Annotated in this window: 112 protein-coding genes and 1 tRNA gene (1 of these 113 only partly in view); 27 read left to right on the top strand and 86 right to left on the bottom strand. The window is 55.6% G+C overall.

Annotated features, from left to right (window positions below; all coding sequences use genetic code 11):
* Window positions 1-13 precede the first annotated feature (13 nt).
* From nuoN to lrhA, 14 genes are all read right to left on the bottom strand, one after another.
* Window positions 14-1,471: an NADH-quinone oxidoreductase subunit NuoN gene (nuoN, locus tag B9Y90_RS00845; RefSeq protein WP_039295523.1), complete on the bottom strand. Its 1,458-nt coding sequence runs from the start codon at window positions 1,469-1,471 to the stop codon at window positions 14-16.
* Between the two features lie 6 nt (window positions 1,472-1,477).
* A complete protein-coding gene (gene nuoM / locus B9Y90_RS00840) occupies window positions 1,478-3,007 on the bottom strand; it encodes an NADH-quinone oxidoreductase subunit M (RefSeq protein ID WP_039295525.1) in 1,530 nt (509 codons plus the stop codon).
* Window positions 3,008-3,128: 121 nt separating this feature from the next.
* Complete coding sequence (gene nuoL / locus B9Y90_RS00835) at window positions 3,129-4,970, bottom strand: NADH-quinone oxidoreductase subunit L (protein WP_085539915.1); 1,842 nt, start codon at window positions 4,968-4,970, stop codon at window positions 3,129-3,131.
* Entirely contained in the window at window positions 4,967-5,269 is a 303-nt protein-coding gene (nuoK, locus tag B9Y90_RS00830; protein WP_008459783.1) for an NADH-quinone oxidoreductase subunit NuoK, read from the bottom strand. The genes nuoL and nuoK overlap by 4 nt, the downstream gene beginning before the upstream one ends.
* Window positions 5,266-5,823 carry an NADH-quinone oxidoreductase subunit J gene (nuoJ, locus tag B9Y90_RS00825; RefSeq protein ID WP_008459782.1) on the bottom strand — a complete coding sequence of 186 codons (558 nt, stop codon included), beginning with the start codon at window positions 5,821-5,823 and terminating at the stop codon, window positions 5,266-5,268. The genes nuoK and nuoJ overlap by 4 nt, the downstream gene beginning before the upstream one ends.
* Before the next feature lie 10 nt (window positions 5,824-5,833).
* Window positions 5,834-6,376 carry an NADH-quinone oxidoreductase subunit NuoI gene (gene nuoI / locus B9Y90_RS00820; RefSeq protein ID WP_008459780.1) on the bottom strand — a complete coding sequence of 181 codons (543 nt, stop codon included), beginning with the start codon at window positions 6,374-6,376 and terminating at the stop codon, window positions 5,834-5,836.
* 14 nt (window positions 6,377-6,390) lie between these two features.
* Entirely contained in the window at window positions 6,391-7,368 is a 978-nt protein-coding gene (gene nuoH, locus B9Y90_RS00815; RefSeq protein ID WP_008459779.1) for an NADH-quinone oxidoreductase subunit NuoH, read from the bottom strand.
* Complete coding sequence (gene nuoG, locus B9Y90_RS00810; protein WP_085539989.1) at window positions 7,365-10,088, bottom strand: NADH-quinone oxidoreductase subunit NuoG; 2,724 nt, start codon at window positions 10,086-10,088, stop codon at window positions 7,365-7,367. The genes nuoH and nuoG overlap by 4 nt, the downstream gene beginning before the upstream one ends.
* Before the next feature lie 169 nt (window positions 10,089-10,257).
* On the bottom strand, window positions 10,258-11,604 hold the full coding sequence (gene nuoF, locus B9Y90_RS00805) for an NADH-quinone oxidoreductase subunit NuoF (protein WP_039295529.1): 1,347 nt from the start codon (window positions 11,602-11,604) through the stop codon (window positions 10,258-10,260).
* The gene (nuoE, locus tag B9Y90_RS00800; protein WP_008459776.1) at window positions 11,601-12,101 is read right to left on the bottom strand and encodes an NADH-quinone oxidoreductase subunit NuoE; all 501 of its coding nucleotides are present in this window, start codon (window positions 12,099-12,101) and stop codon (window positions 11,601-11,603) included. The genes nuoF and nuoE overlap by 4 nt, the downstream gene beginning before the upstream one ends.
* Before the next feature lie 2 nt (window positions 12,102-12,103).
* The gene (gene nuoC, locus B9Y90_RS00795) at window positions 12,104-13,915 is read right to left on the bottom strand and encodes an NADH-quinone oxidoreductase subunit C/D (protein WP_008459775.1); all 1,812 of its coding nucleotides are present in this window, start codon (window positions 13,913-13,915) and stop codon (window positions 12,104-12,106) included.
* Between the two features lie 86 nt (window positions 13,916-14,001).
* Window positions 14,002-14,676, bottom strand: coding sequence for an NADH-quinone oxidoreductase subunit NuoB (nuoB, locus tag B9Y90_RS00790; protein ID WP_008459774.1), 675 nt, complete (start codon window positions 14,674-14,676; stop codon window positions 14,002-14,004).
* A 15-nt stretch (window positions 14,677-14,691) separates the two neighbouring features.
* Complete coding sequence (nuoA, locus tag B9Y90_RS00785; RefSeq protein WP_039295532.1) at window positions 14,692-15,138, bottom strand: NADH-quinone oxidoreductase subunit NuoA; 447 nt, start codon at window positions 15,136-15,138, stop codon at window positions 14,692-14,694.
* Between the two features lie 631 nt (window positions 15,139-15,769).
* Entirely contained in the window at window positions 15,770-16,705 is a 936-nt protein-coding gene (lrhA, locus tag B9Y90_RS00775; protein WP_085539914.1) for a transcriptional regulator LrhA, read from the bottom strand.
* A gap of 1,001 nt (window positions 16,706-17,706) precedes the next feature.
* Here lrhA and alaA point away from each other — a divergent pair.
* Both alaA and yfbR read left to right on the top strand, forming a co-directional pair.
* Window positions 17,707-18,921 (top strand): alanine transaminase AlaA, encoded by a 1,215-nt coding sequence (alaA, locus tag B9Y90_RS00770; protein WP_008459770.1) that lies wholly within the window; start codon window positions 17,707-17,709, stop codon window positions 18,919-18,921.
* A 76-nt stretch (window positions 18,922-18,997) separates the two neighbouring features.
* Window positions 18,998-19,597, top strand: coding sequence for a 5'-deoxynucleotidase (gene yfbR, locus B9Y90_RS00765; protein ID WP_085539913.1), 600 nt, complete (start codon window positions 18,998-19,000; stop codon window positions 19,595-19,597).
* An 82-nt stretch (window positions 19,598-19,679) separates the two neighbouring features.
* Here yfbR and B9Y90_RS00760 read toward each other — a convergent pair whose 3' ends face one another.
* From B9Y90_RS00760 to B9Y90_RS26315, 5 genes are all read right to left on the bottom strand, one after another.
* The gene (locus B9Y90_RS00760; RefSeq protein WP_085539912.1) at window positions 19,680-21,512 is read right to left on the bottom strand and encodes an SLC13 family permease; all 1,833 of its coding nucleotides are present in this window, start codon (window positions 21,510-21,512) and stop codon (window positions 19,680-19,682) included.
* A 91-nt stretch (window positions 21,513-21,603) separates the two neighbouring features.
* Window positions 21,604-22,299: a sugar phosphatase gene (locus tag B9Y90_RS00755; RefSeq protein ID WP_303393650.1), complete on the bottom strand. Its 696-nt coding sequence runs from the start codon at window positions 22,297-22,299 to the stop codon at window positions 21,604-21,606.
* On the bottom strand, window positions 22,277-22,771 hold the full coding sequence (locus B9Y90_RS00750) for a YfbU family protein (protein ID WP_085539911.1): 495 nt from the start codon (window positions 22,769-22,771) through the stop codon (window positions 22,277-22,279). The genes B9Y90_RS00755 and B9Y90_RS00750 overlap by 23 nt, the downstream gene beginning before the upstream one ends.
* Before the next feature lie 95 nt (window positions 22,772-22,866).
* Window positions 22,867-23,322: a terminus macrodomain insulation protein YfbV gene (yfbV, locus tag B9Y90_RS00745; protein WP_008459760.1), complete on the bottom strand. Its 456-nt coding sequence runs from the start codon at window positions 23,320-23,322 to the stop codon at window positions 22,867-22,869.
* Window positions 23,323-23,378: 56 nt separating this feature from the next.
* Window positions 23,379-23,600: a hypothetical protein gene (locus B9Y90_RS26315; protein ID WP_139827320.1), complete on the bottom strand. Its 222-nt coding sequence runs from the start codon at window positions 23,598-23,600 to the stop codon at window positions 23,379-23,381.
* Between the two features lie 60 nt (window positions 23,601-23,660).
* Here B9Y90_RS26315 and ackA point away from each other — a divergent pair, with 60 nt between their 5' ends.
* Both ackA and pta read left to right on the top strand, forming a co-directional pair.
* Entirely contained in the window at window positions 23,661-24,863 is a 1,203-nt protein-coding gene (gene ackA, locus B9Y90_RS00740) for an acetate kinase (RefSeq protein ID WP_008459758.1), read from the top strand.
* Window positions 24,864-24,948: 85 nt separating this feature from the next.
* On the top strand, window positions 24,949-27,090 hold the full coding sequence (pta, locus tag B9Y90_RS00735) for a phosphate acetyltransferase (RefSeq protein WP_039295542.1): 2,142 nt from the start codon (window positions 24,949-24,951) through the stop codon (window positions 27,088-27,090).
* A 64-nt stretch (window positions 27,091-27,154) separates the two neighbouring features.
* Here the strand turns inward: pta and B9Y90_RS00730 are convergent, their stop codons facing one another.
* From B9Y90_RS00730 to B9Y90_RS00710, 5 genes are all read right to left on the bottom strand, one after another.
* Entirely contained in the window at window positions 27,155-28,108 is a 954-nt protein-coding gene (locus B9Y90_RS00730) for a transketolase family protein (protein ID WP_085539910.1), read from the bottom strand.
* Window positions 28,101-28,934, bottom strand: a complete 834-nt coding sequence (locus tag B9Y90_RS00725; protein WP_085539909.1) for a transketolase — start codon at window positions 28,932-28,934, stop codon at window positions 28,101-28,103. The genes B9Y90_RS00730 and B9Y90_RS00725 overlap by 8 nt, the downstream gene beginning before the upstream one ends.
* Window positions 28,934-30,325, bottom strand: coding sequence for a PTS ascorbate transporter subunit IIC (locus B9Y90_RS00720; protein ID WP_085539908.1), 1,392 nt, complete (start codon window positions 30,323-30,325; stop codon window positions 28,934-28,936). Before B9Y90_RS00720 ends, B9Y90_RS00725 begins: the two co-directional genes overlap by 1 nt.
* A 151-nt stretch (window positions 30,326-30,476) precedes the next feature.
* A complete protein-coding gene (locus tag B9Y90_RS00715) occupies window positions 30,477-30,749 on the bottom strand; it encodes a PTS sugar transporter subunit IIB (protein ID WP_008459751.1) in 273 nt (90 codons plus the stop codon).
* An 85-nt stretch (window positions 30,750-30,834) separates the two neighbouring features.
* Window positions 30,835-31,278: a PTS sugar transporter subunit IIA gene (locus B9Y90_RS00710; protein ID WP_085539907.1), complete on the bottom strand. Its 444-nt coding sequence runs from the start codon at window positions 31,276-31,278 to the stop codon at window positions 30,835-30,837.
* Between the two features lie 256 nt (window positions 31,279-31,534).
* On the opposite strand from B9Y90_RS00710, the gene B9Y90_RS00705 reads away from it, so the two are divergent.
* Window positions 31,535-32,554, top strand: a complete 1,020-nt coding sequence (locus B9Y90_RS00705; protein WP_039295550.1) for a LacI family DNA-binding transcriptional regulator — start codon at window positions 31,535-31,537, stop codon at window positions 32,552-32,554.
* A gap of 56 nt (window positions 32,555-32,610) precedes the next feature.
* Here the strand turns inward: B9Y90_RS00705 and yfcD are convergent, their stop codons facing one another.
* From yfcD to yfcF, 3 genes are read right to left on the bottom strand one after another with little or no spacing between them, the layout of a single operon-like run.
* On the bottom strand, window positions 32,611-33,159 hold the full coding sequence (yfcD, locus tag B9Y90_RS00700; protein WP_085539906.1) for an NUDIX hydrolase YfcD: 549 nt from the start codon (window positions 33,157-33,159) through the stop codon (window positions 32,611-32,613).
* A 58-nt stretch (window positions 33,160-33,217) separates the two neighbouring features.
* Window positions 33,218-33,769 carry a phosphodiesterase gene (gene yfcE, locus B9Y90_RS00695; protein ID WP_085539905.1) on the bottom strand — a complete coding sequence of 184 codons (552 nt, stop codon included), beginning with the start codon at window positions 33,767-33,769 and terminating at the stop codon, window positions 33,218-33,220.
* 57 nt (window positions 33,770-33,826) lie between these two features.
* Window positions 33,827-34,471 (bottom strand): glutathione transferase, encoded by a 645-nt coding sequence (yfcF, locus tag B9Y90_RS00690; RefSeq protein ID WP_085539904.1) that lies wholly within the window; start codon window positions 34,469-34,471, stop codon window positions 33,827-33,829.
* A gap of 151 nt (window positions 34,472-34,622) precedes the next feature.
* Here yfcF and yfcG point away from each other — a divergent pair, with 151 nt between their 5' ends.
* The 3 genes from yfcG to B9Y90_RS00675 all read left to right on the top strand — a co-directional run bounded on the left by yfcG (window position 34,623) and on the right by B9Y90_RS00675 (window position 36,605).
* Entirely contained in the window at window positions 34,623-35,252 is a 630-nt protein-coding gene (gene yfcG, locus B9Y90_RS00685) for a GSH-dependent disulfide bond oxidoreductase (RefSeq protein WP_085539903.1), read from the top strand.
* Between the two features lie 77 nt (window positions 35,253-35,329).
* A complete protein-coding gene (folX, locus tag B9Y90_RS00680; protein ID WP_176227830.1) occupies window positions 35,330-35,689 on the top strand; it encodes a dihydroneopterin triphosphate 2'-epimerase in 360 nt (119 codons plus the stop codon).
* 22 nt (window positions 35,690-35,711) lie between these two features.
* Window positions 35,712-36,605 carry a TIGR01777 family oxidoreductase gene (locus B9Y90_RS00675; protein WP_085539901.1) on the top strand — a complete coding sequence of 298 codons (894 nt, stop codon included), beginning with the start codon at window positions 35,712-35,714 and terminating at the stop codon, window positions 36,603-36,605.
* A 36-nt stretch (window positions 36,606-36,641) separates the two neighbouring features.
* On the opposite strand, the gene B9Y90_RS00670 is transcribed toward B9Y90_RS00675, so the two are convergent.
* The 3 genes from B9Y90_RS00670 to dalD all read right to left on the bottom strand — a co-directional run bounded on the left by B9Y90_RS00670 (window position 36,642) and on the right by dalD (window position 40,852).
* The gene (locus B9Y90_RS00670) at window positions 36,642-37,919 is read right to left on the bottom strand and encodes an MFS transporter (protein WP_039295557.1); all 1,278 of its coding nucleotides are present in this window, start codon (window positions 37,917-37,919) and stop codon (window positions 36,642-36,644) included.
* A gap of 62 nt (window positions 37,920-37,981) precedes the next feature.
* Window positions 37,982-39,448 (bottom strand): xylulokinase, encoded by a 1,467-nt coding sequence (xylB, locus tag B9Y90_RS00665; protein WP_085539900.1) that lies wholly within the window; start codon window positions 39,446-39,448, stop codon window positions 37,982-37,984.
* Between the two features lie 9 nt (window positions 39,449-39,457).
* Window positions 39,458-40,852, bottom strand: coding sequence for a D-arabinitol 4-dehydrogenase (gene dalD / locus B9Y90_RS00660; RefSeq protein ID WP_085539899.1), 1,395 nt, complete (start codon window positions 40,850-40,852; stop codon window positions 39,458-39,460).
* A 194-nt stretch (window positions 40,853-41,046) separates the two neighbouring features.
* Between dalD and B9Y90_RS00655 the strand changes: the two genes are divergently transcribed.
* Window positions 41,047-41,997 carry a sugar-binding transcriptional regulator gene (locus B9Y90_RS00655; RefSeq protein ID WP_085539898.1) on the top strand — a complete coding sequence of 317 codons (951 nt, stop codon included), beginning with the start codon at window positions 41,047-41,049 and terminating at the stop codon, window positions 41,995-41,997.
* 108 nt (window positions 41,998-42,105) lie between these two features.
* Here the strand turns inward: B9Y90_RS00655 and hisP are convergent, their stop codons facing one another.
* The 15 genes from hisP to pdxB all read right to left on the bottom strand — a co-directional run bounded on the left by hisP (window position 42,106) and on the right by pdxB (window position 56,320).
* Entirely contained in the window at window positions 42,106-42,879 is a 774-nt protein-coding gene (gene hisP, locus B9Y90_RS00650; protein ID WP_085539897.1) for a histidine ABC transporter ATP-binding protein HisP, read from the bottom strand.
* Between the two features lie 10 nt (window positions 42,880-42,889).
* The gene (locus tag B9Y90_RS00645; protein ID WP_039295564.1) at window positions 42,890-43,603 is read right to left on the bottom strand and encodes an ABC transporter permease; all 714 of its coding nucleotides are present in this window, start codon (window positions 43,601-43,603) and stop codon (window positions 42,890-42,892) included.
* Window positions 43,600-44,286 (bottom strand): histidine ABC transporter permease HisQ, encoded by a 687-nt coding sequence (locus B9Y90_RS00640; protein ID WP_008459735.1) that lies wholly within the window; start codon window positions 44,284-44,286, stop codon window positions 43,600-43,602. Before B9Y90_RS00640 ends, B9Y90_RS00645 begins: the two co-directional genes overlap by 4 nt.
* Before the next feature lie 77 nt (window positions 44,287-44,363).
* Window positions 44,364-45,146, bottom strand: coding sequence for a histidine ABC transporter substrate-binding protein HisJ (gene hisJ / locus B9Y90_RS00635; protein ID WP_085539896.1), 783 nt, complete (start codon window positions 45,144-45,146; stop codon window positions 44,364-44,366).
* Between the two features lie 191 nt (window positions 45,147-45,337).
* Window positions 45,338-46,120 (bottom strand): lysine/arginine/ornithine ABC transporter substrate-binding protein ArgT, encoded by a 783-nt coding sequence (gene argT / locus B9Y90_RS00630; RefSeq protein ID WP_045783322.1) that lies wholly within the window; start codon window positions 46,118-46,120, stop codon window positions 45,338-45,340.
* A 287-nt stretch (window positions 46,121-46,407) separates the two neighbouring features.
* Window positions 46,408-46,980: a UbiX family flavin prenyltransferase gene (locus tag B9Y90_RS00625; protein ID WP_039295572.1), complete on the bottom strand. Its 573-nt coding sequence runs from the start codon at window positions 46,978-46,980 to the stop codon at window positions 46,408-46,410.
* Window positions 46,981-47,106: 126 nt separating this feature from the next.
* On the bottom strand, window positions 47,107-48,624 hold the full coding sequence (gene purF / locus B9Y90_RS00620) for an amidophosphoribosyltransferase (RefSeq protein WP_008459723.1): 1,518 nt from the start codon (window positions 48,622-48,624) through the stop codon (window positions 47,107-47,109).
* Window positions 48,625-48,662: 38 nt separating this feature from the next.
* Window positions 48,663-49,148: a colicin V production protein gene (gene cvpA, locus B9Y90_RS00615; protein ID WP_039295575.1), complete on the bottom strand. Its 486-nt coding sequence runs from the start codon at window positions 49,146-49,148 to the stop codon at window positions 48,663-48,665.
* Window positions 49,149-49,503: 355 nt separating this feature from the next.
* Entirely contained in the window at window positions 49,504-50,220 is a 717-nt protein-coding gene (gene dedD, locus B9Y90_RS00610; protein WP_039295579.1) for a cell division protein DedD, read from the bottom strand.
* On the bottom strand, window positions 50,210-51,478 hold the full coding sequence (gene folC / locus B9Y90_RS00605) for a bifunctional tetrahydrofolate synthase/dihydrofolate synthase (protein ID WP_085539988.1): 1,269 nt from the start codon (window positions 51,476-51,478) through the stop codon (window positions 50,210-50,212). The genes dedD and folC overlap by 11 nt, the downstream gene beginning before the upstream one ends.
* 64 nt (window positions 51,479-51,542) lie before the next feature.
* A complete protein-coding gene (accD, locus tag B9Y90_RS00600; protein WP_008459714.1) occupies window positions 51,543-52,463 on the bottom strand; it encodes an acetyl-CoA carboxylase, carboxyltransferase subunit beta in 921 nt (306 codons plus the stop codon).
* A gap of 138 nt (window positions 52,464-52,601) precedes the next feature.
* On the bottom strand, window positions 52,602-53,261 hold the full coding sequence (locus B9Y90_RS00595; protein ID WP_085539895.1) for a DedA family protein: 660 nt from the start codon (window positions 53,259-53,261) through the stop codon (window positions 52,602-52,604).
* 25 nt (window positions 53,262-53,286) lie between these two features.
* Window positions 53,287-54,102, bottom strand: a complete 816-nt coding sequence (gene truA / locus B9Y90_RS00590; RefSeq protein WP_085539894.1) for a tRNA pseudouridine(38-40) synthase TruA — start codon at window positions 54,100-54,102, stop codon at window positions 53,287-53,289.
* Window positions 54,102-55,115: an aspartate-semialdehyde dehydrogenase gene (locus B9Y90_RS00585; RefSeq protein ID WP_085539893.1), complete on the bottom strand. Its 1,014-nt coding sequence runs from the start codon at window positions 55,113-55,115 to the stop codon at window positions 54,102-54,104. Before B9Y90_RS00585 ends, truA begins: the two co-directional genes overlap by 1 nt.
* 68 nt (window positions 55,116-55,183) lie before the next feature.
* A complete protein-coding gene (gene pdxB, locus B9Y90_RS00580) occupies window positions 55,184-56,320 on the bottom strand; it encodes a 4-phosphoerythronate dehydrogenase PdxB (protein WP_085539892.1) in 1,137 nt (378 codons plus the stop codon).
* Window positions 56,321-56,434: 114 nt separating this feature from the next.
* Here pdxB and flk point away from each other — a divergent pair, with 114 nt between their 5' ends.
* Window positions 56,435-57,439 carry a flagella biosynthesis regulator Flk gene (gene flk / locus B9Y90_RS00575; protein ID WP_085539891.1) on the top strand — a complete coding sequence of 335 codons (1,005 nt, stop codon included), beginning with the start codon at window positions 56,435-56,437 and terminating at the stop codon, window positions 57,437-57,439.
* A gap of 74 nt (window positions 57,440-57,513) precedes the next feature.
* Here flk and B9Y90_RS00570 read toward each other — a convergent pair whose 3' ends face one another.
* The gene (locus tag B9Y90_RS00570) at window positions 57,514-58,695 is read right to left on the bottom strand and encodes an MFS transporter (protein WP_085539890.1); all 1,182 of its coding nucleotides are present in this window, start codon (window positions 58,693-58,695) and stop codon (window positions 57,514-57,516) included.
* A 225-nt stretch (window positions 58,696-58,920) separates the two neighbouring features.
* Window positions 58,921-60,138 carry a beta-ketoacyl-ACP synthase I gene (gene fabB, locus B9Y90_RS00565; protein ID WP_039295603.1) on the bottom strand — a complete coding sequence of 406 codons (1,218 nt, stop codon included), beginning with the start codon at window positions 60,136-60,138 and terminating at the stop codon, window positions 58,921-58,923.
* A 158-nt stretch (window positions 60,139-60,296) separates the two neighbouring features.
* Between fabB and mnmC the strand changes: the two genes are divergently transcribed.
* Window positions 60,297-62,297 carry a bifunctional tRNA (5-methylaminomethyl-2-thiouridine)(34)-methyltransferase MnmC2/FAD-dependent 5-carboxymethylaminomethyl-2-thiouridine(34) oxidoreductase MnmC1 gene (gene mnmC, locus B9Y90_RS00560; protein WP_085539987.1) on the top strand — a complete coding sequence of 667 codons (2,001 nt, stop codon included), beginning with the start codon at window positions 60,297-60,299 and terminating at the stop codon, window positions 62,295-62,297.
* A 77-nt stretch (window positions 62,298-62,374) separates the two neighbouring features.
* Here the strand turns inward: mnmC and B9Y90_RS00555 are convergent, their stop codons facing one another.
* The 6 genes from B9Y90_RS00555 to prmB form a co-directional block, all read right to left on the bottom strand.
* The gene (locus B9Y90_RS00555; RefSeq protein ID WP_085539889.1) at window positions 62,375-62,650 is read right to left on the bottom strand and encodes a YfcL family protein; all 276 of its coding nucleotides are present in this window, start codon (window positions 62,648-62,650) and stop codon (window positions 62,375-62,377) included.
* Between the two features lie 27 nt (window positions 62,651-62,677).
* Complete coding sequence (locus tag B9Y90_RS00550; RefSeq protein WP_085539986.1) at window positions 62,678-63,226, bottom strand: elongation factor P hydroxylase; 549 nt, start codon at window positions 63,224-63,226, stop codon at window positions 62,678-62,680.
* 16 nt (window positions 63,227-63,242) lie between these two features.
* Window positions 63,243-64,040: a sulfite exporter TauE/SafE family protein gene (locus B9Y90_RS00545; protein WP_039295611.1), complete on the bottom strand. Its 798-nt coding sequence runs from the start codon at window positions 64,038-64,040 to the stop codon at window positions 63,243-63,245.
* Window positions 64,041-64,865 (bottom strand): penicillin-insensitive murein endopeptidase, encoded by an 825-nt coding sequence (gene mepA / locus B9Y90_RS00540; protein ID WP_085539888.1) that lies wholly within the window; start codon window positions 64,863-64,865, stop codon window positions 64,041-64,043.
* A gap of 4 nt (window positions 64,866-64,869) precedes the next feature.
* Complete coding sequence (gene aroC / locus B9Y90_RS00535; RefSeq protein ID WP_045781864.1) at window positions 64,870-65,955, bottom strand: chorismate synthase; 1,086 nt, start codon at window positions 65,953-65,955, stop codon at window positions 64,870-64,872.
* 82 nt (window positions 65,956-66,037) lie between these two features.
* The gene (gene prmB / locus B9Y90_RS00530) at window positions 66,038-66,970 is read right to left on the bottom strand and encodes a 50S ribosomal protein L3 N(5)-glutamine methyltransferase (protein ID WP_008459683.1); all 933 of its coding nucleotides are present in this window, start codon (window positions 66,968-66,970) and stop codon (window positions 66,038-66,040) included.
* A 173-nt stretch (window positions 66,971-67,143) separates the two neighbouring features.
* On the opposite strand from prmB, the gene smrB reads away from it, so the two are divergent.
* Complete coding sequence (gene smrB / locus B9Y90_RS00525; RefSeq protein ID WP_085539985.1) at window positions 67,144-67,695, top strand: endonuclease SmrB; 552 nt, start codon at window positions 67,144-67,146, stop codon at window positions 67,693-67,695.
* A 212-nt stretch (window positions 67,696-67,907) separates the two neighbouring features.
* On the opposite strand, the gene sixA is transcribed toward smrB, so the two are convergent.
* The 4 genes from sixA to B9Y90_RS00505 form a co-directional block, all read right to left on the bottom strand.
* Window positions 67,908-68,396 carry a phosphohistidine phosphatase SixA gene (gene sixA, locus B9Y90_RS00520; protein ID WP_039295618.1) on the bottom strand — a complete coding sequence of 163 codons (489 nt, stop codon included), beginning with the start codon at window positions 68,394-68,396 and terminating at the stop codon, window positions 67,908-67,910.
* 179 nt (window positions 68,397-68,575) lie between these two features.
* Complete coding sequence (gene fadJ / locus B9Y90_RS00515; protein ID WP_085539887.1) at window positions 68,576-70,741, bottom strand: fatty acid oxidation complex subunit alpha FadJ; 2,166 nt, start codon at window positions 70,739-70,741, stop codon at window positions 68,576-68,578.
* Window positions 70,741-72,051 carry an acetyl-CoA C-acyltransferase FadI gene (gene fadI / locus B9Y90_RS00510; RefSeq protein ID WP_008459679.1) on the bottom strand — a complete coding sequence of 437 codons (1,311 nt, stop codon included), beginning with the start codon at window positions 72,049-72,051 and terminating at the stop codon, window positions 70,741-70,743. The genes fadJ and fadI overlap by 1 nt, the downstream gene beginning before the upstream one ends.
* Before the next feature lie 178 nt (window positions 72,052-72,229).
* Window positions 72,230-72,514, bottom strand: a complete 285-nt coding sequence (locus B9Y90_RS00505) for a YfcZ/YiiS family protein (protein WP_039295622.1) — start codon at window positions 72,512-72,514, stop codon at window positions 72,230-72,232.
* 377 nt (window positions 72,515-72,891) lie between these two features.
* On the opposite strand from B9Y90_RS00505, the gene fadL reads away from it, so the two are divergent.
* Window positions 72,892-74,220 (top strand): long-chain fatty acid transporter FadL, encoded by a 1,329-nt coding sequence (gene fadL / locus B9Y90_RS00495; protein ID WP_085539886.1) that lies wholly within the window; start codon window positions 72,892-72,894, stop codon window positions 74,218-74,220.
* 46 nt (window positions 74,221-74,266) lie between these two features.
* Here the strand turns inward: fadL and B9Y90_RS00490 are convergent, their stop codons facing one another.
* From B9Y90_RS00490 to ccmA, 13 genes are all read right to left on the bottom strand, one after another.
* On the bottom strand, window positions 74,267-76,168 hold the full coding sequence (locus tag B9Y90_RS00490; protein WP_085539885.1) for a heavy metal translocating P-type ATPase: 1,902 nt from the start codon (window positions 76,166-76,168) through the stop codon (window positions 74,267-74,269).
* Window positions 76,165-77,217, bottom strand: coding sequence for a protease modulator HflK (hflK, locus tag B9Y90_RS00485; RefSeq protein ID WP_085539884.1), 1,053 nt, complete (start codon window positions 77,215-77,217; stop codon window positions 76,165-76,167). The genes B9Y90_RS00490 and hflK (B9Y90_RS00485) overlap by 4 nt, the downstream gene beginning before the upstream one ends.
* Window positions 77,214-78,227: a protease modulator HflC gene (hflC, locus tag B9Y90_RS00480; protein ID WP_085539883.1), complete on the bottom strand. Its 1,014-nt coding sequence runs from the start codon at window positions 78,225-78,227 to the stop codon at window positions 77,214-77,216. The genes hflK (B9Y90_RS00485) and hflC overlap by 4 nt, the downstream gene beginning before the upstream one ends.
* Window positions 78,224-80,188 carry a protease modulator HflK gene (hflK, locus tag B9Y90_RS00475; RefSeq protein WP_085539882.1) on the bottom strand — a complete coding sequence of 655 codons (1,965 nt, stop codon included), beginning with the start codon at window positions 80,186-80,188 and terminating at the stop codon, window positions 78,224-78,226. Before hflK (B9Y90_RS00475) ends, hflC begins: the two co-directional genes overlap by 4 nt.
* 166 nt (window positions 80,189-80,354) lie before the next feature.
* Window positions 80,355-81,113 carry a phospholipid-binding lipoprotein MlaA gene (gene mlaA / locus B9Y90_RS00470; protein WP_039295635.1) on the bottom strand — a complete coding sequence of 253 codons (759 nt, stop codon included), beginning with the start codon at window positions 81,111-81,113 and terminating at the stop codon, window positions 80,355-80,357.
* Between the two features lie 13 nt (window positions 81,114-81,126).
* A complete protein-coding gene (locus B9Y90_RS00465; protein WP_085539881.1) occupies window positions 81,127-82,203 on the bottom strand; it encodes a cytochrome c-type biogenesis protein CcmH in 1,077 nt (358 codons plus the stop codon).
* Entirely contained in the window at window positions 82,200-82,757 is a 558-nt protein-coding gene (locus tag B9Y90_RS00460) for a DsbE family thiol:disulfide interchange protein (RefSeq protein ID WP_085539880.1), read from the bottom strand. The genes B9Y90_RS00465 and B9Y90_RS00460 overlap by 4 nt, the downstream gene beginning before the upstream one ends.
* Complete coding sequence (locus tag B9Y90_RS00455; RefSeq protein WP_085539879.1) at window positions 82,754-84,709, bottom strand: heme lyase CcmF/NrfE family subunit; 1,956 nt, start codon at window positions 84,707-84,709, stop codon at window positions 82,754-82,756. Before B9Y90_RS00455 ends, B9Y90_RS00460 begins: the two co-directional genes overlap by 4 nt.
* The gene (gene ccmE / locus B9Y90_RS00450; protein ID WP_085539878.1) at window positions 84,706-85,185 is read right to left on the bottom strand and encodes a cytochrome c maturation protein CcmE; all 480 of its coding nucleotides are present in this window, start codon (window positions 85,183-85,185) and stop codon (window positions 84,706-84,708) included. Before ccmE ends, B9Y90_RS00455 begins: the two co-directional genes overlap by 4 nt.
* Entirely contained in the window at window positions 85,186-85,398 is a 213-nt protein-coding gene (gene ccmD / locus B9Y90_RS00445) for a heme exporter protein CcmD (protein WP_085539877.1), read from the bottom strand.
* Window positions 85,395-86,135: a heme ABC transporter permease gene (locus tag B9Y90_RS00440; RefSeq protein ID WP_085539876.1), complete on the bottom strand. Its 741-nt coding sequence runs from the start codon at window positions 86,133-86,135 to the stop codon at window positions 85,395-85,397. Before B9Y90_RS00440 ends, ccmD begins: the two co-directional genes overlap by 4 nt.
* A gap of 30 nt (window positions 86,136-86,165) precedes the next feature.
* The gene (gene ccmB, locus B9Y90_RS00435) at window positions 86,166-86,825 is read right to left on the bottom strand and encodes a heme exporter protein CcmB (protein ID WP_038480670.1); all 660 of its coding nucleotides are present in this window, start codon (window positions 86,823-86,825) and stop codon (window positions 86,166-86,168) included.
* A complete protein-coding gene (ccmA, locus tag B9Y90_RS00430) occupies window positions 86,818-87,426 on the bottom strand; it encodes a cytochrome c biogenesis heme-transporting ATPase CcmA (protein WP_039295652.1) in 609 nt (202 codons plus the stop codon). Before ccmA ends, ccmB begins: the two co-directional genes overlap by 8 nt.
* A 203-nt stretch (window positions 87,427-87,629) precedes the next feature.
* On the opposite strand from ccmA, the gene B9Y90_RS00425 reads away from it, so the two are divergent.
* From B9Y90_RS00425 to B9Y90_RS00415, 3 genes are all read left to right on the top strand, one after another.
* Window positions 87,630-88,571 (top strand): formate/nitrite transporter family protein, encoded by a 942-nt coding sequence (locus B9Y90_RS00425; RefSeq protein WP_085539875.1) that lies wholly within the window; start codon window positions 87,630-87,632, stop codon window positions 88,569-88,571.
* Between the two features lie 75 nt (window positions 88,572-88,646).
* Window positions 88,647-88,721 (top strand) — tRNA-Arg (locus B9Y90_RS00420).
* 156 nt (window positions 88,722-88,877) lie between these two features.
* Window positions 88,878-89,417, top strand: a complete 540-nt coding sequence (locus B9Y90_RS00415) for a DUF2058 domain-containing protein (RefSeq protein WP_039295658.1) — start codon at window positions 88,878-88,880, stop codon at window positions 89,415-89,417.
* Window positions 89,418-89,461: 44 nt separating this feature from the next.
* Here B9Y90_RS00415 and B9Y90_RS00410 read toward each other — a convergent pair whose 3' ends face one another.
* Window positions 89,462-89,905, bottom strand: coding sequence for an NUDIX hydrolase (locus B9Y90_RS00410; protein ID WP_039295661.1), 444 nt, complete (start codon window positions 89,903-89,905; stop codon window positions 89,462-89,464).
* Window positions 89,906-90,534: 629 nt separating this feature from the next.
* Between B9Y90_RS00410 and B9Y90_RS00400 the strand changes: the two genes are divergently transcribed.
* Window positions 90,535-91,158 carry an NUDIX hydrolase gene (locus B9Y90_RS00400; protein ID WP_085539873.1) on the top strand — a complete coding sequence of 208 codons (624 nt, stop codon included), beginning with the start codon at window positions 90,535-90,537 and terminating at the stop codon, window positions 91,156-91,158.
* 77 nt (window positions 91,159-91,235) lie between these two features.
* On the opposite strand, the gene B9Y90_RS00395 is transcribed toward B9Y90_RS00400, so the two are convergent.
* Together B9Y90_RS00395 and B9Y90_RS00390 are read right to left on the bottom strand one after the other, a co-directional pair.
* Window positions 91,236-91,463, bottom strand: a complete 228-nt coding sequence (locus B9Y90_RS00395; protein ID WP_085539872.1) for a hypothetical protein — start codon at window positions 91,461-91,463, stop codon at window positions 91,236-91,238.
* A 237-nt stretch (window positions 91,464-91,700) separates the two neighbouring features.
* Window positions 91,701-92,177, bottom strand: a complete 477-nt coding sequence (locus B9Y90_RS00390) for a GNAT family N-acetyltransferase (protein ID WP_039295672.1) — start codon at window positions 92,175-92,177, stop codon at window positions 91,701-91,703.
* Window positions 92,178-92,269: 92 nt separating this feature from the next.
* On the opposite strand from B9Y90_RS00390, the gene B9Y90_RS00385 reads away from it, so the two are divergent.
* Window positions 92,270-93,202 (top strand): LysR family transcriptional regulator, encoded by a 933-nt coding sequence (locus tag B9Y90_RS00385; protein WP_085539871.1) that lies wholly within the window; start codon window positions 92,270-92,272, stop codon window positions 93,200-93,202.
* Between the two features lie 19 nt (window positions 93,203-93,221).
* On the opposite strand, the gene B9Y90_RS00380 is transcribed toward B9Y90_RS00385, so the two are convergent.
* Window positions 93,222-94,097: a LysR family transcriptional regulator gene (locus B9Y90_RS00380; RefSeq protein WP_085539870.1), complete on the bottom strand. Its 876-nt coding sequence runs from the start codon at window positions 94,095-94,097 to the stop codon at window positions 93,222-93,224.
* Between the two features lie 130 nt (window positions 94,098-94,227).
* On the opposite strand from B9Y90_RS00380, the gene gstA reads away from it, so the two are divergent.
* Entirely contained in the window at window positions 94,228-94,833 is a 606-nt protein-coding gene (gstA, locus tag B9Y90_RS00375) for a glutathione transferase GstA (RefSeq protein ID WP_085539869.1), read from the top strand.
* 33 nt (window positions 94,834-94,866) lie between these two features.
* Here gstA and B9Y90_RS00370 read toward each other — a convergent pair whose 3' ends face one another.
* Window positions 94,867-95,661, bottom strand: a complete 795-nt coding sequence (locus tag B9Y90_RS00370; RefSeq protein WP_085539868.1) for an AraC family transcriptional regulator — start codon at window positions 95,659-95,661, stop codon at window positions 94,867-94,869.
* Window positions 95,662-95,739: 78 nt separating this feature from the next.
* Between B9Y90_RS00370 and B9Y90_RS00365 the strand changes: the two genes are divergently transcribed.
* From B9Y90_RS00365 to B9Y90_RS00350, 4 genes are all read left to right on the top strand, one after another.
* On the top strand, window positions 95,740-97,755 hold the full coding sequence (locus B9Y90_RS00365) for an FUSC family protein (protein WP_085539984.1): 2,016 nt from the start codon (window positions 95,740-95,742) through the stop codon (window positions 97,753-97,755).
* Window positions 97,745-97,960 carry a DUF1656 domain-containing protein gene (locus B9Y90_RS00360; protein ID WP_085539867.1) on the top strand — a complete coding sequence of 72 codons (216 nt, stop codon included), beginning with the start codon at window positions 97,745-97,747 and terminating at the stop codon, window positions 97,958-97,960. The genes B9Y90_RS00365 and B9Y90_RS00360 overlap by 11 nt, the downstream gene beginning before the upstream one ends.
* On the top strand, window positions 97,957-98,820 hold the full coding sequence (locus B9Y90_RS00355; protein WP_085539866.1) for an efflux RND transporter periplasmic adaptor subunit: 864 nt from the start codon (window positions 97,957-97,959) through the stop codon (window positions 98,818-98,820). The genes B9Y90_RS00360 and B9Y90_RS00355 overlap by 4 nt, the downstream gene beginning before the upstream one ends.
* Before the next feature lie 62 nt (window positions 98,821-98,882).
* Window positions 98,883-99,128: a DUF2543 family protein gene (locus B9Y90_RS00350; protein ID WP_008459646.1), complete on the top strand. Its 246-nt coding sequence runs from the start codon at window positions 98,883-98,885 to the stop codon at window positions 99,126-99,128.
* Window positions 99,129-99,151: 23 nt separating this feature from the next.
* Here B9Y90_RS00350 and B9Y90_RS00345 read toward each other — a convergent pair whose 3' ends face one another.
* A complete protein-coding gene (locus B9Y90_RS00345; protein WP_085539865.1) occupies window positions 99,152-99,850 on the bottom strand; it encodes an RluA family pseudouridine synthase in 699 nt (232 codons plus the stop codon).
* Between the two features lie 163 nt (window positions 99,851-100,013).
* Here B9Y90_RS00345 and B9Y90_RS00340 point away from each other — a divergent pair, with 163 nt between their 5' ends.
* Together B9Y90_RS00340 and B9Y90_RS00335 are read left to right on the top strand one after the other, a co-directional pair.
* Window positions 100,014-100,256, top strand: a complete 243-nt coding sequence (locus B9Y90_RS00340) for a DUF4160 domain-containing protein (RefSeq protein ID WP_085539864.1) — start codon at window positions 100,014-100,016, stop codon at window positions 100,254-100,256.
* Window positions 100,240-100,488, top strand: a complete 249-nt coding sequence (locus B9Y90_RS00335; RefSeq protein ID WP_039295698.1) for a DUF2442 domain-containing protein — start codon at window positions 100,240-100,242, stop codon at window positions 100,486-100,488. Before B9Y90_RS00340 ends, B9Y90_RS00335 begins: the two co-directional genes overlap by 17 nt.
* Window positions 100,489-100,561: 73 nt before the next feature.
* Here the strand turns inward: B9Y90_RS00335 and B9Y90_RS00330 are convergent, their stop codons facing one another.
* From B9Y90_RS00330 to B9Y90_RS00315, 4 genes are all read right to left on the bottom strand, one after another.
* Entirely contained in the window at window positions 100,562-101,764 is a 1,203-nt protein-coding gene (locus B9Y90_RS00330; RefSeq protein WP_085539863.1) for a cytochrome c, read from the bottom strand.
* A 7-nt stretch (window positions 101,765-101,771) separates the two neighbouring features.
* Window positions 101,772-103,676 (bottom strand): NAD(P)-binding protein, encoded by a 1,905-nt coding sequence (locus B9Y90_RS00325; RefSeq protein WP_085539862.1) that lies wholly within the window; start codon window positions 103,674-103,676, stop codon window positions 101,772-101,774.
* A 164-nt stretch (window positions 103,677-103,840) separates the two neighbouring features.
* Window positions 103,841-104,314, bottom strand: coding sequence for an ester cyclase (locus B9Y90_RS00320; RefSeq protein ID WP_085539861.1), 474 nt, complete (start codon window positions 104,312-104,314; stop codon window positions 103,841-103,843).
* An 11-nt stretch (window positions 104,315-104,325) separates the two neighbouring features.
* The gene (locus tag B9Y90_RS00315) at window positions 104,326-105,753 is read right to left on the bottom strand and encodes a gamma-aminobutyraldehyde dehydrogenase (protein WP_085539860.1); all 1,428 of its coding nucleotides are present in this window, start codon (window positions 105,751-105,753) and stop codon (window positions 104,326-104,328) included.
* A 236-nt stretch (window positions 105,754-105,989) separates the two neighbouring features.
* Between B9Y90_RS00315 and B9Y90_RS00310 the strand changes: the two genes are divergently transcribed.
* Window positions 105,990-106,709 (top strand): FadR/GntR family transcriptional regulator, encoded by a 720-nt coding sequence (locus B9Y90_RS00310; RefSeq protein WP_039295709.1) that lies wholly within the window; start codon window positions 105,990-105,992, stop codon window positions 106,707-106,709.
* Window positions 106,710-106,736: 27 nt separating this feature from the next.
* Complete coding sequence (locus B9Y90_RS00305; RefSeq protein WP_039295711.1) at window positions 106,737-107,444, top strand: cache domain-containing protein; 708 nt, start codon at window positions 106,737-106,739, stop codon at window positions 107,442-107,444.
* A gap of 59 nt (window positions 107,445-107,503) precedes the next feature.
* Here the strand turns inward: B9Y90_RS00305 and B9Y90_RS00300 are convergent, their stop codons facing one another.
* From B9Y90_RS00300 to B9Y90_RS00275, 6 genes are all read right to left on the bottom strand, one after another.
* Window positions 107,504-108,985, bottom strand: coding sequence for an APC family permease (locus tag B9Y90_RS00300; protein WP_085539859.1), 1,482 nt, complete (start codon window positions 108,983-108,985; stop codon window positions 107,504-107,506).
* A 258-nt stretch (window positions 108,986-109,243) separates the two neighbouring features.
* A complete protein-coding gene (locus B9Y90_RS00295; protein ID WP_085539858.1) occupies window positions 109,244-110,974 on the bottom strand; it encodes an acetyl/propionyl/methylcrotonyl-CoA carboxylase subunit alpha in 1,731 nt (576 codons plus the stop codon).
* Window positions 110,955-112,562, bottom strand: a complete 1,608-nt coding sequence (locus B9Y90_RS00290; protein WP_085539857.1) for a 5-oxoprolinase subunit B/C family protein — start codon at window positions 112,560-112,562, stop codon at window positions 110,955-110,957. Before B9Y90_RS00290 ends, B9Y90_RS00295 begins: the two co-directional genes overlap by 20 nt.
* A 1-nt stretch (window position 112,563) precedes the next feature.
* Entirely contained in the window at window positions 112,564-113,373 is an 810-nt protein-coding gene (locus tag B9Y90_RS00285; RefSeq protein ID WP_085539856.1) for a putative hydro-lyase, read from the bottom strand.
* Window positions 113,374-113,382: 9 nt separating this feature from the next.
* A complete protein-coding gene (locus B9Y90_RS00280; RefSeq protein ID WP_085539855.1) occupies window positions 113,383-114,153 on the bottom strand; it encodes a LamB/YcsF family protein in 771 nt (256 codons plus the stop codon).
* Window positions 114,154-114,163: 10 nt separating this feature from the next.
* Window positions 114,164-114,190, bottom strand: partial view of an NRAMP family divalent metal transporter gene (locus B9Y90_RS00275; protein ID WP_085539854.1) — the end only. The gene runs 1,215 nt beyond the window's last position; only the last 27 of its 1,242 coding nucleotides appear in the window; its start codon lies beyond the right edge, outside the window; the stop codon is at window positions 114,164-114,166.

The following is a 114,190-nucleotide window of genomic DNA, read 5'->3' as shown; positions in this document are numbered from 1 at the left end:
TTTGTTAACCCGATTACATCAGCGGCTGCGCTAACTGCACCAGGCTGATAAGCGGCTGCGGATAAACACCCAGCAGCAGCACCAACAGGGCGGAGATCAGCACCACCACGCCGCCCGCAGTCAGCGCCCAGTTAGATGGGGTGTCGCGGTTAAGCTGCTGAGGCGCGCTCAGATACAGGCTCACGGTCACACGCAGGTAGTAGTACAGGCCGATGGCGCTGCCCAGAACCACTGCGCCGGTCAGCCACCACAGATGAGCCTGAACGCCCACGGCAATGATGTAGAACTTACCGATGAAGCCCAGGGTCATTGGGATACCCGCCAGGGAAAGCATCATCACGGTCATCACTGCCGAAAGCACCGGCTTGTGCCAGAACAGGCCACGGTAGGAGAACAGTGAGTCGGCATCCGGGCCACGGTACGGGCTGGACATCAGGCTAACTACGCCGAACGCGCCCAGGCTGCTGAACAGGTAAGCGGCCAGATAAACGCCTACCGCTTCCATCGACATATTGCCGGTTTGCAGCGCAATCAGCGCCACCAGCAGGTAGCCAAGGTGAGCGATTGACGAATAACCCAGCAGACGCTTGATGTTGGACTGGTTCAGCGCCATCAGGTTACCGAACAGGATTGACGCGAAGGCGATAATTCCCAGCACGACGCGTACTGCTTCGCTATTACCCACTGGTGCGTAGAGGAACAGACGCATCACCACGCCAAAGATAGCGATTTTGCTGGCGGTTGCCAGGAAGGTGGAAACCGGCGCAGGTGCGCCCTGGTATACGTCTGGCGTCCACAGGTGGAACGGCACCAGAGAGAGCTTGAAGCCAAGACCAACAATCATCAGGCCCAGACCCGCCAGCAGCAGAGGTTCGTGCAGCATGTTATCCGCCAGGCTCTTACCGAGGCTAACAAACGACAGGCTACCGGAATCAGCGTATACCAGCGCCATACCGAACAGCAGGAAGGACGAAGCCGCCGCTGACAGAATGGTGTACTTGATGCTCGCTTCCAGAGAACGCTTCTGGCGGAATGCGTAGCCGACCAGGCCGAACAGCGGCAGAGAGATCAGCTCAATGCCGAGGAACAGCGCCGCGAGGTGGTTCGCATTAGCCAGCAGAATACCGCCCAGGGCAGCAATCAGAACCAGCAGATAGAACTCTTCGCGGTTGTCGGTATAGCCCTGCAGCCACGGATAAGCAAAGGTACAGGTTGCCAGGCTCGCCAGCAGCACCAGGCCGGTGTAAAGCATGGCGTAGCCGTCAACGCGCATCAGTGGGGTGACATCCATCGCCCCTGCCTGACCGACAAACCACAGTGAAATCAGCGCGGCGTTAAGGCCGATAACCGACAGCGTAGCATTCAGAAAATGGTCGCGTCGCCACGCAATGGAGAGCATCACAACCACCACCGTCAATCCGACGATCAACAGCGGTAGCAGCGCGATCAAATGTTGAGGAGTTATTGTCATGGCGAATTACGGCCTTGTAGTAGAAAGTGAACTGGTAAACCACTGCTGAATATTGCTCATCGCAGAATGCGAGGTATCCAGAATCGGCTGCGGGAAGAAGCCCAGCAGAACTAACAGCACCACCAGCAACAGAATGATAAAGAACTCGCGCATGGACATGCCAGGCAGTTGTTTATCGCTGATTTCGCTCTTAGCTTTCCCGAAGTAAGCACGGTGCAGCATCGCCAGGGAGTAAACCGAGGCAAAGACCAGACCGAAGGTTGAAATCACCGTAATGACCGGCACAACGTGGAAGCTGCCGAACAGGATCATGAATTCACCGACGAAGTTACCGGTCCCTGGCATACCCAGCGTGGCAACAGCGAAGAACATCGACAGACCCGGCAGCCATTTAATTTTGTTCCACAGGCCGCCCATCATGCGCATGTCACGCGTGTGCAGACGCTCATAAAGCTGACCGCAGATGATGAACATACCCGCTGCGGACAGACCGTGAGCGATCATCTGAATCACCGCGCCCTGGTAAGCCAGCTGGTTGCCGGTGTAGATAGCAATCAGCACGAAGCCCATGTGGGAAACGGAGGTATAGGCAATCAGGCGTTTAATGTCGGTCTGTGCAAAGGCCATCCACGCGCCGTAGAAGATGCCGATGACACCCAGCCACATGGCGATTGGTGCAAACTCAGCGGACGCTTCAGGGAACAGCGGCAAAGAGAAACGCAGCAGGCCGTAGGCCGCGGTTTTCAACAAGATACCCGCGAGGTCAACGGAACCCGCCGTTGGTGCCTGGGAGTGCGCATCCGGCAGCCAACCGTGAAGAGGAACCACCGGCATTTTTACCGCGAAAGCGATAAAGAAGCCCAGCATCAGCAGCCACTGTACGCCGTGGGACATAGGCGTTTTCAGCAGCAGCTCATAGTTGAAGGTCCATACGCCGGTCGCATTGTAGTGCACAAACACCAGACCCAGGATAGCAATCAACATCACCAGGCCGCTTGCCTGGGTATAGATGAAGAACTTGGTTGCAGCGGTAATACGCGTCTTCCCGTCGGAGGCTTTGTGGCCCCACAGCGCAATCAGGAAGTACATCGGCACCAGCATCATTTCCCAGAAAAAGAAGAACAGGAACATGTCGATGGCAAGGAACACACCGATAACGCCACCGAGGATCCACATCAGGTTGAGGTGGAAGAAGCCCTGATATTTTTCGATTTCATTCCAGGAACAGAGTACCGCCAGCACGCCGAGCAGGCCGGTCAGTACCACCATCAGCAGCGACAGACCGTCGAGCGCCAGGTGAATATTAATGCCAAAACGTGGGATCCATTTCAGAATGAATTCTGACTGCCACTGCGGCAAGCCCGCCGACTGCGTCAGAGAATAGCCACCCTGCAACCACAATTGCAGAGACAGTGCCAGTGTCAGCCCCATGGTGATCAGCGCAATCCAGCGTGGCACTTTCACGCCGAAGCGTTCGGTCTGCCAGCAGAAGAAGCCGCCGATAAAGGGGATTAGTATTAGCCAGGGTAATAGCATGGCGTTTGAGTCCCTAAGTCAAAATAATTCTTAAACATCGCTCACTTCCCAGGGCCAGAGGAGGTTTTAAACCTCGCTCCGACCCTCTCTCTCGCGAGAGAGGGGGATGGAAGAAATCCTGTTAACGCAGAACCAGCAGCAGGCCGAGAACCACAACGGCACCGATACTCATGGACGCAACATACCAGCGCAGGTAACCGTTCTCGCTCACCAGCAGGCCGCGGCCTGCGAAGCGGGAGAGAACTGCCGGAATGTTCATCAAAGCATTCAGCGGGTCACGGCGCAGCAGCCACGCAATACCGAGGAACGGCTTGACGAAAATCATGTCGTACAGCCAGTCGAAGCCCCAGGCATTGAACCACCAGGTACCGAAGAAACGCCCCAGTGCGCTGTTCGCAAGCGACGTCACCAGAGTACGTTTGCCCAGCCACAGGAAAGCGGCAATCAGGATACCGGCAATGGCGACGACGCCGGAGATGATCTCCAGGGTCAGCACGCTGCCGTGCGCAAGTTCAGTTGTTTCCGGCAGGACGCCGCGCAGCGGTGGCACAATCATTGCGCCAACGAAGGTGGACAGCACCAGCAGAACAACCAGCGGCAGGTGGTGGGTAATCCCCTTCCCTGCGTGAGCGTGAATTTTTTCTTCACCGTGGAACGTAATGAAAATCATGCGGAAGGTGTAGAGCGAGGTCATAAACGCCCCGACCAGGCCCGCAACCATCAGGTTGATGTGGCCGTTCGCCATCGCACCGGCAAGAATTTCATCTTTACTGAAGAAGCCTGCGGTAATCAACGGCAGAGCGGACAGCGCCGCGCCCCCAACCAGGAAGCAGACATATACCAGCGGAATGGACTTACGAAGACCACCCATTTTGAAGATATTTTGTTCGTGATGGCACGCCAGAATCACCGAACCGGATGACAGGAACAGCAGCGCTTTAAAGAACGCGTGGGTCATCAGGTGGAAGATTGCCGCATCCCACGCCTGCACGCCCAGCGCCAGGAACATGTAGCCAATCTGGCTCATGGTGGAGTAAGCGAGTACGCGTTTGATGTCAGTCTGTACCAGCGCGGCAAAGCCTGCCAGCACCAGCGTAACGGCACCAACGATACCGACCAGATGCAGAATTTCCGGGGTCATCAGGAACAGACCATGGGTACGGGCAATCAGATAGACGCCCGCGGTAACCATGGTGGCCGCGTGAATCAGTGCAGAAACCGGGGTTGGACCCGCCATCGCATCCGCAAGCCATGTTTGCAGCGGAAGCTGTGCAGATTTACCGACCGCACCGCCTAACAGCATCAGGGTTGCCCAGGTCAGCATCTGGTTACCGGCAGCGAAGTGCTGCGGTGCCAGCTCGACCATTTCGCGGAAGTTCAGCGTGCCCAGTTCGTTGTAGAGGATGAACAGGCCGAAGGCCAGGAACACGTCCCCAACACGAGTCACCACGAACGCTTTCATTGCCGCCACGTTGTTCTTCGGATCGGTGTAATAGAAGCCGATCAGCAGGTAAGAACAGAGGCCCACGCCTTCCCAACCGAGGTACATCAGCAGCAGGTTGTCGGCAAGGACCAGAACCACCATGCTGGCGATGAACAGGTTGGTGTAGGCGAAGAAGCGGGAGTAACCCTCTTCACCGCGCATGTACCAGGAAGCGAACATGTGGATCAGGAAGCCGACGCCAGTAACCACAGAAAGCATGGTCAGGGACAGGCCGTCCAGCACCAGGTTGAAGCCGATGTTAAAATCACCGACCGCCATCCAGGTCCACAGCGGCTGAGTGAACGCCTGCTGCCCGTTGTTAAAGAAATCAACCCCGGCAATGGCGGTGACAACCGCCGCCAGACCTACAGAGCCCATCCCGATGGTGGCAGACAGGTTTTCTGACCAGCGGCCGCGGGAAAATGCCAACAGTAAAAAGCCAATCAATGGCAGAACAATGGTTAACCAGAGAAGGTTCATCCACGCATCTCACTTACTGAATCGATATTCAGATTCTGGCGACGACGATGGAGCTGCAGTAACAGCGCGAGGCCAATACTGGCTTCGGCAGCAGCTAAGCTAATCGCGAGTATATACATCACCTGACCGTCAGCCTGGCCCCAGTAGCTGCCGGCAACCACGAAGGCCAGCGCGGCGGCATTAATCATCACTTCCAGGCTGATCAGCATGAACAGCAGGTTGCGACGGATGACCAGACCGGTCAGTCCCAGCACGAACAGAATGGCGGCGAGGATCAGTCCATGTTGCAGCGGGATCATACGTTCTCCTCCGTTTTTCTTCTCACGGCCATGTCAGCAGGGCGATTGCTCAGCACCTCACCGGCACGGTCTTCACGACCCAGGTGGAACGCAACGACCAGGCCTGCCAGCAGCAGCATGGAGGCCAGCTCCACCGCCAGAACGTAAGGCCCGAACAGCGCGATACCGACCTGCTTAGCATCGATGGAAGTGCCATCAATACCCTGGTCGTTAACGGTGCGGATGGCGTAAATCAGAACCACCAACAGAACTGCAGACAGGACGCCAGGCCCGATCCACAGTTGCGGCTTCAGCCACTCGCGCTCCTGCTGCTGAACCGCGTTACCGAGGTTAAGCATCATCACCACGAAGACGAACAGCACCATGATAGCCCCGGCGTACACGATGATCTCCAGCGCACCGGCGAAGTATGCCCCGAGGGAGAAAAACACCCCGGAGATCGCCAACAGCGAGATGATCAGGTACAGCAGCGCATGTACCGGATTGGTGTGAGTAATCGTCCGAAGGGTCGTCAGGACGGCCACAATGGCGCAGATATAAAAAGCGAATTCCATTCCTGACTCCTTAAGGTAACAGGCCTTTGACGTCGATAGGCTTGGCTTCGTTTTCCGCTTCGCCCTTATCTTTGCCGTCGATTGCCATACCTGCCATCCGGTAGAAGTTATATTCCGGGTATTTGCCCGGACCGGAGATCAGCAGATCCTCTTTCTCGTACACCAGATCTTGGCGCTTGTACTCACCCAGTTCGAAGTCCGGGGTAAGCTGAATCGCGGTGGTTGGGCACGCTTCTTCACACAGGCCACAGAAGATGCAGCGTGAGAAGTTGATGCGGAAGAACTCCGGATACCAACGACCGTCTTTCATCTCGGCTTTCTGCAGAGAAATACAGCCTACCGGGCAGGCTACCGCACACAGGTTACAGGCAACGCAGCGCTCTTCACCGTCCGGGTCGCGCGTCAGTACGATACGGCCACGGTAGCGCGGCGGCAGATACACTGGTTCTTCCGGATACATGCGGGTTTCGCGTTTGGCGAAAGCGTGCATGCCGATCATCCAGATACTGCGTACCTGGGTGCCGAAACCAACCACTAACTCTTTCAATGTCATGGTTTATTCACCCCTTATGGTGCCTGGTAAAGAATGACCGCGGCGGTCACCAGCAAGTTGATAAGCGTCAGCGGCAGGCAAACTTTCCAGCCGAAGGACATCACCTGGTCATAACGCGGACGAGGTAGTGCGGCGCGAATCAAAATGAACATCATCATGAAGAACGCGGTTTTCAGCGCGAACCAGATGAACGGTGGTAACCACGGGCCATGCCAGCCACCAAAGAACAGCGTCACGATCAGTGCAGAAACGGTGACGATGCCGATGTATTCCCCGACGAAGAACAGACCGAACTTCATACCGGAATATTCGATGTGATAACCATCGGCCAGTTCCTGCTCGGCTTCCGGTTGGTCAAACGGGTGACGGTGGCAAACCGCAACGCCGGCAATCGCGAAGGTCACGAAGCCGAAGAACTGCGGAATGATGTTCCACAGATGTGCCTGGTTGTTGACGATGTCGGCCATATTAAAGGAACCGGCCTGCGCCACCACGCCCATCAGGGAAAGCCCCAGGAACACTTCATAACTCAGGGTCTGCGCGGAAGCACGCATCGCACCAAGCAGGGAGTATTTGTTATTACTGGACCAGCCAGCGAACAGCACGGCGTACACCGCCAGGCCAGCCAGCATCAGGAAGAACAGGATCCCAATGTTAAGGTCTGCAACCACCCAGCTTGGACTGACCGGCACAATAGCAAAGGCCAGCAGCAGCGAGGTGAAGGCGATCATTGGTGCAAGCGTAAAGATTACGCGGTCAGAGAACTTAGGGATCCAGTCCTCTTTAAAGAACATCTTGATCATGTCCGCAACCAGCTGGAGCGAACCACCCCAGCCTACGCGGTTCGGTCCGTAGCGGTTCTGGAACAGACCGAGCAGGCGACGTTCGCCGAAGCTCATGAATGCCCCACAGGTCACCACGACCAGCAGAATGACAACCGCTTTGAGGATGCTCAGCAGAATGTCGATAACTTCCGGTGTCAGCCAGCTCATTGCGCAGCCTCCTGCAGATTTTCAAGACGAGCACCGGCAAGCACTGGCGCAATTCCCGGCATCCCCATCGGCAGACCAACCTGCCCTGCAACCAGACCTTCGGACAGCTGGAGTGGCAGACTCAGCGTCTGGCCTTCGTAGCTGAAGGAGATCAGGCTTCCGGCGTTAACGCCAAGCTTCGCGGCATCGGCCGGGTTCAACTTGATGTAAGGCTCAACCATACGCTTCTGGAACACAGGAGAACGCTGGGACATCTCGTCGCTACCAAACAGGTGGTAGTACGGCGCGATACGCCATTTGCCCTCTTCCGCATGGAAGGTATCCGGCACGGAAGTGAAGTAGTCCAGACCCGTTTCAGAAGCTTCGATCAGACGTACGCCAGGATCGCCATGGCGCAGATGACCGCCCACTTCAGCCTGGAATTTGTTCCATGCCTGCGGGGAGTTCCAGCCTGGTGCCCAGGCAAACGGAATCTGCTGACGGTCGGCTAGCGGACTGTTGTTCCCTTCCATAGAGAAGGCAAACATCGTGTCTTTATCCTGCGGCTGACGCGGTTCGTGCACGCTGATATTGGCGCGCATGGCGGTACGTCCGCTCGAACGGATAGGAGAACGGGACAGTTTCTGGCCTTTAATGCGGAAGGAAGCATCCGGCGCGGCATCTTTGATACCGGCCAGTTGAGGCAATACCTTCACGCAGGCGTCAATCACATGGTCAAGCTGCGTCCAGTCAACGTCACGGCTTTGCACGGTGCTGTGCAGGGAGTGCAGCCAGCGCCAGCTTTCGAACATCGTCACGCTGGTGTCGTAGTAAGCCGGGTCATAAACCTGGAAGAAACGCTGGGCGCGACCTTCGTTGTTAATCACCGTGCCGTCGCTTTCTGCAAAGCTTGCCGCGGAAAGCACCAGGTGCGCTTTGTCCATGATGGCCGTACGCTGGTGGTCAATAACCATTACCAGAGGGGCTTTGCTCAGAGCCGCATCTACGCGGGCAGAGGAAGCATGGCGATGGAGGTCGTTTTCCAGCACCACTACCGCATCGGCAGCGCCGCTTTCCAGCTCGCTCAAGGCCTCTTCCAGAGAACCGCCGCCAATCATGCCGAGGCCAACGCTGTTAACCGCGCGAGCAATCATGGTCACGCCGACGTCTGCGCCACGGCCTTTCAGCGCTTTAGCCACGTTGGCTGCAGCCTGAATCACCGCTTCACTACCGGCATTCGTCCCGGAAACAATCAGCGGTTTCTTCGCACCGGCCAGCGCCTGCACGATAACGTCCACTTTGTTTTTCAGGTCACGATCCAGTTCAACCGCCGGAGAATTGCTGTCCAGTGCATTGGCAATCGCAAAACCAAGACGAGCCTGATCTTCAACCGGCGCACGGTAAGTCCATGCGGCGATATCGTCCAGGCGGGTACTGTCCACGTTGGTCACAAACAGCGGATGTTTAGCATTCTGACCGATGTTCAGGATTGCGGCGATCTGCCAGTCAGCCACTTTCTGAGCCGCTGCCATTTCACGCGCTTTCCCTTTCACTGCCTGGCGAATGGCCAGAGCAGCACGAGCGCCGGTCTGGGTAACATCTTCACCCAGGATCAGCACCGCATCGTAAGATTCGATTTCACGCAGCGCAGGCGTATGAATGCCGCTGTCACGCAGTACTTTCAGCATCAGCTGCAGACGAGCCTGCTCACCTGCTGCAATACCGGTGTAGAAGTTTTCGGCGCCAACCAGCTCGCGCAGAGCAAAGTTGCTTTCCACGCTCGCGCGCGGAGAACCGATGCCGATCACTTTCTTCGACTGGCGCAGGATATCCGCCGCACCCTGCATTGCCTGTTCGGCGTTCAGGGTAATGAGGTCATCGCCACGGCGCTGAATTGGCTGACGCGGACGGTCTTTCAGGTTCACATAGCCATAACCGAAACGGCCGCGGTCGCACAGGAAGTAGTGGTTCACGGTACCGTTGTAGCGGTTTTCGATACGACGCAGTTCGCCGTAACGTTCACCCGGGCTGGTGTTACAGCCCAGCGAGCACTGCTGGCAGATGCTCGGTGCGAACTGCATATCCCACTTACGGTTGTAGCGTTCGGAGTGCGTTTTGTCGGTGAATACGCCGGTCGGGCAAATCTCTACCAGGTTACCGGAGAACTCGCTTTCCAGCGTGCCGTCTTCCGGGCGACCGAAGTAGACGTTGTCGTGCGCGCCGTAAACGCCCAGATCTTTACCGTCTGCATAGTCTTTGTAGTAACGAACACAGCGGTAACAGGCGATACAGCGGTTCATTTCGTGAGAGATGAACGGACCGAGATCCTGATTGCGGTGAGTACGCTTGGTAAAGCGGTAGCGACGGAAGCTATGACCGGTCATCACGGTCATATCCTGCAGGTGGCAGTTACCGCCCTCTTCACAGACCGGACAGTCGTGCGGGTGGTTAGTCATCAACCATTCCACAACGCTTTCACGGAACTGTTTCGCTTCGCCATCATCAATAGAGATGAAGGTCCCGTCGGAGGCCGGTGTCATACAGGACATCACCAGGCGACCGCGAGTGTCTTCCGCGTTCTGATATTGCTTCACCGCACACTGGCGGCAAGCACCGACGCTGCCCAGCGCCGGATGCCAGCAAAAATAAGGAATATCAAGACCGAGGGAGAGACAAGCTTCCAGCAAGTTGTCTGCTCCGTTGACCTCGTATTCTTTGCCGTCTACATGAATCGTAGCCATAGTCAGCATGCTTCCAGTTGGCCTGAATAACTTCAGGCGTTAATCAAAAATTCTTGTGCGAACCACCTTCGCCCTCACCCCGGCCCTCTCCCCCAGGAGAGGGGGAAAATCACCGGTCTATCCTCTCTCCCTCAGGGAGAGGGTTAGGGTGAGGGTGAAAAGCTGTCTATCACCAGCGCGTTTTTAACAGGTTCGGCTGAATACCATTAATGGCACGCAGATTTCCGTAATCCTGTTTGGCAATGCCTGCTTCGAATTCGTCGCGGAAATATTTAATCGCACTCTGCAATGGCTCAACGGCACCCGGCGCGTGGGCACAGAAGGTTTTACCTGGACCCAGATGGCGGCAAAGCTGCTCCAGGGTTTCGATATCCCCCGGCTGTCCTTCGCCACGCTCAAGCGCGCGCAGGATTTTTACGCTCCACGGCAGACCATCGCGGCATGGTGTACACCAGCCGCAGGATTCACGGGCAAAGAACTCTTCCAGGTTACGCACCAGCGGCACCATACCGATCTCATGGTCTACCGCCATTGCCAGCGCCGTACCGAGACGGCTGCCTGCTTTACCAATACTTTCAAATTCCATCGGCAGGTCGAGGTGTGCTTCCGTCAGGAAGTCGGTCCCCGCCCCGCCCGGCTGCCAGGCTTTAAATTTCAGGCCATCACGCATGCCGCCGGCGTATTCTTCCAGGATCTCACGGGCGGTTGTGCCGAAAGGCAGTTCCCAGACGCCAGGATTTTTCACACGGCCAGAGAAGCCCATCAGCTTGGTGCCGGCATCTTTACTCATGCCGCCGCCAATGCCCTGATACCACTCCACGCCGTTCGCCAGAATCGCCGGGACGTTACACAGGGTTTCGACGTTGTTTACACAGGTCGGTTTACCCCAAACGCCGCTTGATGCCGGGAACGGTGGCTTAGAACGTGGGTTCGCACGGCGGCCTTCCAGGGAGTTAATCAGTGCAGTTTCTTCCCCGCAGATATAACGCCCGGCGCCGGTGTGTACGATAAGCTCGAAGTCAAAACCGGAACCCAGAATGTTTTTACCCAGCAGGCCCGCTTCGGTGGCTTCAGCGATTGCGCGGCGCAAATGCGCGGCCGCTTCAATGTACTCGCCGCGCAGGAAGATGTAGCCGCGGTAAGCTTTGAGTGCAAAAGCGGAAATCAGCATGCCTTCCACCAGCAGGTGCGGCAGCTGTTCCATCAGCAGGCGGTCTTTGTAGGTGCCCGGTTCCATTTCATCGGCGTTACACAGCAGGTAACGGATGTTCATGGATTCGTCTTTCGGCATCAGGCTCCACTTCAAACCGGTGGAAAAGCCTGCACCGCCGCGCCCTTTCAGGCCAGCGTCTTTAACCGCAGTCACGATTTCATCCGGTGCCATGCCGGTCAGCGCTTTACGCGCGCCTTCATAGCCGTTTTTGCTACGGTATTCGTCAAGCCAGACCGGCTGTTTGTCATCGCGCAGACGCCAGGTCAGCGGATGGGTTTCGGCAGTACGAATAATCGTCTTCATTTATACTGCTCCAGCAAGTCAGGGATGGCTTCCGGCGTCAGATGACTGTGAGTGTCCTCATCAATCATCATGGTCGGCCCCTTGTCGCAGTTCCCGAGGCAGCAGGTTGGCAGCAGGGTAAAGCGACCGTCAAACGTAGTCTGGCCCGGCTTGATGTTCAGTTTGGCTTCGATAGCAGACTGAATGCCCTGGTAGCCGGTGATATGGCAAACCACGCTGTCGCAGTAGCGAATCACGTGGCGGCCAACCGGCTGGCGGAAGATTTGGCTATAGAAAGTGGCCACACCTTCTACGTCACTTGCCGGGATACCCAGCACGTCAGCAATCGCGTAGATGGCACCATCTGGTACCCAGCCGCGCTGTTTCTGGACGATTTTCAGCGCTTCGATAGAGGCTGCTCGGGCATCTTCGTAGTGGTGTTTCTCGTGCTCAATCGCCTCACGCTCTGCCGCACTCAGCTCAAAAGCTTCAGCCTGGTTTTGTTGGTTATCGTGCATAGTTAGCGATCCACATCAGACATTACAAAATCGATACTACCCAGATAGACAATCAGGTCAGAAACCAGGCTGCCGCGGATCGCCGCCGGAATTTGCTGCAGGTGCGCAAAGCTCGGGGTGCGAATACGGGTACGGTAGCTCATGGTGCTAGCGTCACTGGTCAGGTAGTAACTGTTAATCCCTTTCGTTGCCTCAATCATCTGGAAGGATTCATTGGCCGGCATGACCGGGCCCCAGGAAACCTGCAGGAAGTGAGTGATCAGGGTTTCGATATGCTGCAGCGTGCGCTCTTTCGGCGGCGGCGTGGTCAGCGGGTGATCCGCTTTGAACGGGCCAGCTGGCATATTTTTCAGGCACTGCTCAAGGATGCGCAGGCTCTGGCGAAGTTCTTCAACTTTCAACATAACGCGGGTGTAGCAGTCGCTGATGCCGCCGCCAACCGGGACTTCGAAGTCAAAGTTCTGGTAGCCGGAGTAAGGGCGAGCTTTACGCACGTCGAAGTCAATACCGGTGGCGCGCAGGCCAGCACCTGTGGTGCCCCACTCCAGCGCTTCTTTCGCGGTATAGGCTGCAACGCCCTGAGAACGGCCTTTCAGAATGGTGTTGCGCAGCGCGGCTTTCTCATAAGAATCCAGGCGCTTCGGCATCCACTCGAGGAATTCTTTCAGCAAGCGTTCCCAGCCCTTCGGCAGGTCGTGTGCAACGCCGCCGATACGGAACCAGGCCGGGTGCATACGGAAACCGGTAATCGCTTCCACCAGATCGTAGATTTTCTGACGATCGGTAAAGGCGAAGAAGACCGGCGTCATGGCGCCCACGTCCTGAATAAAGGTGGAAATGTACAGCAGGTGGCTGTTGATACGGAATAGCTCTGAGAGCATCACGCGGATAACTTCAACGCGCTCCGGCACGACGATGCCAGCCAGCTTTTCAACCGCCAGCACGTAAGGCATTTCGTTCACGCAGCCGCCGAGGTACTCGATACGGTCGGTATACGGAATGTAGCTGTGCCATGACTGACGCTCACCCATTTTCTCAGCCCCACGGTGGTGGTAGCCGATATCCGGCACGCAGTCGACGATCTCTTCGCCGTCCAGCTGCAGGATGATACGGAAAGCACCGTGTGCGGAGGGGTGGTTCGGCCCCAGGTTCAGGAACATGAAGTCTTCATGCTCGCTGCTGCGCTTCATGCCCCACTCTTCAGGCTTGAAGGTCAGCGCCTCCATTTCCAGATCTTCTTTCTGTTTAGTCAGGATAAACGGATCGAATTCGGTGGCGCGCGCCGGGTAGTCTTTACGCAGCGGGTGGCCTTCCCAGGTCGGCGGCATCATGATGCGCGTCAGGTGCGGGTGACCATTAAAGGTGATGCCAAACATCTCCCAGGTTTCACGCTCGTACCAGTTGGCGTTCGGGAAGAGTTTTGTCAGCGTCGGCAGGTTAAGATCGTTTTCAGACAACGCCACCTTGAGCATGATATCGCGATTGCGTTCAATGGAAATCAGGTGGTAGAAAACGGAAAAATCCGCAGCCGGTAAACCGTTGCGGTGTGTGCGGAGACGCTCATCCATGCCATGCAGGTCGAACAGCATAACGTAGGGTTTTGGTGATTTCTTGAGGAAATCGACCACTTCCAGTAACTGTTCGCGCTTAACCCAAACGACGGGCACCCCGGTGCGGGTTGGCTGAACGGTAAAGGCATCCGGCCCAAAACGGTTACGCAATTCGCCAATGACCGGATCATCCAGGTGATCCCTTGTCTGCCAGGCTGGCATAGCGGCGTCTTGCGCGGTTAAATCGGTCATAGTTCTCACCATTGCAAATGGTTCTGTGGTGACTGCGCTCAGTGCCTTTGCTTTTATAGTATTGATATACAAAGACGCTTACTGACCGCAGGCGCTAATTAAATCTCGTCCGGCGTCCGCAGATTGGTTACCGCGATACGCTCGCCGCGCTTACGCTCGCGCTCGGACTGCATGTTGGCGCGGTAAACGCCCTGATCGCCAACAACCCACGACAGCGGGCGACGCTCTTTTCCGATAGACTCTTGCAGCAGCATCAGCGCCTGCATGTAGGCTTCCGGACGAGGTGGGCAACCAGGGATGTAAACATCAACCGGGATAAATTTATCGACACCCTGCACAACGGAATAGATGTCGTACATGCCGCCAGAGTTAGCGCAGGCACCCATGGAAATCACCCATTTAGGTTCCAGCATCTGATCGTAGAGGCGCTGAATTACCGGAGCCATTTTGGTGAAGCAGGTACCGGCTACTACCATCAGGTCAGCCTGACGAGGAGAAGCACGTAAAACTTCTGCACCGAAACGCGCCACGTCATGTACAGCGGTAAACGAGGTCACCATCTCTACATAGCAGCAAGAAAGGCCAAAGTTGTATGGCCAGATTGAGTTTTTACGACCCCAGTTCACCACGTCGTGCATGGCATGCTCGAGCTTGCCCATGTAAACGCTGCGGTTGATCTCTTGTTCGAGGGGATCGGTTACGATCTCCTGCTTTTGCAGGGGATAACGGTCATTCTCACCGTTGGGGTCTATGCGGGTGAGCGTATAGTCCATCTTATTGCCTCGCTTTTACTGCGTATGACGGTTAGTGAGACTGTCTGTTTCCGGGTTGATTTTCTCACGACGCGAACGCGCAGGAGTCCAATCCAGAGCGCCAATACGCACCAGATAAACCAGACCAGCCAGTAGCACTAAAATGAAAATTGCGGCCTCGACGAAGCCAATCCAGCCGCTTTCACGGATAGAAGTTGACCACGCGTAGAGATACAAGGCTTCCACGTCAAAGATAACGAAGAACATGGCGACCAGGTAAAACTTGGCGGAGAGACGTAGACGCGCCGTACCAACGGAGTCGATGCCCGACTCGAAGGGGGTGTTTTTGTGCCGTGCCTTAGCTCTTCCGCCAAGGAACCAGCCCCCGACAAGCATCAAACAGCACAGGCCAATGGCGACAATAAGAAAGACAGCGAACGCCCAGTGATGAGCGATAACTTCAGTGGATGTTGACATACTCATTGCTTACTCATCAAAAGTGGCGCCAAATTCTCTGCTCTTGTTGGCAGATGAACGCCACATCGATTCATGGGGAGGAACAATCAACCGTACAATAACTACCGGAAATAATGCGTAGGCAGCCAATTGATGGGGTTTTTTACTCCTTTCTATAACCTTTTGTCAACTTTAACAAAAGTATCCACACATTAATTTACACCGACAGCAATTCATTAACATTTAATGCGTTAAAACTCATCAACACTCGCGTAAAGACCAGATTTAGATGAGGGTGAATCGTGTCCGTTCCGTGTGAAAAGATAAACAGCCCCTATATTTTGGCAGGAAATCTCAACTATTCCTCCCCCCAAGAGGGAGTATTTTCTTGATCTGAGACACGCTTTTGTTAATCCACTTCAAAAAGAAGCAACATTGTTATGTGTTTTTTAACATTAGTCCGCCTTTAATCGAAATTATTGCTTATAAAACGAACAAAAAAAGACACACAGCCAACACATTGAATTTGTTATAAAAGATGAGCAACCTCGCGATTCCATGAAAATCAGGCATAAAAAATGGGCCGTTGGCGTAAAAAAAACCACCAATGACCCATTTTTCATCTTTAATATTTTGTTACGAACTAGTCGACCTGCTGCTACTCAAAATCCCCTTCGACCAGCAACGTGTCGTCCCCTTCACTTCCCGCCGTGTTATAGCGGTAAGGGTTCTCTGGCGTCGCCAGCGCACTGAAAATAGCCTGCGCCAGCTCATTACCACTTTCAGGGTTTTTACACAGCAGATAGCGAGTTTCAGGTAGAACTGGCAGCCCCTCTGACGCCCCCAGAACACGAAGTTCCGGACTCATCATCTCAACCGGCCTGGCCGTGACGCCTAACCCAGCTTTTACGGCTGCACGAACTGCAGCAAGCGTGGAGGCAACATAAGAAATACGCCATGGCGTCTGGCTGGCATCAAGATGTTCGAGCATCATATCGCGGTACGGGCTTGGATCGTCCAGCATAACCAGCGGCAGCGCTTCCCCACTTTGAAAGACATAATCTGCAGCACAGTACCAAAGCGTAGGTGATGTCCGCAGGGCAATGGCATCAAAGTTAGAAGGGTTTGATGTGGTCACTACCAGATCGACCTCATGCTGATTAAGCATTTCGATCATGAATGGATTGCGTTTGACCCGAACATCCAGCGCCAGCTTGGGATATACCGAACTGATACGGTTTAACAGGAACGGCAAGATGGTATCTGCCGTTTCATCAGAGGCACCAAGGGTAAGCGAGCCTTGCAGGTTGTTAAACATCAGTGAAGAGCACGCTTCATCATTGAAGCGAAGGATTTTACGCGCATAGCCCAGCAGTTGAATGCCGTGCTCGGTGAGCAGTTTATTACGGCCGTGTCGGGCAAAAAGCTCTTTCCCGACTAATTGCTCAAGGCGCTGCATCTGTTGGCTTACAGCGGATTGAGTACGGCACACTGCCGCTGCCGCGGCCGCAAAGGTATTGAGATCGGCTACCGCAACGAATGTCCTCAGCAGATCGAGGTCGAGGTTCAGTATCGGACGATTTGCGTTAATCATAATTTATTCACTAATAGGTTGCTCTTTCGAGTCTGCCCTGGTTGTATTGCTATGATTTATCAAAGAGATAAAGCAATTCCTTTTACCGAATGTCTCCGGTAGTCTTGGCCGCATACGTTAGCGACGCTTCTGTTTGTTATTTTTGTATTCCCCGGCATGTCACAATTATCAGAAACACGCCCTAACGGGATATTATGCAGGTCAGGATAAGAAAAAACTCACTCACTCATCCTACCAGTCAGCTATTTTAAACCTGAGTTATAAAGGTAAATCAGCTCCGAAAAACGACTTTTAATAAGCTTTTATATGATTATTTAACGGGCTGGAGTACAGCGGCAGGCTTAAACCGACCAACACACACAACCAGTTGAATAATAATAAAAATATTTTAATTGGCCGACTTGACCACGCCGTTAGCGCAGCCATTGGCACCCAAAACCTACCATTTTTCGTAGCCCATCTTACAGTAAAACATGATGTTTTATAACACTTATTACGAATTATCTGATCTTATTCTCTTTTTGTGGTTTCCACCTTGTTGATTATTTACAGCGTTTTTTGAAGTCAGCCACAGACTATAATAAAAGACACTTAATTATTGCCGAGGTATTTATCTATTACATTAACCAATCTTTTGATATACATCTCTTTAACTACCTTTTCATTAATTTCTTAATGTTCCCGGCATGAATATTAATTTTTCCTTATGTTTGGCGACAACACATTTACATCCACAGAACCTCTCGCTTAGTACAGCGTGTCAAGCAGAGAGTAATATTACATCAAAACAATAATGTAGATTTTTAATCTAACATAAAATAAAAAATAAGATTATTTAACCATCAAAACTTTAAAGATCGCATTGCAGCTTATACATTCTGCTACAGAGATAAATTACGTTTCTTAAAGTCTCATCCTTCAAATCTTGCTGCAGCAGGAGTACATTGTGGCGGTGCGCTTCCACGGCAGGACGCGAAATTAACAACAAAGGTCGAAGCTTCATGTCCCCCATCGAAAAATCCAGCAAACTTGATAATGTCTGTTATGACATCCGTGGCCCGGTACTCAAAGAGGCAAAACGCCTTGAAGAAGAAGGCAACAAAGTGCTTAAACTCAACATCGGTAACCCCGCGCCGTTCGGTTTCGAAGCGCCGGATGAGATCCTTGTTGATGTGATCCGTAATCTTCCGACAGCCCAGGGATATTGCGACTCCAAAGGGCTATTCTCTGCCCGTAAAGCCATCATGCAGCACTATCAGGCGCGCGGGATGCGAGATGTCACTACGGAAGATATCTATATTGGGAACGGTGTTTCCGAGCTGATCGTTCAGTCTATGCAGGCGCTGCTAAACAGCGGGGATGAAATGCTGGTTCCCGCGCCGGATTACCCGCTTTGGACAGCGGCCGTTTCTTTGTCCAGTGGCAAAGCCGTGCATTACCTGTGTGACGAAAGTTCAGACTGGTTCCCGGATCTCGACGATATCCGCGCTAAAATCACTCCGCGCACGCGTGGCATTGTGATTATCAACCCAAACAACCCTACCGGCGCCGTTTACTCGAAAGAACTGCTGCTAGAGATTGTAGAAATTGCGCGCCAGCATAACCTGATCATCTTTGCCGATGAGATCTACGACAAGATTCTCTATGACGATGCCGAGCATCACTCGATCGCAGCCCTGGCACCGGATCTGCTGACCATTACCTTCAACGGTCTGTCAAAAACCTACCGTGTTGCCGGTTTCCGTCAGGGCTGGATGGTGCTTAACGGGCCGAAGAAACACGCGAAAGGCTATATAGAAGGCCTGGAAATGTTGGCCTCAATGCGCCTGTGCGCCAACGTCCCTGCCCAACATGCTATTCAGACAGCGCTGGGGGGATACCAAAGCATTAGCGAGTTTATCGTGCCGGGTGGCCGTCTATACGAACAGCGTAACCGTGCCTGGGAACTGATCAACGAAATCCCTGGCGTCTCCTGCGTTAAGCCGCGTGGGGCGTTGTATATGTTCCCGAAAATTGACGCAAAGCGTTTTAATATCCATGACGACCAGAAAATGGTGCTGGACTTCCTGCTGCAGGAAAAGGTGCTGCTGGTTCAGGGCACAGCATTTAACTGGCCGTGGCCGGATCACGTGCGTATTGTGACTCTGCCGCGCATTGATGACCTTGAAATGTCGATAGCCAAGCTGGGCCGCTTCCTCGGTCATTATCATCAGTAAGCCGTTCGGGGGGCATTTGCAATGTCCCCCTTCTCCCCTCACAATGACGTCACCGAGTTGTAACCGCGAGAACGTCATGAGTCAGAGCCATTTCTTTGCCCACCTCTCCCGCCTGAAACTGATTAACCGCTGGCCACTGATGCGCAACGTCCGCACCGAGAATGTGTCCGAACACAGCTTACAGGTCGCCATGGTTGCCCATGCCCTCGCCGCTATCAAAAATCGTAAGTTTAACGGCAACGTTAACGCTGAAAGAATCGCGCTGCTGGCGATGTACCACGACGCCAGTGAAGTGCTGACCGGGGATTTACCCACGCCGGTAAAATACTTCAATTCGCAAATCGCACACGAATACAAAGCCATTGAAAAGATTGCGCAGCAGAAGCTGATCGACATGGTGCCGGAAGAGCTTCGCGATATCTGGGCGCCGCTGATCGATGAGCATAACTACACTGAAGAAGAGAAAGCGCTGGTGAAGCAGGCCGATGCGTTATGCGCTTATCTGAAATGCCTGGAGGAGCTGTCGGCAGGAAACAACGAGTTTCTGCTGGCTAAGAGCCGCCTGGAAAAAACGCTGGCCGACCGCCACAGCGCGGAAATGGATTATTTTATGCAGGTCTTTGTACCGAGTTTCCAGCTCTCGCTGGATGAAATCAGCCAGGATTCGCCGCTTTAAACACTTCCCTCTGCCGAAGCGAAATCAGGATAATGTTTTCTCCTTCTCCCTTACAGGGAGAAGGCCGGGATGAGGGTAAATATCAGAACGGGAACAGCATCGGTACCATCACCACGCTCACGATCATCACAATCACGGTAAACGGTACGCCGAGCTTCACGAAGTCGCTGAACTTGTAGTTTCCAGGCCCCAGTACCAGCGTGTTTACCGGTGAAGATACCGGCGTCATAAACGCCGCAGAAGCCGCCATCGCCACAATCATCGCAAACGGATAAGGTGAGACGCCCATTGATTTCGCCGCCGCCAGCGCAATAGGCGCCATCAATACGGCCGTGGCGGTATTAGAAATAAATAACCCGATAGCCGCACACATCACAAACAGGCACACCAGCATGATATACGGGCCGTAGCCGCCGCCAAACTCCATCAGCCCATGAACGATCAAATCCACCCCGCCGGTTTTCTGCAGCGCCAAAGCAAAAGGCATCATCCCGACAATCAAAATAATGCTCGGCCAGTGAATTGCCTTATAGGCGCTTTCCATATCAATACAGCGGAACTTGCCCATCAGCAGGCAGGCGATAATCGCGGCGATGGGATTCGGTATTTCGTCGGTCAGCATCAGCGCCACCATCAGCGCCAGGCAGAAAATCGCATGAGGTGCCTGGCTGTGTGCCGGGGAAGCATCCCGCTCTTCCACCGGCAGATTGAGCACCAGGAAATCACGGTTTTGCTGTGAAAGCTGGTTGATAAGCTTCCAGTCGCCGACCACCAGCATAATGTCACCCAGTTGAACAGGTTCATCCACAAGTAGTCCTTCCATTGCCTTACCGTCTCGACGCAGGCCAACAACATTGAGACCGTAGCGGGTTCGGAAGGCGATTTCTCGCAAAGTCTGCCCAGTGAGCCCGGACTCTGGCAGCAGAGAAACTTCTGCCATCCCCACATCCAGCGCCTGATCGGAGAAATACTCGCCGCGCAGAATCATCGGCTCCAGCATTTGCTCCCTGCAAAACTCTCGCAAATCAACGTCTGAGGCGGACATATCGATCAGCAGAACGTCACGCGCGCGGAACTCAGTCACGCCGGTCACATTAACGATAACACGGCGGAACTTGCGCCACCGTTCAAGACCGATAACGTTAGCCCCGTAGCGCTCGCGTAGTTTCAAATCATCGAGTCGGTGGCCGACCATCGGCGAACCTGGGCGAATAGCCAGCCGTCGCGCCCGCCCGGTCAGGCGATACTCTTTAATCAAGTCACGAAATGAACGGCGCTTCCAGCTCTCTTTTCCTGCTTCATCGCCCTGCCCTTTGAGAGCAAAGCGCACCACCAGCATATAAAGGATGCCGAGCACCAACACCGCAAGGCCAATCGGCGTCACGCTAAAGAACTGGAACCCCTCCAGCCCTTCACGCAGCAGCTCGCTGTTGATAACCAGATTAGGTGGTGTCGCGACCAGCGTCATCATGCCGCTTATCAGCCCGGCAAAGCTGAGCGGCATCATCAGTCTGGAAGGAGAGATTTTCATGCGCATAGAAACGCTGAGCACCACCGGAATAAAAATGGCCACCACGCCGGTAGAACTCATGAAGGCACCTAATCCGGCCACCGTCACCATCAGCAGGACCAGCATTTTGGTTTCGCTACTGCCCGCCACGTCCACCAGCCAGCTTCCCATTTTGGTGGCTACGCCGGTACGTACCAACCCGTCACCAATAATGAACAACGCGGCAATCAGGATAACGTTGGGATCGCTAAAGCCGGAAAACGCTTCGCTGAGGCTTAATGTTCCGCTAAGCACAAAAGCAACAATCACCAAGAGCGCTACCGCATCCATACGCATCTTTCCGGTCGCGAACAGCAGGACGGCAATCCCCAGCAACGACAACACCCAAATGAGTTCCGAATTCAAAACGAGTCCCTGAATGGCTGAATATTGGTGAATTGAATGTAGACGAGAATGCCATAAAAAAACCCCGCAAATGCGGGGTTAAATCATGGGATTAGTGTTTTCTTAACACTTCGACTATTCCGTCCGGCGATTTCTGAACAAGCAATTCGGTGAGGGAAGTCAGAACGTAATCTACGTGCTCAAGTCGGGGGGTATCCGCCGGGGCATTAACGGCTATCACGTGGCAGCCAGCGGCAAGTCCGGAAAGCACGCCAGCGGGCGCATCTTCAACAACCACGCACTCTTCCGGCTCCAGGCCAAGCAGCTGCGCGCCCAGCAAATAGGCATCCGGTTCTGGTTTACCGCGTGCGACCCGTTCCGCGGTCACAAACACTTCCGGTTCTGGCAGCCCACCGGCCAGGCGACGGGCGGATGCCACCGGCACGGAACCTGAGGTCACTATGGCCCACGGAATCCCCGCTTCGTTAAGATGAGCCAACAGCTCTGCAGCACCCGGCAGCGCGACAATGCCGTCGGTATCTTCAGACTCAAGTTTCTCCAGACGCAGGAATTCCTGCTGAATCTCTTCCTCAGAAGCACCGGCCATAAAGTGGCGCAGTGAGGTAATCGCCTGCTTGCCGTGGATGAAGCCCAATACTTCTTCCGGGGAAATATTAAAACGCTTTGCCCAGTTTACCCACGCGCGCTCAACGGCAGGAAGGGAGTCAACCAGCGTACCATCCAAATCAAACAAGAAACCTTTACACTTCACTCCGCGTCTCTCCTCAGGCGTTAATGATCTGCGCAATCTCGTTGGCGCTTAAGTGATACTGACGTGGGCAAGCGTGCCACACTTTCAGCATTCGTTGGTATTTGTCCCACATCGGGGTTTGGGCGTTGAAACCGTGAGTACCGGCATCAAAATGGGTATATCGGCCTTCAATACTCACCATAAAGCGAACATAGCCGAGGAAGCGGGCTTCAGTGGCTGCATCAAACCCCATAAACGTGACGCGGCGCTCATCGATTTCTTTGCTGTCTTTCAGGTTGGTCCAGGAGACATGCATCGCGTGATACATTTCCATGATGTCGATAACGATGCGGCATGTTTCCTCTTTTAGCTCGCCAAACTCGCGATCCAGCTCGCGCATTTGCAGGCCATAGCCGCGTTCGATGATGGTCTGCAGACGACGATAGCGTTCGGCGTTATCCGGGTCCATCATCGTCATCATCTTATACTGGTTAGATAAAATCAGACGTTGCGCGTGGGTCATTTCCATTTCCTGGCTCCTTTGGTACATGGAAAAATTCAGGTTACGGCTAGGATAACCTGTAAGAAAGTGTGCCTTCCTTTATATGCGCAACCGCAGGGTAATTACAAATCATCCAGGAAAGTTTTATCCAGCTGTTTGAACGCGCGCTTCAGCACATCCGCCAGCGCCTGGTAATCTGGCTTGCCTTCCACCGGTGCCAGGGCCTGCCCGGCTTCCTGAAGCTTCATGCGGACGTCATAAAACCACTGTAACGTCGACGGTGGTAAAGGCGTGACCGAGCGTTTGCCCAACCACCACAACCCTTGCATCGGCAGGCTACAGGCAAAGAGTGCCGTCGCCACCGCCGGGCCAAGCTGGCCACCCAACGCGATTTGCCACGTCAGGGTAAATACCGCCAGCGGCGGCATAAAGCGGATGGCATAGCGGGTGGCACGTATCACGCGGTTTTCGATAAATACCGGCGCCAGACGCTTATCCAGCGGCCAGGTCTTTGAGTAGTGTTGCCCACGTCCGAACAGGCTAAACCAGCTTACATGGCTATTCTGGGGTGTCGACATGGCTCATACCTCAACTCTACGTATAAAAAATAAAATAATACTGTAACTCAACAACTCTAAATGACATCGTTCAAAAAATTTTGTCTTTCCGAGCCGCTATCTGCTACCCTGTGCCGGCCTTTGATGGCCGTAGTTGGGAAACCACAAGCTGTCAAACATTCTTTTACATCGCCGTGACCTGCAGCTTCAGGAATATGGCGTAAACTCTGAGTAATTTTATTCGCCATGCCGAAAAACGCTTCCGGCATGACGTTAATCATAAATGTCGGCGTCATCATGCGCTACGCTGATAGACTCACTGACGTTTTTTTAGCCACGTATCAAAAATAGGTACTTCCATGTCGAGTAAGCTAGTACTGGTTCTGAACTGCGGTAGCTCATCACTGAAATTCGCAATTATCGATGCTGTAAACGGTGAAGAGTACCTTTCTGGTTTAGCAGAGTGTTTCCACCTTCCTGAAGCCCGTATCAAGTGGAAGCTGGACGGCGCTAAACAAGAAGCGGCTCTGGGTGCAGGTGCCGCTCACAGCGAAGCTCTTAACTTCATCGTTAATAAAATTCTGGCAGAAAAACCAGAATTGTCCGCTCAGCTGACCGCAATTGGTCACCGTATCGTACACGGCGGTGAAAAATACACCAGCTCCGTTGTTATCGATGATTCTGTGATTCAGGGTATCAAAGATTCAGCCTCTTTTGCACCGCTGCATAACCCGGCTCACCTGATCGGTATCGCTGAAGCCCTGAAATCCTTCCCTAACCTGGCTGATAAAAACGTTGCCGTGTTCGACACCGCGTTCCATCAGACCATGCCGGAAGAATCTTTCCTCTACGCTCTGCCGTACAAACTGTACAAAGAGCACGGCGTTCGTCGCTACGGCGCACACGGCACCAGCCACTTCTACGTGACTCAGGAAGCCGCAAAAATGCTGAACAAGCCGGTTGATGAACTGAATATCATCACCTGCCACCTGGGCAACGGCGGTTCCGTTTCTGCTATCCGTAACGGCAAATGTGTTGATACCTCCATGGGTCTGACCCCACTGGAAGGTCTGGTGATGGGTACCCGTTCCGGTGACATCGACCCGGCTATCATCTTCCACCTGCACGATGCCCTGGGCATGAGCGTAGAAGACATCAACAAAATGCTGACCAAAGAGTCCGGCCTGCTGGGTCTGACCGAAGTGACCAGCGACTGCCGTTACGTTGAAGACAACTACGCAACTAAAGAAGACGCTAAACGTGCAATGGACGTTTACTGCCACCGTCTGGCGAAATACATCGGTTCTTACACCGCGCTGATGGATGGTCGTCTGGACGCCGTTGTCTTCACCGGCGGTATCGGTGAAAACGCCGCGATGGTGCGCGAGCTGTCTCTGGGCAAACTGGGCGTACTGGGCTTCGATGTTGATCACGAGCGCAACCTGGCTGCACGTTTCGGCAAGTCTGGCTTCATCAACAAGGAAGGCACCCGCCCTGCGGTGGTTATCACCACCAACGAAGAGCTGGTCATCGCTCAGGATGCATCCCGCCTGACCGCCTGATTCCCTCACCGCCAGCCTTAGCTGGCGGTGTTGTTTTCTGAGTCGAGTGAGCATATCTGCTCGCGAAAACGAAAGAGGTTATACCGTGTCCCGTACTATTATGCTGATCCCTACCGGAACCAGCGTCGGCCTTACCAGCGTAAGCCTTGGCGTTATCCGTGCTATGGAACAAAAAGGCGTTCGCCTGAGCGTGTTCAAACCTATCGCCCAGCCGCGTACCGGTGGCGATACGCCGGACCAAACCACCAGCATCATCCGTGCTAACTCCACCATCCCGGCCGCTGAGCCGCTGCACATGAGCCACGTTGAGTCTCTGCTGTCCAGCAACCAGCAGGACGTGCTGATGGAAGAGATCATCGCCAACTACCACAACAGCAGCAAAGATGCTGAAGTAGTGCTGGTTGAAGGTCTGGTGCCAACCCGCAAGCACCAGTTTGCGCAGGCGCTGAACTATGAAATCGCCAAAACCCTGAACGCAGAAATCGTCTTCGTGATGTCTCTGGGCAATGACTCTCCAGAGCAGCTGAAAGAGCGTATCGAACTGACTCGCAGCAGCTTCGGCGGCAGCAAAAATACCAACATCACCGGCGTGATCATCAACAAGCTAAATGCCCCGGTTGATGAGCAGGGCCGCACCCGCCCGGATCTGTCCGAAATCTTCGACGATTCCAGCAAAGCAAGCATCGCGAACATCGATCCTAAGCAGCTGTTTGCCGACAGCCCGCTGCCGGTTCTGGGCTGCGTGCCGTGGAGCTTCGAGCTGATTGCCACCCGTGCAATCGATATGGCTCGTCACCTGAACGCGACCATCGTCAACGAAGGCGATATCAATACCCGCCGCGTGAAGTCTGTGACCTTCTGTGCGCGCAGCATTCCGCACATGCTGGAACACTTCCGCCCAGGCTCTCTGCTGGTTACCTCCGCAGACCGCCCGGACGTGCTGGTTGCTGCCTGCCTGGCCGCTATGAATGGCGTGGAAATCGGCGCTATCCTGCTGACCGGTGGTTACGAAATGGACCCACGCATCAGCAAGCTGTGCGAACGTGCTTTCGCCACCGGCCTGCCGCTGTTCATGGTCGAAACCAACACCTGGCAGACCTCCCTGAGCCTGCAGAGCTTCAACCTGGAAGTCCCAACCGACGACCATCAGCGTATCGAAAAAGTGCAGGAATATGTGGCCAGCCACATCGATGCTAACTGGATCGAATCCCTGACCGCGACCTCCGAGCGCAGCCGTCGTCTGTCTCCTCCAGCGTTCCGTTACCAGCTGACCGAACTGGCTCGCAAAGCCGGTAAACGCGTCGTGCTGCCGGAAGGCGACGAACCGCGTACCGTTAAAGCGGCAGCTATCTGCGCTGAGCGCGGTATCGCTACCTGTGTGCTGCTGGGTAACCCGGATGAAATCACCCGTGTTGCTGCGGCGCAGGGCGTTGAGCTGGGCGCAGGCATCGAAATCGTTGATCCAGAAGTGGTTCGCGAGAGCTACGTGGCCCGCCTGGTTGAGCTGCGCAAGAGCAAAGGCATGACCGAAGCCGTTGCCCGTGAGCAACTGGAAGACAACGTTGTGCTGGGCACCCTGATGCTTGAGCAGGACGAAGTTGACGGCCTGGTTTCCGGCGCGGTTCACACCACCGCCAACACCATCCGTCCACCGCTGCAGCTGATCAAAACCGCACCGGGCAGTTCTCTGGTCTCTTCCGTGTTCTTCATGCTGCTGCCTGAACAGGTTTACGTTTACGGTGACTGTGCGATCAACCCGGATCCAACCGCAGAACAGCTGGCAGAAATCGCGATTCAGTCTGCTGACTCCGCTGCCGCTTTCGGTATCGACCCACGCGTTGCCATGCTCTCCTATTCCACCGGTAACTCCGGCGCGGGTAGCGACGTTGAGAAAGTGCGTGAAGCAACCCGTATCGCTCAGGAAAAACGCCCTGATCTGGTCATCGATGGTCCACTGCAGTATGACGCTGCGGTTATGGCTGACGTGGCTAAGTCTAAGGCACCAAACTCTCCTGTTGCGGGCCGTGCGACCGTGTTCATCTTCCCTGACCTGAACACCGGTAACACCACTTACAAAGCGGTACAGCGTTCTGCAGACCTGATCTCCATCGGGCCAATGCTGCAGGGTATGCGCAAGCCGGTTAACGACCTGTCTCGTGGCGCACTGGTGGACGATATCGTCTACACCATCGCTCTGACCGCGATTCAGTCCGCTCAGCAAGCGTAAGCTGACTGAGATACAAAAAAGGCAGCCATCTGGCCGCCTTTTCTTTTTCTGTCACCTTTAACCGCTACAGCAGTTCTTTCGCCGCTTTCACGATATCTGCCGCCGTCAGGCCATATTCCTGCTGCAGGAAATCCTGAGTCCCGACCTGGCCGTAACGCTCCTTCACGCCGACTCTGCGCATCGGCACCGGGCAGGTTTCCACCAGCACTTCCGCCACCGCCGACCCCAGCCCGTTGTGAATACTGTGGTTTTCACAGGTCACAATTCGGCCGGTTTTTTCGGCGTAATTCTTCACCAGCATGCGGTCGATAGGCTTGAGGGTGAACATGTCAATGACCGCCGCGCTAACCCCTTCCTGCTCCAGCTGCTGAGCCGCTTTTACCGCTTCGGCAACCATAATACCGTTGGCGATCAGCGTGATATCCGTTCCCTCACGCAGCACATTACCTTTGCCAATGGTGAACGTTGAACCTTCCTCATACACCGTCGCCGCCTGCTTGCGAATAGTCCGCACCCAGTAGAAGCCTTCCAGCTCGATCAGCTGACGCAGAATATCTTTAAACATCACCGCATCAGTCACTTCCAGTACAACAGAATGCGCCAGCCCGCGAACAATGCCCATATCTTCAAACGACATATGGGTCCCACCGTTATGGCAGGCCGTCACCCCGGCGTCGGAAGCAATCACCTTGACGTTATTCCGCTGGTAATCCAGCGACATAAACAGCTGGTCAAAGCAGCGGCGGCTGGCGAAGGCGGTAAAGGTGTGGACGAACGGCTTGCGCCCGGTCAGTGACAGACCCGCCGCCACGCCAATCACGTTGGCTTCCATGATGCCGCAGTTAATCACATGCTGCGGGTTATCTCGCTGCACGCCATCCATCGCCATCGAACTCATCAGGTCAGCTTCCAGCGCGATGATCCCGGTGCCTTCGCCAATCTGCTGCTGAACAAACCCGGCGTAGACTTTACGCATCTCTACGGCGTCCTGGCCGCCGCTCTGACTTACCTTAATCATGTGCCGCCTCCAGTTGCGCGATGGCCTGCTCCAGCGCCTGTTTTGACTGCTCCGTCAGGCGGAGATGGTGTGAGTTCCCCAGTTGCTCAAGATACGGCACCCCTTGCCCTTTAATGCTGTCGAGGATCACCAGCAAAGGACGCTGTTCGCTGCTGCGAACGGGTTTTACCGCCGCCAGCAAACCGGCAATGTCATCGCCTTTCACCTGCACCACGTCAAACCCGAAGGCGCTAAACTTCTCTGCCAGATCGAAAGCACAGATGATTTCGTCCAGCTCGCCGTCCAGCTGCTGTTTGTTCCAGTCCACGAACACCGTCAGATTGTTAAGACGATGATGAGCAATAAACTGGAAAGCCTCCCAGCACTGCCCCTCGTTCAGCTCGCCGTCGCCAACGATGCTGAATACCCGGTTGCGACGCTGTGCCAGCTTGTGGGACAGCGCCATACCGGCAGCAATAGAAATCCCCTGCCCCAGTGAACCGGTGGTCGCATCCACGCCGCGCGTTTTCAGGCGATCGGGGTGGCTAGGCAGGCTGGTACCGTTCTGGTTCAGCGTGGCCAATTGCTCCACCGGAAAATAGCCTTTCATCGCCAGCGTGCTGTACAGCGCCGGGCCAGCATGCCCCTTCGACAGCACAAAGTAGTCGCGTTCAGCCCAGTCAGGGTCGCCCGGATCGATATTCATCACGTCGCCGTACAGCACAGCCAGCGTCTCAACCACCGACATGCTGCCGCCGTAATGGCCAAACCCCAGTTGGGTGAGCGCTTTCAACGTCTCTACCCGGATGTCGCGCGCAAACCGCGTGACGTCTGCCAGTTCATTCATTATTTAGCCCCCGTATTGTCTTCAGTGTGTACGGCAGGAGTGCCTTTTCCTTTGCCCAGATAGTTGAACCCGACCAGTACCGCAAATACGGCCACCACCACTGCGGTAATCGCCGCAGGTGACAGGAAGCGTGCAAGATTGCCGAGGATAATCCCCACCACGCCGAAATCAGCGTCGGAGAAAGTTGTGTTGGCGAAGCCCAGCGCACCCAGGACAGGCAGCAGCAGCACTGGCAGGAAGGTGATCAGCAGCCCGTTGGCAAAAGCCCCCACCATCGCGCCACGACGGCCGCCGGTAGCGTTACCAAACACGCCCGCTGTCGCCCCGGTAAAGAAGTGAGGCACCACACCCGGCAAAATCAGCACCAGCTTCATCTGCCCCAGCAGGAACAGGCCCACCAGGCCGCCGAGGAAGCTGAACAGGAAGCCCACCAGCACGGCATTTGGCGCATAGGGGTAAACCACCGGGCAGTCCAGCGCCGGGCGAGCATTAGGCACCAGTTTCTCGGAGAAACCGGTAAATGCCGGGACGATTTCTGCCAGAATCAAGCGCACACCCTGCAGGATGATGAACACCCCCGCCGCAAAGGTAATCGCCTGAATAATGGAGTAAACCAGGAAGTTCTGGCCGCCGCTAAGCTTCTCTTCTACATAAGCCTGGCCTGCACAAATCGCGAGGATCATGTAGATAACAATCATGGTCAGGGAAATAGAGATTGAGCTGTCACGCAGGAAGCTGAGGTTCTTCGGCAGGTTCATCTCTTCCGTTGAGCGCGAACCTTTGCCGCACTTGCTGCCGATCCAGCCGGACAGCACGTAGCCCAGCGTACCGAAGTGGCCAAAGCCGATATCGTCGGTGCCGGTGATGCGGCGCATATAGCGCTGCGCAATGGCCGGGAAGAACGCCATGATCAGGCCAAGGATCAGCGAGCCGGTAAACACCAGCGCCACGCCTTCAAAGCCCGCCACGGTCAGGATGACGCTTATCATGCACGCCATGTAGAACGTGTGGTGCCCGGTCAGGAAGATGTACTTCAGGCGGGTAAAGCGAGCCACAATAATGTTCGCCACCATCCCGAAGGCCATGATCAGCGCCGTGGATGCCCCGTATTTCTCCAGCGCGATAGAAACAATCGCCTCATTATTAGGAATAATACCCTGAATATTAAAGGCGTGTTCAAACATACCGCCCAGTGGATTCAAAGACCCCACTAATACGGTGGCACCGCCGCCCATAACAATAAAACCTAATACGGTTTTAATTGATCCTTTTACCACATCAGAAAATGACTTCTTTTGCGCAACAAGGCCAATTAATGCTATCAGCCCGACAAGAATGGCCGGGACCTTCAAAATATCAACAATAAAATTCAGCGTGCCAAGGATAAACATATCCGCCTCCGCTCATATCCGTCATACTTCGAACCACAGGTGCGTTGACTGCACTCACTCCTCCCAGTCATTTACTTGGTGTAAACTCCTGAGATGCCTGAGCTTGTCGCCTGCCTACAATTCGAATTATTTTGGCTATATATTATTATGATTAACGACCCGCAAAATAAGCGCTCAGCTTATTTTCCAGCTCATTGATGTCGATGATGTTGTTGATCACCACCAGCTGACTGTCCGGCAGGCGCGCACTAGCGGCAATATCTTTCGCCATCACAAACACATCTGCCGCGTCCGGGGTGGCGGAGGATAAATCCGAGTGTTCGACCTCTGCCTCAATATTGAGTTTTTTAAGCACTTTTTTAATATTCATTTCGACCATAAAACTACTGCCGAGACCGGAACCGCAGATTGCCATTATCTTCATCTTGTGTACCTTATACTTTTAGTAGAGTAAGAGCGCATCGCATTTTTCAATGCAACGTAAAAACCTATGGTGTTAAATTAAAAAATCAGAATCGATTAATTATTTTTTGTATTTCCTCCAGGTTATTGGCCTGATGCAGTAACGCCATATCTTCGTCGCTGGAAAATAGCTCAGCGAGCGCGGAAATCATTTCAATGTGACTATGGCTGTCCGGGGCCGCCAGCATAATAATGACGTCCACCGGGTCGTTCCTCTCAGAATGAAAGCTAACGCCCTGCCTCAGCTTCAACAGTGAGAGGCCAAGCCCGGTCGCCCCCTCTTCCGGACGTGCATGCGGCATTGCCAGGCCCGGCGCCAGCACATAGTACGGCCCCAGTTTTTGATGCTGCTGCATAATGGCCGTCAGGTAATGGGGGGCGATAATCCCCGCGTCCAGCAGTGGCCGGGCGCTAATCTCCAGCGCCTGCTGCCAGTTTGCGACCTCGTCATGAAGCTGAATAGTCTGCGGATGCAGCCATTGGTTGAGCACGATAACCTCTCGAAATCGACATGGATGATGGGCAAACTTTATTCAACGGCCCTGGGTTTAACTGTGATTGATATCACAAAGATAGCGCTACCAATAACTATCACTCGATTTTGTGATAGCGCTATCAAATTGCAATCATTGTGTTAAATCGCATTAAGGCGCACGATTTCAGGCGTATACTTGAACGATATTTCCCCTTCTTTTTCAGGGGCCAACGTCAGCCTGGCGTTTTTCAGGTCGAGAATCAGGAATCACAATGTCCATAACCCGAAAGCGGCGAAGTACCGGTAAGGTGACGCTTGCAGATGTGGCTCAGCTCGCCGGCGTCGGTACCATGACCGTTTCGCGAGCGCTAAGAACCCCGGAGCAGGTTTCCGACAAATTACGCGAAAAAATCGAAGCGGCGGTTTCAGAGCTGGGTTACATGCCCAACCTTGCGGCAAGCGCACTGGCCTCAGCCTCCTCGTACACCATTGCGATGGTGGTCCCAAGTCTGGCGGAATCCGGCTGCAGTGAAATGTTTGCCGGCCTGCAGCAGGTGCTGCAGCCTGCGGGGTATCAGATAGTCCTTGCGGAGTCCCAGCACCGGCTGGAACAGGAAGAGAAGCTGCTGGAAACGCTGCTGGCCTCCAACATTGCCGCGGCGATCCTACTGAGCGTTGAACACAGCGACACGGTGCGAGGCTGGCTGAAGCACGCCAGCATTCCTGTGCTCGAAATAGGTGCCACCCGCGTCGATCCGCTGGACATGAACATCGGCATTGATAACGTCGCCGCCATGTTTGAACTGACGGAAATGCTCATCCACCGCGGCTATCAGAACATCGGGCTGCTGTGCGCGAACCAGGAACAGTGGATTTTCCAGCAGCACCTTCAGGGCTGGTACAAGGCGATGCTGCGCCACCATATGTCGCCCAACAGGGTAATCAACGCTGCCGCCCCGCCGACTTTCTCCACCGGGGCCGCACAGCTACCTGAGTTTCTGTTGGCCTGGCCGGAGCTGGATGCGCTGGTCTGCGTATCGGATGAACTGGCCTGCGGCGCGCTGTACGAGTGCCAGCGCAGGCGTATCAAAGTTCCTGACGACTTAGCCATCGTTGGGTTTGGCGACAGTGACGTAAGCCGCGTCTGCCAGCCTGCGCTGACCACCATTGCGGTACCGCATCGTAAGATTGGGATTGAAGCCGGACGGGCGCTGCTGGCAAGAATTAACGAAGAAGAGTGGGACAGAAGCCCGACTATCGCGTCATCGCTGTGTATGCGGGACAGTTGCTGATTTTCCCTCACCCAGGTCCCTTCCTGGTCGGAAGAGGATCGGGGTGAGGGTAAAAACTACTCGCTCTCTTCGCTTTGCGGTTGTGACTCATTTTTGGCATTGCGGGTCATCCACAGCGCCAGCGCCTTCAGCGAATCAGGGGTAAATTCGTCGCAGCGCGCGGTGATCTCTTCCGGGGACATCCAACTCACTTCACTGACTTCTTCTTCCTGCAGTGCGAAAGGCCCGTGGGACACGCAGCTAAAAAGCCCGCCCCAAACGCGGCAGCTATCGTCTTCGAAGTAGAACTGCCCGTGTTCCGCGAACGGTACGCCGGCAATACCCAGCTCTTCTTCCGCCTCGCGGCGAGCTGACTCCAGCATTTGTTCATCCGCCTGTACGACGCCGCCTGCGGTAGCATCCAGCATGCCCGGCATGAAATCTTTAATTTCGGTGCGACGCTGCACCAGAATTTTGCCCATGCCATCGTGAACAACAATATAGGTCGCGCGATGACGCAGCCGCTGCGCACGCATTTGCTCGCGGCTTGCCTGTGCGATGACCTCATTGTCCTCATTCACAATATCTACCCATTCCGTGCCGACAAAATGACTCTGTTCCACCATCAGGGAAACCTTATTCAGGGGCGCTCTTACGGCGCGTTATTGGATTAACCTGTCAACGTTACGGGGTAATACGCACCTGTGCAATAACCCCATCACTCTCCAGCGTGCGAACGGTCAGAACGCCATCATCCAGCATCCCGTAACTGGCCTCAAAACCGCCCTTCGGTATGCTGACAGAGCCTGGATTAAACAAATAGATCTGTTCGTGCTTTTCTGCAACCGGAAGATGCGTATGGCCGAAAATCAGAACATCGCCAGCGGACAGCGGTGGCAAATGCCCAGGATGATAGAGATGCCCGTGGGTCAGGAAAAGCCGCTGCTGCACCAGCAAAACCTGCTGCCAGGGGGCGGTAATCGGAAACTGGAGCAGCATCTGGTCCACTTCGCTGTCGCAGTTTCCGCGCACCGCGATAATCTTATCGGCAACGCTATTCAGGCACTGCGCCACCGCCGGGGGATTGTAGCCTTCGGGCAGCGCGTTCCGAGGGCCGTGATTCAGTAAGTCGCCCAGAATAACCAGCCATTTCGCGCCGCTGCGCGCGAAACGTTCCAGAACTTTTTCCGTGGCGGGTAGCGAACCGTGAAGGTCCGAAGCAAACATCAGTTTCATTTATCCCTGGCTCCAGTAATGACAATCCGCCAATGATAACGAATTCCCTGCCCGCTATCAGCCCGCGTTTTTGGCCGACTGCGCCAGCCAAAGCTGTACCGACGCGCGCTGCCACTGGAAGCTGGCATACTCTTTCAGCCGCGCAGGGACTTCATCTCCGTTCAGAATCAGACGGTTGAGCATCAGCGCCAGGTCGGTGTCGGCGATAGACCATTCACCAAACAAATTCTGCTGCCCTTGCGGGAGCAAATGCTCTGCGGTAGCGATCAACTTCTCTGCAGCCTGAAGACCCGCCGGGCTTAGCGCTGGTTTCTTCTCGCCGGCAAAGACCACGGCGGTAGAGCGCTCTTCCCGAATAGGCATTAAGTCACTGCGCAGCCACGCCTGCACCTGCCGCGCCCGGGCGCGTTTTTCAATATCGTGAGGATAGATACGTTCCCACGTCGGAGGCGCAAAGCGCTCTTCCAGATACTCATCAATAGCGGAGGATTCGCTGAGCACAAAATCGCCGACCGCCAGTACCGGCACCCGGCGAGTCAGATCAAACCCTTTCCAGCCCGGCTTTAAATTCTGGCCGCTGGCGAGGTCGACAGTTTGCAAAGCAAAGGCGAGGCCTTTTTCTTTCAGCGCAACAAAAACGGAAAGCACATAGGGGCTGAAACACTGGCTATCGGTCCACAACGTAATGGCAGGCTGGCTCATCATATCCTCACTTATTCGCGCGACAGGTTATTGAACATAGAGCGAAAAAATCGTTTTGTCATCCGCTTAAAACGCACCATTCCGGTGCAGAAATAGCAATAACTTCTATACTCGAAACATTTGCCAAAATGGACTAAACCCTGGAGTGACCATGATCGAACTTTATTATGCGCCTACCCCAAACGGCCATAAAATTACCCTGTTTCTTGAAGAGGCTGGCCTGGAGTACAAAATCCACCGGGTCGATATCGGCAAAGGCGAACAGTTTCGCCCGGATTTTCTGACTATCTCACCGAATAATAAAATTCCTGCCATCGTGGATAACAAACCAGCCGACGGCGGCGAGCCTCTAAGCCTCTTTGAGTCCGGCGAAATTTTGCTTTATCTGGCGGACAAAACCGGGTTACTCCTCAGCAAAGAACTGCGCGCCCGCAACGCCACGCTGCAGTGGCTTTTCTGGCAGGTCGGCGGCTTCGGCCCGATGCTGGGCCAGAACCATCATTTCAACCACTTTGCTCCGCAGCCCGTCCCTTATGCTATCGAGCGCTATCAGGTCGAAACCCAGCGCCTTTACGGCGTACTCAATAAGCAACTCGAGAAAGCCCCGTGGCTTGGCGGCCATGATTACAGCATTGCGGATATCGCGACGTATCCCTGGGTGGTGTCCCATGAGCGCCAGCGCGTTGATCTCGCCAATTTCCCGGCGGTAAGGAACTGGTTTGAGCGGATCCGCACCCGACCTGCCACCGTGAAGGCTTACCAGCGGGCAGAGAAGGCGTAATCCCCGGTTCAGGTTTTTTCCCGCACTGGTGTATCCTGTGGCGGGAAAAGACTAATAAGGAACCTGCAATGTCATCCATGCAACCAGACGCCATTATTCGCATTAAAAACCTGCGCCTGCGGACTTTTATTGGTATCAAAGAAGAAGAGATCGCCAACCGGCAGGATGTCGTGATTAACGTCGTCCTCCACTACCCTGCGGGCAAAGCCAGGGAGAGCGAGGACATCAACGACGCGCTGAACTACCGCACCGTGACCAAAGAAATCATCCAGTTGGTTGAGAATAACCGCTTCTCCCTGCTGGAAAAATTAACTCAGGATGTGCTGAACATCGCATGCGCCCACCCATGGGTGACATATGCTGAAGTAGAGATCGATAAACTTCACGCGCTCCGCTACGCCGACTCGGTATCCATGACCCTGAGCTGGCGGCGATAAGCGCGTCCAGTGGGAGAAAAGTATGGAGATCCTGATTACCGGCGGCAGTGGGCTGATTGGCCGCCACCTGACAGCTCGCCTGCTCGAGCTCGGCCATACTGTTTCGGTCGTCACGCGCGCGCCGGAAAAGGCCCGCAAGCGGCTGGATAATCGCGTTGCGCTGCTCAAAGGGCTCGACGGCTTACAGAATCTCGACACCTTTGACGCGGTCATCAACCTGGCCGGAGAGCCGATCGCCGATAAACGCTGGAGCGAGGAGCAAAAGCAGCGCCTGTGCCAGAGCCGCTGGCAAATCACCGAGCGGCTGGTCGAGCTGTTTAAGGCCAGCCAGCAACCACCCAAAGTCTTCATTTCCGGTTCAGCCACCGGCTATTACGGCGACCTTGGCGAAGTGGTCGTCACCGAAGACGAACCTCCCCACAACGAATTCACCCACAAGCTTTGCGCCCGCTGGGAGCAAATTGCCTGCGGCGCGCAAAGTGAAGCTACGCGAGTTTGCCTGTTACGCACCGGCGTTGTATTAGCCCCCAAAGGCGGGATTCTGGCCAAAATGCTGCCGCTGTTCCGGCTGGGGCTGGGCGGCCCCATTGGCAATGGTAGACAGTACCTGGCATGGGTCCACATCGACGATATGGTGAACGGTATTCTCTGGCTGCTGGATAACGACCTGCGCGGGCCGTTTAATATGGTTTCCCCTTACCCGGTTCGCAACGAACAGTTTTCCCATGCTCTCGGCCATGCCCTCAAGCGCCCGGCGATACTTCGCGCCCCGGCTACGGCGATTCGCCTGCTAATGGGGGAATCTTCCGTGTTAGTGCTCGGCGGACAACGTGCGCTGCCTAAACGGCTGGAAGAGTCAGGCTTTGGTTTCCGCTGGTTTGACTTAGACGAAGCGCTGGCGGATGTAATTCGCTGACAGCAAAAAGTCGGGTAATTACCCGACTTTTTCATTTTACTGCTCCACGGGGCTCATTTTCCCCGCGTCAGCTTTATCCTTCACCCGTTTCGGCTGCGGGACTTTGATGATAAACGTCAGCACACCCGCGAACAGATACAGCCCTGTGTACGCCCAAACTACGCCCACAATGTCGAAAAACGGCAGAATCAGTGACGCAATAGCCGGTGCCACAAAGTTGCTCATCCCCGCAGACAGGTTATAAATGGAAATGGCCGCTCCGCGATGATGGGGTTCCAGCGTTGGAAACACCGCTGTCATTGGCACAAACGCCGCCACAAAGGTGCCGAGCATGACAGCCGGGATCAGCGCGACCCAGAAGTTATGCCCCACCCACACCGGCAGGTAGTAAAACGTCAGGCTGGAAATCGCCATACCTAAACAGCCAAACCAGCGTACCTGGCGGATCCAGCCGATGTACTCCCCCATAATTCCCCAAAAGATATTGGTGAAAATGGTGACAAAGAAGAACACCGCCCAGATTTGCAGCCATTCTGAAATCGTGAAACCGAGACGGTCAACAAACAACAGCGGCATCACTATCGCAAAGCCAAACAGCGACAGCGTATTAATAATGCGGATAAGACAGGCGTAAAACACGTCACGGTTGCTGAACAGAATGGTCACCGCCCGCGACATCTCCGTCATTTTCTCGCGCAGCGGCAGATTGACCCGCGAGCGGTCAACCGGCACATTACGCAGGCTGAAGAAAGCAATCAGCCCCCCTCCCGTTACCCAGGCAATGGCCATCCACAGCGTCCCCGTTTCGCCAAATGCCGGGATAGTCAGGCTTGGCAGATAACTCCCCACCACGCCGATACCGATAGAGTACATCGCCCAGAACCAGCCGGTCGCCGCCGCCAGCCTCTCACGCGGTACCACCTGCACCAGCATCAACATGAAGGAGTAGATAAACAGCGGATAGGCCAGGCCGCGAATGCCGTAGAACAGCAGCATCAGTGGGTAGTTACGCATCCCGAGGCCGAGCGTCATAAACAATGCGTGCATCACTACCCAGGTCACAAAACCAATCAGCATCGCTTTTTGCGGGGTGATAAGCTCAGCGACTACGCCGGAAGCCCAGGCCGCCAGGCCTGCCGCAAGACCATACAGGGTAAACACCATCGCCGATTCCGCAGGCGTAAAGCCCATGTCGGTAATGTGCTTAGACAAAAACGCCATTTCGAAACCATCGCCGCTCATAAAAATAGCGATGGCGATAAATCCCCACAGCAGATGTTTAGGTAAACCAAACCAGTAGTGTTTAGATTGCATAACACTCTTCCTCGTTCTCGGGTACAGGGTTCCCGGCAGCGGAAAGGCCGCCGGGAGGGCGGTCAGGGCAGCAGCTTACGAGCGGCTTTTTGTTGTTGGTAAAGCAGGTGGAACACGGACAAACGCTGTTGCAGCACCTTCTGTACGGCTTTGCGCGGTGTGAAACGCTGCTGGACGGGAGGCTTGCGGCAAACCACTTCTTCCACACCGCCGTCGGCCAGCCAGCCAAGACGAGCTGCGCCGAGCGCGCCGGAGGAACTCGCCGGATGCGTCACAATCGGCACATCCAGCACGTCGGCAATCAGCTGCGCCCAGATGGCGCTGCGCGCCCCTCCGCCGGTCAGGCTGCATTGGGTAATCTGGCTGCGGGACGTCTCCAGCACCGCCATGCCGTCCGCCAGGCCAAAGGTCACGCCCTCAATCACCGAATACCCCAGCAAGGCACGGCTGGTTTCATGGTTTAGCGCAAAGAAACTCCCCATGGCGTGAGCATCGTTGTGCGGCGTGCGCTCCCCTGACAGATAAGGCAGGAAAACAGGCGCATGCTTTTTCTGCTCGTCGCTCAGCCCGGCCATCTCCTCCATGAGCTGGCTTTCAGTGACCGACAGCAGATTACACACCCAGCGCAAACAGCTGGCGGCGCTGAGCATCACGCTCATCTGGTGCCAGCGCTGAGGTAAAGCGTGGCAAAAGGCATGCACGCCGGATTCAGGGCGGGTTTGCAGCTCGTCGTTAACCACAAAGATAACGCCGGACGTGCCGAGCGAAATAAACGCGTCGCCGTTTTTCACCGCACCAACGCCTACTGCCGAGGTAGCGTTATCGCCCCCGCCGCCGGCGATTTTGACACCGGAGCTAAGCCCCCACTCAGTTGCCAGAGCGGAACGTAAAACGGCACTGGCTTCGCTGCCCTCTACCAGACGTGGCATCTGGCTGCGAGTCAGCCCAGTCGCCGCCAGCAATTTGTCTGACCAGTCGCGCTTTGCCACGTCCAGCCACAGAGTTCCGGCGGCGTCTGACGGGTCAGAGACAAACTCACCGCTCAACCTCCAGCGAAGGTAGTCTTTCGGCAGCAGCACCTTATCCACGCGGGAAAAGATTTCCGGTTCATGCTCCGCCACCCACCGTAGCTTCGGGGCGGTAAAACCGGGCATCACCAGATTGCCGCTGATGGTCAGAAATTCAGGGTGTTCTGCAGTGAGCCGAGCGCATTGCCCGGCGCTGCGCGTGTCGTTCCACAGAATGCAGGGGCGCAGCACTTTTCCCTGGTTGTCCAGCAGCACCGCACCGTGCATCTGCCCGGACAAGCCAATAGCACGAATTTGCGCCCAGGCCTCAGGCATTTGCTGGCGCAGCGTAGAGACGACCTGCTGCGTCGCCTGCCACCAGGCCTCAGGATCCTGCTCGGCCCAGTGCAAATGCGGGCGCTGAACGGTTAATGCCGCATGAGCAGAGCCTAAAATTTCGCCCTGCCCGTCAATCAGCAAAGCCTTTAGTTCAGAGGTGCCGATATCGATGCCAAGATACATAGTGCCTCCTTAAGCAGCAGCCAGAGGTGATTGCGGAGACTTGATCCACGTCTCAAGGCGAGTGACCGTACGAGCCATCAGTTCATGGAAAGCGGAGGAATGAGCGAGTTCGGCAAACAAAGTTTCGTCGCTGACAAAGGCCTTGAGCGGCTCAGGCGCGGCGAACAAAGCCCGAATCGCGTCGTCTTGCATGACGCCGTCCTGGTACTCATAAGGCAGTTGGCCGTTCGCCCAGCGCTGCAGGAACAGGAAAAACAGCGCGGGCAGAACCGCCGTTGCCGCTGGCTCCTCACCTCGCTGATAGCACTCGATCAGCGTCGGGGTAATAAAGCCAGGGATCTTGGACAAGCCGTCGGCCACCACGCGCTGGTTGGTATCTTTGATATACGGATTCCTAAAGCGGGCCAGGACCACATCACGATACTCAGCCAGGTCCAGCGGGCTCGGCGATAGCGAAGGAATGACATCCTCCGTGACGTAATCCCACGCCATCTGCCTAATCGGCTGCTGCACGGTGCTTTCATCGATGTAACTCAAGCCGGTCAGCGTCCCCGCCCAGGCAATACAGCTATGGCTGGCGTTCAGAATGCGGATTTTTGCCTCTTCATAGGGCAGCACGGATTTCACCATTTCGACACCAACGTTCTCAAGCGGCGGGCGACCGTTGATAAAGTTGTCCTCGATAACCCACTGAATAAACGATTCCCCCATCACCGGCACCTTGTCGTCGAACCCGGTAGCCGCTTTCACCCGTGGGGCAATATCCGCAGTAGGGCGAGGAGTAATACGGTCAACCATGGTGTTAGGCGACACGGTGTGGGTGGTCACCCAGTCAAACAGAGCGTGGTCGCCCTTCGCCTTCAGGAACGACAGAAAACCGTGGCGGAAGCGTTCGCCGTTGTGGCGCAGGTTATCGCAGTTGAGCAGCGTTACCGGCTCACCGCCGTTGCTCATACGCTGGTGCAGAATGCGGCTGAGCGCGCCGTAAAGCGTCGTCATTCCTCCGGTAAGATCGGCTTTGACATCAGGCTGATGAACGTCCAGCTCGTGCTGCGGCGTCAGGTAATACCCGGCTTCGGTGACGGTAAAGCCAATCACGCGGGTCGAGGCTTTGGCGCCCTCTTCAACCAGAGCACTGATCTCTTTATCCCACGGCAGCACTTTGCGTATAGAAGCGATCTTTTCGTAGGCACGCTCGCCTTCCGGTGTGACGGTTTCCAGCACATATTCGCCACGCTGTGCCGCCAGTTGATTCAGCAGCTCACCGGCATCATTACGGATATTTCCCAGCGAAATACTCCAGCCGTCATCGCCCTGCTTGTGCAGCTGATTGAGATACCACGCCTGATGGGCACGGTGGAAAGAGCCTGCGCCAATATGCATCCATACCGATTTCGTCGTCATGATTCACCTCATATTTAAGCATTTGTCATTTTTTAGGGCATTTGCCCGTTTGTTATAGTCTAGTTGCGGCAGGCGCCGTCTTTCTGAGATCAAACTCACACAGACAACATTTGCCCATAAAAATGACTTTTGCCCAATTACCAACAAATCACGCACGGAGTAGAATGCACTTCAAAGAGTCATAAGGTGTCGCCATGAGCAGAGAAGAGAAAAAACAAGAACAAGCCGCGCGCGTTGCCTGGATGTATTACGTAGCGGGCATGACACAACAGGATATCGCCCGTGAACTGGGGATTTCCCGTCAGGTCGCCCAGCGGCTGGTTTCTTCCGCACGCGAGCAGGGTATGGTGACGGTCAAAATTGCCCATCCGGTTGCCCGCTGCCTGAAGCTGGCGCAGCAGGTTCGGGAACGTTTCGGCCTGGAAATCTGCCGCGTAGTGCCCTCGGAAGGGCTGGATGACGAAGCCATTCAGCAGATGCTGGCGGTGGAAGGTGCCGAAGTCATGTCGCAGTTTATCGCCGACGAGCAGCCTCAGGTTTTCGGCATTGGCTCCGGCAAAACGCTGCGCTCAATCATCGACGTCCTGCCGTGGGTCGAACGTCCGCAGCACCACTGCGTATCCATGATTGGGGCGATTGCGCGTGATGACTCTGGTACGCGCTATGACATGCCGCTAAAAATGGCGGAAAAAATGCAGGGAAAATACTTTTTTATCCCGGCCCCGCTGTATGCCGATAGCGAAGAAGACCGCGACATGTGGTGTCGCCACAAAGTATACCAGCGCGTGACCGACCGGGCGCTGGCGGCCAATGTCGCGTTCCTCGGTGTTGGTGAGGTGGACATCGGCTGCCCGCTGAATGCCGAAGGATTCATTACCGACGAACAGGTCAGCATGCTGCACGCTCAGGGGGTTGCGGGTGAAATGTTGGGACATTTCTTCGACCATAGCGGCCAGCGCGTCTACAGCGAGCTTGATGCTCTGCTCACCAGCGTGCCGCTACAGAGTGATAACCCGCGTAAGATCATCGCTTTTTCCGGTGGAATGCGAAAGTTTGCCGCCATCAAAGCGGCATTGACCGGCCGCTGGATGTCAGGCCTGGTAACGGATGAGAGTACAGCGGTGAGATTGTTGGGTGAGGAATGAGGCGTTATTTACCCTCACCCCGGCCCTCTCCCGGAGGGAGAGGGGGAAACAGCTGACGTGGAATCATGTTTATTCCCTCTCCCTTTGGGAGAGGGTTAGGGTGAGGGATTACTTCAGCGAACCAGAAAGGAACTGCTGCAGGCGAGCGCTCTTCGGGCTGCCAAACAGCTCGGCTGGAGGCCCTTCTTCCTCAATGCGCCCCTGATGCAGGAAGATAACGTGGCTGGAAACATGCCGGGCAAAATCCATCTCGTGGGTGACCACGACCATGGTTTTCCCCTCTTCCGCCAGCTTCTGCATAATGCGCAGGACTTCGCCCACCAACTCCGGGTCGAGCGCCGAGGTGGGTTCATCAAACAGCAGCACTTCCGGCTCCATCGCCAGCGCACGGGCAATGGAAACACGCTGCTGCTGGCCGCCGGACAGATGCACCGGGTATTTCACGTACTGACGCTCGTCGATGCCGACTTTAGCCAGGTACTTAATCGCCCGCTCTTTTGATTCCTGCTTGCTCAGCCCGAGCACCTGAATAGGCGCTTCCATCACGTTTTCCAGCACCGTCATATGGCTCCACAGATTGAAGTGCTGGAATACCATCGTCAGACGAATGCGCAGCAGGCGCAGCTGATTTTTGTCGGCCACTTTGAGCTGGCCGTCTTTGTCCCGCACCAGATTGATGTTCTGGTTGCTGACCACAATCGTGCCTTCGCTGGGTTTTTCAAGGAAGTTAATGCAGCGCAAAAAGGTACTTTTGCCCGAGCCAGACGAACCGATAATACTGATCACGTCCCCGGCGTTAGCCTTCAGAGACACCCCTTTGAGCACTTCATGTTCGCCGTAGCGTTTGTGCAGATCCGTTACGTTTAATTTAATTTCAGCCATCAGAAGTCACTCAGTGCGAAGCGGGTTTAACGTGCTGCAGCCAGCGTTTTTCCGCTTTGCGGAACAGGCTTATCAGCACATAAGAGATAATCAAATACAGCACGGCCGCGATGCCAAACGCGGTAAACGGCTGGTAGGTTGCGGAGTTGATATCACGGGCAATCTTGAGCAGGTCCGGCACCGTGGCGGTAAACGCCAGCGCCGTAGAGTGCAGCATCAGGATCACTTCGTTGCTGTAGGCCGGCAGCGCGATACGCAGCGCGGACGGCAGAATAATACAGCGGTACATTTTCACTTTTGAGAAGCCGTAAGCGCGCGCCGCCTCAATATCACCGTGCGGAACCGAGCGAATGGCACCGGCGAAAATCTCCGTGGTGTAGGCGCAGGTGTTCAGCGTCAGCGCCAGCACGGTACAGTTCAGGCCGCTGCGGAAGAATGCGTTCAGCAACTCAGTCCCTTTCACAATCTCCAGCGTGTACATCCCGGAATAAAACACCAGCAACTGCACGTAAAGCGGCGTGCCGCGGAATATGTAGGTAAAGAGCCAGATGGGGAACGAAATAAATTTGTTGCTGGAGACCCGCCCGATGGCGAGGAACAGCGCCAGAATCCCGCCCATCACTACGGACGTAATCAGCAGCCAGAGCGTAATGGCGACGCCCGTAAAGCGATAACCGTCCGTCCACAGCAGCGACTGCCAGTAGTCGTGAATAATATCGATCATAGCTCGGCCCTCTTCACGCCAACGGAATAGCGGCGTTCAAGCCAGAGCAACACTCCGTTTGAAACCGTGGTAAAAACCAGGTAGATAATCCCGGCGACAATCGCGAAGTAGAATGGCTGCCAGGTGCTTTTCCCGGCGAGCTGCGTGGCTTTTACCACGTCTTCCAGGCCAAGCAGAGAAACCAGCGCGGTGGCTTTCAGGATAACCTGCCAGTTGTTGCCTATGCCCGGCAGCGCATAGCGCATCATGGCCGGGAACAGAATACGGCGGAAAGTTTGTGAACCGGTGAAGCCAAAGGCGGTGGCCGCCTCAATATGGCCCTTCGGCACGGCAAGATAGGCGCCACGGAAGGTTTCGGTGAAATAAGCCCCGTAGATAAAACCGAGCGTAATGATCCCGGCGATCATTGGGTCGATATCAAACTGCGCCATCCCCAACGCGTCGGTAATGCTGTTGAGCAGCATCTGCAGCCCGTAGAAAATTAACAGCATCAGCACCAGGTCAGGCACGCCGCGAATCAGCGTGGTGTAGCCTTCAAACAGCAAAGCGAGCGGGCGATTTTTGGACAGTTTTGCGCCGGCTCCGGCAAGCCCAATCAGCACGGAAAGGACAACCGAGGCGAGCGCCAGCTCAAGCGTAACCAGAGCCCCTTTGAAAATTACTTCGGAAAAGCCATACAACATGGTGCGTATCCTGTCGTCAGTGTTTGCTGCTACTTATTGGGCCCCGTCTGACGCGGGGCCTTTATCACCGGTAAGGCTTATTCACCATACACATTAAAATCAAAGTACGGCTTCGCTAACTTGTCGTAGGTGCCGTCTTTACGCATCTCCGCGAACGCCTTATTCAGCGCCTCACGCAGTTCGTTATCTTCTTTACGCAGGCCCATGCCGGTCCCCACGCCAAACAGCTTGTCGTCTTTGATGGACGGGCCACCGAACTGATAGTTTTTGCCCACCGGCTGTTTCAGGAAACCTTCGCTGGCGGCGACTTCATCCTGGAACGCGGCATCAATACGTCCGGCAGCCAGGTCGGCGTAAATGGAGTCCTGCCCCTGATAGGAGACAATTTCGATGCCTTTTGGCGCCCAGTGCTCGTTGCCGTAGGTTTCCTGAGTCGTCCCCTGCAGCACGCCGACGCGTTTGCCTTTCAGCGACTCAATGGTCGGCTGAATCGGGGAACCTTTGGCTACAACCAGGCGAGAGTCAGCCGCGTACAGCTTGTCGGTAAACGCGATTTCCTGCTGGCGCTTCTCGGTGATGGACAACGAAGACATGATGGCGTCGATCTTCTTCGCTTTTAGCGACGGGATTAGCGCATCCAATGGGTTTTCAACGAAGGTACATTGGGTGTTAATGCGTTTGCAGAGTTCTTTCGCCAAATCGATGTCAAAACCGATCAGCTGGCCCTGAGCATTTTTGGATTCGAATGGCGCATAGGTTGGGTCCGTGCCAATCCGCAGAGTTTTCGGAATGGCGGCGAATGCTGTGGTCACGCTGGAAAACGCCAGCACCAGAGAAAGAGACAAAACCAGCTTTTTCATAATTATCCTCAATAGACTGTCCGTTACTTAAGGCTCACACCCACTACAAACAGGGAAAACTTACGCAACCCGTTGCGAACAAAGCGTTTTCGCACCATAAAGGTGCAGCCGGAACGGGGCCGCACCACTGCATAGTTATCCTGCCCGGTTAAGAATATATTCAAAACCGGGCTACAGACTAAGGGATAAACTTATTCGCCGTAAACATTAAAGTCGAAGTACTTTTTCGCCAGTTTGTCGTAAGTGCCGTCTTTACGCATTTCGGCCAGCGCTTTGTCGAATGCGGCTTTCAGCTCGGTGTCATCTTTACGCAGGCCGATCCCGGTTCCGTCACCAAAGTATTTTTTGTCCTTCACTGATGGGCCAGCAAAGGCATAATCTTTCCCTGCAGGCTGTTTCAGGAAGCCTTCGCTCCCGGCAACTTCATCCTGGAAAGCCGCATCCAGGCGCCCTGCTGCGAGGTCAGAGTAGATCAAATCCTGGTTGGCGTAGGCCACCACATCAACGCCTTTCGGGCGCCATTCCGCATTGCCGTAGGTCTCCTGAATAGAGCCCTGCAGCACCCCAACGTGCTTGCCTTTCAGCGATTCGAGCGTCGGCTGAATCGGGGAGCCTTTGGCCGCGATCAGGCGGGAATCCGCCGCGTACAGTTTGTCGGAGAAAAGGATCTCCTGCTGGCGTTTTTCGGTGATCGACAGAGACGAGATGATGGCGTCAATTTTCTTCGCTTTCAGCGACGGGATCAGGGAGTCAAAGTCGCTGCCAACCCACGTACATTTGGTCTGAATGCGCTTGCAAAGTTCGTTACCCAGATCGATATCAAACCCAACAAAATCCCCTTTCGCGTCTTTCGAGGAGAATGGCGCGTAGGTCGCGTCGGTACCAATGCGGACGTTTTGCGGAATCGCTGCAAACACGCTGGCTGCGCTGGACAGGCCGAGCAGTAAAGACAGTGCAAGAACCGACTTCTTCATACGATACCCTCAAGTTTGGCTTTCTTATTTGTGATGTCTTGTTGTGTGGTAATGCCTTTGCATACGGAGAGTTGCAGTTCTCATGCCACTTTTCCCTGCGTGGAAAAAAGCCGCTGATTTATGTTAATAAAACGTTGCAACTTCGCGCTAGTTTGAAAGATAGCAGGTCTGGGAAGCGGGACTAGAGGGGAAGGCGGTTTTCGAGGATTAAATCTTCTAAAAGCGATCGGCGTTGCAGAATTGCCCCATAATGAGGCAATCATTTTGTGATGCACCGCAGCAGTGCATCACTTATGTTCGCCCCAGCGGATGAACAGGTCTTCAGGCAGCTCGAGGTCAAACTGATCCAGCACCCGGTTGACCGTCTGGTCGACAATATCCTGCAGCGTTTGTGGGCGATGATAAAACGCCGGCACCGGCGGCATGATCACCGCGCCCAGTTCAGACGCCTGGGTCATCAGGCGCAGGTGCCCGAGGTGCAGCGGCGTTTCACGAATGCAAAGCACCAGCGGGCGGCGCTCTTTAAGCACCACGTCCGCCGCACGGGTCAGCAGCCCGTCCGTATAGCTGTGTACGATGCCGGACAGCGTTTTAATCGAGCACGGCAGAACCGCCATCCCCATGGTCTTAAACGAGCCAGAGGAGATGCTGGCGGCAATATCACGAGAGTCATGCACGACATCTGCCAGCGCCTGAACATCGCGCAACGAGTAATCGGTTTCCAGCGCCAGCGTCTGACGCGCCGCATTGCTCATCACCAGGTGGCTTTCTACCTCGGGCAACTGCTGCAGGATTTGCAGTAAACGCACCCCATAAATGGCGCCACTGGCTCCGGAAATACCGACGATCAGTCGTTTCATTGAATTTGCCCCTAAGAATATCTGGGCTGACTTTGCCGCAAGATGAGACGGGATGCAAGGCTGGCCGGGCGGGGAGGTGAAGGAAGAACGTGCCTCTCCCCTTTGCAGGAGAGAGGCTAAGGCTGATTAGCCTTCGTTGTGCATCTCTAAGTTTTCCACTTCGTTCTGACGCGCCAGCGCTTTGGAGTCGTCGTTACGCAGGGATTCGAGATACTGCAGGTATTTGTGGTCAACGTCTTTTGTCACGTAGATGCCGTTAAAGACGGAGCATTCGAACTGGGTGATATCCGGGTTTTCCACGCGTACCGCTTCGATCAGATCGTCCAGATCCTGGAAAATCAGGCCGTCGGCGCCGATGATCTGGCGAATTTCATCCACTTCGCGACCGTGAGCAATCAGCTCATTGGCGCTTGGCATGTCGATGCCGTACACGTTAGGGAAGCGAATTTCCGGCGCCGCAGATGCCAGGTAAACTTTTTTGGCCCCAGCTTCACGCGCCATCTCGATAATCTGCTCCGAGGTGGTGCCACGCACGATGGAGTCATCCACCAGCAGCACGTTCTTGTCGCGGAATTCAGCGCGGTTGGCGTTCAGCTTACGGCGCACGGATTTACGGCGCAGCTGCTGGCCCGGCATGATAAACGTGCGGCCCACGTAGCGGTTTTTCACAAACCCCTGGCGGTACGGTTTCTCAAGAATGCGGGCGATTTCCAGCGCGATGTCGCAGGAGGTTTCTGGAATCGGAATGACCACGTCGATATCCAGGTCTTCCCATTCGCGGGCAATTTTCTCGCCAAGTTTTTTACCCATCTCAACGCGCGCGCTGTAGACGGAGATCTTGTCGATAAAGGAGTCCGGGCGAGCAAAGTACACGTACTCGAACAGGCAAGGATTGCTGACCGGGTTGTCGGCGCACTGGCGGGTGAACAGCTGGCCTTTCTCGGTAATGTAGACCGCTTCGCCCGGCGCGATATCACGCAGGAATTCAAAGCCCAGGGTGTCCAGCGCCACGCTCTCGGAGGCTACCATGTATTCGGTGCGGCCATCGCCCAGATCGCGTTTGCCGATCACCAGCGGGCGGATACCGTTCGGGTCGCGGAAGGCGACCATGCCGTGGCCGATAATCATCGCTACGCAGGCGTAAGCGCCGCGAATCTGGCGGTTAGTGGCTGCGATAGCGGCAAAAATGTTGTCGGCTTCCAGCGGATAATGACGGAAGTTATCCAGCTCACTGGCAAAGATATTGAGCAGGATTTCAGAATCAGAGGTGGTGTTAATGTGGCGGCGCTTTTCTTCAAACAGCTTTTTGCGCAGCTCGTGGGCATTGGTCAGATTACCGTTATGCGCCAGCGTAATCCCGTAAGGCGAGTTGACGTAGAAAGGCTGAGCTTCAGAAGCGCTGGAACTGCCGGCGGTGGGGTAACGCACGTGGCCAATACCCATATTCCCCTGCAGACGCTGCATGTGACGGGCTTCAAACACATCGCTCACCAGGCCATTCGCTTTACGCAGACGGAAGCAATTTAACGCGTCGATGGTGACGATGCCTGCGGCATCCTGGCCACGGTGCTGAAGCACCGTTAACGCATCATAAATCGACTGGTTTACCGGCATGAAACCGGCGATACCGACAATACCGCACATGTTGTCTTTTCCTCATTAAGCCACACCCCCCGCTACGATTAGCGGGGCAAGAAACTTGACGAGCTTTGCAGATAGTCAAAGAACCATCTGATGATGAAACTGAATTGCGGGATAAGCTGCGACTTTTGCCAGTCATCGCTTTTTGAAAAACCGGTAAAGGTATCCAGGAAGAACAGAATGGCGGAGACGATCAGTACGCCACGCAAGGCGCCAAAGCAGATCCCCAACACCCTGTCTGTACCCGACAGGCCGGTTTTTTGCACCAGTGCGCTAATCACATAATTGACTATCGCACCGACAATCAGCGTCGCGATAAACAGCACCGCGATAGCTATCCCATTACGTACCAGTTCGTCTTCAAAGCCAGTGAACCAGACTGACAGATAAGTGTAGTAATGACTGGCGACAAAGAAAGCACATCCCCAGGTCACAAGCGATAACGCTTCCTTCACAAACCCACGTATTACGCTTACCAGACAAGAAAAACCGATAACCGCAATGATGGCGTAATCTATCCAGACCATGAAAAAATCTCGTGATAAATTGCCCTGACGTCCAGTTCGGGGCGAATTCTAACAGAAAAAGAAAACGTTTGCGTAGGGATTTCCTTCCCCCGCGTAAATAAATAATGGCGTTGAAAAAAGCATCAACGCCATTAAAAAAGTGCCTGTTTTGCCTTCACTCCAGTGGAGAGAAGCGACGATGTGCCGTCGTTTTTCCCCTCACCCTAACCCTCTCCCCAGAGGGGCGAGGGAACAGCATGGTGCGATATTTTTCCCTTCACCCGAACCCTCTCCCAAAAGGGGTGAGGGAATAGCTCAGTGCAATCTCTTTCCCCCTCTCCCTTCCAGGGAGAGGGCCGGGGTGAGGGTCAGGCCACTAGCGCGGCGAGTAATTCATCACCACGCCGTTCAGGCCAGAAAGCGAATTCAGCTCGCCCAGCGAAGACTTCAGCTTATCCTTCGAGGCATCCGGCCCGACCAGAATACGGGTAATTTTCCCCTGCACAGGCGTGGTCGGCGAGGTGTAAACCTTGAACCCGGCCCCGCGCAGTTTACCAACAATTTCATTCACTTTGTCCGCATTTTTCAATGCGCCAAGCTGCACCACATAGGCTTGCCCGGTCGGTGCTTTGTCGGCTGGTTTTTCCGTCTTCGTCGGTTGTTCTGAGGCCATGGCAAGCTGCTGCCCGGTGTTATCATTGGCGGCAGGTTTAGGCTGCGGTTTTTCCACCGGCTTAGGCTTTGGTTTTTCCTGCACGGGCTGCGGCTTAGGCTGTTCGCGCGCGACAGGCACTTCGTCAACGCCCGCCGAGCCTTCATTCGGGATAGCCCCGCTGTTCAGCCCTGGCGGTACCGAAGCGCCCGCCCTTACCTCTTCCGCCGCGCCTTCCGGCGGCTGCGCTGGCAGAGCCTGAGTAGCCGCTGGCAGCATATCTGGCTCGTCACTGTCCCCTGGTTTTGGCACCAAAGGAATGGCGGCGAACTCGTCCTGATAATGTTTTTTCTGCCCGTCCAACAGACCCGGCAGCACAATAACGCCCAGTGCGACCAGAATAATGGTTCCGACTAATCGGTTTTGAAACTTACTCGCCACCTGCTCTCCCCGCGTCCAGTACTTCCATTACATGGGCCACCGTGTGGAACGAACCACACACCAGCACGGTATCTTCGGCCGTCGCTTCCGCCATGGCTGCATGCCATGCATCCGCCACGGTTGCAAATGTTCTGCCGTGACCAAGATGAGCCATAAGCTGCTCTGCGCTTGCGCCTCGCGGCCCTTCCAGCGGAGCACAATACCAGCTATCGACCTGAGGCGACAAACAGGCAAGCGTTCCGGCTATGTCTTTATCGTGTAGCATGCCAATCACCGCCAGCACGCGTCCCTGTTTTGGTAACACTGCCAGGCGACCCGCAAGATAAGCCGCCGCATGAGGATTATGGGCAACATCAAGAATCACGCGTGGTGCCTGAGACACAATCTGGAAGCGCCCCGGCAGCGTGGCATGCTCAATGCCATAGCGTATCGCGTTTTCACTCACGTTCAGTTTGCTGGCACGTAAAGCAGCCAGCGCCGTGGCGGCATTGGGCTGAGGAACCAACGGCAGCGGCAGGTTTTTCAGCTCGCCATGTCCGTCCCGGAATGTCCAGCCAGTGGCACTCACCTCATAATCCCAGTCAACGCCGCGACGCATTAGCTGTGCGCCCTTCTCCCGCGCCACATCGGCAATTGTCTGCGGCATATCCGGCTCACCCACAATCGCCGGATTATCTCGACGGAAAACGCCGGCTTTTTCGCGGCCAATGCTCTCACGATCCGGGCCAAGCCAGTCGGTGTGATCGAGCGCGATGCTGGTCACCACGGCCACATCGGAATCCACAATATTGGTGGCATCCAGACGCCCGCCAAGGCCGACCTCAAGAATTACCACGTCTACCGCCTGCTGTTTAAACAATAGCAAGGCCGAGAGCGTTCCGTATTCAAAATAAGTTAAGGAAATATCTTCGCGAGCGGCCTCTATTTCGGCAAACGAAGCGGTATGCAGGCCTTCAGGCAACTCTTCGCCCTGAATGCGAACGCGCTCGGTGTAACGCACCAGATGCGGGGAACTATAAACCCCTACGCGATAGCCATCGGCCATCAGCACGGTTTCAAGCGTACGGCAGGTTGTGCCTTTCCCGTTCGTACCCGCCACGGTGAAAACAGTAGGCGCAGGTTTCAGGACATCGAGCTTGCGCGCAACGTTGCTGATGCGCTCAAGGCCCATATCGATAGTGGTGGAATGAAGGTTTTCAAGATAGCAAAGCCACGTGGCCAGGGGCGACGTGGCTTGAGGAATAAGGTCTTTGTCCATGATGCCCACTTAACATGCACATAAAGAAAAGGGCAGAACCTGCTGGCCTGCCCTTAGTTGCGAATCAGGCCTCTTGACCCTGTTCCGGTGCTGGCGGAACCACAATCGGTTCACGCGGGGCTTCCGGATTTGGCGCCGGCAGATTCATAAACTTCGCCAGAATGCTCGCCAGTTTCAGGCGCATTTCCGGACGACGAACGATCATGTCGATAGCACCTTTTTCGATCAGGAACTCACTGCGCTGGAAGCCCGGCGGCAGTTTCTCACGAACGGTCTGCTCAATAACGCGTGGACCAGCAAAGCCAATCAGCGCTTTCGGCTCGGCGATGTTCAGGTCACCCAGCATCGCGAAGCTTGCGGAAACGCCGCCCATGGTTGGGTCAGTCAGCACGGAGATGTATGGCAGACCGCGTTCCTGCATTTTTGCCAGCGCAGCGCTGGTTTTCGCCATCTGCATCAGCGACATCAGCGCTTCCTGCATACGCGCCCCGCCGGAAGCGGAGAAGCAGACCATCGGGCAGTTGTCTTCCAGCGCCTGCTCAACGGCACGAACAAAACGCGCGCCAACTACGGAGCCCATTGAACCGCCCATAAAGGCGAACTCGAAGGCCGCAGCCACAACTGGCATACCGTGCAGGGTGCCTTTCATGACAACCAGCGCGTCTTTCTCGCCGGTCTCTTTCTGTGCGCTAACCAGACGATCTTTGTACTTCTTGGAGTCACGGAACTTCAGCAAATCTTTTGGCTCAAGCTCGCTCCCCAATTCCACCATTGTGCCTTCATCTAACAGGCTATGCAGGCGATCGCGGGCCGACATACGCATGTGGTGATCGCACTTAGGGCAGACGCCAAGATTGCGTTCCAGCTCGGCGCGGTACAGGACCTGGCCGCAGCTGTCGCACTTGGTCCACACCCCTTCAGGGATGCTCGCCTTGCGGGTGGGAGTAATATTGCTCTTATTGAGAATTCGTTCAATCCAGCTCATTGATGACCTTTCTGCTTGAACCTGGTCGATACCAGCTTTTCTGCGGCAGTTTTCCCTGCCCCAGACCATAAATGGTGCTCATTAAAACACAACGGCCCGCGACTTTGGATAAAAAAGTGGTCGAACCGCTGCCACGTATTATTTTGACTGCCGCGACGCCGCGCGTTTGTGGCGGATAACCTCCACCACGCCAGGCAGTATCGACACCACGATAATTGCCACAATCAGCAGCTTCAGGTTTTCCTGTACCACCGGCAGGTTACCGAACAGGTAGCCCGCGTAGGTGAACAGCAAGACCCACAGCAGTGCGCCGACGACGTTATAGATCGCAAAATGGCGATAGGACATATGCCCCATCCCGGCGACAAACGGTGCGAAGGTTCGCACAATCGGCACGAAGCGCGCGAGGATAATCGTTTTTCCGCCGTAACGCTCGTAAAATGCGTGAGTTTTATCGAGATAACTGCGGCGGAAGATTTTGGAATTCGGATTACTGAACAACTTCTCGCCAAACAGCCGCCCGATAGTGTAGTTCACCGCATCGCCGATGATGGCGGCAATCACCATCAAAATGACCATGTAATGCACGTTAAGGTCGTTGGTTTCCAGCGACGCCAGCGCACCCGCCACAAACAGCAGTGAATCACCCGGTAAGAACGGCGTCACCACCAGCCCGGTTTCGCAGAACAAAATCAGGAACAGAATAGCGTAAACCCAGACGCCGTATTGTGCCACCAGCTCGGCCAGATGCACGTCGATATGCAAAATGAAGTCGATGATAAAACGGATGAAATCCATCAAAGTTTCCTTTCTTAAGCAGCAATCAATCGGCTAAAAAAAGCGGCCCCATCGGCAGACACGGCAGCGCAAAGTGGTCGGGGTAATCCACCGACACCAGGTACAGCCCTTCCGCCTTCGCGGTGGCAGCGGCCTTAGTGCGGTCTTTCATTGCCAGCAAATCGGCCATCCAGGTTTCTGCCTGGTTGCCACAGCCGACTTCCATCAGGCTGCCGACGATATTACGCACCATATGGTGCACAAAAGCGTTGGCCTTAATGTCCACCACGATGTAAGAACCATAGCGGTTCACCGTAATGTGCATCATATTGCGCCATGGGGTGCGGGACTGGCACTGCACCGCACGGAACGAGGTAAAGTCATTTTCCCCCAGCAGGCTCTGCGCGGCGCGGTGCATTTTATCCGCATCCAGAGGCAGGTGAAAATGGGTTACGCCCTGCTGCAAAACGGCCGGACGCAGGCGATGATTATAAATCACGTAGCGATAGCGGCGGGCTGTGGCGCTAAACCGGGCATGGAACTCAGACGGCACATCTTTTACCCAGCGCACGGCGATGTCGCCAGGCAAATTCGTATTTACACCCATCGTCCAGGCCGCATCTTTACGCACGGCGCTGGTTTCAAAATGCACTACCTGGCCCGTGGCATGAACGCCCGCATCTGTGCGCCCTGCGCAGAACACGTTAATCGGCTCATTGGCTACCTGAGACAGCGCTTTTTCCAGCTTTTCCTGCACGCTGCGCACTTCGTTCTGGCGCTGCCAGCCGTAATATTTACTGCCGTCGTACTCAATGCCGAGCGCGATTTTATGATGCGGAATTTCGCTTAGCACTTCGGACATCAGTACATATACTCCTGCACCAGTTTCTCAGCGGTTTTGATCGCCATCAGCGCGCCGCCAAAGCGAACGTTGTCGGCGACCGACCAGAACTGGATTTGCTCCGGCATGCCATAATCGTTGTGCACGCAACCAATAGAAAGATGGCCACTGCCGGATGCATCCGCCACCTGAGTCGGGAATTCGCCCTCTTCAGACAGCTCAATATCTTCTGCCTGAGCAAACGCATCGCGGGCTTCTTCTGCCGCCAGCGGGCGCAGCGCTTCAAAGTTGACGATTTGCGCATGGCCGTAGAACACCGGTGACTGCACAAGGCTGGCGGAGATCATCAAGCCGTCGTCCTGCAGCACTTTACGCACTTCATTCACCAGGCGACGCTCTTCCCGCACGCTGCCTTCGGCGTCCGGCACCAGCGGCAACATGTTGAACGCCAGCTGGCGGCCAAACAGATCTTCTTCATCAATAGGAATGCCGTTCAGCAGACGGGCGCTTTGCCCGGCCAGCGCATCGACGGCCACTTTACCGCGCGCAGAAGCAGACAGCAGGCTGGTTACCTGAATACGCGACAGGCCACCCTGCTCAATCAGCGGTTTTAACGCGCTCAGTAGCTGGCTGGTCAGGCTGTCCGCCACGGCCACCAGATTACGGTTACGGTAATCGCCCAGCACGAACGGGTTCACATCCGGCACAACCAGCGGCACGTCCGGCTCGAGCGAGAAAAGACCGCTGGAGTCAATCACCAGACAGCCCGCGTTGGTCGCTTCTTCCACATAGCGAGCGGAGGCTTCAACGCCCGCGACGAAGAACGCCAGTTGAGCCTGCGTCCAGTCAAACTCTGCCGCGTCCTGGACCAGGATGGTTTTGCCTTCATAACGCAGGTTTTCACCGGCGCTCTCGCCGCGCGCCAGGGCATACAATTCACCAACCGGGAACTGACGTTCAGCAAGCAGTTCAAGCAAAGCTGAGCCTACGGCACCGGTGGCGCCTAAAACGGCAATATTCCAGCCTTCGGACATGTTGGTTTACTCCAGAAAATAGAACAGATGCTCCCCAGGACATCGCCCAGGGAGCCAGAAGATATTGCTTAGCGAAGCGGGTGATGTGCCGCGCTAAAGCCAAGTTTTTGCAGCATGCTTGCCGCGTCAGCATCATCACACTGCACGTACAGCGATGACCACTCGCGACGCTCCAGATAGTTTTTACGCAGCTTGTCGAATTCGCCAGGCTGACCGGCTACCTTCCGCAGCGGCGCGTCATCGCGGCGCACATCATACACCAGATGCACCAGTCTTTTGAGCGTGGGCTGATCGAGCGGGCCTGCCAGCGTAATGCGGCCAAACTCCGGCGCGGGCAGCAGTGAATCCAGCGCCACTTTCTGAGACTGGCCGATAAAATCGCTAAAGGCTTCAAAGACCTGAGTGGTACCACGAGCCTTACCTTCAAGCGTGTAGCCCGCAATGTGCGCCGTGCCAATATCTACCTTGTCGAGCAACTCGACGTTGAGATCCGGCTCCGGCTCCCAGACGTCCAGCACAACGCTGAGATTCTGACCTGCTTTTAAGCATTTCAGCAATGCGTTGTTGTCCACCACCGGGCCACGACAGGCATTAATCAGAATAGCGCCAGACTTCAGGCGGCTAATCAGCGCCTCGTCCGCCAGATGCAGCGTTTTGTACTCGCCGGATTTAAACAGCGGCGTATGGAAGGTGATGACGTCTGCTTCCTGCACCAGGGTTTCCAGCGAAACGAAATTGCCTTCGTCACCGCGATCGGCGCGCGGCGGATCGCACAGTAAGGTGCGCACGCCCCAGGCTTCCAGACGCGCCTGAAGACGGGAACCCACGTTACCGACGCCGACGATGCCGACTGTCCTGTCTTTCAGCTCAAAACCATCTCGTTCGGCAAGCATCAATAAGGAGGAGAACACATACTCAACCACGGCAATCGCGTTGCATCCTGGAGCGGCAGAGAAAGCGACTCCTGCGCTTTGCAAATACGCTTCATCAACGTGATCGGTTCCGGCCGTAGCCGTCCCGACAAATTTGATCCCTTTACCGTCCAGCAGTTCGGCATTCACTTTGGTGACCGAACGAACCATCAACGCGTCAGCATCCGTTAACGCATCCACCGGAATCGGACGCCCCGGCACGGCAGTCACCTCGCCCAGGCGGCTGAAAAGTTCGCGGGCGTAGGGCATATTTTCATCAACGAGGATTTTCACCTGAGTACCTGTCTGTTAATCGTCGAGATAAGGCCGGATAGTGTGCCATAATCTGACGTCCGGGCATAACGAACTACTTGCGAATGTTTTGTCGCACTTAAGGATCATTTAATAATGCAACCCATTCAGGGCGCCACGCCGCGTCCTCCGGGGGAACCTCCCTCCGCCCCTTCCGCCGCCGGCGAACAGCCGCTTTCCACCCAGCAACGTACCGTGCTGGAGCGTTTGATCACCCGGATCATTGCACTTAGCCAGCAGCAGAGCGCTGAAGTGTGGGCGGGCCTTAAGCACGATCTGGGCCTCAAAAGCGAGACACCGCTGCTGTCCCGGCATTTTCCTGCCGCTGAGCAAAACCTGAATCAGCGCCTGACCAACGCGCAAACCACGCTGGCAACGCGTCAGATCATTCAGCAACTGAGCGATTTGCTGCCTCAGGGCAATAACCGCCAGGCGGTGAGCGACTTTATCCGCCAGCAGTTTGGCCAGACGGCGCTGAGCCAGCTCACGCCGGACCAGCTCAAAACAGTGCTGACGCTGCTGCAAAACAACCAGCTAGCTATTCCTCAGCCGCAGCAGCGCCCGGCCACCGACCGCCCGCTCCTGCCTGCCGAGCACAACAGCCTGAACCAGCTTGTCACCAAACTAGCCGCAGCAACGGGCGAGTCCGGCAAGCAAATCTGGCAGTCAATGCTGGAACTTTCCGGCGTGAAAACCGGCGAACTCATTCCGGCTAAGCATTTTGCTTTGCTGACAACCTGGCTCCAGGCCAGGCAAACGCTTAGCCAGCAGTCCACCCCTACTTTGCACAGCGTACAGGCTGCACTGAAGCAGCCGCTTGAGCCGCAGGAGTGGAAAGAGATGGTGGATTACAGCCAGCAGCGCTTCCAGGCCACGCCGCAAACGGTACTGACGACCGCGCAGGTGCAGGACATTCTCAATCAGGTGTTTTTAAAACGTGCCGAGCGTCAGCCAGCCACGATTGAAGTGCGTGATATTCAGCCAATCTACAACCCGATGTTTAGCGCAATTATCGAGCCGATTAAGGCGCTAAGCGCGAGACCGGGCCTGGCGTTAATTGCGCTGGTCGTGGTGATGATTTTGCTCTGGCTGGTGATCTAAATGCGAGGGAGAAAACAAAAGCCATTGGAAACATTGTTTATTCCCTCTCCCTTACAGGGAGAGGGTACTTAAAGCTACTTCCTGAACGCCACCAGCGTCACGGCAATCCCCAGAACCGCAGAAATTGCCCCGGCCATAAATACCGACGAATAGCCCATAGACGTTGCCAGAATTCCGGCCAGCGGCCCGGTGACACCGTATGAAATATCCTGGAAAGCGGCATAGCCGCCCAGCGCCGTGCCGCGTACCTGAGGCGGAACACGTTTAACCACTTCAACGCCAAGCGCGGGGAATATAAGCGAACAGCCACAGCCGGTCAGCGCCGCACCCAGCAGCGCGGTCCAGGCTCCAGGCGCGTGCCAGAGTAGCAGCAAGCCCACGGTTTCAACCGCAAGGGAAAACAGCGCCACGCGCACGCCGCCGTAGCGATCGGGCATCCAGCCAAACAACACACGCACCAGCACAAAAGCGCCGCCGAAAGCCGTCAATGTGAAGCCTGCATGGGCCCAGCCGTTTGCGGCAAAATAGAGTGAAACAAAGGTGCCGATAACCGCAAAGCCGACGCCCTGCAGCGCGAGACCCAGCCCAGGCTGCCAGATAAGCCCGATCACGGTCAGTAACGAAGGCCGATCACCTTTATGGGCGGGAACGGGTTTCACGGTGCCGTTAAACAGCAACCCAATCAGCGGCAAAGCAATGGTTGTCACGCCCAGAGCCACAAACCCCCACTGGCTGTTAAGCATCAGACCCAGCGGTGCACCAGCAGCCAGCGCGCCGTAAATCGCCATCCCGTTCCAGGACATCACCTTGCCCGAACGCCCCGGGCCAACCAGCCCTAATCCCCAGGTCAGGTTACCTGTCAGCAGCTGGCTTTCACCAAAGCCAAGAATCAGTCGCCCAACGATCAGCAAGACAAACTTCACCGCTGGCTCTACCGGCAATAGCGCGGCGAGCAGGTAGGCTGCGCCCGCAAGTCCGCAGGCAAACATCCCTTGCAGGACGGAACGTTTAGCCCCCATCTGGTCAGCGAGTCGCCCCGCGTAACCCCGGGTTAATACGGTGGCGAGAAACTGAATGCCCACAGCCACGCCAACCATCATGTTGCCGTAGCCCAGCTGCTGGTGAACAAAAAGCGGAATAACGGGCAGCGGCAGGCCAACCGTCATATAGGTCAGAAAGACCGCAAAGGTAATTCTGAAAAGCGATGTATTTGCCGATTTCGACGTTTTAAGACTGGAATCAGGTACTGCAGACATACTGCTTACTCCATAAATTCAGAGCAAGGCGCAAGTTAACCCGCGCCCTTGCCTCTGAGTGTTCAGATGACAGGGTGCGTTGGTTAACGTTAAACGCTTACGCATTATCAATAATGATAATGGAGGGGAATGCATAGTGCCTTCCGGTTAATCGGCTGTCAATGCTGAACAATGGGCAAAAAAATGGGGCACCCGCAGGCACCCCATTCTGAATCATTGTGGTAATTAAGCGTTAAGCTTACGCATCACCAACGTGGCGTTAGTGCCGCCGAAACCGAAGCTGTTGGACATCACGGTGGTCAGCGTTGCATCGGTCGCTTTAGTGACGATGTTCAGGCCTGCGGCCTGCTCGTCCAGCTCTTCCACGTTGATGCTTGGCGCGATGAAACCGTGCTCCAGCATCAGCAGAGAATAGATGGCTTCCTGTACGCCCGCGGCACCCAGAGAGTGGCCGGTCATAGCTTTGGTCGCGGAAATCGCCGGGCTGTGGTCAGCGAACACTTCACGAATCGCACCCAGCTCTTTCACGTCGCCTACCGGAGTAGAAGTACCGTGGGAGTTCAGATAGTCGATTGGGGTATCAACGCCGTGCATCGCCATCTTCATGCAGCGCACCGCGCCTTCGCCGGATGGGGCAACCATGTCTGCGCCGTCTGACGTTGCGCCGTAGCCAACGATCTCAGCGTAGATGTGCGCGCCACGAGCCAGCGCGTGCTCCAGTTCTTCAACCACAACCATACCGCCGCCGCCCGCGATGACGAAGCCGTCACGGTGCGCGTCATAGGTACGGGAAGCTTTTTCTGGCGTTTCGTTGTACTTGGTGGACAGCGCGCCCATCGCATCGAACTCACACGCCATTTCCCAGCCCAGCTCTTCGCCGCCGCCGGCAAAGACGATGTCTTGTTTGCCAAGCTGAATCTGCTCTACTGCGTTACCGATGCAGTGGGCGGAAGTCGCACAAGCGGAGCTGATGGAGTAGTTCACACCGTGAATTTTGAATGGGGTTGCCAGGCAAGCAGAAACTGCGGAGCCCATGGCTTTGGTCACCACGTAAGGCCCCACGGCTTTCAGACCGCGTGGGCTACGCATAGCGTCAGCACCAAAGACCTGTGCTTTAGAAGAGCCGCCGGAACCGGCAATCAGACCAACGCGTGGGTTGTTCTGATAAACCTCTTCGCTCAGGCCAGCATCGGCAATCGCTTCACGCATAGAAAGATAGGCATAGATAGAGGCATCGTTCATGAAACGAACCACTTTACGGTCGATCAAACCGGTGGTATCCAGCTTGACGTTACCCCAGATGTGGCTACGCATTCCCGCGTCTTTAAACTCTTCCGAGAAAGTGATCCCTGAGCGTCCTTCTCGCAGAGATGCCAGGACTTCCTGCTGGTTATTACCAATGCTGGAAACAATGCCCAGGCCAGTAATCACTGCACGTTTCATTCAAATACCTCGTTCACTGCACTATGTAGGATTTCGTGTCGCACAATAGCGTACAGTTGTAAGCCGAACAAGTCCGATCAGCCAAATTGTGCGGAAATTTGCGCCGCTCCGCTCGCACCGTTATGATCGAGCCACTGCCTGTCAGACGAGCAACTTACGTGAAACATTCCCCTATACAATCCGCCAACCTCGGTTTTAACGAAGAAGGTACACCTGTATCCCGAGATTTTGACGACGTTTACTTCTCTAACGATAACGGACTGGAAGAGACGCGTTACGTGTTCCTCGGCGGAAACCATCTCCCTGAACGCTTTGCAACCCACGAAAGACCGCTTTTTGTGGTGGCGGAAAGTGGGTTTGGCACCGGCCTTAACTTTTTGACTTTATGGCAGGCGTTCGATGAATTTTGTGTGAAACATGAAGATGCCTGCTTAAAACGGCTGCATTTTATCAGTTTTGAAAAATTTCCCCTGACCGCCGCCGATCTGACGCTGGCCCATCAGCACTGGCCAGAACTAAGTCGCTTCGCCACCGAGCTTCAGCAACAATGGCCGCTGCCGATTCCCGGCTGCCACCGCCTTCTGCTGGACAACGGCCGCATCACGCTTGACCTGTGGTTTGGCGATATTAACGAGCTGATATCTCAGTTAGATGACACCCTTAATCAGCAGGTCGATGCCTGGTTCCTGGATGGCTTCGCACCCTCTAAAAACCCGGATATGTGGACGCCACAGCTCTTTCAGGCCATGGTTCGCATGGCTCGCCCCGGCGGCACGCTGGCGACCTTTACCTCCGCAGGCTTTGTGCGCCGTGGGTTGATTGAAGCGGGCTTCACCGTGACACGCAGCAAAGGGTTTGGGCGAAAACGCGAAATGCTCGTAGGTTCTTTACAGCACCCCGTGGATACCCCTGACCGCACGCCCTGGTACGCTCGCCCTGGCACAAGTGAACGTGAAACCGCGATTGTTGGCGGCGGCATTGCCAGTGCCCTGCTCGCCCTGGCGCTGCTGCGTCGAGGCTGGAAAATCACCCTGTATTGCGAGGATGAAGCTCCAGCCCAGGGCGCTTCCGGCAACCGCCAGGGGGCACTTTACCCACTGCTAACCGCGCATGATGCGGCGCTAACCACCTTTTTCCCGGCGGCATTCACCTTCGCGCGCCGCCTGTACGATGCCCTTCCGGTAACCTTTGATCATGCCTGGTGCGGCGTAACCCAGCTCGCGTGGGATGAAAAGAGCGCCCATAAAATCGAACAGATGCTCGGCCTGGGTTTGCCAGACTTGTTGGCGAAGGCCGTCGATGCTGAAACGGTGGCGGAAACCTGTGGCGTGGACACCCAATGCGGTGGCATTAGCTATCTGCTGGGCGGCTGGCTCTACCCGGCACAGCTTACCGCTGGCGCACTGGCGCTGGCTGAACAGCAAGGGTTGAAGATTCAATATGGGCACCGGGTGGCCGATTTAACACCCGAGAACGGCGGCTGGAAGATTGGTTTTGCTCAACAGCAAGTAGCTCGCCACGCCGCTGTCGTCCTGGCCAATGGACATCAAATCAGCCGGTTTACACAGACGCAAAACCTGCCGGTATATTCAGTAGGTGGCCAGGTCAGCCATATTCCTACCACACCGGGCTTAAGCCAGCTCCGCCAGGTGCTGTGCTACGACGGCTACCTGACGCCGGTCAACCCGCAAAACCAGCAACATTGCATTGGCGCCAGTTATCATCGTGGCCAGGATGAAATGGCCTGGAACGAAGAAGATCAACAGCATAATCGCCAGCGCCTGCTCGACTGCCTGCCACAGGCCGAATGGGCAAAAGAAGTGGACGTTTCAGCGAACGAAGCCCGCTGCGGCGTACGCTGTGCTTCCCGCGACCATTTGCCAATGGTAGGCAGCGTACCTGATTACGAAGCCACACTGGAGCAATATGCCGGGCTTGCGGAGGAACGTGAAAACGCAGAGCCAGCACCGATTTACCGCAACCTTTATATGCTGGGCGCACTGGGTTCACGCGGGCTGTGCAGCGCGCCGCTGGCCTCAGAGATTCTGGCGGCGCAGATGAGTGAAGAACCTATTCCGCTGGATGCCGCCACGCTCGCGGCGCTGAACCCAAACCGGCTTTGGGTGAGAAAATTATTGAAAGGCAAAGCGGTAAAATGATGTTCCCCTCATCAACTCCTCTGTAATGCTTTTATCCCCTCTCCCTTTTAGGGAGAGGGTTAGGGTGAGGGTCAGTCTTAAAACTTCGCCTTCTCGAAAAGCGTATCCCACATACCCAGCACCAGCGCCTGATCGCGTGGCGACAGCTCACCGGCCTGAATTGCCTTTTGCAGGCTATCGCTCACCACCACATGCAGCGCGTCTGGCGTATGGTCATTGCCGTTTTCCAGTTCGGCTACCGCCAGCGTCAGGTGCCCACGCAGATAACCGCTGGCAAACAGGTCGTCGTCACTGACGTGCTCCACCATCTCATCAATCAACGCCAAAATACGTGACTCAAATTCCGCGATCATCATACATCCTCTTCATACAGGTGATTTTTAGTTTAGGTCTTCTGGCCAGGCAAACTGCCCGGCTTCGAGCGCAGGGGTGCCATAATACGCCCTTAACGCGTCAATCAAACGGGCTGGGCGCACTGGGATCCCTTCTTTCAGATAAGTCATAACCTGGGCATGAACCCGGCGCTGAAACGCAATGCGGTCAGGCTCAAAGTCGCCGCTCAGGTTGTCGCAGCTGACGTTAAACGGGAAGCCCGCGGCGGTGCTGAGCATCCACTCCAGCGCCTGCGGCTTCACTTCCACGTCTTCGAACTTGCCCTGAGTTTCGGCGTCGCGGCCGTCCGGGCAATACCAGTAGCCGAAGTCCACCAGCTTCCGACGCTCTGCACCCGCCACGCACCAGTGGGAGATTTCATGCATTCCGCTGGCGTAATAGCCGTGCGCGAAGACGATGCGGTTATACGGCAGTTCGTCATCCGCAGGCAGATAGATCGGCTCGTCATCGCCCTTGATCAGGCGGGTATTAAACTCTGCCAGGAAGCAGCTATCGAACACGTCAATCAGTTCCTGGTAATGGTGCTGTTTACTCATGGTGACATCATTCATTTCAGGCTATCCCTAACCAATGGAGAATTTCCGCTCCGTGGCTGTCATACAGCAACTTGGTGCTCATCACCGCCGAAACGACGACGATCATCGGGCGAATCAGCTGCTGCCCTTTACTTAAGACGAGGCGCGAACCCGCCCTCGCCCCTAAAAATTGCCCGGCCATCATCACAAAGCCGGTGCCCCAAATTACCTTGCCACCGATGATAAACAGCAGCAGCCCGCCAAGGTTTGACGTAGCGTTCAGGACTTTCGCGTGGGCGGTAGATTTGGCGAGATTGAAGCCACAAAGCGTCACAAAAGCGAGGGCGTAAAACGACCCGGCGCCGGGGCCAAAGAAGCCATCATAAAAACCGACGCAGCCCCCGGCAATTAATGCGAACGGCAAACCGTGCAGGCGGCGCTGCCGGTCTTCTTCCCCGAGCTTTGGCATCAGCAGAAAATAAAGCCCGATACCGATAATCAGCAGCGGCAGAATCTGGCGCAAAATATCGGACTTCACGTGCTGTACCAACAATGCGCCGCAGGTGGAGCCGATAAACGTCATCAGAATATTGAGTTTCTGGTCGGCAAGGCTGACCACCTTGCGGCGAATAAAATAGAGAGAGGCTGAAACCGACCCGCCGCAGGCCTGAAGCTTGTTGGTTGCCAGAGCCTGAGCCGGAGACATACCCGCCGCCAGCAAGGCCGGGACCGTCAGTAACCCACCGCCGCCCGCAAGGGCATCAATAAACCCGGCAAGCATGGCGACGAAAAACAGCGCCACCAGCAGCAGCGGGGAAACCATAAACCATTCCATTTAGAGAACGTGCTCATCCAGTAATGCCTGACAGGAGGCGGGTAAAGGCGGTGGGGTTGTCTTTTTCGGTGGCGTGCTGCCTGGCGCAGGCGGCACGAACCAGCTTTGCAGCTCGGCACCACAGCCGTCTCCCGGAGGAGGCAGAGGCTGATCCTCACATTCCAGGCTGTTGGCCGGGCAGCGCAGGCGAACGTGCATGTGGGCGCGGTGGGCAAACCACGGACGCACCTTACGCAGCCAGTCACGGTCAGCCCCCGCATCTTCACAAAGCCGCTGCTTAATAGCCGGGTTCACGAAGATACGCGTCACTTCATTATCTTTTGCCGCGAGCTTAATCAGGCTATCGATTTCTGGTTTCCACAGCGACGGCACCACGCGTTTGCCGTCGGCAGCGACTAAGTCCAGCGCCTGAGGACGCAACAACTGCGCCGACGTCCAGCGAGTTTTTGGCAACTGCAGGAAGATATCGACATCAAGCCCGGTCTGATGACTGGCGTGGCCGGAGCTAAAACGCCCACCTGCCGCCATGCCCATGTCGCCAATCAATACCGTGCCCAGGCCGAGCTGCTTGACCTGATTACTCAGGCGCTGAATAAACATCACCAGATCGGGATGACCAAAGTAGCGACGCTGATCCGGGCGCATCACCTGATAGCGGGCATCTTCAAGCGGCAACGCGTGAGCCCCCACGATGCAGCCGTTGGAAAACGCACCGATAGACTGCGCGCTTCCGGCTATCGGGTGGTCAATCTTTTGCCACGGCGTAGCCGCTAAAACCTGAGCGCTGGCGGCCAGCGCCAGCATCCCGATCAGATGTTTTTTCATCGTCTTACCAGCGAGGCAGCGGGGAAGATACGTCAGCGTTCTGAGCGCGCTGGCGCAGCAGGTGATCCATCAGCACGATAGCCAGCATTGCTTCTGCGATCGGCACTGCGCGGATCCCCACGCAAGGATCGTGACGCCCGCGGGTGATCATCTCCACTTCTTCGCCTTCGCGATTAATGGTTTTACCCGGCACGGTAATACTGGAAGTTGGTTTCAGGGCCATGTTGGCCACGATCTGCTGGCCGCTGCTGATGCCGCCCAGAATGCCGCCCGCATGGTTGCTCTGGAAACCTTGCTGGGTGATTTCGTCCCGGTTTTGGCTGCCACGCAGGTTAACCACGCCGAAGCCCTCGCCGATTTCCACGCCTTTCACCGCGTTGATGCTCATCAGCGCGTGGGCAATGTCTGCGTCCAGGCGGTCAAAGACCGGCTCACCGAGGCCCGGCGGCACGTTGTCAGCCACAACGGTCACTTTAGCGCCGATGGAGTCGCCCTCTTTTTTCAGGCCCCGCATCAGCTCATCCAACGCTTCGATTTTATCCGGGTCCGGGCAGAAGAACGGGTTCTGCTCAACCTGATCCCAGTCTTTCATTTCCAGCGGGATATCGCCCATCTGTGTCAGGCAGCCGCGAATTTTAATGCCGAATTTCTGCTCAAGGTATTTCTTGGCAATGGCGCCTGCTGCAACCCGCATAGCGGTTTCGCGCGCGGAAGAACGGCCACCGCCGCGATAGTCACGCAGGCCGTATTTTTGTTCGTAGGTGTAATCCGCGTGCCCCGGACGGAACACGTCTTTGATAGCGCTGTAATCCTGGGAACGCTGATCGGTGTTTTCAATCAGCAGGCCAATGCTCGTACCGGTCGTCACACCTTCAAACACGCCGGAGAGAATTTTGACCTGGTCAGGTTCACGGCGTTGAGTAGTGTAACGCGAGGTGCCCGGGCGGCGGCGATCGAGATCGTGCTGCAGGTCGGCTTCGGTCAGCGGGATGCCCGGCGGCACGCCGTCAACAATGCAACCCAGCGCGATGCCGTGAGATTCACCAAATGTCGTTACTCGAAAAACCTGTCCAATACTGTTACCAGCCATCACGGCTCCTTAATCACCGTTCTAGTTATTGTGTTGTGCGCGGGAAGTAAAACGAGCCCGAAGGCTCGTCTACGTTCGGCAATTAATCTTTGTAGATACTGAAGTACTCTCGAGCGTCAATCAGCTGCGCTTTCGTCAGCATAAATACGCCGTCTCCGCCGTTGTCGAACTCAAGCCAGGTAAACGGCACCTCCGGGTACTGCTCCATCAGGTGTACCATGCTGTTCCCGACTTCACAAATCAGGATCCCGCCGTCGGCCAGGTAATCCGGCGCACAGCCAAGAATACGACGAGCCAGCTTCAGGCCATCGCTGCCGGCCGCCAGGCCCAGCTCCGGTTCGAAGTGGTATTCGCCCGGCAGATCCGCCATATCTTCTTCATCAACGTACGGCGGATTCGTGACAATCACGTCGTACTGCACTTTAGGCAGGTCGCGGAACAGGTCAGAGCGAATCGGCGTGACGTTGTGGTCCAGGCCGTGCTCGGCAATGTTCTGCTCGGCCACGGCAATAGCGTCAGGGGAAATATCAACGATATCCACTTCCGCATTCGGGAATTCATAGGCGCAGGCAATCCCGATGCAGCCGCTGCCGGTGCACATATCCAGAATGTGCTGTGGTTCATGGTCGATCATCCCGGCAAAGCGGTTATTAATCAGTTCCCCAATCGGCGAACGCGGAACCAGCACACGTTCGTCCACGTAAAACTCGTGGCCGCAGAACCAGGCTTTATTGGTCAGGTAGGCAACCGGAATACGTTCGTTGACGCGACGAATCACGCGTTCAACGATGCGGTGGCGCTCGCTTGGGGTCAGACGCGCGGTGCGCATGTCCTCAGGAATATCCAGCGGCAGGTACAGGCTTGGCAGAACCAGCTGAACGGCTTCATCCCATGGATTGTCGGTGCCGTGCCCATACCAGATGTTGGCGGCGCTAAAGCGGCTGACCGACCAGCGCAGCATGTCCTGAATGGTATGCAGCTCGTTTACTGCCTCATCGACGAAAATTTTATCCACGTGCCCTCCGCAGGCGACTCACGCTAGTTCAATAATAATCGGTTAGTTTGCCATGAAGGAGGCGACAAATCAGCATTCATCAACGTCAGGAGGCCGTGAAATTTGCGTTTTCTTTATTGCTGCCGGGGAAAGCAGGTAAACTGCCCGCAAAGCGAATGCGAGATGAGAGAAACATGAAAAAGAAATCACCGCTCAGTTCCGAAGATGAGGCGCTGTTTCGCGGCCTGATGGGCGGCACCAAAAAACTGGCTCAGGACACGATCGTCCACCGCCCGGTGCGCAAAAAAATAACGGAAGTGCCCGTGAAGCGTCTGCTGCAGGAGCAGGCCGATGCCAGCCACTATTTTTCCGATGAATTCCAGCCGCGCCTGGCGACCGAAGGGCCAATGCGCTATGTACGTGAAGGTGTGAGCCATTTTGAGCTAAAAAAACTGCGTCGCGGGGATTACTCACCGGAGCTGTTTCTTGATTTGCACGGCCTGACCCAGCTTCATGCAAAACAGGAGCTGGGTGCGCTGATTGCCGCCTGCCGTCGCGAGCATGTCTTCTGTGCCTGTGTGATGCACGGCCACGGTAAACACGTCCTTAAACAGCAAACGCCGCTGTGGCTGGCGCAGCATCCGCATATTGTGGCGTTTCATCAGGCACCGAAAGAGTACGGCGGCGATGCCGCGCTGCTGGTGCTGATTGAGATTGAGGAGTGGCAGCCGCCGGAGTTGCCGTAAATTCAGCGCAAGAGATTGCCCTCCCCCCGGCCCTCTCCCAGAGGGAGAGGGGGAAAACAAGCCGTGGATGTAGACTTCACCAGGAAAAGGAAAAAGACACCGGGCAGTCCCCTCGCCCCCCAGGGGAGAGGGTTAGGGTGAGGGGAAAAATTCTCAGCACCTTAAACGCAAAAAGAGCCGCTCTCGCGACTCTTTTTTCATGCTCACAGCAATCAGATAGCCTTAGCCACCTTGAAGTTACAGGGGCTCATCTGCCAGTTAAACACACCTTTACCGGTATCCGGGTCCAGCGTGACGTTGGCAATGGCCGACGTGGTAAACATCGGCGGAGCCTCTTCCGGGCAAAGCTCGGAAACAAGGTAACCGACCAGCGGCAGGTGGGAAACCACCAGCGCAGATTCAACACCTTCACTCGCCAGCGCCAGCAGGTAATCCCCCACCAGGCCCACATCACCACAAGGCCGCAGCTCTGGCAGGATGTCTTCTTTTTCCGGGAGGTTCAGCGCTTCCCGCACCACGTCCAGGGTCTGTTCAGCTCGCAGGTAAGGGCTCACCAGAACACGTTCGATACTTGCCACTTGACCCGTTAACCAGGTCGCCATCAGACGGGACTCATCACACCCACATTGGGTTAAGGGACGAACCGAGTCGCTGGCAGCATCGAGTGCTGCGTCGCCGTGACGCATGATAAAAACTTGCATATTGCACCGCTTTTGTTAACCAGGAACGCCTGAACCCACACGCTGAAAAAGTGGGGTTCACGGCAGCCGGGCATTGTGCCTTATCCGTACATCGAATGAAACGCTGTCTTTTACCTCAATGCTGCAAGTATAGTCAATATCTGTTTACAAAATGACCTTGCAGCGCACATTTACCGGTTTTAGCTCAGCGCTTCGTCAAGCTCGGTCACTGATTGCACCCTGGGCGCAGGCCAGAAACTAAGCTGTTGTTCAGCCATAATAATCAGCCTGTCACAGGGCTTGAAACGCTCCCCGTACTGGCCCGCTAAACGCTGCAGTTTTGCCACCACATCGGCGGCTCCCAGGCTGTCCATATACCTGAACGGCCCGCCTAAAAACGGCGGAAAACCTATGCCGAAAACGCCACCAATATCACCGTCACGCGCGCTTCTGACTACGCCTTCATCAAGGCAACGAGCGGCCTCGTTGAGCATCATCATGACGCAGCGCTCGGCTATCTGCTCCGGGGTCTGACGCCCGTTCGGCGTAACGCCTAACAGCGTGTAAATCGCTGTATCAGGCTGTTTCTTGCTTTTACGCCCTTTTGCCGGATAAAGATAGAAACCACGACCATTTTTTCTTCCTTTGCGATCGTCCTTCAAGATTGCATCCACGCTATCAGGCGCGGCAAAGCGATCGCCGAAGGCCTGCTGTAGAATCGGGATAATCTTCGTGCCGACGTCTATCCCAACCTCATCCAACAATTGTACCGGCCCCACCGGGAAACCAAACTTCACCAACGCGTCGTCAATACGCTCAATCGGCTCACCTTCCGTGAGGCAGCGCAGCGCTTCATTAACATAAGGTGCAAGAATGCGATTGACGTAAAACCCGGCGCTGTCGCCCACCACAATCGGCGTTTTTCCCTGTTTTTTCGCCAGCTGTACGGTGGTGGAAATGGTTTCCGCACTGGTGCCCGCGTGAGGAATCACTTCTACCAGCGGCATTTTGTCCACCGGGCTGAAGAAATGCAGGCCGATAACCTGCTGCGGACGGGCTGCCTGAGCGGCAATGTCGGCAATCGGCAACGATGAAGTATTCGAGGCAAAAACAGTGTGTGGCGCGGCATATTGCTCCACTTCAGCCACCATTTTTTGCTTCAGCGCCAAATCTTCAAACACGGCTTCCACCACAATATCTCGCTGGCTAAAGCCGTGGTAATCGGTTCCACCGGAGATACGTGCCAGCTCGCGCTGGCGTTCGGCAGGCTTCATATGGCGGCGGCGGACTTTCTTGTCCAGCAGATCCCAGCTGTATTTCAGCGCGTGGTTAATGCCTTCGTTGTTAATGTCCTTAATGCGCACCGGAAGCTTACCTTTGGTGGCCGTCACATAGGCAATCCCGCCGCCCATCAACCCGCCCCCCAGCACGCCAACAGAATTTAGTTTGCCGGGCTTCGCTTCGCCCCCGTACTCTTTTTTCAACTCCGTACTGGCGAAGAACAGGCCGCGCAAGGCGGCAGATTCAGAGGACATAGCCAGCTCACCGAACGCTTTTGCCTCGGCCTCATAGCCGCTTTTGCTCCCCTGCTCCAGCCCGGTGCGGATAACGTCGATAATGCGTCCCGTTGCCGGATAATTACCCTGCGTCTTTTCTTCGGTCTTCTTGCTGACCAGCCTGAACAACAAAGAGCGCCCGAGCGGCCCGGCAAGCACGCGTTCTTTTACCGGCAGTTCACGGGAAGGCTTTCTCCCTTTAAGCGCCAGCTCAACGGCGGCCTCAAGCAAAATAGATTCGGGCACCACGTCATCTACCAGGCCCAGCTTCAGCGCCTGGCGCGGGCGCAGTTGCTTACCGGTTAAAATCATGTCCAGCGCATTGCTGACGCCTATCAGACGAGGTAAACGCTGAGTGCCGCCCGAGCCCGGCAGCAGGCCCAGTTGCACTTCCGGCAGGCCAAGCAGCGTTTTAGGTGAATCGGTACAAATTCGGGTATGGCAGGCAAGCGCCATTTCCAGGCCACCGCCCAGACAGGCACCGTGAATCGCGGCCACTACCGGTATCGGCAGCGCGGCAATTTCCGCCATGATCTGCTGCCCCTGCCGCGCCAGCTCTTGTGCTTCTTCAGCCGTTTTGCAGCCCGCGATCATATTGATGTCGGCCCCGGCGATAAAGTTGTCCGGCTTGCCGGAGATAAACACCAGCCCCTGCACGCTCGGGTTGTCACGCAGTTTTTTAATAATGCTGTGTACCTGTGCGCCAAACTCGGCCTTCAGGGTATTCATTTTTTCGCCCGGAACGTCGATGGTCACTACGGCAACGTTATCCAGCCGGATGTGTAAATCGAATGCGCCTTGCTGTGCCATCACTCCACCTCCAGAACCATTGCCGCACCAAGCCCACCCGCCGCACACGCGGTAACGAGACCAAAACCGCCCCCACGGCGACGCAGTTCATGCAGCGTTTGGGTAATCATCCTTGCGCCAGTCGCCGCAAACGGATGCCCATAGGCAATCGACCCACCCAGCACGTTAAATTTCGCGTCATCGACTTCGCCTGTGGCGTGCGCCCGGCCCAGCACATTGCGAGCAAAGTTTTCACTGGAAAGCATTTTCAGGTTGGCTAACGTCTGCGCGGCAAACGCTTCATGCATATCAAACAAGGTTAAATCGTTCAGCGTGATCCCGGCACGCTCAAGCGCCAGCGGCGTCGCCCAGGCAGGGCCAAGCAGCATGTCCTGCCAGACATCAATGGCGGTAAACGCGTAGCTGCGCAGGAAGCCGAGCGGCTTGAGGCCAAGCTCTTTTGCCCGGGATTCGGTCATCAGGATCACGGCCGCAGCGCCGTCCGTCAGCGGTGTACTGTTCGCCGCAGTCACGGTGCCGTGCTTGCGGTCAAACGCCGGACGCAATTTTGCATAATCGGCGAGGCTTGAGCCTTTACGCACGTTGTTATCTTCGGCAAACGGCTGGCGATAGGGAGGAATAAACGCCGTCATCACTTCATCAGCCAGCTTCCCTTCCTGCCAGGCCTGGGCGGCACGCTCGTGAGAACGGTGCGCCAGCGCGTCCTGCTGTTCGCGAGTGATGCCGTGAGTTTTCGCCATTTGCTCAGCGGTGTCGCCCATACGCAGACCGGTAGAGTATTCAGCCACGGCGGGAGGCACAGGTAACAGATCGCGGGGACGTAATTTGGAAAACAGTTTCAGGCGCTGCCCGAGCGTGCGCGCTTTGTTCACATCCACCAGCGTGCGGCCCAGCTTTTTGCTGACGCCAATAGGCAGCACTGAAGAGGAATCTGCCCCACCTGCAATCCCGGCACGAATGGTACCGGCCATCAAGCTTTCGGCCACGTTTGCAACGGCCTGGAAACTTGTGGCGCAGGCACGGCTGACGCTGTAGGCATCAGTATGGACGCTCATGCCGGTCGCCAGCACGATTTCACGGGCAATGTTTGGCGCTTCCGGCATTTGTACCACCTGGCCAAACACCAGTTGTTCAATTGCTTCGGGCGGCACTTCACTGCGGGCCATCAGCTCGCTCACCACCATATTGCCGAGATCGACGGCGGGAATACCATGGAAAGCCGTGGCCTGACGGGCAAACGGTGTACGTAAACCACTGACAATGGCAATACGATCGCCCTGGCGGGTAATCAACGGCAGTGCCTGACTCATAACGCTCCCCTGCTAAAAAAGTGAATACAGACAAAAAGTGGTCTGACCTGATCACAGTCTTAACTAAAAATTCACATCCAGCCAACTGGCGGGCGAGAAAAATGGGAGAAGCGACACGAATTATTACATAACAAAATGAACTCCCCCGCTTTATGCGAGGGAATTGGAGGGGGGGAACTTAACGCAGACCGAGTTGGAAGATCATCGTTTCAGCCTGGCAGCTAAACTGGAAATCGATATCCAGCTGCACGCCGTCGGCGACTTCGGTGTAGCGCGGCGTAATCTGGCAAGGTTCGGATTCAACTTCACGAGCCTTAGCGGTTAACGCAGCCAGAACGTCATCAGCCTCTGTTTTGCTAGCAAATACACGGCTGTAGGAGGCAATGCAATCTGTGTTGTCGATAATAGAACCGACATCAATGCAGCAGCAAACCGGGGTTTCATCGGCGGTATTTTTACTCATCACGCTTTCCTCTGTAATGCGGCTTAAAAAAGGAGAATGGTTAAAATAATTGTGGCTATTTTACGCCCGCCGTTGCATCTGCTCCAGTTGATAATCCTCACAAAACCGACAAGTGACGGAAATCACACTTAAAAATGATCTAAAACAAATAACATCCCCCATCCGGAAGGAAGTTCCCCCAGAATTTGCCAACCAGATCCCGTTTTCAAGATCAAATATGAAAAACTTTAGAAACAAACTTGCAACATCCTCGCTGGTCAGACCTATACTCACGCCACTGGTCTGATTTCTCTGTACCCGATCAGTCCCTACTATTCGCGCTCCTGTTACGGTATGTAACATTGTTTGCATAAAAATAAATCAATGAGGTTTTGGTCATGAGCCAGAAAAACCTGTTTACAAAGTCAGCCCTCGCGGTTGCAGTGGCAATAGTCTCCTCCCAGGCGTACGCCGCCGGCTTTCAATTAAACGAGTTCTCTTCCTCTGGCCTTGGCCGAGCGTATTCGGGGGAAGGTGCAGTTGCGGATAATGCGGGTTCAGCAAGCCGCAACCCCGCTACCATCATGATGTTTGATCGCCCTTCTTTCTCTGCAGGTGCGATCTTCGTTGACCCGGACGTTGATATCTCCGGTACATCACGCACGGGTAAAAGCACCGATGCGAAAAACATCGCGCCAACCGCATGGGTTCCTAACCTGCACTTTGTTGCGCCGATTAACGATCAGTTTGGCTGGGGTGCTTCCGTCACCTCGAACTACGGCCTGGCCACCGAATATAACGACAGCTACACCGCTGGCTCTGTGGGAGGGACAACCGACCTGACCACCCTGAACCTGAACCTGAGCGGTGCCTACCGCCTGAACAGCAACTGGAGCTTCGGTCTGGGCTTCGATGCTGTTTATGCAAAAGCGAAGATTGAGCGCTATGCGGGCGACCTGCCGCAGTTGATTGCTGGCAACCCAGCGTCTCCACTGACGCCGGCTCAACGTCAGGCTATTGGCACTCTTCCAGCCAATACTCAGATAGCCCACCTGAAGGGTGATAAATGGGGCTTCGGCTGGAACGCCGGTATCCTTTATGAAATTGATAAAAACAACCGCTACGGTTTTACCTACCGTTCAGAAGTGAAAGTTGACTTTGACGGCGACTATAAGAGCAGCCTGCCGGCAGCCTATAACCCGCTGCTGTCTGGCTTTGGCCTGCCTTCAGGCACCAATGGTCAAACCGTTCCAGGTTCTCTGAGCCTGCACCTGCCAGAAATGTGGGAACTGTCCGGCTATAACAAAGTGGCGCCGCAATGGGCCATCCACTATAGCCTGACCTACACCAGCTGGAGCCAGTTCCAGGAGCTGAAAGCAACCGGCAGCAACGGCCAGACGCTGTTCTATAAAGATGAAGGCTTCAAAGATGCTTACCGCATCGCGCTGGGTACCACCTACTACATGGACGACAACTGGACGTTCCGTACCGGTATCGCGTTCGATGACAGCCCGGTGCCGGCTAACAAGCGTTCTATCTCCATTCCGGACCAGGATCGCCTGTGGCTGAGCGCCGGTACCACCTATGCGTTTAATAAAGACGCGTCTGTGGACGTAGGTGTTTCCTACATGCACGGCCAGAAAGTCACCATCGAAGAAGGCCCATACACCTTCAAATCTGAAGGTAAAGCCTGGCTGTACGGCGCTAACTTTAACTACGCGTTCTAAGTTACTGCCCCAAAACGTAAAGCGCCTTCTGATGAAGGCGCTTTTTTTATGCCTGCTCGTTTAGCTTCTCTTCAAACCGCAGTAACCTTCCCGCATTGCCGAGCACCAGCAACGTACTTAAGTTATGCAATAGGGCGGCAACTACCGCACCAGAAGCACCAAGCCAGCCAAAAGCCGCCATCGCGACAATGGCCAGCGTCCAGCCCAGGCCGATAAACACGTTGACCTGCAAAGTCCGACGGCAGCGGCGGCTCAGGCGCACGCAGGTGCCCAAGCGGCGAAGATCGCTGCCAATCAGCACAATATCCGCCGAAGACATCGCAATATCGGACCCACCGGCCCCCATTGCCACGCCCACCACGCCAGCCTTTAGTGCCAGCGAATCGTTGATGCCATCGCCGATAACCATAGGCCGGTAGCCGCTGTCGATTTGCCGTTTCACCTGCGCCAGCTTATCCGCGGGCAGCGCCCCGGCCACTACGTCGGTGATCCCGATCTGGTGCGCAATCCGGTCGGCAACCGACTGGCGATCGCCGGTCAGTAAAAGCTGGCGGTTAAGTCCAAGATCGCGCAGATCGGCCATCGCCGTTGCCGCCTCACTTCGCAGGCTATCGGCCAGCAGCAGCCAGCCAAGAAAACGGCCATCCAGCGCCAGCCCGACGATCGGGCCGTCGTGCTCTGGGGCTTCAGGTAAGTCGGTCAAGGTGGCGGCCAGCAGTTCACGTCGGCCAAGCACCGCTTCCCCCTGCGGCGTAGAGGCGGAAACGCCTAACCCCTGATGCTCACGCACGTTGTCGAGGGGCAACCAGGCTTCCCGCGAAACGATCTCGCTTACCGCACGGCTTACCGGATGATTGCTGGTCGCACCCAGGCTGGCCGCCAGGATTTGCAGCGAAGCGGGATCGGTATCGCCATAAGGCGCCACGGCCTGTAGATGCAGCCTGCCGTGGGTCAGCGTGCCGGTCTTATCGACCACCACGGCATTGATCTCCGCCAGCTCCTCAAGAAACGCCGCCCCGCGAATTAAAATGCCGTGACGGGCAGCCACCGTCAGCCCGGCAATAGATGACGCGGGCGCAGAGAGCACCAGCGCACAAGGACAAGCCGCCACCAAAACGGCCAGCATCGCCTGGGCATCCTGCGTCAGGAACCAGGTGCTGGCGGCAATCATCAGCACCAACAGCAGATAACGCGCCGCGTGCCGCTCGAGCAGGCGAGTGATCGGCGGGCTTGCCTGTTCCGCGCTTTGCATCAGGGCGATCACCCGACCCAACGTCGAGGTTTCTCCGGTACGCGTGACCCGGATGCGCAACAGACCATCAAGGTTTATCGCTCCGCCAAAAACTTCCACGCCCGGCGCCACTTCCTGCGGCACTGACTCTCCGGTAATGGGCGCAGTATCCAGGCTAGCTTTGCCTTCCAGCACCAGGCCGTCGGCAGGAATATGGTCCCCGGCACGCACCTCAACCACATCGCCGGGTTCAAGGTCGTGGTTGTCGATATCCTGCAGTTCACCGTCCGTACCTAAGCGCCTCGCCCGGCTGCGCGTGAGCTTGCTCAGCGCTTCGATAGCTTCCTGCGAGCCAATCACGCTGCGCTCTTCAAGAATATGTCCGACAATCATGATCAGCGGCAGCAGCGCGGCGGTAAGAAGATCGCCCGTTGCCCAGGCGCCCAGCAATGCCAGCGCGATAAGCTGGTCGGTCAATCCGTGCAGGCTGGGGTAGCGCAGGCTATGCAGCGCGTGACGCAGCACCGGGACAGCGACGACCACCGAAGCAGTGCCCAAAAGTAAATCGCCGACGGCAACCTGCTGAGGTGCCAGCCACCGCCAAAGCAACCCCAGAATCAGCGCCCCGCTAGCCACCAGCGCCAACATCAGTTGGCGGGTAATATACCGCTGTTCCTGACGGGTCAGCGCCCCACCGGCTTGTACTGAAGAAGTCATTGTTTCGTCGCCTCTTGTTGCGCTACACCCTGCAGGATCAAATGCGCATCATCCTGCGGCGACACGGTAATCACCGATCCGGCCTGGGACAGGATCCCGGCTATTCGCTGGCGATAAATACGCCCCAGCAAATCAGGATCGTCATGGTTGCTGGCCAGACGGGCAATTGTCGCCGTGTCCGACTGCGCCTTCGCCACGCTCTCCTGCGCTTTTGCCTGGGCGGTTTGCAGCATCTGGTCGGCCTGTTGAACCGCCTTTTGCCGTGTTAATGAGGCATCGCTTTGCGCCGTCGCGATCGCTTTGGAGGCCTGCTGGCTGGCGGTTAAGACCGCGTTGAATGCCGCCACGGTCGTCAACGGTAAAGCAGATTGCACGGTCACCCGTTCGAGAGTGATCCCCACGTCGCTGCCCGATGCCTGAAGCCGCAGCAGATTTTGTTCGATATTCCGCTGCACATCGCTCCGTAGCTGTTCGCGCTGCTGGGCCACGTTCATATCGTTGCCGGGCATTTCTGGCCGGGCAACCAGAATGGTATCCAGATCGCGGGAAGCGCAAACCGCGACCGCCGCACGCTCCACCAGCCTGTCCAGCAGCGGCAGAACATGTTGGCCCTGTAAGACATAAGCGGTTGGCGTTCGGACCCGATAAAACACGCTGATATCCAGCTGCACAACGCCCGCATCACCGGTGAGCAAGAAACCAGAACCAGAAACTGCGTCGTTGCCGGGCCCACCGTTGATATCCAGGCTTTGCGCTTCGGACGAGCGCAGCAGCGCGGTCACGCGGTGTTCAACCACCCGATCCGGCCCCGGTACCATAACCACTTCATTGACCGGCGCGGGCCAGGCGAGCAGCAAACCCGGTTCAGCCACGCGCTGCTCCGCGCCAAAGCGCAGCACCACGGCCCGGCTGCCCGGTGGAATTTGCCGCACATTCGACAGCAACCACGCTCCGGCGGCGAACAGCGTCAGCGCAAAGATCGCGATAAACGCCAGCCGAATCGACTGCGTCCACGGCCCGCCGGGCTCAAGTTTTTGCCGTTCGGTCATGGTTTTTTATCCGCCGCTTTATCCATTTGCGGCCCGTCAACCAGCAGGCTGAACGGTTTTGCATCGGTACGCAGCACCAGCCGGGTTTGCGCATTCACCATGCTACTGAGGGCATCAATCTGGCGCAGCAGGCTATAAAGCTGCGGTGCGCTGGCGTAGGCCTTGCCGTAAATCGACGCCGTTTGCACCTGCGCCTGGGCTTCAATATCTGCCGCTTTTACCGAGGCCTGAGCTTCGGTGATTCGGGCATCGCGATCAGCAGCCGAGCGAATCTCCGCCGCCGCGCGCTTGCCTTCTGCCGTGCGCTCAATCGCAATGGTTTCACGCTCTGCACGCATACGGTCAACCGTGGCGTTCAGCGTTACGGCTGGCAACGTCAGACGTTCGGTCCCCATCTGTACCAGCCTGATCCCGTAACTTTGTAACAGCGGCTGGCTGATTTGCTGCTGAAGGTGGGACTCAAACTGCGCCAGCTGAACCTGCTTGCCGTCGGTGTTCACCAGTTGAGAAAGCGTGAAGCCGCTGGCGGTAGTTTCCAGCGCAGAGCCTAAGTAAGTGCGAATTTGCCGGGCCGCTTCATCCGGCTGGTTTTGCACCGCCCGCATGAAACGCTGCACGTGTTCAGGCGTGCTGTCCACTTCCCACACCGCGTAGGACTGAACAATGATCCGCAGGCCATCGCGCGTGCCCACATCCTGTAGCCCGCTGGACGTCGTCCGCAGGCGCAAATCTACCACTGTTGCCGTCTCAAAAGGCGCAGGCAAACGCCAGGCAAGCCCTGGTTCCAGCAGTACGCGGACGGGTTTGCCGAAACGGGTGATCACCAGTGATTCGCCCGATCTCACCTGCACCAGGCTCGCGGCCGCAAGCAGAATAATGACCAATCCTGCGGCAGCGGCAATACGTTTCCAGGCCCCTTTTTTACCGCCCTCTGGGATGGAAGAGTGACTATGGCTGCAACTGTGGCCGTGGTGATGATCATGATGTCCATGAGAGTGCGAATGGCTCACCGGGAAAGCTCCTGTGCGGGTTTAGCGGGCGCGTCACGCCGCGCCGCATCGGTAGAAGTAGGGAAATCACGCAGATCGAGCGTGGGCGGCGAACCGGCGCCAATTCTCTGGTCAATGACCAGCAGAGGACGGCCGCTGAGCGCCAGCTGAAGCTGCTTAAACCAAAGCTCGTCAATAAACACCTGCCCGGCCTGCTGGTACGCATTTTTTTGCGCGGCAAAGCGGGTGGCCGTTGCCTGAGCTTCACTTAACGCGTCGGTGGCATTGACCTGAGCCGTGTTCTCGCGCACTGCCGCATTGGTCGCGGCAAGCGCGGCTTTTTCTGCCGCACTTCCCTGCTCCCGCAGGATCAGCGACTGGGCGGCAATCTGCGCGGCCTGCACACCGTGAAATGCATCGGCGGCACCGGCTGGCGGATGAATAGCCTCCACGACGGTAGAAAGAATTTCCACGCCGCTGTGCAGGTTATCCAGCTGTTGCTGAACGGCCTGGTTAATCTGCCCGGCGAGATCGTCACGCCGCTCGCTCAGGACATCGTCCAGCGTTAAAGACGAGAACTGATGTACCAGCACCTGATTTGCGGTGCTGCGCACCAGCTCGGGCAGGTTTACCGCCCGGTAGGTTGCCGCCAGTGCGGCTTTGTCGCTCAGGCCAATCCGCCACATAAAGCGCACGTCGCTGTTAACGATTTGCAGGCTTTGCTGGTCCCCACTTTGGCTGGCGATGATTTGTGCTTTGTCGAAGTTGTGGGTAGCGTCCCAAAGCCTGTCGGCGCTGGCGGGCGCGGGGCCTTCGGCGTCTGCGCGTATGACGGGCGGCTGACTGGCCGGATCTTCCCCGGCAGCCAGTTCATGCACCTGCCCATTTTCAGTCAACTGCACACGCCCCAACGGCCAGGGCAGCCCCAAATGCAAGCCCGGCTCAAGCACCGCCACAGATCGACCAAAACGCTCATACACGCCGCGTTCCGTGGCCGAGATTTGCTGCAACCCGGTCAGCAACCAGCCGCAAATCAACATCAGAGTCACCATCGGGATAAACGCCCGCTTCAGGACGGTGAACGCCCAGACCTGACGCAGATCGATGCCAAAACGCTGGTGCAGCTCCTGCTGTAAAAAACTGAGCGGGCGCGGCGGCCAGGTTAACTGGGCGGCCAGCTGGCTTTTGGGAATCAGTCCGGGTTCTGTCGTGCCGTCTCCGGGGGGGGCGAACAGAGAAAACAGCCCGCGCAGCATAAACTCGGCGGCAACCAACAGGACCAGCACAGCAGGCAAGTTTATCGCCAGTGAACTGTTGAGCTGAGGCCAGACAAGTCCCGGTAAACTCAGCACCTGTACCGCCATCACCAGGCGCAGCAGCGGCGCTATTGACCCGGCTTCCGGGGAGGCTTCTTTCGACACCGCGCTGAGATGTCGTTCGGCCACCAGCAGCACGAAAACAGATCCCGCCAGGCAGGCGATGGCAATCCAGCGGTTATTGTTATCCAAAAGCGGAACGTAGCGGCTACTCCAGCCAGAAAGCGTAATGTAGAACGTCAGCGCGGCAAGCGCCCCGGACCAGATGCCGTCCGCCTTAAACAAAGCTTCCGCTCGGGAAAAATTTAACGGCACCAGGCCCGTCAACCAGCTTAAAAGGGGGTTTCTGGGCACTTCTTCATGCTGAACCGAAGACTCAGCCGGTGGGGAAAATTTAAGGCTTCGCCACTGGCAAATCCGCTGCGCCGCGTGCAGTGAAATGACCAATAACAAAAGCGCGGCGGCATTGCTGCACAGCAAAGCAACCCAGCGAGAAGCCGGCTCCAGAATACTGACCGTCAGCGCCAGAAGGAGCATCATAAACAGCAAGAAGGTTAAGACAAACACCGCTCGGGCGGCGAGTCGGGCCTGCACGGCGGCCAGCGAATAGCGAGCGGGCAGCGCCTGGGGCAGCAGTTCAGCTTCGGGTAACCGGGTAGGTGGCATGATGTTTTAAACGTGAGATGCGCAAGAGTTGCGCAGTATTTTTAGATTGTTATCTTATAACATAGCAACACAAAATGCTGGTGAGTAAAGATGTGTCATTTTATGTCAGTATGATGACAATAAAAAAGCGAACATAAATGTTCGCTTTTTCACATCCAGGTCGCGCTTACTGGGAGTCGATATCTTTCAGGTCATCCTGAATCGCCGCCGCGTTCGGGTTCGCTTCTGGCTTAAGCTGGCCGCCGTTAGCCAGGAAGTCATGACGCTGGAAGTAGGCTTCACGCACGGTGACGTAAGGATCGGCAGACTGGCGCAGCAGGCCGTCGGAATCCAGCAATTGGGCACGCGTTTCGACGCCTTCGACCGCCCATTTACCGATGGACATCGGCCAGGTCAGCCAGGAGAGCACCGGATAGAGGGTGTCGGCGAAGTCGCCGCCGTCTTCACGCAGCGTGAAGCTGCCGTAACCCGGTAACATCACATAAGGGCCGTAACCGACATCGTAATGGCCCAGCGTGCTGCCGAAGCGGTGAGGCTCGACGCGCTGCAGTTTAGGGTTAGCCATCCCGGCCACGTCGATGAAGCCGCCCATCCCGAGCAGGGTGTTCAGGAAGAAACGCGTAAAGTGCACCATCCCCTGGTACGGGTCGCCCTGCACGAAGTAGTTCACCATCGTAGCGGGCTCTTCGAGGTTGCTGGTGAAGTTGCTCAGGCCGTTGCGCGCTGGCACCGGCACATAGTCACGCCAGGCTACGGCCACCGGACGCAGAACATACGGGTCCAGCACGTTGTAGTTGAAGTTGAACATTGAACGGTTGAACCCTTCGAGCGGGTCCGAACGCCCCTGAGGCTGCTGGCTACCAGAACTGGCACATCCCACTAATACCGTTGTTGCCAGAGCAAGTCCGGTCAGGCGGAAATTCATTAGCGTCTCCCTATTATTGTTTGTCTGCGCTTTCAGTGGTGCCCGGTTCAAGCTGGGCCCTCGCCTGATCGATGCTGCGCTCAATGACGGCGCGGCGCTGGTCGTTTGCCGGTAAAATTTTCAGCATCATGTCCCACGCCCCAATCGCCTCACGGTAGTTCTGGCGCTCAAACGCATTGAACGCCAGCAGGCTGAGCACGCGAATATTCGTGTGGTCATCTTTTAACATTTCGCGGAGCAGAAGCCCACCAAGCTGGTTATCCTGCGCGTCGGCAGAGCGGGTCAATACTTCAGCATAGCCTAGCTTTGCTTCGCTGTTTGTGGGCGCAAGTTTATAGGCGTGAGCAAAAGCCTGTGTTGCCGTTGTGGCGTTATTCAGCACCATGCCAATGCGCCCAAGCATCATCCAGCCTTCAAGATTATCAGGCTGTTGCTGCAATCGCGTGCGTAATCCTAACCCAAGACGCGCCATCTCTTCCATAGTCAGCGGCGCGACCTGCGGGTCAAGAACACGTTTTAACAACGCTGGCGTCTCGGCTGTCGCCTGCCGCCAGGCCTGCACCTGCGCCAGCCCGGACGTTTTCAGATAACTGCCAGCGCTGACGACCACCAGCAGTAGAGCGCCAGGCAAAAACACCCAAAGCGAGATTTTCCCTGCAGTTATTTCGCTGCTCAGTGCCGGATTTTCTTCCGCGAGCGAAATCTTTTGCCTCCTGCGGCTGCGCAGCACAATCACCGCTGCGCCACCAACAATAAACAGCGCTGGCAGTACCCAGAGGATCACCGTGGCAGGCGTCAACGGCGGCTCATAGGTCACAAAGTGGCCGTAGCGCTCGACCATATAATCCACGATCTGCTGCTTGCTTTTGCCCTGCTGCATCAGCTCATAGACTTTAAGCTTCATGTCTGAGGCAATCATCGCGTTGGAATCCGCAATGCTATTGTTCTGGCATTTCGGGCAGCGTAGCGCCTCGGTTAGCTGGCGGAACTGCTGCTCCTGCGCTTCATCTTTAAAGGTAAAAGTATCAATGGCCGCCGCCGCGTGGACGCTAAACAGCATGCCGATAAGCAAGAAAACTGCGCGTATCATGAGCCTGCCTCCTGGCTGTATTTTTCCCAAAGCGGTTTCAGCTCCTGCTGCCAGACGCGATCGTTCAGATCGCCCGCGTGGCGGTAACGGATGATCCCATTGCCGTCGATCAGGAAGGTTTCCGGTGCACCGTACACGCCGAGATCCAGCCCCAGCATGCCGTTGCCGTCAAACAGACTTAGCATGTACGGGTTCCCGAGATCGCGCAGCCAGTTAATCGCTTTGTGGCGGTCGTCTTTATAGTTCATCCCCACCACTCGCACGCCCTGTGCGGCCAGCCCGTTCAGAAACTTATGCTCGGCGCGGCAGGTTGGGCACCAGGTCGCCCAGACGTTCAGCAGCAGCGGCTGGCCGTCCGCCAGCACTGTCCGGCTCCACTCTTTGCCTGGCTCGTCGAGGGATTCCAGGCGGAACTCCGGCACCGGTTTACCAATCAGCGCCGACTCAAGATCCGTGGGCGCTTCGCCCTGGGCATTCCGCGCCAGCTGCCAGAGCAGCAGTGAGGCCAGCCCCAGAAACAGCGCTAGCGGAATAAACAGATAGCGGCGCTTCATGCTGCGGCCTCCGGCTTAACTTTACGGCTGCGATAACGCGGGTCGCACAGGCAGCAAAGCCCGCCGAGGGCCATCAGCAGCCCGCCCGCCCAAATCCAGCGCACGAAAGGTTTGTAATACAGGCGCACCGCCCAGCTGCCGTCGTCCAGCTCTTCGCCCAGCGCGGCATAAAGGTCACGGGTGAAACCGCCGTCGATGGCCGCCTCGGTCATCATCGCCCGGTTGCTGTTATAGAAACGCTTTTCGGCGTGCAGAGTGGCTTCCGGCTTGCCGTGGCGGGTGACGTCGATAACGCCCACGCCGCCGCGATAGTTAGGGCCGGTGATATCCCGCACCTCGCGGAACACAAAGTGATACTGGTGAATATCAATGCTGTCGCCGGACTTCATTCGCACGTCGCGCTCCACGCTGTAGCTTTGGCTAAAAGCGATGCCAACCACTGTCACCGCCAGGCCAAGATGCGCGGAAACCATCCCCCAGTGACTGGCAGGAATTTTGCGTAATCCATCCCAGAAGCCGTGACGATGCGTGGCGCGCTGATAAACTTCCATCAGCGCCAGCACAAAGACCCAGACAGCCATCAGCAGGCCGACCACCGTCATGGCTTCCACGCGATCCTGCATCAGCCACGGCAGCAGCAGCGACAGAACCAGCGTGATGACCACCGCCACCATCAGATGCTTGCGCAGCTTGCCCGGTTCGTCGCGCCGCCAGCGAACCAGCGGCCCAATGCCGAGCATCAGCGCAAACGGGGCCATCAGTGCAGTAAACATCGTATTGAAGAACGGCTCCCCGATGGAAATACTGCCCAGCCCAAGCTGCTTATGCACCAGCGGCAGCAGCGTGCCCAGCAGAACTACCAGCATGGCGGCAATCAGCAGGACGTTGTTGCCGAGCAGGAAAGACTCGCGCGACCAGAGATCGTTACTCACGCGGGAGCGCACTTTGCTACCTTTGACCGCATACAGCAACAGCGAACCGCCGATAACCACCACCAGGAAAGCCAGAATAAACATGCCGCGCGCCGGATCGGAGGCAAAGGAATGCACCGACACCAGCACGCCGGAGCGAACCAGGAACGTGCCCAGCAGGCAAAGCGAAAAGGCGCTTATCGCGAGTAGAACCGTCCAGGCCTTAAAGCTGCCGCGTTTTTCGGTCACAGAAAGCGAGTGGATAAGCGCAGTGCCCGCCAGCCACGGCATAAACGAGGCGTTTTCTACCGGATCCCAGAACCACCAGCCGCCCCAGCCCAGTTCGTAATAAGCCCACGCCGAACCCAGCACGATCCCCACGGTTAAGAAAGCCCATGCCGCCAGCGTCCACGGGCGAGTCCAGCGCGCCCAGGCGCTGTCCAGCCTGCCGCCCAGCAGTGCCGCAATCGAGAAAGCAAAGGCCACAGAGAAACCCACGTAGCCCATGTACAGCAGCGGCGGGTGCAGAATCAGGCCGATGTCCTGCAGCAGCGGGTTTAAATCACGTCCTTCCAGCGGGTAGTCCGGCAGCGTACGGATAAACGGATTGGAGGTGAAAATAATAAACAGCAGGAAGCCGAAGTTAATCATGCCCATGACAGCCAGCACGCGGGCGTGGTCTTCTTTAGGCATGCTGCGCCCGGTGAGAGCAACGGCAAACGTCCAGCCGCTCATCATCAGCACCCACAGCATCAACGACCCTTCATGCGCGCCCCAGGTGGCCGCCACTCGATACCAGACAGGCAGCTCGGTATTGGAGTTGTTGGCGACGTAAAGCACGCTGAAGTCGTTCACTACGAAAGCGTTAACCAGTATCAGGAATGATGCGCATAAGGTGATAAACAGCGCCCAGCTAAACGGTCGCGCGGAGGCCATCAGCCGCTGGTCACCTCGCGCCACGCCCCAAAGTGGATAAACGCTTAATAGCAAAGACCAACCGAGCGCAAGGCAAAGCAGGAACCCACCAATTTCCGGCATCATGAGGCGTTATCCTTATACACTTCCGGGGCTTGCTGGTGATTCTGCTCCATCGCCGCTTTCACCTCCGGCGGCGTGTAGTTTTCATCGTGTTTCGCCAGCACTTCTTTGGCGTGAATAAGCGTGGCACCTTCCATCACGCCCTCGGCCACCACGCCCTGCCCCTCGCGGAACAGATCCGGCAGAATGCCCTCGTAGGTCACGTCTACCACGCCACGCGCGTCATACAGCTTGAAGCTGACCTTCAGGCTTTGGCTGTCGCGCTTCACGCTGCCCGGCATCACCATGCCGCCGATCCTCAGGCGCTGCCCGGTTTCCGGCATTAAATGGCTTTCGCCTTTGCCGTAGATAATTTCGCCGGGGGTATAAAACAGGTCGATATTGCTGCGCAGGGCATACAGCACGAGCGTAATGGTCAGCCCGAGGCCTGCCAGCACTGCCACGGCCAGATAAAGCCGGTTTTTACGACGCGGATTCACTTAAACTTCCTCCTGGCGCTGGCGAGCGACGCGAACACGCTGTTCTCTGGCCTGCTGGCGAGCCACCGCCCGCAGAATGGCGCGATGCTGGTAGCGAGTGTGAAAAATCAGCCCAAGCAGTGGCAGAAGCGTAAAAGCCACTGCCAGCCAGACGTAAAAGGCGTAGCCGCCCATGGCGAAAAACTCGCCCCAGTGAGTGAACGCCCACGTCATGATTTTGCTCCTTTGCCGTTAGCAAGCGCTAACACCCACGAACGGCGGCTTTCCTGCAACAGCAGCAGGTTACGCAGGCGCATCAGCGTGAGCGTGATAAACAGCGCGAGGAAGCCGAAGATAGTCCAGCGCAGCGGCGTGCGCATGGAAGGGTCGATGGACTGCTGCATATTGGTGGAACCCTGGTGCAGCGTGTTCCACCACTCCACCGAGAAGTGAATAATCGGCAGGTTCACCACGCCGACCAGCACCAGAATCCCGGCGGCCCGGCCCGCAAGGCGGCGATCGTCAAACGCGCTATACAGCGCAATAGCCCCCACGTAGAGGAACAGCAGCACCAGCTCGGAGGTCAGCCTCGCGTCCCAAATCCACCAGGTGCCCCACATTGGCTTCCCCCAGGCGGAGCCGGTGATCAGCGCGATAAAGGTAAATGCCGCCCCGACGGGAGCCATTGCCATCACCGCCAGATCGGCCGTTTTTATCTGCCATACCAGGCCAATAAACGCGGCAATCGCCATGCTGGCGTAAATGCCCATCGACCACATCGCCGCCGGGACATGAAGGTACATGATCCGGTAGCTCTGCCCTTGCTGATAGTCCGCCGGAGCAATACCAAAGCCCCAGACGCAGCCGACCACCAGCAGCACCGCGCTGAGGATAGCCAGCCAGGGCAGCAAGCGGCCACAAAAGTGGTAAAGCCGCTCCGGTTTAGCCAGCTGATGTAATGTTTTCCACATAGGTTTTGCTCACAAAACAAAAAAATAAAGTTATGCAACGCTTACCCGCAGCGCCGCCGCCGTAGCGAACGGGCTTAGCGTGGCGCTGCCGGCCAGCAGCGCGCCAAGAATTGCCATATACCCCTCCACCGGCAGATGCATCGAGGCGGCATCCATCGCGGCGGTGGCAAAAATTAAAAGCGGGATGGTTAACGGCAACACCAGCAGGCTAAGCAGCACCCCGCCGCGCTTCAGGCCAACCGTTAACCCCACACCGGGCGCACCGAGGAAGCTCAGCGTCGGCGTCCCCAGCAGCAACGTGGCGGCCATCACCTGCCAGCCATAAAAATCCAGCCCAAGCAGCAGGGCCGCCAGCGGCGAAAGCAGTAACAACGGCAGCCCGGTGACCACCCAGTGAGCGGTCACTTTCGCCAGCACCACCAGCGGCAAAGGCACCGGCAGCAGCATCAGCTGTTCCAGCGAGCCGTCCTGAAAGTCATCCCGGAACAGCCTGTCCATCGCCATTAGAGAGGCCAGTAAAGCCGCCACCCAAATAATTCCCGGCGCAATGCGCGCCAGCAACTGCGGCTCCGGGCCAATGCCGAGCGGAAACAGGGTTATCACAATCAGGAAGAACCACAGCGGGTTGGCGATTTCAGCCCCGCGACGAAACACCACCTGCAGTTCGCGCCAGAAAATGCGCCTAATCATAAACAGCTTCCTGCAAATGAATCTGCCGTATAGCGCAACTTAGCGGCTGATGGCTTGTGAGAATAACTATTCCGCCTGCTTCGGCGTGATGCTGCAGACGCCGGGTCAGACGTTCAATCCCAGCGGTATCCAGCGCGGTAAACGGTTCATCCAGAAGCCAAAGCTTTGCCCTGGAAAGCCACAGGCGAGCGAGCGCAGCGCGGCGCTGCTGCCCGGCGGAAAGCTGGTTGACGGGTAAATCTTCAAAGCCGAGCAGCCCGGTTTGCTCCAACGCAGCCCACAGCTGCTCTTCGGCTACATCGGCATGAAAAAAGGTGAGATTTTCAAAAGGGGTGAGAACAGATTTGATGCCCGGCTGATGGCCAATCCACAACAGGTCGCCGTGGAAATTATCGCGCTGGCGGCGAAGTGGCTGATGTTGCCAGCAGACTTCGCCCTCATCGGCCTGCGCCAGCCCGGCCAGAATACGCAACAGCGTGGTTTTCCCAGCGCCGTTTTTGCCCGCCACCTGCACCATTTCCCCAGACTCAACGCTAAACGACAGTGCGTTGAACAGCGTACGATCGTCACGCTGGCAGGTCAGTTGTCGGGCTTCTAGCATCAGGAGGCGCTCCTTGTCTCAGGTGACGCTAAGCATATCATATCGCCCTGTTTTCTTCAGGTTGCCCCCGACGCCTGCGGCTACTCCATTAGGGTTAATCCGCTTCCTCAGATCAAAGCCGGGGCGATTATTCCCATTCATCAAAAACCAGGGATAAAAACCGCTACGCTTAAGTGAACATTTTCTGACCGGAAACCGCCCTGATGGACAAGATCGAGCCCGACAAAATAGTCAAAACCGATGAACTGGAAGTCGACAGCGATGAGAAGTCGAGTGGCCAGAAAATCGAGCTGGATGAGGATCGTCTGCCCTCCGGCGCGATGGCGATTCACGAGCACATCCGCCAGGACGGGCAAAAAGAGCTGGAGCGCGACGGCATGGCGCTGTTCTGGTCTGCCGTGGCGGCGGGTTTATCGATGGGGGCTTCGCTGCTGGCGAAAGGCATTTTTCACGTCAACCTGGTCGGCGTGCCCGGCAGTTTTCTGCTGGAAAATCTTGGCTACACCTTTGGTTTTATCATCGTCATTATGGCTCGCCAGCAACTGTTCACCGAAAACACCGTCACCGCCGTACTGCCGGTGATGCAGCACCCGACCACCACTAATTTCGGGCTGCTGATGCGGCTGTGGGGCATCGTGCTGTTCGGGAATATCGTCGGCACCGCGCTGGCAGCGCTGGCTTTTGAATTTATGCCGATATTCGACGAAGCCACTCGCAAAGCCTTCGACGACATCGGCATGAAGGTGATGGCAAACCCGCCCGGCGAGATGTTTGCTAACGCCATTATCTCCGGCTGGATCATCGCCACCATGGTGTGGATGTTCCCTGCCGCGGGCTCGGCAAAAATCTTCGTTATCGTGCTGATGACCTGGCTGGTTGCGCTGGGTGATTTAACCCATATTGTGGTCGGCTCGGTCGAAATTCTTTATCTGGTGTTCAACGGCACGCTGCACTGGAGCGAGTTTTTCTGGCCGTTTGCCCTACCCACCTTAGCCGGGAATATTTGTGGCGGAACGTTCATTTTCGCGCTGATCAGCCACGCGCAGATCCGCAACGATATGAGCAATAAAAAGAAGGCCGAGGCTAAGCGAAAGCAGGAAGAACAGAGCCGAAATTCAGCGAAGAGTGGAAAACATGACGGGTAAATTGTTCATCTTCCAGGCAAACGGACCGCCAACCCCTTAACCTGCCTCGAAAAGCGGGTATACTACGCCCGCCGCGTTCCCTTAGTTAAATGGATATAACGAGCCCCTCCTAAGGGCTAGTTGCAGGTTCGATTCCTGCAGGGAACGCCATTAGATTTCACCTTTCTGCTCCCCCTCTCTTTCAAACCAACCATTAAAAATACCCAATACTATCAATGCATTGAGCTTTACCTGTCCACATAATGGAATCAGCAGAAGCATTAAGGATATAATCCCGTCAATGATTCCTCAGCCGTCGAAAAGAACATGACAAAACTTACGTTACAAGAGCAGATGCTCAAAGCAGGCCTGGTTAGCAGCAAAAAAGTGGCCAAAGTGCAGCGTACCGCAAAAAAATCACGCGTACAGGCTCGTGAAGCGCGGGAAGCCGTAGAAGCCAACAAACAGGCTCAGGTTGAGCGCGATAAAGAACTCAGCGAACAGCAAAAGCAGGCTACTTTAGCCAAAGAATATAAAGCGCAGATCAAGCAGTTGATCGAAATGAACCGCATTGTTATTTCGAAGGGTGATATCGGCTATAACTTCACGGACAATAACTTAATTAAAAAAGTGTACGTCGATAAAGTGACCCAGACTCAGTTGATCAAAGGCCGTCTGGCCATTGCCCGCCTGATTTCAGATAAAAATCCTGAGGGTGAATACGCCATTATTCCCGCAGGCGTTGCCGATAAAATTAAACAGCGCGATGCCAGCTTTATTGTGCTGAGCAGCGAACTGGCGCCAGAAGCCAAAGATGAAGACGATCCATACGCGGACTTCGTGGTGCCTGATGATTTGATGTGGTAACGATTCATTGCGTTAAGGCGGCCTGGTTTTGCCGGGCTGCCTGGTTAACTTTTTTCAATAATATTGATGATCAAATCGAGCGGGAAGATCATTTCATTGGTTTGCCTGAGTTCTTCAACCGCCCACCAGCGATGCTCCCGAATGACTTTCTTTTCGTTGTCTGTCCACCTCGCACGGTCAATATCTGATTTATCCGCATGAATGATAAAGAAACGCTCTTCCGCAAGAACCGTTTCACCGCTGGGCAGCATCATTTTGAAGTTTCTGGCTGCCACCTGCTGCCCTGCTGTTGTCCTTATTAAACCGGTCTCTTCAAAGAGTTCTCGTAAAGCAGCCTGTTCGTACGATTCACCGTGTTCAACCCCTCCACCTGGCGTAGCCCAGTATGCTTTTCCACTCAAAGCATCCTCTGTATGGCAGAAATTAAAGAGCAAGACATGATTATCTGGTGAAATAATTATTAAGCGAGAAGATGGTCGAGTACGCACTATTCCCTCTTACATACATGGTTTATATTAATATGCACGTTTTCGAATACGGCACTCCTGAATAAAAAGCACAACAGCTACAAGCATAATGATTGTATAAAAAATAATATTCGATAAGTCATAATTAAAAACAGTCGTAAACTTATCATTTTGGTATAAACGATTATGCTGGTAAGAATATGTGGTGTAAATACTGTTAAATACTTCGCAAAAGGATATGACAGCCAACATCGCCCACATAAAAACACTGTTGATTTTGACCTTATTACTTCTGTGCCTTCTGATAAAAATGAAGAAACCAATCAGGATTGCGATCGTAAAAGAAACTAAGTCACTGACAGTGAGTACTGATAAATGCTCCATCAATCAAATTCTCCTCGTGCCCAGGCAGACCTGACTGCTGTTATGCCAGAGAAACAGCGTGTCTGGTAGTAAGTCCGTTATTCATCATTTTCCGAAAGTAGACCCAGAATAGCGCAAAGTTTCTCAACAAGATAATGCCAGAAATGAGGGGGTTAGCCGAAAATTGCCCCGTACATCCTGAGCCACACGCATTTTAATCCATTGATTCTACTGCTACGGTTGTGCACTGACTGAGTTTTTCTTTATGCACAATACAGGTGAAAACAATGCCGGACACCATCAAAGAGACCGATATCCACATCGTCGCTCAGAAACTTAATGCTATCGCCCAGAACGGGCTGACATACGCCAAAGATGTGTTTGACAAGGAACGCTACGAAGCCCTCCGTGACATCGCCGAAGACCTGCTCCACTCCCGTTTTAACATTGATTCAGAAACCTTAAATCCTGTCTCTGAGTCCGGGTACGCCACGCCAAAAACCGACGTTCGTGCCTTTGTTATTCGCGACGGCAAGGTGCTGATGGTCAAAGAAGCGGAGGATGGGAAGTGGAGCTTACCCGGCGGCTGGGCCGATGTGGGCGATACCCCGTCCGCTGCCGTCCGCCGGGAAGTAAGGGAAGAAACCGGGCTGGAAGTGAGGGTGACCAAACTGTTGGGCGTGTGGGACCGCAATCTGCACGGTCATCCTCCACTGCCCTGGCACGTCTACAAGCTCATTTTTCTGTGTGAAGAAACCGGCGGCAACCTTGCGCTCAGCCACGAATCCACCGATATCGGCTTTTTCGCCATTAACGATCTACCGGAGCTGTCGTTGACTCGCATCGTCCCGGAGGAACTGATTGTCAGCATGGAAATTGCCACCAGCGATCGACAACCGTGGTATGACTAGCGGATTGACGCGAGCAAACAGGTAGCTTCAGGCCCGCAATCATGACGATAAACAGGGCCTGAAACAGTAAGATTGGATTATAGATTCGCGCTACGCAAAGCGGTGCAAAATGCGCAGTTGCAGCCCGCGATCGGGATGATTTTGGTGATGTCGTAGTTGGCTTCGGAGGGAATCGCATGCCCATCGGCGGAGTTATTACCGACATTCGCCGTCTGCTCAGGGTGAACAGAAGAATTGGAAACAAATGCTGCGGCATGGAAGGATGTCGCCAACAGCGTTGCACCGACGATACTTAATACTTTCATTTTGTCACCCACGCTAAAAACCAGACAATCACTCTAACGTGGGCAGATTTTGAACACCAGATGCCACAGCTGAAATAAAGTGTGCATATTTATGTCTAAACGTTCGGTCCTGCACCACGCCAATTAATGCCATTAATATTAATCAGTTACCATAAAATAACTCACTGCATTTTTGCAAATAAGTGCTGTCAGCTGCGTAAATCCCGCCGCAGCGGGAGTTTTAATATCGCCCTGTTTTTATTCGGCAAATTTCAATAATGCCTCGCCATCCAGACGGTAACGAACCCATTCCGATTGCGGTAACGCCCCGATGCTCAGATAAAAATCAATCGCGGGCTGGTTCCAGTCCAGAACAGACCATTCCAGACGGCCACACTGCCGCTGCACCGCACACTGCGCGATATATTTCAGTAACGACCTTCCCGCTCCCCTGCCGCGATACTCAGGAGAGATATATAAATCCTCCATGTAAATACCGTTCCGCCCAAGCCAGGTCGAGTAGCTGGTGAAGAAAACGGCGTAACCGATAATTTTGCCTTCTGTCTCGCAGATCAACGCTTCGGTTTTACTGCCTGCGTCAAACAGCGTCGCCCGGATCTCCTCCGGCGTGGTGACCACTTCCTGCGGGGCTTTCTCATACACGGCCAGCTCATAGATCATGTCGTAAATAGCCTGAGCGTCTTCCGGGCGGGCCTGACGAATCGTCATACTCATTGGTTTTCCTGTTATTTCTGGATGGCGTTAACGTTGCTGGCTCTAAGCATAAAGGTTATTGTCAGGCGAATTAAGTGCAATGAAATCACCAGATGATGAATATTATGCATCCAACATTAAGGCGACTTGATTTAAACCTTCTGCCTGTTTTTGACGCAATTTATCGCCATCGTTCCGTGCGTATGGCGGCGGATGAACTGGCGATGAGCACATCGGCGCTTAGCCACGCGCTGTCGAGACTGAGAGCCTCGCTCAATGACCCGCTGTTTTACCGGGAAGGGCATCGGATGTGCCCCAGCGTGTACGCCACACAGCTCGCCCCTTCTATTGCTTCGGCGTTGAAATATCTGGATCAAGAACTGACTCCGCAGCCGGAGTTTGACGCTTCCCGGACGACAGAGCGCCTGCAAATTGCGATTACGGATTTTACCGCTTTTTGCATTTTCCCTGCCCTGATGCACAAACTGCAGCACGAAGCGCCCGGCCTGAGCTTTGAGTTACTTTACTTGCCTCATACCCCGGCACTGACGGAACTTCTGGCGGGCGAAGTGGATTTGGCGCTGGGGTTTAGTACGTCTGAAGACATCCGGCATCCGGAGCTGGAAGAAATCGGCTGGTTTACAGATGAGTACGTGGTCATAAGTCACCCTGGCCGGGCACGGCTGACATTTGAGGATTATCTCGCCGCAAGGCACATCGTTGTCACGCCGTGGAATGAGAAGCAAGGCGTGCTGGACAGGCAGCTCGAGCAAATGGGTTACACGCGGCAAATAGCCATCAAGACGCCGTCCATGCTTAGCGCGCCGTTTATTGTGGCAGAGAGCAATCTGTTAATGGCGCTGCCGCGCTTCGCCGCTGAAAAGCTGATGCCGGCCACGAATATAAAGATTTTTTCATTACCGTTCGAAATACGCCCGTTTGAAATAAAAATTTATTCACACAAACGAAGCGGGAAGCGGAGCGCGACCAACTGGCTGAAATCGAGGCTGCAAACGCTGGCGAAAGAGATAAACATCGGGCAGTGAAAGCTGTTCGGCGTTTAACTCATCCCGCTTTACGCAGCCGGGTAACCAGAGCCTGCACCGCCGGGGACGTTTTCCCCGTGGAAGAACAGACCAGGCCAAACTCGCGATGGAGCCCCGGCGTCAGCGGCACCACGCACAGGCCGCGCGTATCTTCAGGCAGCGTGGACGCTGGCACTATCGCCACGCCCATTTCTTCGCGCACCAGCATACAGGCGCTGACCCAGTCCCTTACCGTGACGCGAACGTCAGACAGGTGCAAACCAGCCTCTGCCATTAAACTACCGCCGTTTACTACACAACCCCCGGTGGCCAGCACAAAGGGCAGCCCCGCCAGCTCCTGAAGAGTAATTCCCCGGGATCTGACCCCACGCGCCATAGCGTGGCTGGCAGGCAACACCGCCATCCATGCATCCTGCCCGAGAATAACCTCAGCCCTTCCGGGAGCGGGATTCATCACCACGCCCAGCTCGACGGTATCCTCGGCAATCCACTGTTCAACCTCTTCATCAATGCCTTCAAGCACGACGACCTCAATGCCGGGATGCAAACGCCTGAAATCCCGCAGCAGGCCGGGCAATAGCGTCGATGTCACCGACGGGAAGCTGCCGAGGCGAATACGGCTCCCGCTTAAGTCCCGGCACGACTCGGTCAGCGATCGGATCGCCTCGAGATGTTGCTGCATACACCTGGCATGAGAGATAACCTGCTCCCCCAACGCAGTAACGCCAATGTTCCTGCGCTCGCGGGTAAAAACCGGGAACCCCAGGGAAGCTTCCAGCTGTGCGATAGCCTGGCTGGCACCTGACTGAGTCATGCCCACCTCTTCGGCTGCACGAGAAATGTTGCGGGCATCGGCCACCGCGACCAGCAATCGCCAGTGCAAAAGGTTCATCATCGTTATCAGTAGCTCAGCTAATAGTTATTTAATGAATGATTAATTTTACAGAGATTACGAGCTAAATCATAGTGCATCCAGGCGCCGGGTCAGGCGCTGTATACCTGTTTCCCCATTTTTCGGAGATGCCATGAAACTGTATTACGCCCCAAAAGCTTGTTCACTCTCGCCCCACATTGTCCTGCGTGAATTAGAGCTGGAATTCGAACTCATCAAAGTGGATAACAAAACCAAGCTCACCGCCGACGGACGAGACTTTTTCACCGTCACCCCCAAAGGCTATGTTGCGGCTCTGGAGCTGGACAACGGGGAGATCCTGACGGAAGGCACGGCTATCGTGCAGTATCTGGCGGATCTCCGGCCGGAAAAAGGGCTAGCGCCTCTGCCAGGAAGCTGGGCGCGGGTGAGATTGCAGGAATGGCTGAACTTCATCACCAGCGAGCTTCATACCGCGTCTGCCCCGCTGTTCAACGCTTCGCTGCCGGAAGAGGTCAAAACCATCTTCCGCGAAAAATTCTTCAAGCGGCTCGATTTCATTCAGGATGCGCTCTCGAAGACGGTGTACCTGACCGGCTCCACTTTTAGCGTGGCTGATGCCTATCTTTATACCGTCCTGAGCTGGGGCAAAATGTTATCAATCGACCTTAACCAGTGGCCCGCTATTGCCAGCTATATGGCTGCAATAAACGCGCGGCCAGCGGTGCAGGAAGCCCTGCGTGTGGAAGAAACTCACTGATTCTTTTCGGCGGGTTAACAGCCCGCCTCAGCCTTAAAGTCCCTCTGATTTTCGTTCTGCAAAATACTGGGCTGGCGTGCTGCCCATGGTCTTCTTAAACATGGTGATAAACGCATTCACGGATTCATATCCCAACTGCGCCGCCACGTTTTGCACCGCTACGCCGCTGGCCAACTCCTTAAGCGCAATAATCAAATGGAGCTGTTGCCGCCAGCGGCCAAAAGTCAGTCCTGTCTCATGCACCATCAGCCGGGCCAGGGAGCGTTCACTGAGCGCCAGCCGTTTTGCCCATGCTTTTAAGGTGCTTCGGTCCTCAGGCTGGCTGACCAGCACGTCAGCCATTGCGCGTATTTTGGGATTAGCCGAAACGGGCAGGCTGAAATTCTGCTGCGGCATGGTCGCTAATTCATCGAGTGTTACTCTGGCAAGGCGGGCAGCGTGACTGTCGGGGGCATATTCCTCGCTCTCGCTGGTTAAGCGCCCAACCAGGGCTTTGATCAGCGGGGAAATCGCTAACGTGCAGCATTTCGCCGGCAGCGCAACGGCACCCGGCTCCACGAACAAATAATCCAGATGTGCGTTCCAGGTCGCTTTGGCGCTGTGGGGAACACCATCGGGGATCCAGACCCCGCAATCGGGCGGCACTATCCATATCTCATTTTCAGCCCGGCAAACCACCGCCCCATAAAGTGCAATAATGAGCTGCCCCTTCCGGTGAACGTGAACCGGCACCTCCTCTCCGTAATCAACAAAATCGAGGCGGCGCGCTATCGCCGGGCTTTGCGCGGCATCAGGATCGTACAGGCTCGTGGCGGGCAGTGGTTTCATACTGATTGGCAACATTTAGGGATTTTTTGACAGAATAGGATATTTAGCGATAGCTGTAACGCGGCAATAATGGCCGCCATGAATAAAATAAACGCCTGCCACCTTCCCCCTTTGTCGGGAAAGCATGTGGCACCCAGTCTGCTGTATGACGCTAACGCCCTGCTTTATGCAGCCAAAAGCTTCGCGGCTGCCATGCTGGCGTATTACCTCGCTTTGTCTATCGGACTGGGGACGCCTTCCTGGGCCATCGTCACCGTCTACATCGTTTCACAAACAACGGTGGGTGCCTCGCTGAGCAAAGGGGTTTATCGTCTGGCGGGCACGGTTGTTGGTGCTGCAGCGACAGTTTTAATCGTGCCGACGTTTGTGAATATGCCGATTCTGTGCAGCGTGGTACTGACCGGCTGGATTGCCCTGTGTCTTTATTTCTCGCTGCTTGAGCGCACGCCCCGCGCCTACGCCTTTGTGTTAGCAGGCTACACGGCAAGCCTGATCGGCTTCCCTGCCCTACACGATCCCGGTTCAATTTTCGATACGTCCATCACCCGCGTGCAGGAGATTTCGCTGGGCATACTCTGTGCGAGCCTCGTTCACCGCTATGTTTTGCCGAAGCGAATCGCTGGGCTGTTTAACGCCAAAGCCCTGGAAACGCTAAGCTCGGCGCGGCTGGCCGTGGCGGCTTCGCTGAGCGACGAGCCACCTTCAGGCTTTAAAAACCTGCATTTGGCCCTACCGTTACAGCTTTTACAGAACCTCAACCACCATGTTCCCTTTGACTTTGCTCTTTCCGCCCCCATCGGCCTGGCCAGAAAAAAACTGCACGATAAGTTTGCTCGCCTGTTGGTGGTGAACAGCGAACTGAGCGAACGCCGGCAGACGATAAACGCGCTGCATCCTGAGCTGCTGCGGCTGGAGGATGATGTCCGACGCTGGCTGAACGGTGAGCCTGAAATCGCGGGCGAAGCGCTGAAAAAACAAAGCTCGGCGTTAGCGAAAATGTTATCTGCAGCAGCGCTCCAGCCAGAAGATATGCTGCAGGCAAGTTTTGCCGCCTATCTTTGTGAAGCCATCACTCTTCTGCTGCAGTGCGAGAAATTGTACCTGGCGATCTCACAGTCACCCCAGTTGCTGGCAGACGAACCGCCAGCCAAAGGCTACGTGCTTCATCGAGACAGTCTGGCCGCGGCTAAGACCGCGCTGGGCGCTTTCACTCTGGTGCTAGTCGGATGCCTGGTATGGATTTATTCTGCCTGGCCGGACGGGGCCACGGCGGTGTCGGTGATTGGGGTTTGCTGTACGCTGTTCGGCAGTTTCGACACGCCCACGCCGCATCTCATTAAATATGTGATTGGTTCGCTCTACGGCGTGGCGATAAGTCTGCTCTATAGCTTTGCGATTTTGCCGCAAATCACCACTTTTAGCGTGCTGGCCGCCGCGCTGGCACCCGTCTATTTGCTGGCAGGATCGCTGCAGGCCAGGCCCCCGACGACGTTTATGGCTATGGGCATCACGCTGACGCTCCCCATTTTATCCGGGCTTGGCTCCCACTACGGCGGTGACTTCGCGGTGGCGCTCAACACCGCCACAGCTTTATTCATTGCGATCGGCTTTGCCGTGTTCGGCATGGGGCTGCTGCAAACCGTGCGGGCCGACGCGGCAATAAATCGCCTGCTTCAGCTATGCCGCCGCGACGTTAAACGCAGCGCAAAAGGCGCTTTCCCCCCGGATGAAGTCGCCTGGACAAACTTGATGATAGACAGAACGGCGTTACTGCTGCCACGCCTGCAGCGAAGCGAACAGCCCGCAGAGCAGATTCTTAACCAGATGCTGCACTACCTGCGTGCCGGGCTGGCCACAATGCACCTGCGGCAGTTGCTGGTTCACCTCCAGCGGAAAAGCGCCGAACAGGTAGATGAAGTGCTTGGCATGTTGTCCAGCGAATCAGACGTTCAAAAAATTCAGGCAAAGGTTTTATCGCTGTTAAACGCGCATCCTCCGGCGTCGGATGCACTGACCCGGCGGCTTAATCGCGGGCTAATAGACTTGTATTGTGCGTTGAATATTTCAGGTAAGGAGCGAACCGATGGTCAATGACGTGAATATTGGCGGCGTTTATCTCCCCGCCCTGTTGGTCATCGCACTCGTTGCGCTGCTCTGCACTCTTTTTCTGCTTTCGTTACTGATGCGTAGCGGGATTTACCGCCGCCTGCCCTGTCGGCCACTGATTGATTTCGCCGCTTATATTTTCACCGCATTCCTGATACTGCATGGGCTGAACGCTCAGGGGTTTATCGTATGAAATCGTTTTTGGCTCTGACAAGCCGCTACGCGCTGACGCTCATTGCGACTGCCGCAGCCCTGATTATCGCTTTTATGATGTGGAGGCATGAATCACAAATCCCCTGGACGAGGGATGGCCGGGTTCGCGCCGACGTGGTGCAGATTGCGCCTGACGTCTCTGGCCCCGTGAGCAGCGTTGCCGTGAAGGACAACCAGTGGGTGAACCGCGGCGATATTCTCTACTCTATCGATCCGCGCTGGCTAAAACTTGCCGTCAGCAGCGCCCAGTCAGAAGTTGAAGTAAAGCGCCACGAAATGCAGATGCGCCAGGATTCTGCCGCGCGGCGCACGCAGCTGCAGAGCGTGATATCTAAAGAAGATTTACAGCAAACCCGCAGTGCGGCAAACGTGGCAGTCGCCAACTACCAGGGCGCACTGGCGGCACTGGAACTGGCGCAGCTCAATTTGGCCCATGCCACCGTTAAAGCCCCGGTGGCGGGCTACGTGACGCATCTCAGGCTCAGCCCCGGCGACTACGCCACCGCAGGCGTGACAAAAGTCGCCATCATTGATGCCAAAAGCTTCTGGATTGTCGGTTATTTTGAGGAGACAAAGCTGCGACACATTCGCGTGGGGAACAGCGCGAAGATAGCGCTGATGGGCTTTGACGCAGTGATACCCGGCCATGTGGAAAGCATTGGCCACGGCATCGGCGACAGCAACGATGAAACAGGCGATCTCGGCCTGCCGGACGTCAATCCTACCTTTAGCTGGGTGCGTCTTGCGCAGCGGGTGCCGGTACGCATCCATATCGACAGGCTACCGGCAGGCGTTGAATTAGTGGCAGGCTTATCCGCGAGTATTTCTGTCACGCCTTAACGCGCTGAATTTGGCTGAACAATGCTATCATCCCGGCCAGGCTAACAAACCCAGAGATGACCATGAACAACGAAATCGACCTGAAATATTACGACATCGCGGACGAGTACTCGACGGAAGCGGCAAAGCCCGTTGCCGAGGATGAGCGTGATGCCGTGGCGCACTATTTCCAGTTGCTGATTACCCGCTTAATGAACAACGAGGAAATCAGCGAGGAAGCGCAGGGAGAGATGGCCGTTGAGGCTGGCCTTGCCGAACAGCGCATTGACGAAATCGCTGAGTTTCTGAATCAGTGGGGCAACGAGTAATTTCTGCCGCGACAGGTTTCCCGTCAGAACGGGCTGTCGCATCTGGCCGCCACCGGTTCGCCGCTGACGGGGTGAACAAAATGCAGTTCGCTGGCATGCAGCATCAGCCGCGGCACTCGTTCGGTGCCCGGCAACGCCAGCCCGCCATACAGATCGCAGCCCAGGATTGGGTGACCCAGATATTGCGCATGGATGCGCAATTGGTGGGTTCGCCCGGTTTCAGGCTCAAGCTTCACCCTCGTTAACGGCAGCCGAACGCCATTTTCAAATTCCCGATAAAAACGCTCAATCACCGTGTAACGCGAGCGGGCAGGTTTACCGCTCACAGAACAAATCGACATCAGCGGAAACAGTGCCGGATCTTTAGCAATCGCCGCATCGATAATTCCCTCTTCTTTTTCAAGATGCCCGCAAAGCAGCGCGGTATACACCTTGGCAACCGAACGCTGGCTGAACTGCTGGCAGAGCAACGCATTGATCGCCTTATTCAGCGCAATCACCATCAACCCGGACGTGCCGAAATCCAGACGATGCACCAGCGTGCAGCCGGGGAATATCTGCACCAGCCGATGATGCACCGAATCAATATTCTGCGGGTTTTTCCCTGAAAGGCTGAGCAAGCCGGAAGGTTTATTGATCAACGCCAGATGCTCGTCCTGATAAAGAATCTCTATCTCATCAAAACAAGGCGGGGCAATAAAAGTATCAATAATCGTAGACATCAGGCTGCCCGGCTGGAGAGTGGAGCCGGATGATAGCGAATTTCACGAGGCATTGCTCAATTATGACAGCCCATTCAGCCGGATTATTGCTCCATGGAAATGAGGACAGGATAATTTTCATACATCCTGAAAAACGTGAAGTCCGAGCATGGAGTGCTTACTTATGCCTGTCATACTAAGAATTAAAGGGTATAGTTTCTTCTTCTATTCGAATGAAGGAACACCTCTCGAGCCGCAACACATTCATGTGCGAAACTCAGAGGCCGAAGCTAAATTCTGGCTATGTCCTTTTATTACGCTTGCACGTAATGATGGTTTCAGTTCCAGACAACTTACTGAACTGGAAGGTTACGTTAAACATCACCGGAAATTATTTACAGAGGCATGGTATGGCTATTTCAGCTAAACACCTGAGCTTTGATGAGCAAAAAATGTGGGTTGAACTGAGCGATGGGCGCACGTTAGGCGTACCGTTGGAATGGTTTCCAAAGTTGCTCCATGCCGATCAGGTACAGCGTGCCAATTATGAATTAAGCGCACGCGGCATTCATTGGGATACTCTAAATGAAGATATCTCCGTTGAAGGACTGCTCGCCGGTCGCGGCGATACAACCTTTCGCCCTCATGACGCGGCCTGAAAAGAAATAGAATTCAACTTCTCGCGCCAAAAAAGGGGCCATTAAGGCCCCTCTTTAAACTCACCTGGCTGAACTATTTGTCCTCGCCAGTAATCTTTTTCACTTCCTCTGCCGTTGCCGCAGGCGCGCCGTTACCCCAGGAACCGCGTACGTAGTTCACCACATCGGTCATCTCTTTTTCTGACAGCACACCTTTGTAGCCGGGCATCATGAACGGAATGGTGCCCTGGGTTTGCGGCGTATGCGCCCCGTCGGCAATCACGCGGATAAGCGAGGACGGATCTTTCGCCATCACCGCCGAGTTGCCCACCAGCGAAGGCACGTTGAAGTCCGTGCCCTTCCCGTCCGGGCTGTGACAGGTTGAGCAGTAGCGCATGTAGAGGGTTTTACCGTCGGACGGCTGAGAAACCACGGCAGCATTCACCGGCGTGGCCGCTGGTTTTTGCGGCTTGAAGTTGGCGATATACAGCGCGATAGCTTCCAGGTCGGCATCCGTCAGGTACTGGGTACTTTGGGTGACCACTTCGCCCATCGGGCCGGCAATGGCGTGATGCTGGCTGCGGCCTTTGCTCAGCAGATCTTTCACTTCCTGAGTGGACATATTCATGCCGCGCAGGGAAGGCGCATACCAGCCGTCGATCATCGCCCCGCTCAGGAATTCTGGACTGGAATCATCGTAGCCTTTCTCCTGCATCGCCATGCCGCGCGGCGTATGACAGGCGCCGCAGTGGCCCGGCCCTTGCACCAGATAAGCCCCACGTTTAATTTTCTCCGCGTTATCTCCGCGGGCTTCAACCACCACGCCGCCGGATTTCACATCATCCACGAACAGGCCGTTCCACACGCGCAGCGGCCAGCGGGCCGACAGCAGCAATGGAATATCGTTCTCTTTGTTGGCGGTCGCCGCCGGGGCAACGTCCTTCATAAAGTAGTCGTACAGCGCCTTCACGTCTTCATCGGTCATCCTGGCGTAGGAAGGATAAGGCATCGCCGGGTAAAGGGCGTGGCCATCTTTGGCTATCCCCTGGCGAACCGCCTTTTCGAAATCTTCGTAGCTGTAATCGCCAATGCCGTGGGTTTTGTCCGGCGTGATGTTGGTGGAATAGATATCGCCCACCGGCGTGGAAAATTTTTTGCCGCCGGCCATCGGCTGGCCGCCGTCTACGGTGTGGCAGGCGACACAGTCTGACGCGCGCGCCACATACTCACCTTGCGATACGGCAGCGTAGCCGCTGGCAGAAAAGAGGATTGAGATAGCCGCTAAAATACGTTTCATTTTTTGGTTACCCCATCGCCACAAGTTCGTTGACTGCACGCCATGCCTGGTCGATAGCCGCGTGGGCGTAAGCGCTCCAGTCTGAGTCAGAGTTAGCAATCGTGATGCGGCCTATCGGCTGGCGGGCACGGTTGATAATTTCCGGCATTTTCTCCATGTCATCGCTCAGGGCGTTAGCGTAGTAGGCGTAGCCGTGCGCCCAGCGGTTGACCGTGATGGCCGCAATATCGCGTTCGTGGTCAAAGCCGGTGTGGCCCAGCATCTCCTGCAGCTGAGAGCGGATCATCTGTTCGTGGGCTTCGAAGGTAGAACCCAGCAGGAACGCACGGCCCCGGCGGAACTGCTCGCGCGGAGACATGTTGCTGCCTGGATAAGTCGGCACATACACCATGTGGATACACATCGGGTCGTCCGGCGTCTGCGGGTGATGGTAATCCCCCATGCTGACAGGGTAATCGAGCTTCACGCGGCTGTAAGGTGCAGCGGGCGAATAGAATTCATGCACGCCGGTGTTTTTGAAAGCACGCCAGTTATTGACCACCACGTTGGTGTAAACGAGCGGCGCTTTGACGTTGAGGCGCAGATCTTCTTTCTGCTGCTCCGGCGCTTCCGGCACGATGTACGGGATCATCATGTTGTAGCCCGCCATGATAGCGTTGCGGCTCTTCACGCGGTGCAGCTTACCGCTCTGATTGTTGATGTAGCTCACCACCACGCCGTTATCGGCATTGGCGGCGTTAATCACGCTACTGTTGAGGCGAATGCGGGTGCCGTTTTCCGGCCTGTCCAGCAGCTCGTAGTGCAGCCTTGCGGTGACGGAATCTTCCATCGTGCTGCCCGGCAGCGCTTCAGGAATCAATTTGCGCACCATCAGGCGCGTCAACCCAGCGTTGCCGTCCGGGAAGTGGTAAGTGTACGGCTCCTCGAGGTCGGCCAGCGCTTCGCCATCCAGCGGCGGTAAACCCATCGCCTCCATGCCCGGCAGCGCACAGGCGCGCGCGTCGCTGCAGCTCACGCCTTCAATGCCGATGGCAAAAAAGTCGTTGGTACGCTGCTGGAAGTACATCAGCGCCATTTTGCTTAAGCCGACTTTCTTCTCAAGGAGTTCATGATAGCTGTGGGTATCCAGCCATTCGCTTTTCTGCTCGACCGTCATGCCCGGCAGGTAATCGGCAGGGTTGACGTGCAGATCCAGCAGCGCCTTGCGGTCTGCCTCGCTGAGCGGGAAGTCGTTGATAAAGGCTTCGATACTGCGGCCATTCAGTCTGTCCGGCGGAATATCATCAGACACCGCGCGGCCAGGGTCGCCACTGACGATTTTGGTTTCGCCGAAGTTTTTTTTGTCGAAGAACACACCGCGACTCAGGTTCTGGTCCGGGTAGAAAGTGGCGTCAAAGCTGCTTTTCATTCGCGTGATACTGACGCCCAGGGAATCCATCAGGCCGTGAACTACCGGGCTGAAGTTGCTGTTCGGGGACTGGAATGACTCGCTGCCGCCGTAGCCCAGCAGCGTTTTGCCGCCGACGTTGAACTGGTTGCGCTTGGCGTGGCCGCCGAAGTCGTCATGGTTATCGAGGATCAGGATTTTGGCGTCCTTCCCCATTTTTTCGCGCCAGAAGCAAGCCGCCGCCAGGCCGCTGATCCCGCCGCCGACCACCACCAGATCGTACTCTTCTTCTACTGGCAGCTTACCAAAGTCGAATTTTTCGTGCTCGCGACCGAGGGCGTGCGCCATTTCGAACGAGCCTGGGTGGTTGCCGCGCAGGCCAGTCAGCCCCGGCGGATAATAATCTGCATTGATAGCGGCGCTGCCGGGTGCTTTGCCGTTTGCCCTCACCAGTTCCAGAGGCGTTAAACCAGAGACAATTGCAATTGCCATCCCGTTAAGAAAGTCACGTCGGGTAATAGACATAGATAACCTTTTTTATCAGTCTTTTAGACATATTATTCACTAAATGATAACAAACTCCCTGCCGCTTCGCTACGCGATAAGCCTGTTAACTATAGTGTCTTTTCTGGTAACGGGTTACCGGCACACCGCCCGCTGGTAACCACCAGAGAGCGGCATGCCGCAGGCTATTGCCGAGGTTTGAGCTCTTCGTCGAGTTTCTTCGAGTCGTAGTAATCGCCCTGCCAGGTAATTTTGCCGTGTCTGACTTTGATAAAGCTTACGCCTTCAAACTTGATCGGGTTGTTGGTTGGCGGGCTGCCGCTCCACTCGCCGCTGTTAGTGCCGGTGAACGTCCAGCGAAAAGCGATGGTGTCGTGGTTGTAAACCGGTTCGCTGGTCATCTGCCAGTGCAGGTCCGGTACCGCTTTAATAAACGCGCCAATCACCTCTTTCTCGGCTTTTTCTTTCCCTTCAACCGGCGTGCCGACGGCGGCGTCGTAATAAACCATGTCGCTGGCAAGATACTGGCCCGCCTGCCCGGCTTTGTGGGCGTTCCACGCGGCCATATAATTTTTCACGACGGAAAGCGGAGCGCTTTCGGCCAGCGCCAGGGTGGAAAAGAAAAACAGCGACAGCGCAGCAGCATTAACTCTTTTCATCGCAGGGATCCTTATTCAGTGATATCGCACATGATGTGTTTGATGCGGGTGTATTCGTCGAGAGAGTAAGACGAGAGATCTTTGCCGTAGCCGGACTTTTTAAATCCGCCGTGGGGCATTTCCGCGCACAGCGGGATGTGGTTATTGATCCACACGGTGCCGAAATCGAGACGAGTGCTAAAACGCTGCGCCCGGCTGTGGCTGCTGGTCCAGACGCTCGCCGCCAGGCCATACTCCACGTCGTTGGCTCTGCTAAGCGCCTCTTCTTCGCTGCTGAAGGACTGAATGGTCATCACCGGGCCAAAAACTTCATGCTGGATGGCCTCATCGCGCTGCTTCAGCCCGGAAATAATCGTCGGCTCAAAGTAGTAGCCGGGGCCCGCGCCCTTTTTGCCACCGGTTTCAATTTTTGCATGGGCCGGAAGCCGTTCAATAAAACCCGTCACCTGCTCCAGCTGGTTGCGGCTGTTGAGCGCGCCGTACAAAGCCTCGCGATCGTCAGGTTCGCCGAAGGTGATTGATTTGGTTTTCTGAATCAGCTTTTCAAGGAAAGCGTCGTAGGCGGAGGCTTCAACGATGATGCGCGTGGCGGCGGTGCAATCCTGCCCGGCATTAGAGAAACCGGCGGCAGTAATCACCTCGACCGCTTTGTTCATGTCCGCATCGGCAAACACCACCACCGGCGCTTTGCCGCCTAATTCGAGATGCGCTTTGGTCAGGTTGGCGGCAGCGGAGGCGGCAACCTGCAGCCCGGCGCGAACAGAGCCGGTAATCGACACCAGCGAGGCTTCCGGGTTGGATACCACCAGCGACCCCGTCCCCGCTTTGCCCAGCACCACGTTGAATGCGCCCTGAGGGAATAACGGTGCCGCGATTTCGGCCAGAATCAGCGTGCTGATCGGCGTGGTATCGCTTGGTTTCAGCACCACGGTGTTGCCCGCCGCAAGCGCCGGCGCGATTTTCCACACCGCCATCATGAAAGGGTAGTTCCACGGCGTTACCTGCCCGACAATCCCCAGCGGCTCACGGCGAATGGTTGAGGTAAACCCGGCGGCATATTCCCCGGAAGCTTTGCCCTCAAGGCAACGCGCCGCCCCGGCAAAGAAGCGGATAGCGTCGCAGGAAGCGGCGATTTCATCGCGTTCGATAAAGTGTTTAAGTTGGCCCGTCTCCTGGCTTTGCACTTCCACAATCCGGGCGGCATTACGCTCAATTTCGTCGGCAAGTTTCAGCAAGGCACGCTGCCGCTCGGACGGCAGGGAATGCTTCCATACCGCGAACGCCGCTTTTGCCGCCGCGTAAGCCTGGTTAACCTCTTCCGCGCCGCCGTCAGGCGATTGCGCATACACCTCGCCGTTGACCGGGCTAACCAGGTCAAACAGCGTGGCTGGCTGACCTGCCACATAATGCCCGTTGATAAAATGCTTCAGGGTTTGCATCGCCTTCTCCTCAAATTAAACATAAACAATATTATGTAATATCTTTTGAGTGGCGACTTTTCAATCTGCGCTTGATAGCAACATGATCAACCCCACAATTTAACAATATTTTTACATCATAACGCCGGGCAAGCGCTGAAAACCGCCGTTTCTGGTAGCCCGTCGATGCCTTTCTTAAAGGCCCGGGCTGTGCTATCAATAACCGTTGATTCAGGGAATTTTAATCAGAGAGCACTATGATTACTCACGCAGTAATATTCGCACCTATAGGACAGGCAAGTCGATCCGATCAAATTGTGCAGCGGCTTTCAAATGCAATTATTACTGGTTTGCTCGAGGCAAATGAGCAGCTTCCTAATGAAGCCGACCTTGCCAAAATGATGGGCGTTTCCCACATTACAATACGCGAAGCCTTAAATACGCTGCGGGCGAATAATTTAATCCACACTATTCGTGGGCGAAATGGCGGTAGCTTTGTTTGCGAAAATAGCGGCGAATTTCAGACGCCGCTTCACCCTTTTAAGACGATCAGTTCAGACTATATTTCAGACCTCGGCGAAATGCATTGCGCCATAATTAGCCACAGCGCCAAACTGGCCTCCAGGCGTATGACCAGTGCAGATATCACCCGTCTGCGGGAGTTTGTTGAAGCGCTGAAATCGGCCAGCACGCCGGAGCTAAAAACCCAGGCCGATATGCGCTGCCTGCTTGCCCTCTCTGCCAGTTCTCAGTCAGCAAGGCTTGCCAACCAGGAGCTGCTGCTGCAGGCCGAATGGGCTTCACTGGTGGCTATTCTTTACCGTGATGAAGCCATTCATCGGGAAGTGATTGATGTTTATACCGAATTGATCGCCGCACTGGAAACTCATCACGAGCAGGAGGCGGTGCGGTTAGCCACGCAACTCATCGACACCTTCACCTTCTATCTCATTGAAAACAAATTAAAATATAAATAAAACTGACACAACAACACGGGCATCGCCATGAATGTACCTGCAAGCCTCATCCCTTTTACCCGTAAAATCGACGACATCATTACCACCACCATCCAGGCAACCATTGCGCTTGCTGCACAGGTTGAGTCCACGCTGGCCTCATTTCACGGCGACGATCATAAATTGCTGCTGGATCCCGCGGTAAAACGCGCCATTCAGGAACATATCAAAGAGACGCTGAACGAAACGCCTTACTGCTCAGGCTCTGGCTTTGCCAGCCATATTGCAGGCAGCTCGGAGGAGAAAGAGTACTGGCTGCTGGAGTGGTGGTACAAAAAGGCCGACGGCGTGAAAAAGGTGAATCTCGACCTGGATCAGGCTACCCAGCAGCGGCTGGATTTCAGAACCTTTGAGTGGTTTAAAGACGCTCAGGAAAATGGCCAGGCGTATATTCACGGCCCTTATGTCGATTACGTCTGTAATACGTCTTATACCTTAACGTCAGCGATGCCGGTTTATTTGCACCAGCGTTTCATCGGTGTGGCGGCAATTGATGTACTGGTCAGTGAAGTTGAGGAAGAATTACTTCCGCTGTTCAATAACCACAAAGTTATGCTGACTAATTTAGATAAGCGGATTATTTTCTCTACTTATCCTAAATACCGCGTCGGTGAATTACTGAATACCGCTGAGGCGGTTGAAGTCTATAACACGGAATACTGCACGTTATATGAGCTGATCCAAAAAGGGCCATGAGGCCCTTTAATGTTGTGGATAAACACATACAGAAAAAAGGGCCATAAGGCCCTTTTTTATTAATACTCGCGAGAAAGATTTAGCCGTTTGGCGTATTCAATAGCGTCATTTTCAGGCGCATCAGAGTGACCGAACGGTCTGGCAATCGTCATATAAACCAGCCCCGATCCGATGATCAACGCCAGGCCAATCAGCACCGTCCAGCGGTCGATAAAGGTTGCACTGTCCGCAGGCTGAGCCAGCAGCCAGATCCCGCCGATACCATAGGCCAGCGCCAGCACGTTAACCAGCATACCCCATGACCCCAGCGTCCATTCTCCCGCAGGCTTCCAGCCCTTTAGGCGCTGGCGAAGCGCGGCCAGAATCACCATCTGGAAGGAAACATAAATCCCTATCACGGCAAACGCGGTGATGCGGGCAAGGTTATCCGGCTGGAAGTACACCCAGACGCAAATCACCATCGGCAGCAGGCAGCTTACCAACATCGCGTTGTCCGGCACGCTGTGCTTCGAGATTTTCGCCATCCACTCGCTGCCCGGCAGCATTTTGTCGCGAGAGAACGAGAAGATCAGGCGGCTCAGCGCGGCCTGAAGCGACAGGATGCAGGAGAGCATCGCCACGATAGCAATCACAATAAACAGCGTGGCGCCCTTCTCGCCCAGCGCATCGTTCAGAATCGCCGGGATCGGATCGGCTATTTTGCCGCTCACAATGTTCATCAGATCCGGGGATGACAGCAGGTAACCCAGGATAGAGATCACCGCAGAGATCGCACCGAAAACGATGCTGAGGATCATCGCCACCGGGATCTTACGCCCCGGGTTTTTCACTTCTTCCGCCACGTTGCCGCAGGCTTCGAAGCCGAAGAACATAAACAAGCCCATCAGCGACGCAGACATAAACGCCGTGCCGTAGCTGCCGTCTTTCGCCAGCGCGCCCATAGCGTCAAACACCACGGAGAAAGGCTGATTGCGGTGGAAAATCAGCAGGTAAATGCCGAGCGCAATCACGCTAATGATTTCACACCAGAAGCCGAAGCGGGCGACCCTCGCCAGGTTTTTCGTCCCGGACATGTTGACGCCCATCATGATGGTGAGCAGCACCACGGAAGTGAGCAGCATCGCAAACGGCGTATCACCGTAATGGAAAAGTGAGGCGACGAAGGTGGAAGTGTATTCCACGATAGACGTAATAGTTACCACCAGCGCCCAGAGGTAAATCCACGCGGCAATCCAGGCATATTTCTTCCCCCACAACCTTCTGGCCCACGGATATAGCCCGCCGGTGATGGGATATTGCGAAGCCACCTCGCCAAACACCAAGGCAACCAGCAGCTGCCCGCAGGCGGCAATCAGGATCCACCAGATAGCTGGCGGCCCGGCAAGGGTTATCGCCAGCGCAAACAGGGAATACACGGCGGTCAACGGCGAGAGGTAGGTAAAACCGAGTGCGAAGTTGGATACCAGGCCGATGGAGCGGTTGAACTGCTGGCCCTTCTCCGGCTGGGGAACGGTGCTTTTTGTAGCAGATGTCTGTTCCATATGTCTTTCTCTTTAGGGGGCATAGTTGCAGGCAATGGCTACATTTTATAAAACATATTAAGTTATATGTATATTGTGCTTTGTCACAATTTTGTTAGATATAATGTTATGTTATTGTTAATTTAGAAATGAAGAAGAAATCGCTATGGCATAGGAAGTTAGTCCCAGGCAGGAGAAGAATTTTGCTGTGAAGAAGCCTGGACACTGCCAAAGAAAAGGAGGGCCAGGCCCGCCTTTTCTCTTATGTTCTTGCAGACTTTAGCCGATCTCACCGAGAGGCTGGCCAGCCTCAAGGGAAGCCCCTTTTTCTGCACCTGGTTTGAGCTTGCCGCTGCGGTGCGCCACCACCTGAACCTCCATTTTCATCGCTTCCATCACGCCAATCACTTCCCCCTGAACAACCGTCGCGCCCTCTGCTTTCAGCCAGCTCTGCAGCACGCCGGATATAGGTGCTTCGATTACGGCTTCGTTGGTGAGTTCAGGTGTACCTTTTGGGGAGCCGCTCGTATTCGCCCGGGCAATACCGCCGAACAGATGTGCCGGCAGCCCCAACTTCACGCGGCGGCCATCCAGCTCTATCCAACTGCGCGTCAGGATCTCATCCGCAGCCGGAACCTGACGCGGGGCAAACGCAATGCGCCCGGCAAAATCCGTTTCAATCCAGCGGGTGTGTACGACAAAGGTTTCAGTAAAATCAGGCTCGTTTATCACCGCGCGATGAAACGGCAATACGGAAGCCACGCCGTCAATTTCAAACTCGCTCAGGGCACGACGGGCGCGGGCAATGGCCTGCTCACGGGTGCTGCCGGTAACGATAAGTTTTGCCATCAAAGAATCGTAGCTGCCCGGCACGGAAGACCCGGCCTCAACGCCGCTGTCAAGACGAACCCCCGCGCCAGACGGCGCACGAAAGACGCTTATGTTACCTGGCGTAGGCAAATAGCCTTTGCCCGCATCCTCAGCATTTATGCGAAACTCAAACGAGTGGCCACGCGGAACCGGTGTAGTCTGAATACTCAGCGGTAAACCTTCGGCTATGCGTAGCTGCTCAACGACGATATCAATCCCGGTCGTCTCCTCGGTTACCGGATGCTCTACCTGCAGACGAGTGTTAACCTCAAGGAATGACAATTTTCCATCGCGGCTAAGCAAAAATTCAACGGTACCGGCACCAACGTAACCTGCATGAGCGCAGATATCGCGCGCGGCGCTGTGGATTGCCTGTCGCTGCGCCTCGCTGATAAACGGCGCAGGCGCTTCCTCCACCAGCTTCTGGTTGCGGCGCTGCAGTGAACAGTCGCGTGTGCCGAGCACCACCACGTTGCCATGTTTGTCGGCGATCACCTGTGCTTCAATGTGTCGCGGGCAGTCGAGGTACTGCTCGACATAGCACTCGCCACGGCCAAAGGCGCTTAATGCTTCGCGCGTCGCTGAATGGTATAGCTCTTCGACCTCATCAAGTTTCCAGGCTATCTTCAGCCCCCGCCCACCGCCGCCAAATGCGGCTTTAATCGCTACCGGCAGACCATACGTAGAGGCAAAATCGGCCACTTCACTCGCGCTACTGACAGGATCGGGCGTGCCTTGTACCAGTGGCGCGCCAACCTGCAGAGCTATTTTACGGGCCTGAACTTTGTCGCCCAGCTTTTCAATTGTCTCCGGCTCGGGGCCAACCCAGATAAGTCCGGCAGCCTGTACCGCACGGGCAAACTCGGCCCTCTCTGAGAGGAAACCATAGCCAGGGTGAACCATGGTTGCGCCACTGCGGCGAGCAATGTCCACCAGCAGCGGAATATTCAAATAGGTATCGCCGGACTGGATACCCGGCAACCCCCAGGCTTCATCGGCCATGCGAACATGAAGCGCATCGGCGTCGACATCAGAGTAAACCGCCACAGCCTCCGCGCCGTAATCACGGCAGGCGCGAATAATACGAACGGCAATTTCACCCCGGTTGGCGATCAGAACTTTATGCGTCGCGGTAGTCACTGGCTTTACTCCCTGCTATTTCCAAAAAAGGTCGGATAACGTTGAAGCGGATCGAGGCACCCGGCGGGATTTGCCCTGCCAGATCAAGATGATATTCCGCCACGGCGGCAATCACCGGATAACCACCGGTGAGCGGATGATCGTGCAGAAACAGAACTGGCTGACCGCTGGTGGGCACCTGGATAGCACCGCTGCAGGTGCCTTCGCTCGGCAGCTCCTGATGCTGGCTACGTGCCAAAGGCTGCTCTCCATCCAGGCGTAAGCCAATACGGTTCGATTGCGGTGTGACCCGCCAGCATTGGGCCGTGAGCATCTTGATCGCATCGGCAGTAAACCAGTCAGTACGCGGTCCGAGCACGATATCCAGCGTAACGGTGTCTTCCGCCGAGGGTAACGGACCCGGCGGGAGCTCATTTAGCTGTACGGCACCCGGATGTGGGTGCGCCCCGATAGCTAAAATGTCCCCTACGCCCAGCGGCTCAGGGCCAACCTGAGCCAGACTATCGCGCGCTGCGCTGCCCAGACTCTGGGGCACAATAAATCCTCCGCGTATAGCGAGATAACTGCGTAACCCGCGAACCGGGACACCAACATGGATTTCATCGCCGGTTGCCAGGTTTAACGGCCGATAGCCGTCTACCGTATAACGCCCACCTTCTGCGGTAAGCAACGTCAGCGGGCATTTCGCTCCGGTAACGCTGATGATCACCTCGCCCGCCGCTCTGGCGCGGAAACCACCCTGCGTGATTTCCAGGCACGGCGAGCCGGTGGGATTACCTACAATACGGTTTGCGGCATGAAGCGCAGATTTATCCATCGCCCCGGATTCAGAAAGGCCCATACTGGCCCTTCCCGTCCGGCCATCATCCTGCCATAGCGTTTGCAGCCCGGTTGCCAATACCGTCAGCGTTGACCCCGTATTTTCAGGAAGGTCTGGCGGGATGACGCGTGCAGGAAGTGAGATGGTTTTTGCGCTTTTTGCCGCGTCGATAAAGTTAACCTGCGCGCCCGGCATCAGCAGCGCGGGCTGTTCGCGGGAAAGATCCCACATTTTCAGTTCGGTCTGGCCAATCAGTTGCCAGCCGCCGGGGCTGGCCTGCGGATAGATACCGCTAAACTCACCGGCAAGCGCCACGGAGCCCGCGGGAATACGGGTACGTGGCGTGCTGCGTCGCGGTGTCTGCCAGCCCCCATCGTCAGAAACCATATAGGCAAAACCTGGCGCAAAACCGGTAAACGCAACGTTCCACACGGATTCCTGATGGCGGCGAATCAAAGCCTGTACCTCAGTGCCCAGCAGATCGGCCACGGAAGGTAAGTCTTCGCCATTGTAATAAACTGGAATAGTGACCTGCTGGCTGCTGCCTACCGTACGCCCGGTCAGAGAATGGCGCGATATTTTTTCAACCAACGTTGCCTGGCTGGTTTCTCGGGGACAAAAACGGATCAGCAAAGTGCGGGCTGCAGGGATCATCTCTTGGATGCCGTTTTCAGGCTCGGCGCTCAGGGAATCAAAAAGCGCCAGCGTTTCGTCGAGCGAACTGAGTTCCACCAAAAAACTACTAAGATTAACGGCTAAAAATCTCACGTCATTTCCCCTGCCATGCCGCATCCGGCACGTCGGTGATAAACATGTGTCCCGGCGCGTGGCTAATGGCAAAAGGAACACCAGATTTCATCACCGCCGCCTGAGGCGTTACGCCGCAGGCCCAGAAAACAGGTATCTCTCCTGGTTCAATGCGCACCGGATCGCCAAAATCTGGTTGAGCAATATCGTTGATACCCAGCAGGTGCGGCTCCCCCACATGAACGGGCGCGCCATGGACCGCCGGGAAACGACCGCTAATCATCACAGCATCAGCCACCCTATCGGCCGGAATCGGCCGCATCGATACCACCAGCTCGCCCTGCAGGCGACCCGCCGGGCGGCATAAACGGTTGGTTTTATACATCGGTACATTCCCGCCGTCGGTAATATGGCGAACGTCAATCCCGGCTTCGCGTAGTGGGGCTTCAAACGTGAAGCTGCAGCCGATTAAAAACGTGACCAGGTCAGGATGCTGCTGCCACACCGAGCGGGCATCCGTTATCTCATCAACAAGCTGGCCGTGCTCCCAGATACGATAGCGCGGAATATCGGTTCGCAGATCCGCCTCTCCCGCCAGCACGGTTTGATGCCCACCAGATTCAATAACGTCCAGGACCGGGCAGCTCTGTGGGTTACGCTGGGCATAGAGCAAGAAATCAAACGCCCATTCTCTCGGCAGGCAAATCATATTCGCCTGAGTCATCCCCGGAGCCATCCCCGCCGTGGGTTTATCAAACCCCTCGCGGATAGCCAACCGGGCTTCACGCGCGGCCGCTAACGCTTCCTTGCTGGCCTTCATTAACGTCGACATAAACGCTCCTCAGGCCTGCGGGACAAATGCGCGAATGGCAATTCCCTGGGATTCAAGCAGCTTGCGGATCTCCGCCGCCATCGTAATCGCACCGGGACTGTCACCGTGTACGCAAATAGAATCCGCGTTTATCGGGGTAAATTTCCCTTCTATAGATTCCACACCGCCCTCGGTGATTAACTGCAGCATACGCTTAGCGACCAGCCCGGCGTCATGCAGTACTGACCCCGTCTCACGACGTGAAACCAGAGAACCATCCGCATGATAGGCGCGGTCAGCAAAAGCTTCAGAGATGGTTTTCAACCCTTTTTGCTGCGCCAATGCCAGCACCGGAGAACCAGCCAGCCCCACGAGGGGAAGACTCGGGTCCACCGCCAGTATCGCGTCAATCACCGCCAGCGCCTGGCGTTCATGGTGAGCAATGGTGTTATACAGTGCGCCATGCGGCTTTACATACCGCACTTCTGTACCGGCCGCACGGGCCAGCCCCTGAAGTGCGCCAATCTGATAGATGACATCGGCCGTTAGCTCATCGCTTGCCACGTCCATATTACGGCGGCCAAAGCCGACAAGATCCGGGTACGCAACGTGCGCCCCCACCACCACATTCTGTGCCTTCGCCGCGTTCAGCGTTTCTAAAATCCCGGCAGGAGACCCGGCGTGGAAGCCACAGGCCACGTTAGCGCTGCTTACCAGCCTGAGGATTGCCGCATCGTCCCCCATGCTCCACTGCCCAAAGCCCTCACCCAAATCACTGTTTAAATCTATAGTTTTCAACATCTTTTATTCCTTAGACAATCTTCAGGAAATCAAAAAT

This window comes from Cedecea sp. NFIX57 (genome assembly GCF_900177785.1).
Taxonomy (GTDB): Bacteria; Pseudomonadota; Gammaproteobacteria; order Enterobacterales; family Enterobacteriaceae; genus Cedecea; species Cedecea neteri_C.
Note: the sequence above shows the minus strand (reverse complement) of the source record. Positions and strands in the feature narration are given on the sequence as shown.

Coding starts and splice junctions, on each gene's coding strand:
- fadL (WP_085539886.1), top strand. CDS start 72,892: ATGAGCCAGAAAAACCTGTTTACAAAGTCAGCCCTCGCGGTTGCAGTG.
- ackA (WP_008459758.1), top strand. CDS start 23,661: ATGTCGAGTAAGCTAGTACTGGTTCTGAACTGCGGTAGCTCATCACTG.
- B9Y90_RS00440 (WP_085539876.1), bottom strand. CDS start 86,135: ATGTGGAAAACATTACATCAGCTGGCTAAACCGGAGCGGCTTTACCAC.
- B9Y90_RS00640 (WP_008459735.1), bottom strand. CDS start 44,286: ATGTTGTATGGCTTTTCCGAAGTAATTTTCAAAGGGGCTCTGGTTACG.
- yfbR (WP_085539913.1), top strand. CDS start 18,998: ATGAGTCAGAGCCATTTCTTTGCCCACCTCTCCCGCCTGAAACTGATT.
- B9Y90_RS26315 (WP_139827320.1), bottom strand. CDS start 23,600: ATGATGACGCCGACATTTATGATTAACGTCATGCCGGAAGCGTTTTTC.
- gstA (WP_085539869.1), top strand. CDS start 94,228: ATGAAACTGTATTACGCCCCAAAAGCTTGTTCACTCTCGCCCCACATT.
- B9Y90_RS00670 (WP_039295557.1), bottom strand. CDS start 37,919: ATGCAATCTAAACACTACTGGTTTGGTTTACCTAAACATCTGCTGTGG.
- B9Y90_RS00395 (WP_085539872.1), bottom strand. CDS start 91,463: ATGAAAGTATTAAGTATCGTCGGTGCAACGCTGTTGGCGACATCCTTC.
- B9Y90_RS00350 (WP_008459646.1), top strand. CDS start 98,883: ATGAACAACGAAATCGACCTGAAATATTACGACATCGCGGACGAGTAC.
- sixA (WP_039295618.1), bottom strand. CDS start 68,396: ATGCAAGTTTTTATCATGCGTCACGGCGACGCAGCACTCGATGCTGCC.
- yfbV (WP_008459760.1), bottom strand. CDS start 23,322: ATGTCGACACCCCAGAATAGCCATGTAAGCTGGTTTAGCCTGTTCGGA.
- B9Y90_RS00645 (WP_039295564.1), bottom strand. CDS start 43,603: ATGATCGATATTATTCACGACTACTGGCAGTCGCTGCTGTGGACGGAC.
- B9Y90_RS00715 (WP_008459751.1), bottom strand. CDS start 30,749: ATGAAGATAATGGCAATCTGCGGTTCCGGTCTCGGCAGTAGTTTTATG.
- B9Y90_RS00750 (WP_085539911.1), bottom strand. CDS start 22,771: ATGGAAATGACCCACGCGCAACGTCTGATTTTATCTAACCAGTATAAG.
- nuoG (WP_085539989.1), bottom strand. CDS start 10,088: ATGGCTACGATTCATGTAGACGGCAAAGAATACGAGGTCAACGGAGCA.
- B9Y90_RS00285 (WP_085539856.1), bottom strand. CDS start 113,373: ATGTCGACGTTAATGAAGGCCAGCAAGGAAGCGTTAGCGGCCGCGCGT.
- B9Y90_RS00390 (WP_039295672.1), bottom strand. CDS start 92,177: ATGAGTATGACGATTCGTCAGGCCCGCCCGGAAGACGCTCAGGCTATT.
- B9Y90_RS00675 (WP_085539901.1), top strand. CDS start 35,712: ATGGAGATCCTGATTACCGGCGGCAGTGGGCTGATTGGCCGCCACCTG.
- alaA (WP_008459770.1), top strand. CDS start 17,707: ATGTCCCCCATCGAAAAATCCAGCAAACTTGATAATGTCTGTTATGAC.
- B9Y90_RS00595 (WP_085539895.1), bottom strand. CDS start 53,261: ATGGATTTCATCCGTTTTATCATCGACTTCATTTTGCATATCGACGTG.
- purF (WP_008459723.1), bottom strand. CDS start 48,624: ATGTGCGGTATTGTCGGTATCGCCGGTTTCATGCCGGTAAACCAGTCG.
- B9Y90_RS00305 (WP_039295711.1), top strand. CDS start 106,737: ATGAATGTACCTGCAAGCCTCATCCCTTTTACCCGTAAAATCGACGAC.
- B9Y90_RS00415 (WP_039295658.1), top strand. CDS start 88,878: ATGACAAAACTTACGTTACAAGAGCAGATGCTCAAAGCAGGCCTGGTT.
- B9Y90_RS00570 (WP_085539890.1), bottom strand. CDS start 58,695: ATGTCTGCAGTACCTGATTCCAGTCTTAAAACGTCGAAATCGGCAAAT.
- lrhA (WP_085539914.1), bottom strand. CDS start 16,705: ATGATTAACGCAAATCGTCCGATACTGAACCTCGACCTCGATCTGCTG.
- B9Y90_RS00720 (WP_085539908.1), bottom strand. CDS start 30,325: ATGTTTATCCTTGGCACGCTGAATTTTATTGTTGATATTTTGAAGGTC.
- B9Y90_RS00455 (WP_085539879.1), bottom strand. CDS start 84,709: ATGATGCCGGAAATTGGTGGGTTCCTGCTTTGCCTTGCGCTCGGTTGG.
- nuoA (WP_039295532.1), bottom strand. CDS start 15,138: ATGAGTATGTCAACATCCACTGAAGTTATCGCTCATCACTGGGCGTTC.
- flk (WP_085539891.1), top strand. CDS start 56,435: ATGCAACCCATTCAGGGCGCCACGCCGCGTCCTCCGGGGGAACCTCCC.
- argT (WP_045783322.1), bottom strand. CDS start 46,120: ATGAAGAAGTCGGTTCTTGCACTGTCTTTACTGCTCGGCCTGTCCAGC.
- B9Y90_RS00365 (WP_085539984.1), top strand. CDS start 95,740: ATGAATAAAATAAACGCCTGCCACCTTCCCCCTTTGTCGGGAAAGCAT.
- yfcF (WP_085539904.1), bottom strand. CDS start 34,471: ATGAGCCAGCCTGCCATTACGTTGTGGACCGATAGCCAGTGTTTCAGC.
- B9Y90_RS00300 (WP_085539859.1), bottom strand. CDS start 108,985: ATGGAACAGACATCTGCTACAAAAAGCACCGTTCCCCAGCCGGAGAAG.
- ccmA (WP_039295652.1), bottom strand. CDS start 87,426: ATGCTAGAAGCCCGACAACTGACCTGCCAGCGTGACGATCGTACGCTG.
- nuoM (WP_039295525.1), bottom strand. CDS start 3,007: ATGCTATTACCCTGGCTAATACTAATCCCCTTTATCGGCGGCTTCTTC.
- B9Y90_RS00490 (WP_085539885.1), bottom strand. CDS start 76,168: ATGACTTCTTCAGTACAAGCCGGTGGGGCGCTGACCCGTCAGGAACAG.
- B9Y90_RS00340 (WP_085539864.1), top strand. CDS start 100,014: ATGCCTGTCATACTAAGAATTAAAGGGTATAGTTTCTTCTTCTATTCG.
- nuoC (WP_008459775.1), bottom strand. CDS start 13,915: ATGGTGAGAACTATGACCGATTTAACCGCGCAAGACGCCGCTATGCCA.
- smrB (WP_085539985.1), top strand. CDS start 67,144: ATGAAAAAGAAATCACCGCTCAGTTCCGAAGATGAGGCGCTGTTTCGC.
- dalD (WP_085539899.1), bottom strand. CDS start 40,852: ATGACGACGAAATCGGTATGGATGCATATTGGCGCAGGCTCTTTCCAC.
- fabB (WP_039295603.1), bottom strand. CDS start 60,138: ATGAAACGTGCAGTGATTACTGGCCTGGGCATTGTTTCCAGCATTGGT.
- nuoL (WP_085539915.1), bottom strand. CDS start 4,970: ATGAACCTTCTCTGGTTAACCATTGTTCTGCCATTGATTGGCTTTTTA.
- hflK (WP_085539884.1), bottom strand. CDS start 77,217: ATGACCGAACGGCAAAAACTTGAGCCCGGCGGGCCGTGGACGCAGTCG.
- yfcD (WP_085539906.1), bottom strand. CDS start 33,159: ATGGTGGAACAGAGTCATTTTGTCGGCACGGAATGGGTAGATATTGTG.
- B9Y90_RS00505 (WP_039295622.1), bottom strand. CDS start 72,514: ATGAGTAAAAATACCGCCGATGAAACCCCGGTTTGCTGCTGCATTGAT.
- nuoI (WP_008459780.1), bottom strand. CDS start 6,376: ATGACATTGAAAGAGTTAGTGGTTGGTTTCGGCACCCAGGTACGCAGT.
- hisJ (WP_085539896.1), bottom strand. CDS start 45,146: ATGAAAAAGCTGGTTTTGTCTCTTTCTCTGGTGCTGGCGTTTTCCAGC.
- B9Y90_RS00320 (WP_085539861.1), bottom strand. CDS start 104,314: ATGAAAAGAGTTAATGCTGCTGCGCTGTCGCTGTTTTTCTTTTCCACC.
- yfcG (WP_085539903.1), top strand. CDS start 34,623: ATGATCGAACTTTATTATGCGCCTACCCCAAACGGCCATAAAATTACC.
- B9Y90_RS00550 (WP_085539986.1), bottom strand. CDS start 63,226: ATGAGTAAACAGCACCATTACCAGGAACTGATTGACGTGTTCGATAGC.
- folC (WP_085539988.1), bottom strand. CDS start 51,478: ATGGACAAAGACCTTATTCCTCAAGCCACGTCGCCCCTGGCCACGTGG.
- B9Y90_RS00555 (WP_085539889.1), bottom strand. CDS start 62,650: ATGATCGCGGAATTTGAGTCACGTATTTTGGCGTTGATTGATGAGATG.
- fadI (WP_008459679.1), bottom strand. CDS start 72,051: ATGAGTCAGGCACTGCCGTTGATTACCCGCCAGGGCGATCGTATTGCC.
- hisP (WP_085539897.1), bottom strand. CDS start 42,879: ATGGCTGAAATTAAATTAAACGTAACGGATCTGCACAAACGCTACGGC.
- nuoJ (WP_008459782.1), bottom strand. CDS start 5,823: ATGGAATTCGCTTTTTATATCTGCGCCATTGTGGCCGTCCTGACGACC.
- B9Y90_RS00545 (WP_039295611.1), bottom strand. CDS start 64,040: ATGGAATGGTTTATGGTTTCCCCGCTGCTGCTGGTGGCGCTGTTTTTC.
- ccmD (WP_085539877.1), bottom strand. CDS start 85,398: ATGACGTGGGCGTTCACTCACTGGGGCGAGTTTTTCGCCATGGGCGGC.
- yfcE (WP_085539905.1), bottom strand. CDS start 33,769: ATGAAACTGATGTTTGCTTCGGACCTTCACGGTTCGCTACCCGCCACG.
- B9Y90_RS00335 (WP_039295698.1), top strand. CDS start 100,240: ATGGCTATTTCAGCTAAACACCTGAGCTTTGATGAGCAAAAAATGTGG.
- nuoN (WP_039295523.1), bottom strand. CDS start 1,471: ATGACAATAACTCCTCAACATTTGATCGCGCTGCTACCGCTGTTGATC.
- B9Y90_RS00280 (WP_085539855.1), bottom strand. CDS start 114,153: ATGTTGAAAACTATAGATTTAAACAGTGATTTGGGTGAGGGCTTTGGG.
- B9Y90_RS00425 (WP_085539875.1), top strand. CDS start 87,630: ATGGACAAGATCGAGCCCGACAAAATAGTCAAAACCGATGAACTGGAA.
- B9Y90_RS00460 (WP_085539880.1), bottom strand. CDS start 82,757: ATGAAGCGCCGCTATCTGTTTATTCCGCTAGCGCTGTTTCTGGGGCTG.
- nuoH (WP_008459779.1), bottom strand. CDS start 7,368: ATGAGCTGGCTGACACCGGAAGTTATCGACATTCTGCTGAGCATCCTC.
- nuoE (WP_008459776.1), bottom strand. CDS start 12,101: ATGCACGATAACCAACAAAACCAGGCTGAAGCTTTTGAGCTGAGTGCG.
- B9Y90_RS00325 (WP_085539862.1), bottom strand. CDS start 103,676: ATGTCTATTACCCGACGTGACTTTCTTAACGGGATGGCAATTGCAATT.
- nuoK (WP_008459783.1), bottom strand. CDS start 5,269: ATGATCCCGCTGCAACATGGACTGATCCTCGCCGCCATTCTGTTCGTG.
- B9Y90_RS00360 (WP_085539867.1), top strand. CDS start 97,745: ATGGTCAATGACGTGAATATTGGCGGCGTTTATCTCCCCGCCCTGTTG.
- B9Y90_RS00585 (WP_085539893.1), bottom strand. CDS start 55,115: ATGTCCGAAGGCTGGAATATTGCCGTTTTAGGCGCCACCGGTGCCGTA.
- B9Y90_RS00330 (WP_085539863.1), bottom strand. CDS start 101,764: ATGAAACGTATTTTAGCGGCTATCTCAATCCTCTTTTCTGCCAGCGGC.
- B9Y90_RS00355 (WP_085539866.1), top strand. CDS start 97,957: ATGAAATCGTTTTTGGCTCTGACAAGCCGCTACGCGCTGACGCTCATT.
- B9Y90_RS00655 (WP_085539898.1), top strand. CDS start 41,047: ATGAGCAGAGAAGAGAAAAAACAAGAACAAGCCGCGCGCGTTGCCTGG.
- B9Y90_RS00705 (WP_039295550.1), top strand. CDS start 31,535: ATGTCCATAACCCGAAAGCGGCGAAGTACCGGTAAGGTGACGCTTGCA.
- B9Y90_RS00465 (WP_085539881.1), bottom strand. CDS start 82,203: ATGATACGCGCAGTTTTCTTGCTTATCGGCATGCTGTTTAGCGTCCAC.
- mlaA (WP_039295635.1), bottom strand. CDS start 81,113: ATGAATTTCCGCCTGACCGGACTTGCTCTGGCAACAACGGTATTAGTG.
- xylB (WP_085539900.1), bottom strand. CDS start 39,448: ATGTATCTTGGCATCGATATCGGCACCTCTGAACTAAAGGCTTTGCTG.
- B9Y90_RS00725 (WP_085539909.1), bottom strand. CDS start 28,934: ATGAATGAACTGGCAGACGTCACGCGGTTTGCGCGCGACATCCGGGTA.
- B9Y90_RS00625 (WP_039295572.1), bottom strand. CDS start 46,980: ATGAAACGACTGATCGTCGGTATTTCCGGAGCCAGTGGCGCCATTTAT.
- ccmB (WP_038480670.1), bottom strand. CDS start 86,825: ATGATTAGGCGCATTTTCTGGCGCGAACTGCAGGTGGTGTTTCGTCGC.
- nuoF (WP_039295529.1), bottom strand. CDS start 11,604: ATGAAGACGATTATTCGTACTGCCGAAACCCATCCGCTGACCTGGCGT.
- B9Y90_RS00730 (WP_085539910.1), bottom strand. CDS start 28,108: ATGATTAAGGTAAGTCAGAGCGGCGGCCAGGACGCCGTAGAGATGCGT.
- truA (WP_085539894.1), bottom strand. CDS start 54,102: ATGTCCGAAGTGCTAAGCGAAATTCCGCATCATAAAATCGCGCTCGGC.
- B9Y90_RS00370 (WP_085539868.1), bottom strand. CDS start 95,661: ATGAAACCACTGCCCGCCACGAGCCTGTACGATCCTGATGCCGCGCAA.
- hflK (WP_085539882.1), bottom strand. CDS start 80,188: ATGCCACCTACCCGGTTACCCGAAGCTGAACTGCTGCCCCAGGCGCTG.
- B9Y90_RS00400 (WP_085539873.1), top strand. CDS start 90,535: ATGCCGGACACCATCAAAGAGACCGATATCCACATCGTCGCTCAGAAA.
- B9Y90_RS00310 (WP_039295709.1), top strand. CDS start 105,990: ATGATTACTCACGCAGTAATATTCGCACCTATAGGACAGGCAAGTCGA.
- B9Y90_RS00385 (WP_085539871.1), top strand. CDS start 92,270: ATGATGAATATTATGCATCCAACATTAAGGCGACTTGATTTAAACCTT.
- aroC (WP_045781864.1), bottom strand. CDS start 65,955: ATGGCTGGTAACAGTATTGGACAGGTTTTTCGAGTAACGACATTTGGT.
- B9Y90_RS00345 (WP_085539865.1), bottom strand. CDS start 99,850: ATGTCTACGATTATTGATACTTTTATTGCCCCGCCTTGTTTTGATGAG.
- accD (WP_008459714.1), bottom strand. CDS start 52,463: ATGAGCTGGATTGAACGAATTCTCAATAAGAGCAATATTACTCCCACC.
- cvpA (WP_039295575.1), bottom strand. CDS start 49,148: ATGGTCTGGATAGATTACGCCATCATTGCGGTTATCGGTTTTTCTTGT.
- folX (WP_176227830.1), top strand. CDS start 35,330: ATGCAACCAGACGCCATTATTCGCATTAAAAACCTGCGCCTGCGGACT.
- B9Y90_RS00380 (WP_085539870.1), bottom strand. CDS start 94,097: ATGATGAACCTTTTGCACTGGCGATTGCTGGTCGCGGTGGCCGATGCC.
- B9Y90_RS00315 (WP_085539860.1), bottom strand. CDS start 105,753: ATGCAAACCCTGAAGCATTTTATCAACGGGCATTATGTGGCAGGTCAG.
- nuoB (WP_008459774.1), bottom strand. CDS start 14,676: ATGGACTATACGCTCACCCGCATAGACCCCAACGGTGAGAATGACCGT.
- fadJ (WP_085539887.1), bottom strand. CDS start 70,741: ATGGCACAGCAAGGCGCATTCGATTTACACATCCGGCTGGATAACGTT.
- mepA (WP_085539888.1), bottom strand. CDS start 64,865: ATGAAAAAACATCTGATCGGGATGCTGGCGCTGGCCGCCAGCGCTCAG.